The following is a 100,933-nucleotide window of genomic DNA, read 5'->3' as shown; positions in this document are numbered from 1 at the left end:
CTCGCGAAGGCGGTGGGTCAGTCACACATGTATCGACTGACACTCTGCATTCGCGAGCAAGCCCGCTCCCACATTTCTTAAACGTGTTGTTTCAGTAGCCATTGGGGGATGCGGCGTTCGAGGTAGTAAGTTGGATGCTTGAGTGATCCATCCACAAACCCCACGTGCCCGCCTTTCGTCGTCAGCTCGAACTCAGTGCACGCCGACAATTCGCTAGCCTCAGGCAAGCTGTGAGCGAATACAAACGGGTCATCGGCGGCGTGAATAATCAGCGTCGGCGTACGAATCTCACCCAAGTAATACCGACTCGACGCGCGGCGATAATAGTCTTCGGCACTCAAGAAGCCATGCAGCGGCGCCGTCACCCGCCCGTCAAAATCCCAGAAGGTGCGCATCTTTTCCAGCGAGCCAAGGGCCTCAAGGGTCTTGAGCCCGTCAGCCCGGCCATCCTGCACAAAGCGGCTTTGTTTGACGCGGATATACGCCAGCATTTCACGCATGAAGTGCTTCTGATACACCCGCGAGAAGCCCAGGCCAATGCGGTCCGCGCATTGATCCAGACGAAACGGCACCGACACCGCCGCAGCGCCCTGTAGCCCTGAAGCTTCACCCGTTTCGCCCAAGTGCTTGAGCAACACATTGCCCCCCAGCGAATACCCCACCGCATACAGCGGCGCCAACGGCCGCTTTGTGCGCAGATGGGCAATCGCCGCCGCCAGGTCTTCACTGGCGCCGGAGTGATAACTGCGTGCCAACAGGTTGGGTTCGCCGGAGCAGCCGCGCCAGTTCAGCGCTGCGCTGGCCCAGCCTTGAGCCGCCAGGGCCTTTTGCAGCCCGGCCACGTAGGGCGAGTTGGACGAGCCGGTCAGCCCGTGCAGCACCAGCACCAATGGCGCTTTCGCGTCATGGGGGCCGTGCCAGTCGAGGTCGAGGAAGTCGCCGTCTTCAAGCCACAGGCGTTCGCGTTGGCGCTCGATATGGGTAGTGGGGCGCCACAGCGGCCCCCACAGGGTTTGCAGGTGGGGGTTGCCGAGGCCGAACGCGGGTTTGAAGGGGGTCATCAAGCTCACTACAGGTTAAGCGGCGCTGCGTTGCCACAACGCGTAATACACCCGCCCTGACTTCTGCTCCCGGTGCAGGCGCCATGAGCCCGGCAGGCCCAGGGTGGACGGCGCGGTCTCGCTTTCAGTGTAGATCCACGCGTCCGGCGCCAGCCACTGGCGCTCTTCCAGCAGCGTACACACGGTGGGCAGCAGGTTCTGGTTGAACGGCGGGTCGAGGAATACCACGTCGTATTCGCTGGCCGGCTGGGTTTCCAGGTAGCGCAGGGCATCGGCGGTTTGTACCTGACCGTTGGTGCAGCGCAGGGTGCCCAGGTGCTCCTTGAGGCTGGAAACCGCCACATTGCTCGCATCCAGCGCCTGAGCCTGGGCGGCGCCACGGGACAGCGCCTCCAGGAACAAGGCGCCGCTCCCCGCGAACGGGTCCAGCACCTTGGCGCCGCCGATGTACGGCGCCAGCCAGTTGAACAGGGTTTCGCGCACGCGGTCCGGCGTGGGGCGCAGGCCTACCACGTCGGGGAAGCTCAGCTTGCGGCTGCCCCATTCACCGCCAATGATGCGCAGTTGGCCCACACCGTTATGCACGTTGTGGACAGGTTTTTTCGGGCGAGATGAACTGGCCATTAATGCTCCGGAACCCCGAGCGGCTGCTCGGCGGGTTTATCAGTGGGGGGCGGTAGTGGCTTTTGCGCAGTCGTCGGGCCGGCGGTCACGATGACCATCTTGTCGGCGCTCAAGTGTTTGTTCATTGCAGCCTTGACCTGCTCTACGGTCAGGGCCTGGGATTGTTTCATGAAATCCTCAAGATAGCTTAGCGGCAGGTTGTAGAAACCCATCGCACCCAGTTGCCCGACGATATCGGCGTTGCTCGCGGTGGACAGCGGGAAGCTGCCGGCCAGCTCGCGCTTGGCGTCATCCAGTTCTTTTTGCGTTGGGCCGGTCTTGAGGTAGTCGGCGACCACGTCTTCCACCAGGCGCAGGGTGCCGCCGCTCATTTCGGCGCGGGTCTGCAGGTTGATCATGAACGGGCCGCGTACCTGCATCGGCGAGAAACCGGAGTACACGCCGTAGGTCAGGCCGCGTTTTTCGCGCACTTCGCTCATCAGGCGGGTGCCAAAGCCACCGCCGCCGAGGATCTGGTTGCCCAGGGACAAGGCTGCGTAGTCCGGGTCGGCACGGTCAATGCCCAGTTGGGCGAACAGCAAGTGCGTCTGCTTGGACGGAAACTCGATATGGCTCAGGCCAGCCTTGGGCTCGGTCGGCTGGGCGATTTTCGCCAGGGCCGGGCCTTTGGGCAGCGAGGCCGAGACTTTGGCGGTCATGGCTTCGGCCTCGGCGCGGGTGAGGTCGCCCACCACCGCAATCACGGCGTTACCCGCTGCGTAAGCCTTGGCGTGGAACGCCTGCAACTGCGCCAGGGAAATCTTCGGAACACTCTGCGGCGTGCCCTCGCTCGGGTGCGCGTAGGGGTGGTCGCCGTAGAGGCGCTTGAACAGTTCAAGGCTGGCCAGCTTGGCCGGGTTCTGCTTCTGGTATTCGAAACCGGCGAGGATCTGGTTCTTGATCCGCGCCAGGGAGTCGGCGGGGAAGGTGGGCTTGCCGATGACCTCGTCAAACAACTTGAGGGCGGCGTCGCGTTTGTCGCTGTCGCTCAGGCTGCGCAAGGACACCAGCGCCATGTCGCGGTAGGCGCCATTGCCAAAGTCTGCACCCAAACCCTCGAAGTCACGGGCGATCTGGCTTACGTCCTTGCCCGGCACACCCTCGTTGAGCATGGCGTTGGTCATCAGCGCCAGGCCCGGTACGTCGCCGTCCTGGCTGCTGCCGGCGGCGAACAGGATGCGCATGTCGAACATCGGCAGCTCATGGGCTTCGACGAACAGCACCTTGGCGCCTTCGGCGGTGGTCCAGGTTTGCACGTCGAGCTTGCGGTTAGTTGGCGCTTTGCCATCCAGCTCAGCCAACGACTGCAGTTTGTTGGCCGATTGGGCTTTTTCCAGCGCCGGGCTGGCGACCGATTCGCTCGGGCGCAGGAAGTACACGGCGCTGGCAGCGATCAGGGTAACGACCACCAGGCCGGGAAAGATCAGGCGGCTGCTTTTGCGATCACTCATGAGCGGTCTCCTGAGGCAGAACATGGGCGACGCTGAGACGTTCGCGGGTGAAATAGGTGCGCGCGGCCTTTTGGATATCTTCCGGGGTCACGCTTTGCAGGTCGGCAAGTTCGGTGTCCATCAGCTTCCAGGACAGGCCCACCGTTTCCAGCGAGCCAATGGCCGTGGCTTGGCTGGTGATGGAGTCACGCTGGTAGACCAGGCCGGCAATGACCTGGGCGCGGATGCGTTCCAGTTCAGCGGCGGTCGGTGGCTTGGCCTTGAGTTCGTCCAGCAGGCGCCACAGGCCGGCTTCGGCTTGGGCAATGGTCTTTTTCTTCTGCTGGTTGGGCGTGGCCGAGAGGGTGAACAAGGTATCGCCACGGGTGTAGGCGTCGTAGTTGGTGGAGGCGGCGGAAACCAATTCCTCACCGCGCTCCAGTTGCTCGGAGATGCGTGCACTGTAGCCGCCGTCCAGCAGGGCCGAGATCAGGCGCAGGGCCTGGACCGAGCGTTTGTCTTCGGCGGTGGCCAGGCCGGGTACGTTGAAACCCAGGATCACGCTGGGCAGTTGGGTCTGTACGCGCATGGTCAGCAGGCGTTCACCGGGCTCGGCCAGTTCCATCGGGATCTTGGCCGGCGGTACGTCACGCTTGGCGATAGGGCCAAAGTAGCGTTGGGCCAGGGTCTTGACCTCGTCCGGCGTCACGTCGCCCACTACCACCAGGGTGGCGTTGTTGGGCACGTACCAGGACTGGTACCAGTGGCGAAGTTCCTCGACCTTCATGCGGTCAAGGTCGGCCATCCAGCCGATGGTCGGCGTGTGGTAGCCGCTGGCCGGGAAGGCCATGGCCTTGAAGCGCTCGTAGGCCTTGGACATCGGGTTATCGTCGGTGCGCAGGCGGCGCTCTTCCTTGATTACCTCGATTTCGCGGCTGAACTCATCGGCCGGCAGGCGCAGGCTGGCCATGCGATCGGCTTCCAGCTCGAACGCCACGCCCAGGCGGTCGCGGGCCAGCACCTGGTAGTAGGCGGTGTAGTCGTCGCTGGTGAAGGCGTTTTCTTCGGCGCCCAGGTCGCGCAGGATCAGCGAGGCTTCGCCTGGGCCGACCTTGGCGCTGCCCTTGAACATCATGTGCTCCAGGGCGTGGGACAAACCGGTCTGGCCTGGGGTTTCGTAGCTCGAACCCACCTTGTACCAAACCTGGGAAACCACCACCGGCGCGCGATGGTCTTCGCGCACGACCACCTTCAGGCCGTTGTCGAGGGTGAATTCATGGGTGGGTTGTGGGTCGGCAGCCAGGGCTGAAAGAGGCAGACAAACTGTGCTGAACAGCAGGCCTGCGGCGTGGCGGGCTAGAGCATTCATTCGTTTTTAAACCTGTTGGGCTGCCCGCTTGGTCTTAGCGTCGGCGGGCGAGGAGGTGCTAGGATACTGATCCGACTTAGGGACGGCCACTGCGGCTGCCCTGTTAAGGCCCGATTTAGGCCTTACAAAATGTTGCGCATGAACGAGCTGGCTAAAAAACAGTCTGTTACGCATCGAATTTTATTTACCGACGCGCCTGATGGCGCGTCGCTACCTTGAGATAGCCGTCTCCATGTTTGGTTCCAACGACGACAAGAAGACCCCAGCCCCGGCTGGCGAGAAGAAAGGCCTGTTCGGATGGCTGCGCAAAAAGCCGCAGGAAACCGTCGAGGAACAGCCACAGGTTCAGGATGAGCCGATTCCTGCACCTATTCCTGAGCCTGTAGCGCCTGAACCTATAGTAGAAGCCGAACCGGTTGCGCCAGCGCCGGTGGTGTTGCCGATGGCCGAGCCGGTGTTGCAGCCGGTCGCCGAGGTTGTGCCAGAGCCAGAACCTGAGCCCGAACACAAACCGTGGCCTGAACTGCCGGTGGCCGAAGAGCCCGTGGCGCTGGTCGAAGATGTACAGGCCGAGCATGTCGCGCCGCCGATTCCGGCCGTGGTTGAAGTGGCTGCGCCTGCGGCTGTCGAGCCTGTTCCCGTCGTTGCGGCTGTCGAAACCAGCAAGACCGGCTTCTTCGCCCGCCTCAAACAGGGCCTGAGCAAGACCAGCGCCAGCATCGGCGAAGGCATGGCCAGCCTGTTCCTGGGCAAAAAGGTCATCGATGACGAACTGCTCGAAGACATCGAAACCCGCCTGCTCACCGCCGACGTGGGTGTCGAAGCCACCGCCGTGATCATCCAGAGCCTCACCCAGAAGGTCGCGCGCAAGCAGCTGACCGACGCCGATGCTCTTTACAAGTCCCTGCAGGCCGAGTTGGCCGCCATGCTCAAACCGGTGGAAGCACCGCTGGTGATCACCCCGAACAAGCCGTTCGTGATCCTGGTGGTGGGCGTCAACGGCGCCGGCAAGACCACCACCATTGGCAAACTGGCCAAGAAGCTGCAGTCCGAAGGCAAGAAAGTCATGCTGGCTGCCGGTGACACCTTCCGTGCCGCTGCAGTGGAGCAACTGCAAGTGTGGGGCGAGCGCAACAAGATCCCGGTGATCGCCCAGCACACCGGCGCAGATTCCGCTTCGGTGATTTTTGACGCCGTGCAAGCTGCCAAGGCCCGCAACATCGACGTGCTGATCGCCGATACCGCCGGTCGCCTGCACACCAAAGACAACTTGATGGAAGAACTGAAAAAAGTGCGCCGCGTGATCGGCAAGCTCGACGCAGACGCCCCGCATGAAGTGCTGCTGGTGCTCGACGCCGGCACCGGTCAGAACGCCATCAGCCAGGCCAAGCAATTCAACCAGACGGTCCAACTGACTGGCCTGGCATTGACTAAGCTCGACGGCACGGCCAAGGGCGGCGTGATCTTTGCCCTGGCCAAACAGTTCGGGTTGCCGATTCGGTATATCGGCGTGGGTGAAGGCATCGACGATCTGCGCACCTTTGAAGCCGAACCCTTTGTAGAAGCACTTTTCGCCGAGCGGGAGCGTTCATGATTCGATTCGAACAGGTCGGTAAACGCTATGCCAACGGGCATGTGGGCTTGCATGAGCTGAGCTTTCGAGTGCGTCGCGGCGAATTCTTGTTTGTAACCGGCCATTCTGGCGCAGGTAAAAGCACCCTGTTGCGCCTGCTGCTGGCCATGGAGCGCCCCACCACCGGCAAACTGCTGTTGGCAGGCCAGGACCTGGCCACCATCAGCAATGCGCAGATTCCCTATCTGCGCCGCCAGATCGGCGTGGTGTTCCAGAATCACCAGCTGCTGTTTGATCGTACTGTGTTCAACAACGTTGCCCTGCCGTTGCAGATCCTCGGGCTGTCCAAGGCCGAGATCGTCAAGCGCGTGGATTCGGCCCTGGAGCGCGTGGCGCTGTCGGATAAAACCGATCTGTATCCCGGCGACCTGTCCACCGGCCAGCAACAGCGCGTCGGCATTGCCCGCGCCATTGTGCATCGCCCGGCCTTGCTGCTGGCGGACGAACCCACCGGTAACCTCGACCCGCGCTTGGCGGCCGAGATCATGGGGGTGTTCGAAGACATCAACCGTTTGGGTACCAGCGTATTGATCGCCAGCCACGACCTGGCACTGATCGCACGCATGCGCCACCGCATGCTGACCCTGCAACGCGGCCGCCTGATTGGTGACGGGGAGGCCGGCGTATGAGTGCCACACGCAGCCCTAAAGTCTCTGAACGCGTGGCGCCCAAAGCCGCCGACCCGCAACCGCCGAAGAAAAAGCACGATCATGACGATGATGGCCCGGACTTCAGCACCTTGCTGCGCGCCTGGATCGAAAGCCACCGCGCCAGCCTGCTGGACAGCCTGCGTCGCCTGGGCAAACAGCCGATTGGCAGCTTTTTCACCTGTCTGGTCATGGCCGTGGCCTTGAGCCTGCCCATGGGCTTGTCGCTGCTGCTCAATAATGTGGAACGCCTGGGCGGCTCCTGGCAGCGTGCGGCGCAGATTTCCCTGTACCTGAACATTGATGCCAGCGCCAAGGACGGTGAGTCCCTGCGCGATGACATCAAGAACCTGCCGGGAGTGGCCGATGCCGAGTACATCAGCCGCGACCAGGCCCTGGAAGAGTTCCAGCAACAATCCGGCCTGGGCGAGGCGCTCAAGGAGCTGCCGCAGAACCCGCTGCCGGGCGTGGTGCTGGTGACGCCCAATGAAGTCGACAAGCCTGCCCTGGAAGCGCTGCGACAAAAACTCGCAGAGATGCCCAAGGTGCAACAGGCGCAGCTTGATCTAGTCTGGGTAGAGCGCCTGGCGGCGATCCTCAAGCTGGGTGATCGCTTTGTGTTCGGTTTGACGGTGCTGTTGGTGTCTGCATTACTTTTGGTGATAGGTAATACCATTCGTCTTCATATTGAAAACCGTCGCACCGAGATAGAAGTGATTAAACTGGTCGGCGGCACAGACAGCTATGTGCGTCGTCCTTTTCTGTACATGGGCGCGCTTTATGGCTTTGGTGCCGGGATTTTGTCCTGGGGCGTGCTGGCGTTTGGCCTGGACTGGCTGAACGACGCGGTAATCGGGCTGGCCGGGTTGTACGGCAGTGATTTCGCCCTGGCGGGCGTGCCGGTAGCCGATGGTCTGAGTCTCTTGCTTGGCGCGGTATTGTTGGGGTATATCGGTGCGTGGATTGCGGTCGCTCGTCATTTACGTGAGTTGGCACCGAAGTAGTTAATGTCAGATTAATGTGGTTTCGTTTGTATTGACCGTATCAGTGGTTTAGGGAACTTGTCCTACGGTTTCCGGTCAATTTTCGCAGTGCTGAACTGCACGAGTTATGTAAGTCGGAGGTTTCGTATGACCACTTCTTTGCAACCTGCTTATGCTCTGGTCCCAGGTGCAAACCTGGAGGCGTATGTGCACACGGTCAACAGCATTCCATTGCTGACGCCCGAGCAGGAGCGTGAACTGGCCGAGAGTCTCTATTATGAGCAGGATTTGGGGGCGGCTCGGCAGATGGTGCTCGCCCACCTGCGTTTTGTTGTACATATCGCCCGTAGCTATAGCGGCTACGGCCTGGCGCAGGCTGACCTGATCCAGGAAGGCAACGTCGGCCTGATGAAGGCTGTGAAACGCTTCAACCCTGAGATGGGTGTGCGTCTTGTGTCGTTTGCGGTGCACTGGATCAAGGCGGAAATCCACGAGTTCATCCTGCGCAACTGGCGCATCGTGAAAGTGGCGACCACCAAGGCCCAGCGCAAGCTGTTCTTCAACCTGCGCAGCCAGAAAAAACGCCTGGCGTGGCTGAACAACGAGGAAGTCCACCGCGTGGCCGAAAGCCTCGGCGTGGAGCCCCGTGAAGTGCGCGAAATGGAAAGCCGCCTGACCGGTCATGACATGGCCTTCGACCCGGCCGCCGAAGCGGACGACGACAGCGCCTTCCAATCGCCGGCCAACTACCTGGAAGACCACCGGTACGACCCGGCGCGTCAACTGGAGGATGCGGACTGGAGCGACAACTCCAACCACAACCTGCATGAAGCGCTGGAAGTGCTGGACGACCGCAGCCGTGACATCCTCTACCAGCGCTGGCTGGCGGAAGACAAAGCCACGCTGCACGACCTGGCGCAGAAGTACAACGTGTCGGCCGAGCGGATTCGTCAGCTTGAGAAAAGCGCGATGAACAAGCTGAAACTGTCGATCGCGGCCTAACCCAGCTGGCAACACTGGGTCAAAAATGTGGGAGGGGGCTTGCTCCCGATAGCAGAGTTTCGGTCAGCATGAAAGTGACTGGTCCACCGCTATCGGGAGCAAGTCGAATCGTCGCACCGCCCCTCCCACATTTTTTCTGTGTTGTGTCAGTCGGACCAGGGGGCCTTGCGGGTGTTGTTGAGTTCGACCAGATAGCCATCACCGCCCAGTTGACTCATCTGCTGGCGAATCCACGCAGCGCGCCGTGCCACATAGGCGGTTGGATGACTGGCGCTCCAAACCCTGGGATTGGGCAACACCGCAGCCAAATAACTGGCCTGCTGACGCGAAAGCCCCTTGGCACTCACCCCAAAGTGATGCCGCGCCGCCGCTTCTGCGCCAAACACCCCTTCATCCCATTCCACGCTGTTGAGGTACACCTCAAGAATCCGCTGCTTGGGCCACAGTATTTCGATCAGCCCGGTAAACCAGGCCTCCAGCCCTTTGCGCAGATAGCTACGGCCGGCCCACAGGAACAGGTTCTTCGACACCTGCTGGCTCAGCGTACTGGCGCCGCGAATCGAACCACCGCGCTCGTTGTGCAGGATTGCCGCCTGGATAGCGCCAAAATCAAAGCCCCAATGCTGGGGGAAGCGCTGGTCTTCACCGGCCATCACCGCCACTTTCAGGTCATCGGAGATTTCGTCCCACGGCACCCACGTGCGCTGCAGGTCAATGGGCTCGCCGTCGAACCAGGATTCGACCTTGCGTTCCACCATCAGCGCAGTGAAAGGCGGCGGGACGACACGAAACAGCAGCACCAACAGCACACTGGCGATGGCAAACCATTTCACGACGTTGAGAAAGCGTTTGAAGAGGAGACGCAGCATAGAGATGGCTTGGCCGAACCCGTTGAGCGGGCCATTATACAGACCCTGCCCCCCGAGTCTGACTGGAGTTCCTTATGCTGCGTAGCTTTCTGATGCTGGCTGCCTTTTTCGGCTTCACCGGTGTTGCCCTCGGCGCCTTCGCCGCCCACGGCCTGAAAAACCGCCTGAGCGCCGAATACCTGGCGATTTTCCACACCGGTGTGACCTACCAACTGGTGCATGCCCTGGCCTTGTTCGGCGTGGCCTTGCTGGCGGCGCACCTGCCGGGCCGTGTGGTCACATGGGCTGGCATCTCTTTTGTCGTCGGTATCCTGTTGTTCTCCGGCAGCCTGTATGTGCTGACCATGACCGGCATCAGCAAGCTGGGCATCATCACGCCGTTTGGCGGGTTGGCGTTCCTGCTGGGCTGGTTCTTCCTGGGGTTGGCGGCGTGGCGCTTGCAGGTGATCTGACCGAGGGACTTGGGTCAGCAACCGGGATCGGGCTAGAATGCCGACCCCTAAAAACGATGGCGGCCCGTGGCATGCGCATTCAGTTGAACGGCGAATCCTTTGAACTGCCCGACGGTGAAACCGTTGCGGCCCTGCTGACCCGTCTGGACTTGACCGGGCGCCGCGTCGCAGTGGAACTCAACCTGGATATCGTCCCGCGTAGCCTGCACGCCGAAACCGCGCTCACCGAAGGTGACCAGGTCGAAGTGGTCCACGCCATTGGCGGCGGCTAGTCGCGCAGCTTCCTGAATTCTGCAGAACCTCACCCCATTTCGAGGATTTCCCATGAGCATCGTTCGTAGCGACAAGCCCTTCGTCCTGGCCGGTCGTACCTACCAGTCCCGTCTGCTGGTCGGCACCGGCAAGTACCGCGACATGGAAGAAACCCGCCTGGCCATCGAGGCCTCGGGCGCCGAGATCGTCACCTTCGCCGTGCGCCGCACCAACCTGGGCCAGATCGAAGGCGAGCCGAACCTGCTCGAAGTGCTGTCGCCGGATCGCTACACCTTCCTGCCCAACACCGCCGGTTGCTACGACGCCATTGAAGCCGTGCGCACCTGCCGCCTGGCCCGTGAGCTGCTCGACGGTCACAACCTGGTGAAGCTCGAAGTGCTGGCCGACCAGAAAACCCTGTTCCCCAACGTGATCGAAACCCTCAAGGCCGCAGAAACCTTGGTCAAGGAAGGCTTTGACGTGATGGTCTACACCAGCGATGACCCGATCATCGCCCGCCAACTGGCCGAGATCGGCTGCATCGCCGTGATGCCGCTGGCCGGTCTGATCGGTTCGGGCCTGGGTATCTGCAACCCGTACAACCTGCAGATCATCCTCGAAGAAGCCAAGATCCCGGTGCTGGTGGATGCGGGCGTGGGCACGGCCTCCGACGCAACCATCGCCATGGAGCTGGGCTGCGATGCGGTGCTGATGAACTCGGCCATCGCCCATGCCCAGCAACCAATCATGATGGCCGAAGCCATGAACCACGCCATCGTCGCGGGCCGTTTGGCCTACCTCGCCGGGCGCATGCCGAAAAAACTCTACGCCAGCGCCTCCTCGCCGCTGGATGGTCTGATCAAGTAAGAGCCATTGATGACTGAATCAAACGAAACGCCTAGCACCCTGGAAGAAGGCGACGAGTCCAAGCACCGCCGCATCAAGAGTTTTGTGATGCGCGCCGGTCGCATGACCGAAGGCCAGCAAAAAGGCCTGGAACAAGGTACGCCGCTGTTCGTGTTGCCCCTGGCCGATGCGCCGGTGGACTACGACCAGGTGTTCGGCCGCTCGGCACCGCGCTCCCTGGAGATCGGCTTTGGCATGGGCCACTCCCTGCTGGAAATGGCCGCTGCCGCGCCAGAGCAGGACTTTATCGGCGTTGAAGTTCACCGCCCTGGCGTGGGCGCGCTGCTCAATGGCGTGCTGACCCAAGGCCTGACCAACCTGCGAGTGTATGACTGCGACGCGATCGAAGTGCTCAACCGCTGCATCGCCGACAACAGCCTCGACCGCCTGATGCTGTTCTTCCCGGACCCATGGCACAAAGCCCGTCACCACAAGCGCCGCATCGTCCAGGCTTCCTTCGCAGAGCTGGTACGCAGCAAGCTGAAAGTGGGCGGCATTCTGCACATGGCCACTGACTGGGAACCGTATGCCGAATACATGCTGGAAGTGATGAACGTCGCCCCTGGCTATCGCAACATCGCCGAAGACGGCAAATGCGTGCCGCGCCCGGCTGAGCGGCCGATCACCAAGTTCGAACGTCGCGGTGAGCGACTCGGGCATGGTGTGTGGGATTTGAAGTTCGAGAAGCTGGCTTAACCCGCCACTGGCTTGAAATGCAATCAAATGTGGGAGGGGGCTTGCTCCCGATAGCGGCGGGTCAGTTAAACATTTGTTTGCTGACACACTGCAATCGGGAGCAAGCCCCCTCCCACATTTGATCTATGTTGTTCTGGCATCAGCGGCGGTCTGCGACTACGCCAATCAGTACCAGCACCACCACCAACACCGGCGCCAGGCTGTAGTTATTGAACTGGCTCAACCCTCGCACAATCCACGGCGTGGCATAGATCAACGCGGCACCGCTGCCGATCATGCACACCAACGCCATCAGTGGCACCCGCAGCGCCCCGGCAATGCTGCCCAGGCGGGCTTCGACCCAGCCCTTGATATCGGCGCCAAACAGCACCAGCAAACAGCCCACCAGGGCCAGGGAGATTTCCGACAGGTTGCTGCGGCTCCAGCGGGATACGGTGGCGAGCAGGTCGAGTACCAAATCCATTCGATTTCCTTAGAGCGATCAGCTCAAAAACTTCTGCAACAGGTCATTGAGAAAGAGTTGCCCACGGTCGGTCGCCGCCAGGCGTGACGGTTCGACCTGCATTAAGCCACTTTGTTCTGCGTCCTTACGGCCTTCGTCCAGGCTTGCCAGGTCGAGGCCGGTGCGTTCGGCGTACAGCTTGGCCTCAACGCCCTCGGTAAGGCGCAACGCGTTCATCAGGAACTCGAATGGGAGTTCCTCGTTGGTCAGTTCTTTCGCACCGGCCTGGAAGCTTTTGGCTGGGTTGAGGTAGTCCTTCGGCGCGCGGGTCTTCCAGGTGCGCACGATACGCCCGTCCGGGTGGCTGAGCTTGCCGTGGGCACCGGCGCCAATACCGATAAAGTCGCCAAAGCTCCAGTAATTCAGGTTATGCCGCGCCGGGCGGCCGGGTTGGGCATAGGCCGACACTTCGTACTGCGCGTAACCGTGTTCGGCCAGCAGTGCCTGGCCGGCTTCCTGGATGTCCCACAGGGTGTCGTCTTCTGGCAGCGCAGGCGGCTGGTTCCAGAACACGGTGTTGGGTTCCAGGGTCAGTTGGTACCAGGACAAGTGCGTGGGTTTGAGTGCGATAGCTTGGCGCAGGTCGCCCAGGGCATCGTCCAACGACTGGTTGGGTAAACCATGCATCAGATCCAGGTTGAAATTATCGAACCCGGCCTGACGCGCCATGCCGGCCGCACGCACGGCTTCATCGCCGTTGTGGATACGCCCCAGGGCTTCAAGTTTTTCCTGCTGGAAACTCTGGATGCCGATGGACAGGCGATTGATCCCCAGCTTGCGGTACGCCACGAACTTTTCTTGCTCGAAGGTGCCGGGGTTGGCTTCCAGGGTGATCTCGATATCGCTGGCAAACGGGATACGTGCTTCCACGCCCTTGAGCAAGCGGCCCAGCGCAGCGGCGCTGAACAGGCTCGGCGTACCACCACCGAAAAAGATCGAGCTCAGTTCACGGCCGTAGACAGCGTGCAGGTCTTGATCGAGGTCGGCCAGCAGGGCGTCCACATACTCTTCTTCCGGCAGCACCTTGCTGGCGGTGTGGGAGTTGAAGTCGCAATACGGGCATTTGCGCACACACCACGGGATGTGGATGTACAGCGCCAGGGGCGGCAGCAACGGCAGCGCCGCCCGTGGCGTTTGCGCGCCGCCGTGGATCAGCGGCTGCGCAGAGGTGTTTTGGGTCATTTCAGGCTCAAGCGTTGGCGCAGCAAATCCATTGCGCGGGCGCGGTGGCTGATCTGGTTCTTGTCGGCCGGGCTCAGCTCGGCGCTGGAGACATTGCGCTCCGGCACCCAGAACAGCGGGTCGTAGCCAAAGCCATGTTCGCCGCTGGCCGCATGCAGGATGCGCCCGTGCCACAGGCCTTCGCACAGGATGGGCAGCGGGTCGTCGGCGTGGCGCACCAGGGCCAGCACGCAAACGAACTGCGCGCCGCGTTCTGAATCGGGCACGTCCTTGAGGGCTTCGAGCAGCTTGGCGTTGTTGGCCGCATCGCCCTTGCCGTCGGCATAACGGGCCGAATAGATGCCAGGAGCACCGCCCAGATAATCCACCGCCAGGCCCGAGTCGTCCGCCAGCGCCGGCAGGCCCGAGATACGTGCTGCGTTGCGCGCCTTGAGAATGGCGTTTTCGACGAACGACAGGCCGGTCTCTTCCGGCTCCACCTGGCTGAACTCGCCGATGGAGCGCAGTTGCACGGCGTTGCCGAGCATCGCCTGCAGTTCTTTGAGTTTGCCGGCGTTATGGCTGGCCAGTACGAGTTGGGTAAGGTTCATCATTCGGCCGGGAACAGTTCTTGGTTGAATTGGAAGCTATGGGCTTTGCCGCCGGTTTCAACGTTGATGATAAAAGTCTTGTACTCACGCTGGGTGACAGAGTACGGCGCGAGGTAGTTGATCCCGCCTTTCTCGTTGATCTGCTTGAAGGTCAGCACCTCACTCTTGCCGCCCAGGTCCTTGATGGTGCCGGTCACCTGTGCTGCCACCGGGGTAACGCCCTTGATCACGGTCACGTTGATCAAACCCTTGTTCTTGCTGCGTACCACGCCGACGGCCTGGGCGGTTTCCGGTTGCAGGAAGCTGGAGGTGAAGGTGTTGTAGTGAACGGTGATGTCGCCGAAGTCTTTCTTGCGATTAGCGTCGATAGTGTCTGCGGCCATGGCGCTTGCGCCCAGGCAGGCAGTCAGTAGAAAAATAGCCAAACGACTCATGATCGTGCCTCTTGAAGATGATTAGACGGCAATTTTGTGGTCGGTCAGGCCAGGACTGCTGACCCGGTAAATACCGATTTCGCCCAACAGATTGGGCCATAGTTTACTCGCCCAGCCGTGGCGGTGCTGTTGATCGACGGCAAGGCGGTTGATCACCTTGGCTTCACGCTCGCCACACAAGGCTTCGAAGTCTTCGAAGGTGCAGAAGTGGATGTTCGGCGTGTTGTACCAGGTGTACGGCAGGAAGTCCGACACCGGCATGCGGCCCTTGGTGGCCAGGTACCAGCGGCAGCGCCAGTGACCGAAGTTGGGGAAGGTGATGATGCACTGGCGGCCCACCCGCAGCATTTCGTCGAGGATGCGGTCCGGGTAGTGCACGGCCTGCAGGGCCTGGGTCATCACCACGATATCGAAGCTGTTGCTGGCAAAGTTGCCCAGGCCCTTGTCCAGGTCCTGCTCGATCACGTTGATGCCCTTGGCCACGCACTGGGCGATGTTGTCCGGGTCGTTTTCCAGGCCGTAGCCAGTGACTTGCTTGTGGTCGCGCAGCCAGCTCAGCAGTTCGCCATCGCCGCAGCCCAGGTCGAGCACGCGGCTGCCGGCGGGGATCCATTCTTGGATGATGTCCAGGTCGGCTCTCATGGCGTTCTCACAAAGTAATTCGATTCATGTAGTTGCTGAACGCCTGCAAGTAGCGCGGGATCGGGATCAGGAAGGCATCGTGGCCTTGCGGAGCGTCGATCTCCAGGTAGCAGACGTCTTTGCGTGCGGCCATCAGTGCATCCACCAGCTCACGGGAGCGGGCCGGCGAGAAACGCCAGTCGGTGGTGAACGACATCACGCAGAACTTGGCCTTGGCGCCTTCGAAGGTTTTTGCCAAGTCGTCGTCGTGGTTGGCCGCCGGGTCGAAGTAATCCAGGGCCTTGGTCATCAGCAGGTAGGTGTTGGCGTCGAAACGCCCGGAAAACTCCTCGCCCTGATAACGCAGGTAGCTTTCGACCTGGAACTCGACGCTGTGGAAGTCGTAGTTGAGCTTCTCGCTCTTGAGGCCACGGCCGAATTTTTCGCCCATGGAGTCATCGGACAGGTAGGTGATGTGCCCCACCATCCGCGCCAGCATCAGGCCGCGCTTGGGAATCACACCGGCTTCCTGGAACGAACCGCCGTGGAACTCGGGGTCGGTGAGGATGGCCTGGCGCGCCACTTCGTTGAAGGCGATGTTCTGCGCCGACAGCTTGGGCGCCGAAGCGATTGCCAGGCAATGGCGCACACGCTCGGGGTAGGTGATGGTCCATTGCAGCGCCTGCATGCCGCCCAGGCTGCCACCGATCACGGCGGCCCACTGGTTGACGCCCAGCAGGTCGGCAAGACGTGCCTGGCTGTGCACCCAGTCTTCCACGGTGAGTACCGGGAAGTCGGCACCGAACGGCTTGCCGGTTTCCGGGTTGACGCTGCTGGGGCCGGTGGAGCCGTTGCAGCCGCCCAGGTTGTTGAGGCTGACCACAAAGAACTTGTTGGTGTCGATGGGTTTGCCGGGGCCGATGCAACTGTCCCACCAGCCGGGTTTGCGATCGTCGGCAGAGTGAAAACCGGCCGCATGATGATGGCCGGACAGGGCATGGCAGATCAGCACGGCGTTGGTCGCCGTGGCGTTCAGTTGGCCGTAGGTTTCGTAAATCAGGTCATAGGCAGGCAGCGAACGGCCGCAGGCCAAGGCCAGCGGTTCGCTGAAGTGCGCCACTTGGGGCACGACCAGTCCAACAGAATCGGGGGGAAAGGCAGCTGGCATCGACCCTGCTCTCGTTTAAATGAGGCGTAAGTCTAAAGAGCGGGGCCTTAAGCGGCAAGCAAACCCCTGCTTCAGCGAGCAGATACATAATGTGGGAGGGGGCAAGCCCCCTCCCACATTTTTACTGCGGTGAATCAGATCAGGCCGAACAGTTCTTTAGGCATGAACGCGTAAAACGCCAACCGCGGAATCACCCAGCTTTGCACCAACTGAATCGCGATGAACGCAAAGATCGGCGAAATATCCAGGCCGCCCAGGTTAGGGATCAACCGGCGGAACGGCGCCAGCACCGGCTCGGTAATCTGGTAGACCAGCTCAGCGCCAGGGCTGCGGCTGCCCGGTGCGACCCACGACAGGATCACGCTGATGATCATCGACCAGAAAATGATCTTCAAAAACAGCGAGAAGATACCGATCAGCGCCCATGGCAGCAGCAGGACGGTGAAGGCCTGGTAGCCGTTGAGCGTCAGGACCACCACAAACAGCAGGATCTGCAGCAGCAGTGCCAGCACCAGTGACGACATGTCCAGGCCGAACAGGCTAGGGATGACCCGGCGCAATGGCTTGAGCAAGGGTTGGGTCGCCTTGACCACGAATTGGCACAGCGGGTTGTAGAAGTTCGCCCGCACCAGTTGCAGGATAAAACGCATCAGCACGATCAGCAGGTAAAGGCTGCCCAAGGTCTGGATGATGAAAATAAGCGCGTCATTGATTCCGAGCATGTTTGATTCCTGAATAAGGGACGGTTATTTGCCCAGTTGCTCGGCCATCTCGGCCGAACGGTGTGCTGCGGCACCCAGTGCTTTCTCCACCAGGGCTTCAAAGCCCCCGGCCTGGAACGATTCGATGGCGGCTTGCGTGGTACCGCCCGGCGAGGTCACGCGGCGGCGCAGCTCGGCAGCATCCACTTCGCTCGACACCGCCATATGCGCGGCGCCCAGGGCGGTTTGTTCGGCCAGTTGCTCGGCGACGTCCTGAGACAGGCCCAGCTTCACGCCTGCGGCGGTCATGGCCTCAATCAGCAGGAAGAAATACGCCGGGCCACTGCCAGATACAGCGGTGACTGCATCCAGTTGCTGCTCCTGCTCCAGCCACAGGGCGATGCCCACGGCGGACAGTAGTTCCTGAGCCTGCTCACGCTGGGCGGCGCTGACTTCAGACGTTGCATACAGGCCGCTCACACCCTTGCGCAGCAGAGAGGGGGTGTTGGGCATGCAACGCACGATAGGTTGAGCGCCAAGCCAGTGGGTCATGCTTGCGCATGGGATACCGGCGGCGATGGATACCACAAGCTGGTGCGGTTGCAAGCTTGGGCGCAGGCTTTCGCACACGGTCTTCATGGCCTGGGGTTTTACCGCCAGCACGATCACATCCACACCCTGGATGGCCTCGGCGTTGTCGGCAAAGGTTTCGATGCCGTGCTCGGTGCTGACACGGGTACGGGTGTCGGCACCTGGGTCGCTGGCGCGGATCTGCGCGGCGTCCAGGCCCTTGGCCCGCAGGCCACCGATCAGGCTGGCCGCCATGTTACCGGCGCCGATAAAGGCAATACGCGTGTTGCTCATGACAGGTCCTTATTCAGTGAAAAGTCAGCCAATTCAGGGCTGGCCGTAGTCGCGGGCGCCAAACAAGGCGGTACCGATCCGCACCCAGGTGGCGCCTTGGGCGATGGCCGACTCAAGGTCGTGGCTCATGCCCATGGAAAGTGTGTCCAGCGCCAGGTTCAGGCTGGCTTGCAGCTCACGTACCGTGGCAAACGCGGCATCTTGCGCGGCGCGGTCTTCGGTCGGCTCGGGGATTGCCATCAGGCCACGCAGCTTCAAGCGCGGCAGGGCGCTGATGGCGTTGGCCAGGGCCGGCAGGTCGGCGGGCGTACAGCCGGACTTGCTGGCTTCGCCACTGACGTTGACCTGGATACAGATATTGAGCGGGGGCAGGTCGGCCGGGCGTTGTTCGGACAGGCGTTGTGCAATTTTGAGGCGGTCCACGGAATGCACCCAAGCGAAGTTCTCGGCGATAGCGCGCGTCTTGTTCGATTGAATGGGGCCGATGAAGTGCCAACTCAAGGGCAGGTCGGTTAATTCGGCCTGTTTGCCCAGGGCTTCCTGGAGATAGTTCTCGCCAAAATCCTGCATACCGGCGGCATAGGCTTCGCGCACGGCTTGCGCAGGTTTGGTCTTGCTCACGGCCAGCAGGTGGATGCTGTTTGCGTCGCGCTGCACGGCTTCGGCCGCGGCGCGGATGCGCTGGCTAACCAGGCCGATGTTGTCTGCTATCGTCGACATTCAAGATGCGCCCGTGGATATGGAGTCCGCGGCATTCTACTGGAAATGGAAAGCCCTATGGATATCACTGAACTGCTCACTGTGTGCGTGCGCCGTGGCGCCTGCGACCTGCATCTGTCGGCAGGCCTGGCGCCGATGCTGCGGGTGGATGGCGAGGTCTGGCCTTTGGATTGGCCGGTACTGTCGCCGCCCCAAGTGAAGGATTTGCTCAGCCCTTTACTGAACCAATACCAGCAAAAGGATTTCGAAACATCTCTCGAAACAGACTTTGCGTTCGAGTTGCCGGGCGTGGCGCGGTTCCGGGCCAACGTGTTCCAACAGGATCGCGGCATGGGGGCGGTGTTTCGTGCCATTCCCCGCGAGGTGCAAAGCCTGGACGGCCTCGGGCTGGGGGAGGTGTTCAAACGCATCGCCCAGTTGCCCCAAGGCCTGGTGCTGGTCACCGGGCCTACCGGTTCAGGCAAGTCCACCACCCTGGCGGCGATGATCGATTACCTCAACCAGCATCGCCGCCAGCACATCCTTACCCTGGAAGACCCCATCGAATTTATCCACACGCCCAAGATGGCGCTGATCAACCAACGCCAGGTGCATCGCGATACCCAGGGTTTTTCCACCGCCTTGCGTTCAGCGCTGCGCCAAGACCCGGATGTGATCCTGGTGGGCGAGTTGCGCGACCTGGAAACCATCCGCCTGGCCCTGACGGCCGCTGAGACCGGGCACCTGGTGTTTGGCACCCTGCACACCAGTTCGGCGGCCAAGACCGTGGACAGGCTGGTGGACGTGTTTGCGGCGGGGGAAAAAAGCATGGTCCGCTCGATGTTGTCGGAGTCGCTGCAGGCGGTGGTGTCCCAGGTTTTGGTCAAGAAGCTCGGCGGTGGGCGCGTGGCGGCGCACGAGATCATGCTGGGCACGCCCGCCATTCGGAATTTGATTCGCGAGGACAAGGTGGCGCAGATGGTTTCGGCGATTCAGACGGGCGGGGCGTTGGGGATGAAGACGTTGGATATGAGTTTGAAGGGGTTGGTGAGCGAGGGCGTGGTGAGCCGGGAAGAGGCGCGGGAGAAGGCGAGGGTGCCGGGGGATATATAACTCTCAAGAACACTGCAATCAAATGTGGGAGGGGGCTTGCTCCCGATTGCAGTCTGTCAGACAGCTTATCTGTAGCTGACTCACCGCTATCGGGAGCAAGCCCCCTCCCACATTGGTACTGTGTCCAGCTTGGGATTAGCGCTGGACGACCCGCAGATTGCTGTTCTGCTCTTTAGGCAACACGCGCTTGGCAATCACGTAGTTCTTGTTCCAGAACGGCTTTTTCAGCGTGTCGATGCTTACCGACTTGCCGCGACGCGGTGCATGGATAAACCGGTCGTTGCCCAGGTAGATAGCAACGTGGTTCACCTGGCGGCTCTTGAGCTTGAAGAACAACAGGTCACCCGGCTTCAAGTCCTTGCGGTCAACCTTCTGCCCGTGGCCTGCAGCCATGGCGTTGGACGTACGCGGCAAATCCACTGCGGCCACGTCGTTGAACGCATATTTCACCAAGCCGCTGCAATCAAACCCTTTACTTGGGCTACTGCCGCCCCAACGATAAGGAGTACCGAGCACGTTGACGGCGCGGCTGAGGACGTTGCTGCTTTGCTTGGTGTCGACGCCAGCCAGACCAGAAACGGCTTTGCCGTTGTGGGCCTTGCTCAGTTGAGTCGGGCGGTTGACGGTCAGCTTGGTCGCCTTGGCGGTGCTTGGCGTGCTGTGGACTTTAGGGGTGAAACCGTTGACGTTTGGAAGTCGTTGCTCACGATTGGTGGCGTGGGCGGCCAGTGGCATTAATAGGCAAATGGTTAGCCATGTCTTGAAAAATGGTCGCATTAGGCGTGGCTCTTAAGTGTTTGCGCGCAACTTTATAACAGCTTTTTGTGTCGTTCTCAGGCCGTTTGTCGACTGAACCTTGACGTCAAAATCAGGAAAAACGCGACGAAACGCCGCAATTGTCCTACACAAGTCAGGTGGCATAAGGCTTTCAGGGCAGGGAAGATACCATTTGCCGTACGTCGGGCGCCCGTAAAAAAGTCACAAAGAAAATGAAAAAATTTATCTATCGAGACAAAAGAGGTACGCGATGAACACCTATCGACAGGATTACTCCCAGCAAGACACCCACAGCAAGGTGATCGGCTACCTGCTCTGGATTTTCGGTTTTACTGGGGCGCATCGCTTTTATTACGGTAAGCCTGTCACCGGCACGATCTGGTTTTTTACCTTCGGCCTTTTGGGTATCGGCTGGCTGATCGACCTGTTCCTGATCCCAGCCATGGACCGTGAAGCCGACCTGCGATTTACCGCCGGGCCCATCGAGTACAACATCGCTTGGGTACTGCTGGCGTTTCTTGGCGTGTTCGGCGTGCACCGTATGTATCAGGGCAAGTGGATCACCGGCCTGATCTACTTGGTGACCGGGGGGTTGTTCCTGGTGGGGGTGCTGTATGACTTCTGGACGTTGAATACGCAGATTTCGATTCGTAATGCTGAGCGTAATGGCGGGCGCTGAATCTCTCGACCATACAATGGACTAAATGTGGGAGGGGGCTTGCTCCCGATAGCAGTGGGTCAGCTACAGATAAGTTGGCTGATCCACCGCTATCGGGAGCAAGCCCCCTCCCACATTTTTTTGTGCCCACTTTAAATAGGTGGGTTATCAGGCCTGGTAGGTGATTCGTCCGTCGACCACCGTGTAACGCACCGCCGCCGGTAGGCTATGGCCGATGAACGGGCAGTTTTCACCCTTGGACAGCCAGTGCTCACCGGCCACGGTCGAGCTGCCCACATCGAACAGCACCAGGTCCGCAGGCCCACCCACCGCCAACTTACCCGCTGGCAGGCGCAGGGCTTCGGCAGGTCCCGCACTCAGGCGTGCCAGCAAGGTCGGCAGGTCGAGCAAGCCATCCTCTACCAAAGTCATCGCCAATGGCAGCAACAGCTCAACGCTGCTGATACCCGGCTCTGTCGCGCCAAACGGCGCCAGTTTGGCATCCCGCTCGTGGGGTTGGTGGTGGCTGGAAATCGCCGACACCACGCCGGATTTGACCGCCGCACGCAAACCATCACGGTCGGCACGGGTGCGCAGGGGCGGCTGTACGTGGTACAGGCTGGAAAAGTCGATCAGCGCCTCATCCGTCAGTATCAGCTGATACAGCGCCACATCCGCCGTTACCGGCAGGCCACGGGCCTGGGCCTGGGCGATCAGGGCTACACCGCGTGCACTGGTCAACTGGCTGAAGTGCGCACGCACGCCGCTTTGTTCCACCAGCAGCAGGTCACGGGCCAGGGCCACGGTTTCGGCGGTTTCCGGAATGCCCGGCAGGCCGAGGAAGCTGGCCACGGCGCCTTCATGGGCCAGGCCACCTTCGGCGAGGTCGCGGTCCTGGGAATTGAAGATCACCGTCAGGTCGAACGTGGCCGCGTATTCCAGGGCGCGCAGCAGCGTGCGGGTGCTGCGAAAGCTTTCCAGGCCGTTGCCGAAGGCCACGCAACCGGCGTCACGCAGGGCGATCAGTTCGGCGAGTTGTTCGCCTTCCAGGCCTTTGCTCAGGGCGCCGATGGGGAACACTTTGCAATTGCCGGCTTCGCGGGCACGGTCGAGGATCAGTTCGGTCACCGCCGAGGTGTCGAGGATCGGCTTGGTATGTGGCGGGCAGCACAGGCTGGTCACGCCACCGGCGGCGGCGGCGCGGGTTTCGCTGGTGATGGTGCCCTTGCGGCTGTAGCCCGGCTCGCGCAGGGCGACGTTCAGGTCTACCAGGCCAGGGGCGGCTACCAGGCCTTTGGCGTCGATGCTTTCAATTGCGCTGAAACCGGCTGGAGCGGCGCCGATGGCGATGATCTTGCCGGCTTCCAGGTGCAGGTCGGTAACTTGGTCCAAGCCGCTGGCTGGATCGATGACGCGGGCGCCGAGGATGCTGAGCTTCACTGGGCGTTCTCCTGCTCGAATTGACGTTGCGCGGTTTGCCCGCTCATGGCCATGGACAGCACGGCCATGCGTACGGCGATGCCGTAGGTCACTTGGTTCAAAATCACCGACTGCGCACCATCGGCCACTGCCGACTCAATCTCCACCCCGCGGTTGATGGGGCCTGGGTGCATCACGATGGCATCCGGCTTGGCGCCGGCCAGGCGTGCGGTGGTCAGGCCGAACAGGCGGTAGAACTCGCCTTCGCTGGGCAGCAGGCCACCGGCCATGCGCTCACGTTGCAGGCGCAGCATGATCACCACGTCCACATCCTTGAGGCCTTCGGCCATGTCGGTGTAGACCTTCACGCCGTATTGCTCGATGCCGATGGGCAGCAGGGTTTTGGGTGCGATCACACGGATATCCGGGCAGCCCAGGGCCTTGAGGGCCAGCATGTTCGAGCGCGCGACCCGCGAGTGCAGGATGTCGCCGACGATGGCCACCGAGAGGTTTTCAAAGCTGCCCTTGTGCCGACGGATGGTGAGCATGTCGAGCATGCCCTGGGTCGGGTGGGCGTGACGGCCGTCGCCGCCGTTGATGATCGCCACCTGGGGGCATACATGCTCGGCGATGAAGTGCGCGGCACCGGAATCGCCGTGGCGCACCACGAACATGTCGGCGGCCATGGCTTCCAGGTTGCGCAGGGTGTCGAGCAGGGTCTCGCCCTTGCTGGCCGACGAGGTGGACACGTTCAGCGTGATCACATCGGCCGACAGCCGTTGGGCCGCCAGTTCAAAGGTGGTGCGGGTGCGGGTGGAGTTCTCGAAGAACACATTGCAGATGGTCTTGCCGCGCAGCAGCGGGACCTTCTTCACCGCGCGGCCACCGACTTCGAGGAAGGAGTCGGCGGTGTCGAGGATTTCGGTGAGCAGTTCGCGGGGCAAACCGTCGAGGGACAAGAAGTGTTGCAACTGACCCTGAGCATTGAGCTGCAGCGGGCGCTTGGCATCTAGAGGCGTCATCGCGGGGACTCTTTACAAGGCGGTTTAAAGGGCGAGGTCTTGCAGTTCGAGTTCGAGCGGCGTTGGACCGGACAATTTTACCCGCTGGTGGGGTTGCAGCGACAGGGTCGCACCCACCACATCCGGGCTGATCGGCAGTTCGCCGGCGTCCAGGTCCAGCAGGCACACCAGCGTCACACTGGCCGGGCGGCCGTAGTCGAACAACTCGTTCATGGCGGCGCGGATGGTGCGACCGCTCATCAATACATCGTCGATCAGCACCAGGTGCTGGCCTTCGATTTCGAACGGCAGGGCCGAGGGGCGCACTTGCGGGTGCAGGCCGTTCTGGCTGAAGTCATCACGGTAGAAAGACACATCCAGCGTGCCCAGGGGCGCGTCGCTGCCCAGTTCTTCCAGCAACGCCTGGGCCACCCACACACCGCCGGTGCGGATGCCGATAAAACGCGGCTCGCTGATGGCGCGGTGTTGCAGATGGGCCGTAAGGCTTTTGGCCATCTGGCTGATCAGTTCGGCGGGGTTCGGCAAGCTCATGGGGGCTCCTTGAGTAGGTAGGTGGGAGCGAGCTTGCTCGCGAAAAACTCGCAGGCGCCGCGTTCATCCAGGGTTCACGCGTTATCGTTGGTGTTTTTCGCGAGCAAGCTCGCTCCTACTAAAAAAGCGCTGCGTCAGTCAGGATTCAAATAAAGCGGTGTTTTCGTCCAACCAGCCCTGCAACAACAAGGCGGCGGCGATGGCGTCCACGGGGTTGTCGCGGTAGCTGCCTTTCTGCCCGCCACGGTCACGGCGTTCACCCTTTGCTTCAAAGGTGGTGAGGCGTTCATCGTGGGTATAGAAAGGCAGGTTGTAGCGGCCATTGAGGCGGCGGGCGAATTTTTCGGCGCGCAGGCACATGTCGCTGGGGGTGCCGTCCATGTTCAGGGGCAGGCCGACCACTACGGCGTCGGGCTTCCACTCTTTAATGAGGGCTTCGACCTGGTTCCAGTCCGGAATGCCGTTCTGGGCTTTCAAGGTGCACAACTCGCGGGCCTGGCCGGTAATGACCTGGCCGACCGCTACGCCGATCTGTTTGGTGCCGTAGTCAAACCCCAATATCAAACGCAAAGCCATCAGGCGTGCCCCGCCTGGCTGGTGAGCAGGCTCAAGTTGACGCGCAACTTGGCCGCCGCCGCTTCAAGGCGCAGTTCGCTGGGGGTGTTGAACAGGATTTCGGCATCGTAAGGGCATGTCAGCCAGGCATTGCTGGCCAGTTCTGCTTCCAGTTGGCCTGCTTCCCAACCGGCATAGCCGAGGGTGATCACGCTTTGCTCAGGGCCGATGCCGTCTGCGATGGCGAACAATACGTCCTGGGAAGTGGATAGCGACACACCTTCAAGGTCGACGGTGGCCTGGAACTTCGGGCCGGAGGGGTGCAGCACAAACCCGCGATCAGTCTGCACCGGCCCGCCGATGTAGATCGGCACACCCTGGCAGCGGGCTGGCGGGTCGATCTCGGGTCGCAGTTGCTCAAGGATATCCGCCAGGTTCAGCTCTTGCGGGCGGTTGATCACCAGCCCCATCGCACCATTGGCAGTGTGCTCGACGATATAGGTCAAGGTCTGCGCAAAGTTCGGGTCGGCCATATGGGGCATGGCGATCAGGAATTGGTGCTTGAGGTAGGTCGGGCTGACGTTTTTCATGTCCGGTAGTGTGGCGTTGGAGGGGCGAACTGACAAGCCGGGGATGTGCCGCAGCTGGCAATTGTCATCAATTGCTGGAAAGCCGATCGCCCTTGGCGAACTTCCAGGTGCGGATGATTTCCAGGCGGTCGACGTCGTTCAGGTCACCCGTAAATGGCGCGAAAGGCGCAGCCAGACGCACGATGCGCTGGGCGGCCTGGTCCAGCAACGGTTGGCCGGAGGACTCCAGTACCTGCACTTCATATAACGTACCGTCACGGTTGATCGACACCAGTAAGCGCAAATTGCCATATATCTGCTGACGCCGCGCTTCGTCCGGGTAGTTGAGGTTGCCGATGCGCTCGACCTTCTTGCGCCATTCGTCCTTATACCAGGCGCCTTTGTCGCGCATGGTGGAGGCGGCATTGAGCCGGTAGATGCGCGGGCGCTTGGCGTACAGCTGTTGTTCGTGGGCCAGTTCGGCTTCCAGGCTGGAGATTTCGTCGGTCAGCGTCGAACTGTCGAAAGTGGGCGCCGGCTTGACGGGCTCGGGCTTTGGCTCGGTCTTGGTCTTTTCGCGCTGGGTCGGGGCTTTTTGCGGTTTGGGCGCGACGGTGGTCACAGCGGCCTTCGGTGCGCTTTGCTGGACTTCGGGCTTGGGCGCTGGCGGGGGCGTGACTTTATTGACTTTGTTGTCCTGGAACGGCGCCACTTCGGTGGTCTTGGGTATCGCTTTCTTGTCCAGGGTGCCGCTGCCTTGCTGGTTTTCCTGGGCGAGGAAGTCGGCTTTCTCAGGCTTCTTCTCGCTCTTGAAGGTGGCGAGGGTGATTTCCAGGGTGCGGGTGATTTGCTTGGGCTCGACCATGGTGAAACCCACACCGAGGATCAGCGCCAGGTGAATCAATGCCGCCAGGAACAGGGTGAATCCAAGCCGATCAGCCGGGCGCACGCCGCTGTGGGAGAGTTCGGGGGGCAGATCGGACGGGAGTGTCATGACAAGAAAACCAACATCGCGCGTTTCACAGGTGGCGCATGATAACGCAATGTTGGTGGGTGTCCGGCTGTTCTATGTCACTTGGCTTGTAGCTTGCGCTCAATGGCGGCCATCAGCATTTCGCCGATGTTCGTGCCAAATGCGTTGTCTATCTCACGGATACAGGTGGGGCTGGTGACGTTGATTTCAGTGAGGTGCTCACCAATTACGTCAAGGCCTACAAATAACAAGCCTTTTTCCCGCAGGGTTGGGCCAACCTGGCCTGCAATCCAACGGTCTTTTTCTGACAGAGGTCGTGCCTCGCCACGGCCGCCGGCCGCCAGGTTGCCACGGGTCTCGCCCGCTGCCGGGATACGCGCCAGGCAATAATCCACCGGCTCGCCGTCGATCATCAGGATGCGCTTGTCGCCGTCCTTGATCGCCGGCAGGTAGGCCTGCCCCATGATCTGCTGGGTGCCCAGGGCGGTCAGGGTTTCCAGGATCACCGACAGGTTCGGGTCGCCCGCGCGGTGGCGGAAGATCGAGGTGCCGCCCATGCCGTCCAGCGGTTTGAGGATCACATCCCCGTGCTTGGCGGCGAATTCACGCAGCACGTCGGCACGGCGGCTCACCACGGTGGGGGGTGTGCACTGAGGGAACAGGGTGGCAAACAGCTTTTCATTGCAGTCGCGCAGGCTTTGCGGCTTGTTGACGATCAGCACGCCCGCCCGCTCAGCCTGCTCCAGCAGGTAGGTGGAGTAGACGAATTCCATGTCGAACGGCGGGTCCTTGCGCATCAGGATCACGTCCAGGTCGCTCAGGGGGCTGTCGATTTCGTCCGCCAGTTCGAACCACTTTTCAGGGTTGGCAAACACTTGCAGCGGGCGCATGCGCGCACGGGCGACGCCTTCGCCCTGGTAAAGGTCGCGCTGTTCCATATAGAACAGGGTCCAGCCGCGGGCCTGGGCGGCCAGGAGCATGGCCAGCGAGCTGTCCTTTTTATAGGAAATGCTGGCGATAGGGTCCATGACAATGCCGACGCGAACGCTCATGGGGGGTTTCCTCTAGCAAATTAGGGCGCATAAAAGTGGCGTCAGAGTGGCGCTGCGGCTGTTGTGGGTCAAGGAAAAACCACCGGGCGGGTGCCTCGATAGATTGCTCTCCGAGACTGTGCTAAAAAGACTGCCACGGCGCAGCAGCCCTTGAATTCCAAGGCTTGCGGCGCTCATCCTGTGCAACATCAGGCAGTACACACCGAAAACCGATTCGCTGTGGCGATGGTAGAGCAGATATGGAACAGCATTCCAACGCCTTGAGAGTGATGGTGATCGATGATTCGAAGACGATCCGCCGCACCGCCGAGACCTTGTTGAAAAACGCGGGGTGCGATGTCATCACGGCCATCGACGGTTTCGATGCCCTGGCCAGGATTGTTGACCATCACCCGCACATTATCTTTGTCGACATCATGATGCCGCGCCTGGATGGCTATCAGACCTGCGCCCTGGTGAAGAACAACCCGGCGTTCAAGTCGATCCCGGTGATCATGCTGTCCTCCAAGGACGGCCTGTTCGACAAGGCCAAGGGGCGCATCGTGGGTGTCGATCAGTTTTTGACCAAGCCTTTCAGCAAGGAAGAACTGCTGGGCGCGATCAAGGCCTACGTGCCTGCATTCGCCGCAGTAGAACAAGCACACTGAGGCCGCCCCACAAGGGCTGGCGTCTACCTAAGTAGTGGGGAAAACCATGGCACGTGTTCTGATCGTCGACGATTCGCCGACCGAAATGTACAAACTGACCGGCATGCTGGAAAAGCATGGCCACCAGGTCCTCAAGGCCGAAAACGGCGCGGACGGCGTGGCCCTGGCCCGCCAGGAAAAACCTGACGCTGTGCTGATGGACATCGTAATGCCGGGCCTCAATGGCTTTCAGGCCACCCGACAGCTGTCCAAGGAGCCGGAAACCAACGGTATCCCGATCATCATCATCACCACCAAGGACCAGGAAACCGACAAGATCTGGGGCGCACGCCAGGGCGCCAAGGACTACCTGACCAAACCGGTGGACGAAGACACCCTGATCGCCACCCTGAACAAGGTGCTGGCCGGCTGACGGCAGGCCATCATGACCGAGTCGCAAACCGCCTTCGAGCTGTTGCTGGACATCGACCGCCGCTGTCGCCTGCTGGCCGCCGACCTGCCCTCCCAGGAAACCCGCCAGCAGCGCTGGAGCGGCATCGGTTTTCGCGTGGGGCAGCATTGGTACGTGGCGCCCATGGGCGAAGTCGCCGAAGTCCTGCATGAGCCGCGCTGCACTTTAATGCCCGGGGTCAAGGCCTGGGTCAAGGGTGTTGCTAACCTGCGCGGGCGCCTGCTGCCGGTGATGGACCTGGGCGGGTTTCTCGGCTTTGAGCTGTCCAGGGCGCGCAAGCAACGGCGGGTGCTGGTGGTGGAATACAACGACCTGTTTGTCGGGCTGCTGGTGGATGAGGTGGTAGGCATGCAGCATTTCGCGCAAGAGGCCTTGCAGGCGAACGCCGTTCCTGGCGCGTCGTTTATCCAGGGCCAATTCGACGGCGACCCGCTGTGGCAGGTCTTCAGCCCCTTTGCCCTGGCCCAGGCTCCAGGCTTCATGGATGTTGCCGCATGACCACCGCAACCACACCCAAACCCTTGGCCGGCTCGCGCAGCCGTTCACAGATCATCGTGCTGTTTATCGCCCTGATCGTGTTCATCATGCTGCTGTTCGCCAACTTCGCGTACCTCAACACCCAGTCCACCTACGACAAGCAGTACATCGGCCATGCCGGTGAATTGCGGGTGCTGTCCCAGCGCATCGCCAAGAACGCTACGGAAGCCGCCGCCGGCAAGGCTGCGGCGTTCAAACTGCTGGGGGATGCGCGCAACGACTTTGCTCAACGCTGGGGCTACCTGAAAAAAGGCGACCCACAAACCGGCCTGCCCGCTGCCCCCAGCGCAGTACGCGCCGAAATGCGCGCGGTACAGACCGACTGGGAAGCGCTGCTGAAAAACACCGACGCAATCCTGGCCAGCGAGCAAACCGTATTGTCCCTGCACCAAGTGGCCGCAACCCTGGCCGAAACCGTGCCGCAACTGCAGATGGAGTCGGAAAAGGTCGTCGATATCCTGCTGCAACGCGGCGCCCCGGCCAGCCAGGTGGCCTTGGCCCAGCGTCAGTCGTTGCTGGCTGAGCGCATCCTGGGTGCGGTCAACACCGTGCTGGCCGGCGACGAATCCGCCGCCCAGGCTGCCGATGCCTTTGGTCGCGACGCCAACCGCTTTGGCCAGGTGCTCAATGGCATGCTCCAGGGCAACGCGGGGCTGCGTATCACCCAGGTCGAAGACCGCGACGCCCGGGCGCGGCTGGCGGAAATCGCCGAACTGTTCGAGTTCGTTTCAGGTTCGGTGGATGAAATCCTCGAAACCTCGCCGCAACTGTTCCAGGTGCGAGCGTCGGCGAGCAATATCTTCAACCTCTCGCAAACCCTGCTCGATGAGGCCTCGCACCTGGCCACCGGCTTTGAAAACCTGGCCAGCGGACGCAGTTTCGACACCATTGGCGGCTATGTGTTGGGCTTGCTGGCGTTGACCTCGATCATCCTGATCGGCCTGGTAATGGTGCGCGAGACCAACCGCCAACTGCATGAAACCGCCGAGAAGAACGAGCGCAACCAGAACGCGATCATGCGCCTGCTCGATGAGATCGAAGACCTGGCCGATGGCGACCTCACCGTGACCGCCTCGGTGACCGAAGACTTCACCGGCACCATTGCCGACTCCATCAACTACTCCGTCGACCAATTGCGCGACCTGGTGGCCACCATCAACCTCACCGCCGGGCAGGTGGCGGGCGCGGTGCAGGACACCCAGGCCACCGCCATGCACCTGGCCCAGGCCTCCGAGCACCAGGCCCAGCAGATCGCCGAAGCCTCCACCGCCATCAACCAGATGGCCCAGTCCATCGACCAGGTCTCGGCCAACGCCGCCGAATCCTCGGCGGTGGCGGAGCGCTCGGTAGAGATCGCCAACAAAGGCAACGAGGTGGTGCACAACACCATCCACGGTATGGATAACATTCGCGAGCAGATCCAGGACACCGCCAAGCGCATCAAACGCCTGGGGGAGTCGTCCCAAGAGATTGGCGATATCGTCAGCCTGATCGACGACATTGCCGACCAGACCAACATCCTCGCCCTCAATGCCGCGATCCAGGCCAGTATGGCCGGTGACGCCGGGCGTGGCTTCGCCGTGGTGGCCGATGAGGTTCAGCGTCTGGCCGAGCGTTCGTCGGCCGCTACACGGCAAATCGAGACCCTGGTGCGGGCGATCCAAACCGACACCAATGAAGCGGTAATCTCCATGGAGCAGACCACCACCGAAGTGGTGCGCGGGGCGCGCTTGGCGCAGGACGCCGGGGTGGCGTTGGAAGAAATCGAAGGGGTGTCCAAGACCCTGGCGGCGCTGATCCAGAGCATTTCGAATGCGGCGCAGCAGCAGACCAGTTCGGCGGGGCAGATTTCGTTGACGATGAATGTGATTCAGCAGATCACCACGCAGACGTCGTCGGGGTCGACGGCCACGGCTGAGAGCATCGGCAACCTGGCGAAAATGGCCAGCCAGTTGCGCAGGTCGGTTTCGGGCTTCACCCTGCCGGCAGCCAAGCAGGTCGACAGTTGAGATGCAGTCAAATGTGGGAGGGGGCTTGCTCCCGATGGCGGTGTATCAGTCAAAGAGATTGTGACTGAACCACTGCAATCGGGAGCAAGCCCCCTCCCACACTGGATCTCCTTCTGGTTCGAGATCCCGGCAACCCATGAATTTTCAGCGGAGCAGTTATGGTTGATCGGCACGACTACGTGGCCCTCGAATGGGTCAAGGGCGACATTGCCGAAACCCTGAAACAGGCACGTTCGGCGCTGGACGCCTTTGTCGAAACCGCCGACGGCGACGCCATCGGCGAGTGCCTGGCTGCCATCCACCAGGTGCATGGCGCGCTGCAAATGGTCGAGTTCTACGGCGCTGCGCTGCTGGCCGAGGAGATCGAGGCGTTGGCCCTTGCACTCCAGTGCGCGAGTGTGAGCCAGCGCGAAGAAAGCATCCGCCTGCTGCAACAGGCCCTCAACCAACTGCCTTTGTACCTGGACCGCGTGCACAGCGCCCGCCGCGACCTGCCGCTGGTAGTGCTGCCGTTGCTCAACGACCTGCGCAGCGCCCGCGGCGAGAGCCTGTTGTCGGAGACCAGCCTGTTCAGCCCGCAACTGCTGTCGATTGCGCCGCTGCCCGACGAAGCACTGGCCCAGCGCGCACCGCCCGACCTGCAAGACCAGTTGCGCCAATGGCATCAACTGTTGCAACAGGCCCTGGCCGGCTTGCTGCGTGAAGACCACGGCCCCAGCAACCTGGAAGACATGGCGCGGGTGTTCGCCCGCCTTGAAGCGCTGTGCCAGGGCGCGCCGCTGTTGCCGTTGTGGCAGGTCACCTCGGCGTTGGTGGAGGGCATGCTCACCGGCGTGATCGCCAACAGCCCGGCGCTGCGCAGTTTGCTCAAAGCCAGTGGCAAACAACTCAAGCGCCTGCTGGCCCAGGGTATCGGCGGCATCAACCAGCCGGCGCCGGATGAACTGCTCAAGAGCCTGTTGTTCTACGTGGCCAAAGTCACCCGGCCGACGCCGCGCATGCAAAGCCTCAAAGAGCGCTACGGCCTGGATGAAGCCTTGCCCGACAGTGCCGTGGTGGATGCCGAACGCGCGCGCCTGGCCGGGCCGGATCGCAATGCCATGGGCTCGGTGCTGGGCGCCTTGTGCGAGGAACTGGTGCGAGTCAAAGAACGGCTCGATCTGTTCGTGCGCAGCGACCGTCAGCACATCAGTGACCTGGACGCGCTGCTGGCGCCATTGCGGCAGATCGCCGACACCTTGGCCGTGCTGGGCTTTGGTCAGCCGCGCAAGGTGATCATCGACCAACTCGCTGTGGTGCTCAGCCTGGCCCAGGGCCAGCGCGAACCCAACGATGCGGTGTTGATGGATGTGGCAGGGGCCTTGCTCTACGTCGAAGCCACGCTGGCCGGGATGGTCGGCACGGTTGAGCCGGAAAGCCGCGAAGAAAGCCGCTTGCCCACCACCGACCTGACCCAGATCCACCAGTTGGTGATTCGCGAGTCGTGCCAGTGCCTGAAGCAGGCCAAAGAGTTGGTCATCGACTGCATCGAAGCCGACTGGGACCGCCAGCGCCTGGAGTCGCTGCCAGAACTGCTGAGCCAGGTGCGCGGCGCGCTGGCGATGATCCCCCTGCCACGGGCCGCCAGCCTGATGCGCGGCTGCACCGATTACGTCGATGAGCAGTTGATGGGCAGCGATGCGCCGCCGTCCGAGGCCCAACTCGGCCATTTCGCCGACGTGATCAGTGGCCTGGAGTACTACCTGGAACGCATGCTTCAAGACCCCGACGCCGCGGGCGAACGGGTACTTGAACTGGCCACCCAGGGCCTGGCTGCGCTGGGCTACCTGCCCACCGAGAAACCCTGGCGCCAAGCGCTGGTTGCGCCAGAGGGCGTGCTGTCCACCGAGATCACGCCAACCCAATCCCAGTTTGATGCGCTGGCAAGCCCTACCTCGCGCTTGAACCCTCCGGCCCTGCAACGCCCCGGCAGCCTGCTGCCGCCCCCGGCCGATGAAGCGCCTATCGACGACGAACTGCGCGAAGTCTTCCTTGAAGAAACCGACGAAGTCCTCGACGTGCTGCGTCGCTATCTGCCCAACAGCACCGAAAAAACCGCTCAGGGCGAAATGCGCCGCGCCTTTCACACCCTCAAGGGCAGTGGCCGCATGGTGCGTGCCCTGGTTTTGGCCGAGTTGGCCTGGGCCGTGGAAAACCTGCTCAACCGCGTGCTGGAGCGCAGCGTAACGCTTGGTCCCGAGGTGCAACAGGTGCTGGATGAAGCGGTGGCTTTGCTGCCGGAGCTCATCGCCGACTTCGCCACCGATGACCAACACCAACGCGATGAAGTCGACGCCCTGGCCGCTCGCGCCCATGCCCTGGCCAGCGGTACACCGGTCGCGGCTGCCGAGGCCCATGACCCGATGCTCTTGGAGATCTTCCGCAACGAAGCCCAAAGCCACCTGGACAGCCTCAACCACTTCCTGCAACAGGCTGCCGAACATGTGCCGCTGCAAGTCAGCGATGAACTGCAACGCGCCCTGCACACCCTCAAGGGCAGCGCCTATATGGCCGGCGTGTTGCCGATGGCCGAGCTGGCGCGACCGCTGGACCACCTGACCCGCGAATACAAAGCCCACCGCCTGCCGCTGGACCTGGACGAAGTGGAGCTGCTGCTGGAGGCCGAAGGCCTGTTCCAACGTGGGCTGCGTCACCTGGACAGCGATCCGCTGGCGCCGATCAAGGGCGCACAAGACCTGATCGATCGCACCCAAAGCCTGCTCGATCACCAGCTTGAAGCCTTGCTCGATGCGCCGAACACTGGCCTTCGAACCAAGCGCGACCCGCAACTGATCGCCAACTTCCTGGCCCAGGGCATGGACATCCTGCTCGACGCCGAAAGCCTGCTGCGCCGCTGGCAGCAGCACCCTGGCGAGCGCCAGGAACTCACCGCATTACTGGATGAGCTGACCACCCTGGGGGAGGGCGCGCATATTGCCGACCTGCACCCCATCGACGAACTCTGCGAAGCCTTGCTCGACCTGTACGGCGCCGTGGAAGAAAGCAGCCTGGCGGTCAGCGAGCGGTTCTTCCATGAAGCCGAACAGGCCCATGAAGCGCTGATCAACATGCTCGACCAATTGGCGGCCGGCCAGGAAATCAGCCCGGCCCCGGCACGGGTCGAAGCCCTGCGCGAACTGCTGGACGACGCCCTGGACCCATCCGCCACCGGCCTGATCAAAAGCGACGGCAGCCGCGCCCTGAGCATCTCCGAGCTGGGCGCCGCCACACAGCAGCTGGACCACGAAACGGCGATGGACGATGAGATCGTCGAGATCTTCCTCGAAGAGGCCGTGGACATCCTCGACAGCGCCGGGCAATCCCTCAAGCGCTGGCTGCTGGAACCCGACAGCGCCGCGCCGTTGTCTTCATTGCAGCGCGACCTGCATACCCTCAAGGGCGGCGCACGCATGGCCGAGATCGCCCCGGTGGCCGAGTTGGCTCATGAGTTGGAATGCCTTTACGAAGGCCTGGTGGACCGTCGCTACAGCTACAGCGCCGAGTTGTCCCAGGTGCTGATGGCCAGCCACGAGCGGCTGGCCCTGCAACTGGAAGAACTGCATCACCATCAGCCCCTGAGCGACAGTGCCGAACTGGTGGCCAAGGTGCGGGCACTGCGCCAGAACAACCCACCGGCGGCACCGGCGATTGCGCCGCAAACCCCGGGCGCCGATCCGGAATTGCTGGAGATCTTTCTCGAAGAAGCCGCCGACATCCTCGACAGTTCCAGCAGCGCGCTGCTGCGTTGGCAGGCCGAGCCCGGCAACCGCCAGGAAGTGGAAACCCTGCTGCGTGACCTGCACACCCTCAAGGGCGGTGCGCGCATGGTCGAGATTGGGCCGATTGGCGACCTGGCCCACGAGCTGGAATTTCTCTACGAAGGTTTGTCGGCGGGCTTGTTGGCGCCGTCTGCGGAACTGTTCGCGCTGCTGCAAGGCTGTCATGACCGCCTGGCGCAGATGGTCGATGCGGTGGCAGAGGGGTTGCCGGTGGGCTCGGTGGACAAGCTGATCGAGCGCATCAAAAGCCTAGTGCACCCGAGCACTGAGCCGGTGACGCCAGTGGCCTTGGCTGCGGGCAAGGCAGAAGCGGCGGTCGACCCCGCCGCCGATATGGTGAAAATTTCCGCCGACCTGCTGGACGACCTGGTCAACCTGGCGGGTGAAACCTCGATCTTCCGAGGGCGTATCGAACAGCAGGTCAACGACGCACGCATCGCCCTCAACGAGGTGGAAACCACCATCGAGCGCATGCGCGACCAATTGCGCCGCCTCGACACTGAAACCCAAGGCCGCATCCTCAGCCGTCAGCAGGCCGAGGCCGAGCGCCTGGGTTATGAAGAATTCGACCCGCTGGAAATGGACCGTCATTCCCAGTTGCAGCAGCTGTCCCGTGCGCTCTCCGAATCGGTGTCCGACCTGCTCGACCTCAAGGACACCCTCGACAGTCGCAACCAGGACGCCCACGACCTGTTGCAGCAACAGGCACGCATCAACACCGAGTTGCAAGAAGGCCTGATGCGCACGCGCATGGTGCCGTTCGAACGCATGCTGCCGCGCCTCAAGCGTATCGTGCGGCAGGTGGCGGGTGAACTGGGCAAGGACGTGGAGTTCATCGTCGGCAACGCCGAAGGCGAAATGGATCGCAACGTGCTGGAGCGCATGGCGGCGCCGTTGGAGCATATGCTGCGCAACGCCGTCGACCACGGGTTGGAGTCCCGTGAGGCACGCCTTCTGGCGGGCAAGCCGGAGAAGGGCCGCATCACCCTGGACCTGACCCACGAAGGCGGCGACATTGTCTTCGACATGCGCGACGACGGCGCCGGTGTGCCGTTGGAAGCCGTGCGGCGCAAGGCGATCAAGCGCGGCTTGCTCGACCCTCATCAAGAGATCAGCGACCGCGACGTGCTGCAGTTCATCCTGCAGCCGGGGTTTTCCACCGCGGAAAAAATCACCCAGATCTCCGGGCGTGGCGTGGGTATGGACGTGGTGCATGAAGAAGTGCGCCAGCTGGGCGGCTCGATGTTCATTGAATCGACGCCGGGCGTGGGCGTGCACTTTCGCATCCGCCTGCCGTTTACCGTGTCGGTCAACCGCGCATTAATGGTGCAGTGCGCGGACGATCAATACGCGATCCCCCTCAACACCATCGAAGGGTTGGTGCGGGTGCTGCCCCATGAGCTGGCGGGGCATTACCAGCAAGACCCGCCGCACTACGAATACGCCGGCCAGCGCTACGAGCTGTTCTACCTCGGTGACCTGCTGCACACCGTCGGCCGCCCGAAACTGTTGGGCCAGTACCAGCCGGTGCCGGTGCTGTTGGTGCAATGCAACGAACGGCACGTGGCCGTGCATGTGGATGCCATGGCGGGTACGCGGGAGATTGTGGTCAAGGGCCTGGGGCCGCAGTTTGCCGGGGTTCAGGGTTTATCCGGCGCGACCATTCTGGGTGATGGCCGCGTGGTGCTGATCATCGACTTGCTGGCGCACATCCGCGCACGCCAACCGGCGCTGCCGGCCCAGGTGGTGGATGCGCCGCTGATCCTCAACGACCCGCTGAAAAAACGCCCGTTGCTGGTGCTGGTGGTGGACGACTCGGTCACCGTGCGCAAAGTCACCAGCCGCCTGCTGGAGCGCAATGGCATGAACGTGCTGACTGCCAAAGACGGCATCGATGCCATCGCCGTGCTCGAAGAACACACCCCGGACCTGATGCTGCTGGACATCGAAATGCCGCGCATGGACGGCTTCGAAGTGGCCACCCAGGTGCGCAACGACTCACGCCTGATGCGCCTGCCGATCATCATGATCACCTCCCGCACCGGCCAGAAACACCGCGACCGCGCCATGGCCATTGGCGTGAATGATTACCTCGGCAAGCCGTACCAAGAGTCGGTGCTGCTGGAAAGCATCGCCTACTGGAGCAAGTCCCATGCTTGACCACCGCACCAGCCAACTCACCGGCCTACTCTTGCCCCTGGCCGACCGCCACCTGGTGCTGCCCAACGTGGCCATCGCCGAGTTGATTGACTTTCAGCGCGGCGAGCCGGCCAGCGATGCGCCGCCGTGGTACCTGCGCCAAGTCACTTGGCGCGATCAACAGCTGCCGCTGATCAGCTTTGAAGCGGCGTGTGGCGAAGCTCCGGTGACCGGCGAACGCTCGCGCATCGTGGTGCTGAACGCCTTGGGCGGGCGGCCGACGTTGAAGTTTATTGCGTTGGTGATCCAGGGCATTCCACGCTCGTACAAGCTTGATAGCCAATTGAGCTATGTGGATGTGCCGTTGTGCCCGCTGGAGCTTGCGGCGGTGCAGGTGGGGGAGCAGGTGGCGAAGGTGCCGGATTTGATGGGGCTGGAAGCGCTATTGGTCGAATCCGGCTTGGCCTGACCCCCTATTCTCAACCCCAGTGAAGATCAAAATGTGGGAGGGGGCTTGCCCCCGATTGCTGACTGTCAGTTGATACATATTTAGCTGACCCACCGCCATCGGGGGCAAGCCCCCTCCCACATTGTGATTTTTTGTGCTTAGCAGACCGTGTCGCGACTCAAGCCGCCCAGCGATGTCGGAACAAAATGTTATTTGTGTAAGCAATTTCTTTAACTGGATTGGGCCGATTTTCTGGCCTGAGTGGGATGTTAGGTTCGGCGCTTCCCTTTGCCAGCAAGGACACGCAAATGGCAGTGCCGGTTCTCAATGTTACTGAACGCCTCATACCGATCCTGCGTAACTGCCTGCTGGTGGGCTGTCTGATTTATATCGCAGGCAGTTGGTTCATATCGCCCGGAACCCCGGATTTGGATGAGGTGGTGTTGAAGCATTCCCTTGGCAACGGCGCCTCGATCTATGGCGCGCGGGATGGCCAAGGCGGTGCGACGGTGGGCTTTTCATACCGCTACTACGTGCATAAGAACTTGAGTAACGATCAGGAAATACTCACCACATTAGTGTCGGCGCATCCTTTTCTGAAAACCGAGGAACCCAATGTTCAAGTGAGTGAGCATGAGGGCGTGCTTCGATTGGATATTCAGGGGCGAGTGTATGAGTACAACAGCTATGCCCTCGAAGGGCTTGGAACGGTCAAGGTGGTGATGGGGTTGTAATGGGCCGGGCTTCGGATTTTTCCTGCAAGATTTTGGGCCGGGCATGAACTTGTCGGGTGCGGTCGGCGGGCCTAGTCTTCGTCCCGTCAACGCAAAAAACGGTGACACGGACGTGCAAGTCCGAGAAATCTGTTTAGGCGCATACAACGCCTAGATCAACAGGCGTTCCTTGATTATCCATTTAGGAACCGCACAGCATGTCGAACCCTTCATCTAACCTCTTCACCGTCAACCCCCACCAAAACACCGAAACCCTGCTGGTCAACGCCAGTGAAACCCTGTCATCCCTCGATGCACTTATCTGCAACCTGGCCTTCGACCTGGATGACTCACAGCGGGCAATCATGCTCGGGATCCAGCAAATGGCAGAGCTGGGGCAACTGTTGGTGGAGCGGGCGCTGGAACAAGTCAGTCCGTCACATGATGTTTGAAACGGTCCCCAATAGGGACTGATCGGTCCCTTTGTGGGACCGCGAATTAATTGGCGCCGCCGAGACAATGTGGGAGCGGGCTTGCTCGCGAATGCGCTGGATCAGGCACAGAAGTGTCAACTGACAGTCCGCATTCGCGAGCAAGTCGAATCGTCGCACCGCCGCTCCCACATTTTGATCTGCATAAGACTCAAGTCCGCGTTTGCTGATGTTCCATTACTCCAGCCGTAACGATTAGCCGCTGAGCTTGATTGATGCACCCACAGGTTCGCTCCTAAGGTACAGCCCACGACAGCCAACCCCGTGGAGCGACCATGACAACAACAACTACCCCCGACTCGCGCTGGACGCGGCGGCGCGATGAGAAGCAGCGGCGGCTCGGGTTGGTCAAGCACTTTGCAGACGGCGCAGTACTGGCCAGCGACAAGATCGTCGATGCGCTGGAAGCCCTGATCCTCCCCGGCGACCGCGTGGTGCTGGAAGGCAACAACCAGAAGCAGGCCGACTTCCTCTCGCGCTCCCTGGCCAAGACCGATCCCGCCAAGCTCCATGATTTGCACATGATCATGCCCAGTGTTGGCCGTTCCGAGCACCTGGACCTGTTTGAAAAGGGCATCGCCCGCAAGCTCGATTTCTCTTTCGCCGGCACTCAATCCCTGCGCATCAGCCAGTTGCTGGAGGACGGCCTGCTGGAAATCGGCGCGATCCACACCTACATCGAACTCTATGCGCGGCTGGTGGTGGACCTGATCCCCAACGTGGTGCTCAGCGCCGGTTTCATGGCCGACCGCGCCGGCAATATATACACCGGTGCCAGCACCGAAGACACGCCAGCGCTGATCGAGCCCGCTGCCTTCAGCGATGGCATCGTCATCGTGCAGGTCAACCAATTAGTGGATGACGTCACCGACTTACCCCGCGTGGACATCCCCGCCAGCTGGGTGGATTTTGTGGTGGTGGCCGACAAGCCGTTCTACATCGAGCCGCTGTTCACCCGCGACCCACGCCACATCAAGCCGGTGCATGTGCTGATGGCGATGATGGCGATCCGTGGCATCTACGAAAAACACAATGTGCAGTCCCTTAACCACGGCATCGGTTTCAACACCGCTGCCATCGAATTGATCCTGCCCACCTACGGCGAGTCCTTGGGCCTCAAGGGCAAGATCTGCCGCAACTGGACCCTCAACCCGCACCCTACGTTGATCCCGGCCATCGAAAGCGGTTGGGTCGAAAGCGTGCACTGCTTCGGCACCGAACTGGGCATGGAGAACTACATCGCTGCGCGCCCGGATGTGTTCTTCACTGGCCGCGACGGCTCGATGCGCTCCAACCGCATGTTCTGCCAACTGGCCGGGCAATATGCGGTGGACCTGTTTATCGGCGCCACCCTGCAAGTGGACGGTGACGGGCATTCCTCCACCGTGACCCGTGGCCGCCTGGCCGGTTTCGGTGGTGCGCCGAACATGGGCCACGACCCGCGTGGCCGCCGTCATGGCACCCCGGCGTGGCTGGATATGCGCCACGACGAGGCCCCGGAGGCGTTGCTCGAACGCGGTAAAAAACTGGTGGTGCAGATGGTCGAGACCTTCCAGGAGGGCGGCAAGCCTACCTTCGTCAACACCCTGGACGCGGTGGAAGTGGCGCGCAAAAGCGGCATGCCGCTGGCGCCGATCATGATCTACGGCGACGACGTCACCCACCTGCTCACCGAAGAGGGCATCGCCTACCTCTACAAAGCGCGCTCGCTGGAAGAACGCCAGGCGATGATCGCTGCCGTCGCCGGGGTGACCGCCATCGGCCTGCGTCACAACCCCAAGGACACCGCACGCATGCGCCGCGAAGGCTTGATCGCCTTGCCCGAAGACCTCGGCATCCGCCGCACCGACGCCACCCGTGAGCTGCTGGCCGCCAAGAGCGTGGCCGACCTGGTGGACTGGTCCGGTGGCCTGTACAACCCGCCCGCCAAGTTCAGGAGCTGGTAAATGCGCGCCCTCAAACTGCATGAATTGACCCTCGCCGAACGCCTGGCGGACATGGCCGTCGATGCACTGATCGACGAAGCAGACCTGTCGCCCAAACCTGCCCTGGTGGACCGTCGTGGCAACGGCGCCCACAGCGATTTGCACCTGGGCCTGATGCACGCATCAGCCCTGTCGCTGTGGCCGATGTTCAAGGACATGGCCGAGGCGGCCATCGACATCGGTGAGGTCGGCTTGCCCCTGCGCGAAGCCCTGGGGCGCATCGGTCGCGAAGGTGAGCAAGCGATGCTCGCCACCACCAACGGCGTGAACACCCATCGTGGTGCGATCTGGGCCCTCGGTTTGCTGACTGCTGCAGCCGTTCTGGAGCCCCGTGCTATCACGCTGACCGCCGCCCGACTGGCCCTGCTCAACGACCGTTATGCCCCGCAACCCATGAGCCACGGCGCCCAGGTCGCGCAACGCTATGGCGCACGCGGTGCCCGCGAAGAAGCCCAACTGGGGTTCCCTTCGGTGACGCAACGCGGCCTGCCGCAATTGCGTAAAAGCCGCCAGCAAAACACCGGCGAACAGAACGCCCGCCTGGATGCCTTGCTCGCGATCATGACCGAGCTGGCTGACACCTGCGTGCTCTACCGCGCAGGCCCCGAAGGCATCCACGCCATGCAGCGCGGTGCCCAAGCCGTGCTGGATGCGGGCGGCAGCGCCACCCTGGCCGGGCGCCGCCAATTGCACGAACTGGACAACCAACTGCTGGCCCTGAATGCCTCCCCCGGCGGCGCCGCCGACCTGTTGGCCGCCTGCCTGTTTATCGACCGCCTCGACGGAGCGTTGTGATGGAAACCTTATCCTTTGAATTCCCCGCCGGGCAGCCGCCAAAGGGCCGTGCGCTGGTGGGTTGTGTGGGCTCGGGCGATCTGGAAGTGCTACTGGAACCAGGTACACCGGGCACGCTGACGATCCAGGTTCAGACCTCAGTCAATGGCGCCGAACAGCGCTGGCAGCACCTGTTTGAACGCATCTTCCAGGAACACACACCACCGGCCATGAAGATTGATATCCACGATTTCGGCGCCACCCCCGGCGTGGTGCGCCTGCGCCTGGAGCAGGGTTTCGAGGAGGTGGGCCATGACTGATCTACTCGCCAAACACAGCTTCGTTGAACTGGGCGCACGGCAGCGGGCCAAGGCCTTGCTGGACGCCGGTTCCTACCGCGAATTGATCGACCCGTTCCAGCGCGTCATGTCGCCATGGCTCAGCCGCCAGGGCGTGGTGCCTCAGGCCGATGACGGTGTGGTGATCGCCAAGGGCAGTATCGATGGCAAACCGGTGGTGATTGCTGCCATCGAAGGTAACTTCCAAGGCGGCAGCTTGGGCGAAGTCGGCGGTGCAAAAATCGCTGGTGCCCTGGAGTTGGCAGCCGAAGATAACCGCAGGGGCATCCCCACCCGCACCGTGCTGCTGCTGGAAACCGGCGGCGTGCGCTTGCAGGAAGCCAACCTCGGGCTGGCGGCGATTGCCGATATTCATGCGGCGATTGTCGACCTGCGCCAGTACCAGCCGGTGATCGGCGTGGTGGCGGGCAGTGTGGGGTGCTTTGGCGGCATGTCCATTGCGGCGGGGTTGTGCAGTTACCTGGTGGTGACCCGTGAAGCGCGCTTGGGCTTGAACGGCCCGCAAGTGATCGAGCAGGAAGCGGGGCTTGAAGAATATGACTCCCGCGACCGGCCATTCATCTGGAGCCTTACCGGCGGCGAGCAACGTTTCAACAGTGGCTTGGCTGACCGTTACGTGGCTGACGACGTGGCCGATATCCAACAGACCGTCAGCGCACTCTTGCGCCAAGGCTTGCCGGAACAACAACGCAGCCGCCAGGCCGAGCACTACCTGGCGCGCCTCGCCGAGCTGGACGCCACACCGCAAATCGACCCCGCGACCGTGCGCGCGCTGTATCAAGGAGAACGCTCATGAGAGGGTTGCAGTGGTTCAACGCACTGAGTGCCGGTGCAACACCCGTTGAGGGGTTGCCGGATTCCATGAAAGTGGCTGACGGCGTATTGGGCGAACAACCCGTGCGCTTTATCGCCGTGGTCACTGACCCTAACAACCGCTTCCCCCGCGCTCGTAATGGTGAAGTTGGTTTGCTGGAAGGCTGGGGCCTGGCCAAGGCCGTGGATGAAGCCATCGCCCGAGGCGACAAGCGCCCGCTGATCGCCATCGTCGATGTGCCAAGCCAGGCTTACGGTCGCCGCGAAGAAGCCCTCGGCATCCACCAGGCCCTGGCCGCTGCGGCGGACAGTTATGCCCGTGCACGTTTGGCCGGGCACCCGGTGATTGCGTTGCTGGTGGGTAAAGCCATGTCCGGCGCGTTTCTGGCTCACGGTTACCAGGCCAACCGCCTGATCGCCCTGCGTGACCCTGGCGTGATGGTGCACGCCATGGGCAAAGCGTCGGCGGCGCGGGTGACCCTGCGCAGCGTCGAAGAGCTTGAAGCCCTGGCCGCCAGCGTGCCACCGATGGCGTATGACATCGACAGCTATGCCAGCCTGGGTTTGCTCTGGGAGACCTTGTCGGTCAGCCAGATTGAACAACCCTCTGCGCAGGATGTGGCGCGAGTCGGCGATTGCCTGTTGAGTGCGATCAAGGACATCCACGCGCCTGACTTGAGCAGCCGCCTGGGCGCCACCAACCGCGCCGCCTCCAGCCATGTTCGCCAACTGCTGCGGGAACAATGGTGAACGCCCACGACTTGCTCTGGGGCATGACCCCGGCGCATCTGCCTGCTGACGCTCCGGCGTGGGCGGCGGATGCGTTGGGCGCAGTGGTGGTGCGTCGCGCCGTCGTTGCGCCAGGGTTTGTCGCCGTCGGCGTGCGGGGGCGTTCGCGTGAGCAGCGTCTTGGCGCGGTGATGCCGATGGCTGCCATACAGCGCCGGGTCACGCCGGAAGCATTGTGCGAGGTGACGTCGCCACGGGATTTGCCGGCATTGCAGGCACTCGCTCAACTGCGCCCGGTGCTGGCGCCGTTGAACTGGGGCGTTACCGGCAGTGCGGGTTTTGAGCTGGCCACGGGCATTGAGGCGCTGCATGCCCAAAGTGATCTGGATTTGATGTTGCGTACGCCTGAGCCGCTTGATCGCAACGATGCACGCGACTTGCTGGCGACATTGGACAAGGCGGTATGTGCCGTAGACCTGCAACTGCAAACGCCTTTTGGCGCGGTTGCCTTGCGCGAATGGGCCGGTGCATCACGGCGGGTACTGCTGAAAACCGCCAGTGGTGCGCACTTGGTAATCGACCCTTGGCAGGCCGTGGCATGAGCAGCCTCCTGGTGTTTCCGGGGCAGGGCGCCCAGCGGCCGGGCATGCTCCAGGCGTTGCCCTCCGATGTGCTGGAATACGCCAGCGACGCCTTGGGTGAGGACGTTCGCACCCTGGATTCGGCGCAAGCCTTGGCGAGTACCCGCGCCGTGCAGCTGTGTTTGTTGATCGTAGGCGTGGCCCACGCCCGTCTGTTGCAACACACCCCGGATTACGTCGCAGGCCTGTCCATCGGGGCCTACCCGGCAGCGGTCATCGCCGGAGCCCTGGACTTCAGCGATGCGCTCAAGTTGGTCAGCCTGCGCGGCGAACTGATGCAAAACGCTTATCCACAGGGCTACGGCATGACCGCGATCATCGGGCCGCAGTTATCCACAGTCGAAACCTTGCTTGCCGAGATCCACAGCCCCGAAACCCCGGTGTACCTGGCCAATATCAACGCCGATAACCAGGCCGTGATTGCGGGCAGCGATGCCGCCATGCAGCGTGTGGCCCAACGCATCAAGGGCAACGGTATCGCCAAGCGCCTGGCCGTGAGCGTGCCGTCCCATTGCGCGCTGCTGGAACAACCGGCCCAGGCCCTGGCGAGTGCCTTCGTCGCGCTCAAGGCGCCGCGCATCACCTACCTGAGCAGCACCCGCGCGCGACCTATCCACAACCCTGAACAACTGCGCGACGACCTGGCCTTCAACATGTGCCGCGTTGTCGACTGGCGCGGCACCGTGCAAAGCGCCTACGAGCGCGGTGTGCGCCTGCAAATCGAACTGCCTCCGGGCGCTGTGCTCACCGGCCTGTCACGCCGGGTGTTTGAACAAGGTACGGTGATCGCCTGCGAAGGCGCGCGCCTGGATACGTTGCAGGCCCTGCTGCAAGAGGAGGAGCGCCGCCACCGATAAAGCACCACCCAAGGCTTTCGAAGCACAAAAACAACAATTTCGATCGAGCACTTTGAGGACAACAACAATGATTATTTACGGTGTGGCACTGCTGGCAATCTGCACGCTTGCAGGTGTGATCATGGGCGACATGCTCGGCGTGTTGCTGGGCGTCAAATCCAACGTGGGCGGGGTGGGTATCGCAATGATCCTGCTGATCTGCGCGCGCTTGTGGATGCAAAAACGCGGCGGCATGACCAAGGACTGCGAGATGGGCGTGGGCTTTTGGGGTGCCATGTACATCCCGGTGGTGGTGGCGATGGCCGCGCAGCAAAACGTGGTCACCGCCCTGCACGGCGGCCCGGTGGCGGTGTTGGCGGCGATTGGTTCGGTGGTGGTCTGTGGTTGCACCATCGCTTTGATCAGCCGCACTCACAAAGGCGAGCCGTTGCCCGCCGAAGAGCCGCTGATTGTTCCAGTGGGAGGTCGCTGATATGTGGGATCTCATCGAGAAGGGGCTTGAACATAACGGGCTGATCACCGCGTTTGCCTTCGTGGGCGTGGTGATGTGGATTTCTGTGGTGCTGTCCAAGCGCCTCACGTTCGGGCGCATTCATGGTTCGGCGATTGCTATTGTTATCGGCCTGGTGCTGGCCTGGGTGGGCGGCACGATTACCGGCGGGCAAAAAGGCCTGGCGGACTTGGCGTTGTTCTCGGGTATCGGTTTGATGGGGGGCGCGATGCTGCGGGACTTCGCCATCGTCGCCACGGCGTTTGAAGTACAAGCCACCGAAGCGCGCAAGGCCGGGATGATTGGTGTGATTGCGCTGCTGCTGGGTACGATCCTGCCGTTTATCGTCGGCGCCAGCATGGCCTGGGTGTTTGGGTATCGCGATGCGGTCAGCATGACCACCATCGGTGCGGGCGCCGTGACGTACATCGTCGGCCCGGTGACCGGTGCGGCGATTGGCGCGACCTCGGACGTGATGGCGCTGTCGATTGCCACGGGGTTGATCAAGGCGATCCTGGTGATGGTCGGCACGCCGGTGGCGGCGCGGTGGATGGGCCTGGATAACCCGCGTTCGGCGATGGTGTTTGGTGGGTTGGCCGGCACTGTGAGCGGTGTGACTGCGGGGTTGGCGGCGACGGATCGGCGGTTGGTGCCGTATGGGGCGTTGACGGCGACTTTCCACACGGGGCTTGGGTGTTTGTTGGGGCCTTCGTTGCTGTACTTCATCGTGCGCGGGTTGGTTGGGTAAGTTTTGAATTTGTGTTGTTAGTTCGGGCCTCTTCGCGAGCAAGCCCGCTCCCACAGTTGATCGGGTTCCAGCATGAGAACGCGGTCGAATGTGGGAGCGGGCTTGCTCGCGAAAGCGGTGTGTCAGGCTTACACCTGCCGATTGGCATACATCCGACACTCCGCCAGCAACGCCAGCAAATTCGGGTCGCGCTCCTTGGCCTTCAAGAACACCACCCCGATATGCTGCTGCAACCGGTAACGGGGTTGCAGCGGTATGAGCTTCACCCGGTTCTCATACACCGCCGCAATCCGCCCCGGCAGCAACGCATAACCCACCCCTGAACTGACCATGCTCAGCAGGGTGAAAATGTCGTTCACCTGCATCGCCACTTTCGGCTCGAACCCCGCCTGCTTGAACACACGGTTGCCGTCTTGGTGGGTAGCGAAGCCTTGGGTGAGGGTAATAAACGTGGCGTCGCGCACATCCGCCAAATCGATTTGCTGCTCGCGGTCGAACGGCGAGTCGGCTGGCGTAGCGAGGAAGATATCGTCGGAAAACAGCGCGATCTGCTCGCAGTCGGGGTCGCTGGCGTGCTCGTCGAGGGAGATGAGGATCGCGTCCACTTCCATGTTCTTGAGCTTGTAGAGCAGGTCGAAGTTGGAGCCCAGGATCAGGTCGATATTGAGTTCGCTGCGGCGGATCTTCAGGCCCATGATCAGTTGCGGCACGGTCTTGACCGTCAGTGAATACAGCGAGCCCAGCTTGAAACGCTCGGCGGAGAACCCGGCGGCTTCGCGGGTGAGGCGCACGCTGTCGACCACGTCGGCCACCAGTTTCTGTGCGCGTTCTTCCAGCACGTAGGCACTTTCCAACGGGGTGAGGTTGCGCCCCTCGTGCTTGAACAACGGGCAGCGCAGGGCGCTTTCCAGGGAATGGATAGCGCGGTGCACGCTGACGTTACTGGTCTGCAACTCGGCGGCGGCGCGGGTCAGGTTGCCGGTGCGCATGAACGCCAGGAAGATCTCCAGCTTTTTGAGGGTGAACTCTTCGTCGATCAACATGGCCGTGGCTCTTATTCGAATGTGCTCGATTGTGCCCCGATCACAAGCCGCTTGCACTCTCACGCGCAACGCTGGACCCTTGCCCTTCACTCGCTAACGGGAATCGGAGGTCGGTGGCGCATGTATCACGGTGAACGGTTCAACGCCTGGAGCCACTTGCTCGGGGCGGTCGCGGCCTTTGCGGGCGCGGTGTGGATGTTGGTGGTGGCGAGCCTGGATGGCAGCCCCTGGAAGATCGTCAGCGTGGCGATCTATGGTTTTACGCTGCTGGTGCTGTACAGCGCGTCCACCGTGTACCACAGCGTGCGCGGGCGGCGAAAAGAGATCATGCAGAAGGTCGACCACTTTTCGATCTACCTGTTGATTGCCGGCAGCTACACGCCGTTTTGCCTGGTGACCCTGCGCGGGCCGTGGGGTTGGACGCTGTTCGGGATTGTGTGGGGGTTGGCGGTGATCGGCATCTTGCAGGAGATCAAGCCGCGTTCCGAAAAGCGGATTTTGTCGATCGTGATCTATGCAGTGATGGGCTGGATCGTGCTGGTGGCGGTCAAGCCGCTGATGGCGGTGCTGGGAACGGCGGGGTTTACCTGGCTGGCGGCGGGTGGGGTGTTGTACACCGTGGGCATCATCTTCTTTGCGCTTGAGGATCGCCTGCGGCACTCCCATGGGATCTGGCATTTGTTTGTGATTGGCGGGAGTTTGCTGCACTTTGTGGCGATTATGCATTACGTGCTCTAGCAGGCAATGAGGAACCCATGTGGGAGGGGGCTTGCTCCCGATAGCGGCGGGTCAGTGCCAAATAGGCGGGCTGACACACCGCAATCGGGAGCAAGCCCCCTCCCACATGGGTTCCTCGGTGTGCTTACAATCGTTGTAATAACCCTTGAGCGCGATTGGCGAGGATCCCCAGCAGCTTGGCCAACATATGCGGCGGTGGCTCATCCGCACGGGTCAGGGCGTACAGGGTAATTGGCAGCGGCGGGGTAAGCGGGCGGATGTGGGTGGAGGCCGTTGAGGCACCGAGGGCGGTGAAGGGGTCGATCACCGTGAGGCCGGCGCCGGATTCCACCATCGCCCGGGCCAGGGAGTAGGTCTGCACAGAGATCGTCACCCGTGGCGCCGGGTCGACGTTTTCCAGGTAGCTGTCGAGTTTGGCTGCCAAGGGGTCGGCACTCGACAAGCCAATCAACGGTGCGCCTGCCAGCTCGCTGAGGGCTAACGGTCTGCTCAACTCCGACTCAGGCCAGTATCCTTTCGAGGCTAACGCCACCAACACGCCGTTGGCCAACACCTGGGTAGTCAACCCCGGATGCCCGGAGAAATTCAGCGTCAGCGCCAGGTCAATCTCACGCATCAATAACTTCTGCACCAACTCGCGGCTATGGTCGCTGGACAGCTCGCAGGCCATGTCCGGGTAGTCGCGCTTCCATTCCAGGATCGCTGGCGGCAGCAATGACAGGGCCAGTGCGGGAATCGCACCGATACGCACGCTCTGGCCCGGCGCGCGGCGCAAACTCTTGGCCAGGCGGCGAACGCCTTGCAGGCTCTCGGTGACTTTTTCCACTTCGCTTTCCAGCGCCAGGGCTTCCGGCGTGGGTTGCAGTTTGCCGCGCACTCTTAAAAAGAGCGGGAAACCCAACTGCAACTCGGCGTGCTGCAACACCTTGGTTACCGCCGGTTGGGACACGTGCAGCAACTGCGCGGCAGCGCTCACGGAGCCGGTCTGGCGGATGGCCTGGAAGATTTCGATATGACGCAGGCGCATGGCAAGTCCATAACCTTTGTTTATAGGTGATCCATCTTTATTCATTGTCGGCGGCCTGTCACCTGCCCCTAGGCTTGAGGCCTCTTGAATGAACGGCGGGTGGCGGCAATGGTGTGCATCATCGGCGGTGGGGTGATCGGTCTGGCCAGTGCTTATGCGTTGGTGCGTGCCGGCCATGAAGTGACGGTGATCGACGCCCGCGACAGCCTGGGCCGCGAAACCAGTTTTGCCAATGGCGGGCAGTTGTCCTACCGCTATGTCGCACCGCTGGCGGACGCCGGGGTACCGTTGCAAGCCATTGGCTGGCTGCTGCGGGGGGATTCGCCGTTGAAGCTGCGCCCGCGCATGGACCCGCAGCAATGGCGCTGGATGGCCGCGTTCCTGGGCGCCTGCCGTGGCAAGGTCAACCAACGCAATGCCGCGCACTTGCTGCGCCTGGCGTCGCTGAGCCAGACCACGTTGCAGCAATGGCGCGAGGATGATCGCCTGGACGGTTTCGACTGGCGGCGCAACGGCAAGCTGGTGACCTTTCGCAACGCCAGTTCCTTTGAGCATGCCCGCAGCAAAGTCACCGATATCCTGCAGCAACAGGTGCTGTCGGCCAACGATTGCGCACGCCTGGAACCGGCGCTGGCTGGGGGTGGTTTTGTGGGCGGCATCTACACGCCGAACGAAGAAGTGGCCGACTGTCACGCCTTCTGCCAGCGCTTGGCGGCGCGCCTTGAGGCTTCCGGGCGCTGCCGATTTTTGCTGGGGCGCAAGGTCACCGGCCTTCGTCATGCCGACGGTGCGGTGCAGGCCATCGAACTGGGCGATGAGGTAATGCCGGTCGAGCAACTGGTGCTGGCGGCCGGGTATCGCAGCGCCGAGTTGGGTGTGTCGCTGCCGCTGTATCCGCTCAAGGGCTATAGCCTCAGCGTGCCGATTGGCGCGCAGCACCAGGCGCCGAACGTGAGCATCACCGACTACGACCGCAAGATCGTTTACGCGCGCATCGGCGAGCAACTGCGGGTGGCGGCGATGGTGGATATCGTCGGCTTCGACGCGGGCCTTGAACCCAAGCGCCTAGCCTTGATCAAGCGCCAGGCGCTGGAGACATTTCCTATGGCTGGCGACTACGGCCATGCGCTGGAATGGGCCGGCATGCGCCCCGCAACCCCCACCGGCGTGCCGCTGATTGGGGCCAGTGTCTATCGCAACCTGTGGCTGAACCTGGGCCATGGAGCCCTGGGTTTCACCCTGGCCTGCGGTAGCGGCCAACTGTTGGCCGAGTTGATCAGCCAACAGGTTCCTTCCATTGATATGCAGGGCCTGACGCCTCGCGCCGCATAAGGATGCAACCATGACCATCAACCGAATCAGCAGCAACGACCGGCTCTCTGGCGCCGTGACCTTCAAGGACCTGGTGTTCCTCTCGGGCCAGGTGCCGGGCGATGGCCAGAACGTGGCCACACAAACCGAGGAAGTGCTGGCCAAGATCGATGCCCTGTTGGCCCAGGCGGGCAGTGACAAGGATCACCTGCTCAACGCGACGATTTACCTCAAAGACATTGGCGAGGGCTTCGCGCCGATGAATGACGTGTGGTCTGCCTGGTTGTCGCCGGGCATGGCGCCTACCCGTACCACCCTGCAAGCGCAACTGGCACGCCCCAGTGTGCTGGTAGAAATCAGCGTGATCGCTGTATGCAAGTAACTTCAAAGACCAACGGAGAATAACAATGAAAAAGATCCTGTTGACCGGCTGCACCCTGGGGCTGTTGTTGGGCGCGCAGGCCCATGCAAACGAAGCCCCTCTGAGCGGCGCGCTGGCCAAGATCGCCAGCGCCAAGTCCATCACGCTGGGTTATCGCGATGCCTCGGTACCGTTTTCTTATGTGGCAGATAGCAGCGGCAAGCCCATGGGCTATTCGGTGGAGTTGGCCAACAAGATCGTCGAGCGTATCCAGCAGAAAACCGGGGTGGCCGATCTGAAGGTGAAGTACAACCTGGTGACTTCCCAGACCCGTATTCCGTTGGTGCAAAACGGCACCGTCGACCTGGAATGCGGCTCTACCGGGGTGACGGCCGAGCGGCAGAAGCAGGTGGCGTTTTCCTACGGGTTTATCTACGTGAAGGGTCAACTGCTGACGGCGAAGGACAGTGGCATCCAGGGCTTCGCCGACCTGACCGGCAAAAACGTGGTGACCACCGCCGGCACCACTAACGAGCGTTTCCTCAAGAGCTATAACGCCGAGCACAAAGCCAATATGTTCGTGATCAGCGCCAAGGACCATGGCGAGGCGTTCAAGATGCTTGAAACCGGTCGTGCGGCGGCCTTCTACATGGATGATGCGCTGCTCTATGGCGAGCGCGCCAAGGCCAGGGACCCGCACAAGTGGGTGGTGGTCGGTAAGGAGCAATCGCGGGAAATCTACAGCTGCATGCTGCGCAAAGACGACCCGCAGTTTCTGGCGGTGGTCAACGAGACCCTCGGCGAGCTGTACAGCAGCGGCGAGATCAACGGGATTTACCAGCGCTGGTTTGAACAACCGATTCCGCCAAAGGGCTTGAACCTGGAATTCCCGATGACCAGCGAGTTGAAGGCGATCATTGCCAAGCCGGTGAGTGATCCGGTGGAGTAGTTGCCTGGTAACCCAATCCAAATGTGGGAGGGGGCTTGCTCCCGATAGCAGTGTGTCAGACACCTATTTTTTGCTGACATACCGCAATCGGGAGCAAGCCCCCTCCCACATTTTTGATTGGGTTTGCAAAGGGCGACGGTTAGAAATCACCCCATAGTTGTTGAGCGACAGCCAATGCCACCACTGGCGCAGTTTCAGTACGCAACACTCGCGGCCCAAGGCGCGCGGCGTGGTAGCCAGCCGCTTGGGCTGCCTCGACTTCACCCTCGGTCAACCCACCCTCCGGCCCGATCAAAAACGCCAGGCTCGCAGGCTTGGCATGGCTGACCATCGGCTCTGCCACCGGATGCAGCACCAGCTTCAAATCCGCCTCGGTCTGCTTCAACCAGTCCGCCAGCAATAGCGGCGGATGAATCACCGGCACCGTCGAACGCCCGCATTGCTCGCACGCGCTGATTGCCACCTGGCGCCAGTGCAGCAGGCGTTTGTCGGCGCGTTCATCCTTGAGGCGCACTTCGCAGCGGTCGCTGAAAATCGGTGTGATTTCGTTGACGCCCAATTCGGTGGCTTTCTGAATCGCCCAATCCATCCGCTCGCCACGGGACAGGCCCTGGCCGAGATGGATGTGCAGCGGCGATTCAGCCTGGCCCCGGAAGCTCTCTGTCAGTTGCACGGTGACGCGCTTCTTGCCGACTTCCAGCAGGCTGCCCAAGAACTCCTGGCCTGAGCCGTCGAACAATTGCACAGCGTCGCCTTCGCCCATGCGCAGCACACGGCTGATGTAGTGCGCCTGGGCTTCGGGCAGTTCGTGCTCGCCAATGCTCAGCGGGGTGTCGGTGAAAAAACGGGACAGTCTCATTTCTGTTCTCTGGAATGGTTGTGCAGGCAATCAACCCGGATCGCGAAAGCCTGGATGGAAGTCTTTAGGCACTGCAACACTGACGCGGCTATGGGTGGCGATATCGATACCTTCGCTGGCCACCTCGGCCAGGAAATCGATTTGCTCTGGCGTAATCACATAGGGCGGCAGGAAATACACCACGCTGCCCAGCGGGCGCAACAACGCGCCGCGTTCCAACGCGTGCTCGAATACCTTCAAGCCACGGCGTTCCTGCCAGGGGTAGGCGGTTTTGGTGGCTTTGTCTTGCACCATCTCGATGGCCAGCACCATGCCGGTCTGGCGCACTTCCGACACATGGGGGTGGTCCACCAGGTGCGCGGTGGCGGTGGCCATGCGCTGGGCCAGGGCCTTGTTGTTTTCGATGACGTTGTCTTCTTCGAAAATATCCAGGGTCGCCAACGCCGCCGCGCACGCCAAGGGGTTGCCGGTGTAGCTGTGGGAGTGCAGGAAGGCACGCAGGGTGGGGTAGTCGTCGTAGAACGCGTCGTACACATCATCGGTGGTAACCACCGCCGCCAGCGGCAGGTAGCCACCGGTGAGGGCCTTGGACAGGCACAGGAAGTCCGGGCGGATACCGGCCTGTTCACACGCAAACATGCTGCCGGTACGGCCGAAGCCCACGGCGATTTCATCGTGGATCAGGTGCACACCGTAGCGGTCGCACGCCTCGCGCAGCAGCTTGAGGTACACCGGGTGGTACATGCGCATGCCGCCGGCACCCTGGATCAGCGGTTCGATGATCACGGCAGCGACGGTGGCGTGGTGCTCGGCCAGGGTCTGTTCCATCACCTGGGCCATCGTGCGCGAGTGGTCTTCCCAGCTCACGCCCTCGGGGCGCAGGTAGCAATCGGGGCTTGGCACCTTGATGGTGTCCAGCAGCAGCGCCTTGTAGGTTTCGGTAAACAGCGGCACGTCGCCCACCGACATCGCGGCGATGGTTTCGCCGTGGTAGCTGTTGGTGAGGGTGACGAAGCGCTTTTTATTCGGCAGGCCGCGGTTGAGCCAGTAGTGGAAGCTCATTTTCAGCGCGACTTCGATGCACGACGAACCGTTATCGGCGTAGAAGCAGCGGGTCAGGCCTTCGGGCGTCATCTGCACCAGGCGTTCGGACAACTCGATCACCGGCTGGTGGCTGAAACCGGCAAGGATCACATGTTCGAGCTGATCGACCTGGTCCTTGATGCGCTGGTTGATACGCGGGTTGGCGTGACCGAACACGTTGACCCACCAGGAACTGACGGCGTCGAGGTAGCGCTTGCCTTCGAAGTCTTCCAGCCATACGCCTTCACCGCGTTTGATCGGGATCAGCGGCAGTTGCTGGTGGTCTTTCATCTGGGTGCAGGGATGCCACAGCACGGCGAGATCGCGTTGCATCCACTGGTTGTTCAAGCCCATTTTTCGTCTCCTCAAGCAACAATCGCGCAAGCCTATTCAATGGGCGACGGTGCCACAACCCATTACTTGCCAATTGGCAGTAAACACAGGACGGTCTGTCACGTTTCTTCTGGATAGTCCTTAATCCTTGGTTAATTTACGCTTCATAACCTCAAGATCACATTTCTCGATATTTCAAAGCGAAATTTTCCGCTTTAAATCGATAGGTAACGCGCTAGTCTTGGGCGCAGTTCTTACGGGATTAAGTTCATGCAGCTACGTAACTCTCCGGCCCGCTATGGGTGGGTCAGCATGGTTTTGCACTGGGGCGTGGCCCTGGTGGTGTTTGGCTTGTTTGCCCTGGGGTTGTGGATGGTCGGGCTCGACTACTACAGCGCCTGGCGCAAAGACGCGCCGGACCTGCACAAGAGCATCGGCATCACGCTGTTCGCCGTCATGCTGGTGCGTATCGTCTGGCGCCTGATCAGCCCGCCGCCACCACCGTTGGCCAGCTACAGCCGCATGACCCGTATCGGTGCTGCGTTTGGCCACGCGTTCCTTTATCTCGGGCTGTTTGCCGTGATGATTGCCGGTTACCTGATTTCCACCGCAGACGGTGTCGGTATCCCGGTGTTTGGCCTGTTTGAGATTCCTGCCGTGGTTTCCGGGCTACCGGACCAGGCAGACAACGCAGGCCTGGTGCATCTGTACCTGGCCTGGGTGTTGGTGGTCTTTGCCGGCTTGCACGGCGTGGCCGCACTGAAGCACCACTTCATTGATCGTGATGTGACCCTGACGCGAATGCTGGGGCGCAAAGCCTGATGTTCAACCTCGACTCACAAGGAATAGAAAGCATGTTGAAAAAGACGCTCGCCGCTCTGGCACTCGGTTCCGCCCTGCTGTCCGCCGGTTCCGCGATGGCCGCTGACTACAAGATCGACAAGGAAGGCCAGCACGCCTTCATCGACTGGAAAATCAGCCACCTGGGCTACAGCTTCATCCACGGTACCTTCAAGGACTGGGATGGTACGTTCAGCTGGGACGCAGCCAAGCCTGAAGCCAGCAAAATCGCTGTTGACGTGAAAACCGCCAGCCTGTGGTCCAACCACGCCGAACGTGACAAGCACATCGCCAGCAAAGATTTCCTGGACGTCGCCAAGTTTGCCGATGCCAAGTTTGTGTCTACCTCTGTTAAGTCCACCGGTGCAAAAACCGCTGACGTGACGGGCGACCTGACGTTCCACGGCGTGACCAAGCCTGTGACCTTCAAGGCCACTTTCAACGGTGAAGGCAAAGACCCATGGGGCGGCGAACGTGCTGGCTTCAACGCCACCACCACGCTGAACCTGAATGACTATGGCATCAAAGGCCCAGGCCCGTCTTCGCAGACACTGGACCTGGACATCTCGCTGGAAGGCGTGAAGCAGAAGTAATGCTTCGCTTGTAGGAGCGAGCTTGCTCGCGAAAAACGCCGGGGCACCGCGTTTTGTCTGGTTACCAGCGTTATCGTTGACGACCTTCGCGAGCAAGCTCGCTCCTACAGGCAAAAAAACCCGTATCTCGCGATACGGGTTTTTTTGTGCCTAGCGGTTGCGAGTCAGCAGCGCTGGTTTCTCACCACGAGGACGGCCTGGCAGTTGATCCAACTGCTCAGGTGTCGGGAAGCGATCCGCTTTCGACTCCTTGTGGATGATCTTCGGCGCCGGGCCACCGCGCGGGTTTTGCACGGCGGGTTCGGACGAACGTGGCTGGTCGTCACGAGCCGGGCGACGGTTGTTGCTGCGCGAATCTTCGCGGCGGGCCTGGCCATCGCGTGGTGCGCCGCTGCGTGGGCCATTGCGTTTGGCAGGTGGCGTACCGGTGGTACCGCCGCTGCTGTTGCGCGGGCCGTTCTGGCGAGCGCCTTGTGGCTGGCCGCCACGTGGCGCGCCTGCGCCCTGTGCCGGAGCACCTGGGCGACGGCCACGGCCTTGGGCCGGCTTGGCCTGGGGCACGTAGTCGACGCGGTTACCGAAGTTATCCACGTCGTCGTCAAGGAACTCGTCCGGGGCACGGTCAGCGGCGGCGCGTGGTGGCTGGCTCGGCTGGCGCTGTTCGCGGGCCGGGGTGCCTTCACGGGGCTTCTGCTCGCGGGCTGGGCGTTCGCCACGGCCGTTGGTCGGCGCTTTGTCCTTGCCGCCCTTGTCTTTGCCCTTGTCGCGACGACCACCGCCACCCCCGCCGCCGTTCGGGCCATCGCCCTTCGGACCGCGTGGATTGCGCGGGTTGCGCACGTCCGGACGCTCGCGCGCTTCTGGCTTTTCGGCCTCCACGGCGCTGGCATCGAAGCCCATCAGGTCGCCGTCGGCGATTTTCTGCTTGGTCATGCGCTCGATGCTTTTCAGCAGCTTCTCTTCATCCGGGGCAACCAGGGAAATGGCTTCACCCGAACGACCGGCACGGCCAGTACGGCCGATACGGTGCACGTAATCTTCATCGACGTTTGGCAGCTCGAAGTTGACGACGTGTGGCAGTTGGTCGATATCCAGGCCGCGAGCGGCGATATCGGTGGCCACCAGGATGCGCACGGTGCCGGCCTTGAAGTCGGCCAGCGCCTTGGTGCGCGCGTTCTGGCTCTTGTTGCCGTGGATGGCGACGGCGGTGAGGCCGTGCTTGTCCAGGTACTCGGCCAGGCGGTTGGCGCCATGCTTGGTGCGGGTGAACACCAGCACCTGTTCCCAGGCGCCGGCGGTGATCAGGTGGGCCAGCAGCGCACGCTTGTGGCTGGCAGCCAGGCGGAACACACGCTGTTCGATACGCTCGACCGTGGTGTTCGGCGGCGTGACTTCGATGCGTTCCGGGTTGTGCAGCAGCTTGCCGGCCAGGGCGGTGATGTCCTGGGAGAACGTTGCCGAAAACAGCAGGTTCTGGCGTTTGGCCGGCAGGCGGGCGAGGACCTTTTTCACGTCATGGACAAAGCCCATGTCGAGCATGCGGTCGGCTTCGTCCAGCACCAGGATTTCAACGTGGGACAAATCCACGCTGCCTTGGCCGCACAGGTCGAGCAAGCGACCAGGGCAAGCCACCAGCACGTCCACACCACGGGACATGGCCTGAACCTGCGGGTTCATGCCAACACCGCCGAAGATGCAGGCGCTGACGAACTTCAGGTCGCGGGCATACAGCTTGAAGCTGTCGTGCACTTGCGCTGCGAGTTCGCGGGTAGGGGTCAGGACCAGTACGCGCGGTTGGCGCGGGCCGTGACGCTGGGATTTGTCCGGGTGACCATTGGGAAACAACCGCTCCAGAATCGGGAGGGCGAAGCCGCCGGTTTTACCAGTACCTGTCTGCGCCGCAACCATCAGGTCGCGACCTTGCAACACGGCGGGAATGGCCCGCTGTTGCACCGGAGTAGGCTCGGTATAGCCCGCTGCCTCGATGGCGCGGACTAAAGCCTCGGAGAGACCGAGGGAAGCAAAGGACATGAGTAATCCTGTTTTAGTTAGGGCTTGGCCCAAAGGGATAATCTTGCCGGGCGTGAATGGCGCTTAGGGGAGCGCAATCCCGTCCGGTCCTGCTGCGTCTGGCGGGCACTCCACCGGCTCGCGCGGGCTGAAAGCTGCGCAGTAGCGGGGTTGGGTGCCTTTTTCAAGACCTCAGCGGCCGGGCGTGAGCCTGGCGGAAAGGCCGGAGTATAACAGAGCAATCACGGCGCGCCGCTTTCCTGCTGCTCAACGGCGTGTTCAGGGGCCGTATTGGCTGGCAAACCGCCGTATTTGGCACTCAAGGCAACATACGCGGGCTCCTGCTTGAAGCGTTTGAGTTCGGCGGCAAAGCGTTGTACCAGCAAGTCCATGCCGGCGCCACGGCGCACCGCGAGGAACTGCTGCTGGCGGCTGACCACCAGCGGCGCCTGGCTGACCTTGCCTTCCAGGCCCATCGCCTTGATCACATGCTGGCCTACCCGGCGGTCGGTGATCACCAGGTCTACGCGTCCCAGCAACAATTTGCCGAAGTTGGCCTCGTGGCTGGGCGCTGGTTCGCGGTTGAACAGCGTGGAGTCAGTGAAGGGCGCGCCGTACAGATAGCCCGGCGAGGTGCCAACGGTAAGGCCCCGTAGGTCGTCCAGGGCCTGGGCCGGGTGGGGGCGGTCGTTGGCGTAGAACACTACGAATTCCACTTCCGAGAGCGGTTCGCTGGGGTACAGCAGCAGGGCGTCGCGTTCGTGGCTGTGGAAAATATCCAGCGCGCCGTCGGCGTGGCCTTGGTCAAGCATGGCCAGGCAACGCTTCCAGGGCAGGAACTGCCATTGCACGTCCACCCCAAGGCGCTGGAACACGATGACCGTGGTTTCGTAGTCCAGCCCTTGCATGGTGCCGTGCTCCTCGTACACGTAGGGCGCCCAGGGCTCGGTGACAATGCGCAATTTCTCGCCATGAGCAGTCAGGCTCAGGCAAGTGAAAAGCGCAGCGGTCAACAGCTTCAGGATGAGGGGCATGCCCTGAGATTACGACGGCCCAGCGCTAAAGAGAAGCTCTGGCACACGCATCTGCGGGCGACGCTATTTTGTCTCGGAGGTCATCAGGTGTTCGTAGATGGCCGCACGGCGCTCGCCAAGGATCAGCCGCACCAGGGGGTTGGCAAACCAGTGTTCCAGTTGGTGAGCATCGACCGGGCATTTTTGCCGTTGCTCCTGGTTCTGCCGTGCCTTGTCCCACCACACCGGACAGCATGCCTGATCGAACTCGTTTTTGTGTTCGTAGCAGCCGTAGAGGATCTCGCGGATGAACTGTTGCTTGCGCTTGGGCAGGGCCAGGGTGATCAGCTTGTACATCAGGCGTTGCAGGCGAGGCGGGCGGGGCAGGTGGGCGGACACCTTGCGCGTATCGGCCAGGGCACCGGCGGCGGTGGGGGCGGCCGAGTGCTTGGTGATCCATGCCTTGACCTTGGCACGGAACAGCTGTTTGCGACTCCAATAGTGGTGGATCAGGTCGGGGCACTGACGCACGTTGACTGTGCGGTAGGCCGCCACTGACAGACAAAATTCTTCCAGGGTGTAGGCCCCTTTGGCCAGGGGGAACAGCTCGTCCATCAGTTCAATCGAGCGGTCCAGCAAATAGGCATCCGGTTGTGCGATACCGATCACGCCGGAGTTGAGCAGATACATATCGTCGTCAGCCAGGTTGCGCTCTGCCAGGTGCGTGGCCAGGGTTTCGTACAGCACGCCCTCACGGTTGTCGCCGTATTTGGCATGGAAGGCGTTGCACAACAGCGTGCCGGGGGCTACGCGTTCGAACAGGGCCATGGGCGAGTCGTGGAAAAACGTGTCGGTGTCGATCAGCAGCGCACGGTCCGAGGTCTGCAAGACCTGGCGCAACAGTACGTGCTTGGTGCGGAAATGGTAGCCGTGGGGCTCGCACCAGTGTTTGCGAGTGGCTTCATCCAGCAGGTGAACCTGCACCGGCAGATCACGGTAGGGCGCTGGGTTGTCGCTGAACACCTGGATGTCCAATGGCATGTCCTGGGGGCCTCCCAGGTGGGCCAGGGCACTGGCGATGCTGAATACCGCTTCCTGATGGTAAGTCTCGGCGCCGAAAACCAGGTAGACCAGTTGCGGGCGTGGAGTCGGGGACGCTGTATTCATTTACTGCTGGCTTCCTTTCCGGGATGTGTGGACAAAAAAAGCCCCCGTATAAACGAGGGCCTGGGTGCTGCTTGAACAGACCTCAGCGTGGCAGCTTGAGGTTGTTCCAGATCGCAAGGCTCGGCTCAGCCTGGTTCAGGGTATAGAAGTGCAAGCCTGGCGCACCACCTTGCAACAAACTTTCACACATTTCTGTGATGACCTGCTCACCGAACGCCTGGATGCTCTTGACGTCATCGCCATAGGCTTCCAATTGCTTGCGCACCCAGCGTGGGATCTCGGCGCCGCAGGCGTCGGAGAAACGTGCCAGCTTGCTGTAGTTGGTGATTGGCATGATGCCCGGCACGATGGGGATGTTCACGCCCATGGCCCGTACACGCTCGACGAAGTAGAAGTAGCTGTCGGCGTTGAAGAAGTACTGGGTGATCGCACTGTCGGCACCGGCGTTGGCCTTGCGCACGAAGTTCTTCAAGTCTTCTTCGAAGTTGCGTGCCTGGGGGTGCATCTCCGGGTAGGCCGCCACTTCGATATGGAAGTGATCGCCGCTTTCTTCACGGATGAAGCTCACCAGGTCATTGGCGTAGCGCAGCTCACCGCTGGCCATGCCCATGCCGGAGGGCAGGTCGCCGCGCAGGGCGACGATGCGCTTGATGCCGGCGCTCTTGTATTGGGTCAGCAGGCCGCGCAGGTCGTCCTTGCTGTCGCCCACGCACGACAAGTGCGGAGCGGCGGGAACTTTGACTTGGCTTTCCAGCTGCAACACGGTGTTGATCGTGCGGTCACGGGTCGAGCCGCCCGCGCCATAGGTGCAGGAAAAGAAGTCGGGGTTGTAGCTGGCCAACTGGGTGGCCGTGGCCATCAGTTTTTCATGTCCAGCATCGGTCTTGGTCGGGAAGAACTCGAAGCTGTAGCGACGGTCTTGGGACATGGTAATACCCTTTGAAACTCAGAATGCCGACTGTGCAACCCATCTGCACTGTAGGAGCGAGCTTGCTCGCGAAGAACGTCAACGATAACGCGGAGAAACAGGATATACGCGGTGTCCTTGAGTTTTTCGCGAGCAAGCTCGCTCCTACAGGTAACGCAGGTTGGGCTGATTACTTAGTAGCGGTAAGCGTGCGGCTTGAACGGACCTTCAACGGTCACGCCGATGTAGTCGGCCTGGGTCTTGGTCAGTTGAGTCACCACGCCGCCGAAGCCGCGGACCATTTCCAGGGCCACTTCTTCGTCGAGTTTCTTCGGCAGTACTTCCACGGTCAGGCGCTCGGCTTTCTGGGCTGGCGACAGGTCGGCGTACTTCTGGTCGAACAGGAAGATCTGCGCCAGTACCTGGTTGGCGAACGAGCCGTCCATGATGCGGCTTGGGTGGCCAGTGGCGTTGCCCAGGTTAACCAGACGGCCTTCGGCCAGCAGGATCAGGTAGTCGTCGTTCTGTGGGTCGAAAGCACCCGCGCCGGTACGGTGAACCTTGTGCACCTGTGGCTTCACTTCTTCCCATGCCCAGTTCTTGCGCATGAAAGCAGTATCGATCTCGTTGTCGAAGTGACCGATGTTGCACACAACCGCGCGCTTTTTCAGGGCGGCCAGCATGTTGGCGTCGCAGACGTTCACGTTACCGGTGGTGGTCACGATCAGGTCGATCTTGCCCAGCAGGGCCTTGTCAACGCTGGCGGCGGTGCCGTCGTTGACGCCGTCGATGAACGGCGAAACCACTTCGAAACCGTCCATGCAGGCTTGCATGGCGCAGATCGGGTCAACTTCGGAGACTTTAACGATCATGCCTTCCTGACGCAGGGACTGGGCCGAACCCTTGCCCACGTCACCGTAGCCGATCACCAGGGCTTGCTTGCCCGACAGCAGGTGGTCGGTGCCGCGCTTGATGGCATCGTTCAGGCTGTGACGGCAGCCGTACTTGTTGTCGTTCTTGCTCTTGGTCACCGAGTCGTTGACGTTGATGGCCGGGATTTTCAGCTCGCCCTTGGCCAGCATGTCCAGCAGGCGGTGTACGCCGGTGGTGGTTTCTTCGGTCACGCCGTGGACGCGGTCCAGGATGGCCGGGTATTTCTTGTGCAGCAGCTCGGTCAGGTCGCCGCCGTCGTCGAGGATCATGTTGGCATCCCAAGGCGCGCCATCCTTGAGGATGGTTTGCTCCAGGCACCACTCGTACTCTTCTTCGGTCTCGCCTTTCCAGGCGAATACCGGGATACCGGCGGCAGCGATAGCGGCAGCGGCCTGGTCTTGAGTCGAGAAAATGTTGCAGGACGACCAACGCACTTCGGCACCCAGGGCAACCAGGGTTTCGATCAGCACGGCAGTCTGGATGGTCATGTGGATGCAGCCGAGGATCTTGGCGCCTTTGAGCGGCTGCTCAGCGGCGTACTTGCGACGCAGGCCCATCAGGGCTGGCATTTCGGATTCGGCGATAAAGGTTTCGCGACGGCCCCAGGCGGCGAGGGACATGTCGGCGACTTTGTAGTCGTTGAAATCTGCAGGCGTGTTGACAGCGCTCATGAAGAGCCTCCATTCGTAGTGTGCGAATGGGCGCCGTTGTGCGTTTAGTATCTGGCCAGGTGAAGCCGGCCGGACAACGCCCCATCCGAGCCTGACAGGGTAAACCTGCTGCAGCGCCCCTCGGACAGGTGGCGGGAAAACGGTAACAAGTGGATATGACCGTTTTGAAACGGCGCCGATTATAGCCGTGTGCGTCGCACTTCCCAAGCCTTTCTGTCGGTTACATGAAGATCCCTCATGGGGTTGATAGGCAATGGCTCATAGAGCTTGGGCCCGGCCTCTGCCATGATAACGCCCATCATTTCGCAAGACGCTTTGGAGTGACCATGAACTTCCACACCCGCAAATGGGTAAAACCAGAAGACCTCAACCCCAACGGCACTCTGTTCGGCGGCAGCTTGTTGCGCTGGATCGACGAAGAGGCGGCGATTTACGCCATTGTGCAACTGGGTAACCAGCGCGTCGTCACCAAGTACATCTCCGAGATCAACTTCGTCAGCGCCTCGCGCCAGGGCGACATCATCGAGCTGGGCATCACCGCCACCGAGTTCGGCCGCACCTCCATCACCCTGACCTGTGAAGTGCGCAACAAGATCACCCGCAAAAGCATCCTTACCGTAGAAAAAATGGTCTTCGTCAACCTCGGTGAAGATGGCCTGCCAGCGCCACACGGCCGCACTGAAATCAAATACGTCAAAGATCAGTTCGCCGACGAGAGCATCAGCGAGTAATCCTGCCTGGCCAGTGAACGCTCGTGATGGGCGATAGGTCGTACCTGAACAACACCCTCCTGTTCAGGTACGCCCATGGCCACTCACGAAGACGGCAAAACCCCCAACCTGTCGCAGGAAGAGCAACAGGACGTCGACAAGAACCAGCCGCCGCGCGCGGCGGTACTGCATGAAATCATCCGCACCCAGGGCGACCAGGAACTGGAGCGCAATGTGGCGGCCCTGTGGTGGTCGGCGCTCGCTGCCGGCTTGACCATGGGCCTGTCGCTGATGGGCATGGGCTTGCTCAACTCTCGGCTGCCTGATGCCGAGGGATTCAAAGTGATCGCCAGCTTCGGTTACTGCGCGGGTTTCCTCGCGGTGATCCTGGCGCGCCAGCAGTTGTTTACCGAAAACACCCTGACCGCCGTGCTGCCAGTGATGAGCAAGCCCACACTGGGGAATGTCGGGCGCCTGTTGCGCCTGTGGACGGTGGTGCTGGTGGGCAACCTGTGTGGCACCTTGCTGGTGGCCTACGTGATGCTGCACCTGCCGATCTTCGACACCAAGACCGACCTGGCCTTTTTGGACATCGGGCGCAAGGTCATGGAAAACGAGCCCGGCCAGATGTTCGCCAAGGGCATCGTCTCCGGCTGGATGATCGCCACCATGGTGTGGATGATCCCGTCGATGGAAAGCGCCAAGATGTTCATCATCATCCTGATCACTTACCTGATGGCCCTGGGGGATTTCACCCACATTGTGGTGGGCTCGGCGGAAGTGTCGTACCTGGTATTTGCTGGCGAGCTGCCATGGAAGGACTTCTGGCTGATATTCGCCGGGCCCACGTTGGCGGGCAATATCATCGGCGGCAGCTTTATCTTCGCGCTGATCAGCCATGCGCAAATCCGCAGTGAGAGCCGGCCGGCTGACAAAACAAGCGACGCTTGCGAGGCTGTTGCCACCGATAAAAAGCCTTAGGCCGTTGAGGGTGTTATCTGCTTGCCACCCTGAGGGCGTGGCCGGCCGGCACGCTGTCGAGGCGGGCTGAATTCAGGGCCCGCGTCTTCTCAAGGACGTATTCATGGCCAACACCCCTCAACCGTTTAACCACTTGATGCTCCTGCGGCGAACGGCCCAGGACATTCAGGCGTTGTTCTCAAGCCGATCCCCGCTGCCCGTGATCGCAGCGCAAGACCTGCAACGTACGTTGCGGGCGACGTTTCCCTCGGTAGCCATCACCGATGAGCTGCCGGTTCTACTGACGCCGCGTTATCGCTACAGCGGCACCGCGATCAGCGCTGAGCAGCCGGAGCGCACCACGCTGGTGGAGGCGTTGGTCAACCGTTTTGTCGACGGTATTTGGGTGGATTACACCCAAGGGCAACAGTTGACCGAGCATCCGGACAGTACGCCGCTCATCGTCTGCGCGTTGAAAAACCTGGATGCTCAAGACGCTGTCAACCAGCGCGGTCCTCTGCTGCTTGAGCGCTGCCAGCAGGCCTTGATCGATGACTGGACTGAACTGTCCGTCGAAGCGCGCAGCCGCTTCGAGATGCTGTCGTTGTTGCTGAAAGAGACCTTGAAGCAACTCGGCGCGCCCACACTGGTAGCCAACGCCACCCATCGGCAGATGATCCATGACGTCCTGCAAACACCCGACAACAACCTGCGTGGTGGTGCGACCCGGGCTTACCTGGTGGACCAGTGGGGCGAGGTGGGCAGCGAAGAGCTGGGGCTGTTGCGCGGCATGTTGATTGCCCGCCGGACGGACACCGACGAGACGCTGCTGCTCTTTACCTTGAGTTCCGGTATCGAAACCTTTGCTTCGCGTGATGCATTGGGCAAAGCGTTGCGCACGCGCCTCAGTGGGCTGGCGCCGGGGCGCGCGATGCAGTGGCGGTTATATGAGCCGCGTTGCAATATTTTCGACGGTTTTGCCCTGAGTTTCCTCATCAAACAATTGAGCGACCTGCGGTGGGGCGTTGCGCTGGCCCGTCGCTCGTCTTATTGGGGCGGTGCCTTGCTGGACGCCGTGCACTGGGTCGCGACGGGTGACTTCGACAGCCTGCGCCTCGCCGATAACCCCACCCTGAGCCGGCTCTATGCTGCACTGCCGCACTGGATGAAAAAGGTCAGGCGTGAAGTACGTGGGGAGTTTTCGCAACACCTGCACAATCTGGGCAGGCTGTTCAAACAACCCAACTGGCGGTTTTTCGACGATGGCGTGCCGTCACTGTTGGAGTTTACCCGGCAAAAACTTATGGCGGCCTACCCCAAGTCTTCGAGGATTGAGCCGGACGATGTGATCATTACCATCCATACGGTCAGAGGCGTATCGGCTGCCGGTGGTTTTCCCGTCAAGATCATCACCACGCTGCTCAAGGTCGCCCTGGAAAACCTGGCCGGCTTGCCGGGGGATGCCATCCAGGTTTCATTGCGCGACGCCAGCGCACCTCCCGATTGGCTGACGCCACGCGCAATCAAGCGCATGGTGAGCCAGGTCGATATTGGTGAGAACTATCCCAAGCAGGTATCGCTGTCGCTCAGGGATTCGCCAGCCGAGGTGCTGTGGCGCAGCCGCAGCTTTGTCGCGCAATTGCGCCTCGAGCTGCCGATGCTGGCGCTGGAGTTCTACAGTCGTGGCCAGGCGGGGTTCAGTCGCAAAGGTTACGAAACCGTGGTGGCGGTCATGCAGGAACGGGCGGTCGATCGTTACCTGGACGACCAGGTCATTGTCCTGCGGCCCCTGGCATTCAAGGCCAGTGCGTCTGCCGAAGCGGATGAGGTGATGAACATGTTTGTCATGGGGCCACGGTCGCTTGATGTCGGCCCGGTGGTCCTGTTTTGCCCTATGGGGCAGCCCAAGTTGATTGAGTTTGCCAACCGGGGGGATCTGCTCGGCGCGATTGAGCAGCCAGGAGCCTTGCAGCAGCAGGTGCTGGGCTGGATGAGTGCCGACGCGCGGGCCACCTATCGGGCGGATGGTTTTGTTGCTCCGCATTTCAACACCCTGGATGGTCTGGCCCTGCTGATTGATGCATTGACCAGCAGGCCGGCGATGCTGGCCACTGACGAAGTGCAGGGTGATTACGGGCGGCATCTGTATGACAGCCAGGTGCAGGCAATACTGGAGCAGGCGGACAAACAATCGGTGTCCAACCGTGAAAACCAGTGGGCTCGTCGTATGGAGGGGCTGTCGCTGGGCTTGAACAGTGTCATGCCGCTGGTCACTGGCCCGCTTGCCGTCATTGGATGGTTGCAGGTTGCCTGGACGGTGCATGAGCAAACGGCCCAAATAAGCCAGGGTGGCACCGAAGATCAGGGCAGTGCTCTGGTCGGCTTTTTCCTGAGCATGGCGCTGGTGCTCATGCATTATTCAAGCGATGTCTCTGCCACTGTCAGGCGCGAAGACGATGGCGTGCAGGAGGAACCCGTCAGGGACAGCGATGAGCAAAAGGAGACTGAAACCCACACGCCAGTGTCAGAAAATCCGCCAGTCCAGTTACCCGACATGAACGCCGGGCATGATGTGAGCGATGTGCGTGCCCCGGTTGAGTATGGCTGGCAATCGTCCTCTGTGCGGTTGACGCCGTCCCAGGTAATGGACTTGCAGACTTTCAGCCTGACCAAGCCCGCCGGGGCGGCCCAGGCCGGCAACGGTGCGACGTCCGGGCTTTGGCTTAGCGAAGGTCAGTGGTACGCCGATGTTGATGCCTACTGTTTCAAGGTAACCGTCGAGCGTGACGGCGTGCGGGTAGTTGCCGCCAATGGACGTCGTGGCCCGTGGCTCAAGTCGGCAGGCAATGGGCGTTGGGTCCTGGACCTGCGCTTGCGTCTGCTGGGCGGTGCGGGAGGTCAGGAGGCAGACGCCGCGCTCTCCACCACAGCGCTGATGACGCAGTTCAACACCCTGCATGGGGAGTTTGCCGAGGCCCGGATCCCCACTGACGAGGTGATGGTGGCTCTGCGCAAGGAAGGGAACCTGAATCGACGCCTACTGGCAATCGAGAGTAGAAATGACAGTGTCGCCTTGATGCAGCGGCGGGCGAAGCTGCTGGGGGAACTCCTGGAGCAACGCCGCCTGGCCGGCGTCGTGCAGGATTATTCGCAGTTGCTCCATCGGTATCTCGAAGCCCAGGTGCGCTGCCTGCGCTTTCAGATCGGATTGATGGAGCTGCGTCGCCTCACGCTTTATGAGCAATTGACCAACGACACGGGCTTCAAGCCGCTCACACTACGTGAAGTTGCCAAGCGAACGCCCCCCGCATCAATGTGCGCCGGCCTTGACCTGCTGGTAAAAACACACGAGCAGGCGGTGGCGCTGTGTCGCGAGCAGCGCATGGCCTACGAGCGCATTCTGGACACCGTGCGTCCGACAGATGTGCAGGTCAGCGCATTGGACATCCCCGAATGGAACAACAAGGCCCCTATTCTGGCCTGGTGGGAAGCCGGGTTGCGCCCGTTATTGCTGCGTTGCTTGAAAGCAAAGGTTGAAGCTCCCGGGATGGAGGCGTTTAGCCTGCTGGAGGAGGTCAACCTGCGATGCCGATTGAAGCTGTCCAGCTATCGCCAACTCTGTCTAGAACCTGGTTACAGCCTGGCGCAGCGCAGGCTGTTGGTGAATGACGCCGTCGATGAGCTGGCCTGGCTGGACGATCGGTTGGCGCGCGTTGGCAGCATCAGCAATAGTTTTATCGAGCCTGCAGCGCTGGCGGACTATCGCCATTACATCGGTGGTATTCGTGAAGAAATGGTGCAAGACCTGGTGGGCATCTATGAGGACTACTACGACAGTCAAGCCGTGCTGCCGCTGTTTGAGGGGCCTGAAATGGAGCGGGTTCTCCAGAGTCGTCATTACGGCAGGCTGATCGCCGCTGTGCAGCCTCCCTCTGGCATCGGCGACTCGATAGATTTTATCGACCCCTATACCCGTCATGTTTATGCAAGGTTCGCCAAAAAAACCGAAGCGAACGGTGATGTCGACTGGGTTCTGCATCCGGTCAGGGACGTTCATGTCGTCAAGGATAAGCCCCAGGGCTATCTCAGCAGCTTGCTGTTGGTTCGCCGCGGCACCGACGCAATTGAGGCGTTGCCTTCCCAGGAGCAGAACATGCTGATTTCGCCTCAAGCCGTACGGGCAAACCTGGAGTTGCTGGCTGAGGAAATGCTTTTGGAGGTGCAGCGCTTCAGTGAGAGCAGTCATCAGGCCAAGCAAAGCGATCCAGCGCTTACATTGCTGGAGAAAACACTGACCAATAAAGCCAATGAGTTGATCAGGGCGGGTCGAGAGTCGTATCAGCGCATGGTGCTCAGCCGCGAACCGACGACGACCGCAATCGCCGATCTGTTGGCTGAGGGCGTCATTGAAATCAAGGCGGTGAGTGATACCAAGCCCAGCCCCGGGGCTGGCTTGTCACCGGTGTTTCGCAGTTTTTACGTCCAGAAAGTCGCGTCGAGCCAAGTGCCACCTGAAATACTTTGGTTTGCACACTTTCATTACCCCCCCGGACATACCGGAGGGGTATTGGGTTTCTACTTCGCTCACCTCAAGACTGTCCGCACGCCTGTCGCCCGTTTTGAGCACCAGCTGCGTGCGGCGCAGGGGAACAATGAGCAATTGCTCAGAATTTACCGCACCATCATTGAGCGTAAGGCCGCTCTAACACTGTTCTTCAACAATGAGGCGACCTCGGCTCAATGAGCGGAGCTGTCCTGTGCGGGAGTCGGCTCATCGCGGGTTACACGTTTGACCAGCTTACCGATGCTCAACCCCTGCAACAGAATCGACGACAACACCACGATGTAGGTGATGCTCAGCAGCAGGTCACGTTCCGGACCCAACGGCAACGCCAGTGCCAGGGCCACCGAAACCCCGCCGCGCAAACCGCCCCAGGTAAGGATGCGGATGGTGCCGCGGGGCACTGTACGCCAGCGGCGCAGCAATAGAATGGCTGGGGCCACCGTCAGCAGGCGCGACAGCAGGATCGCCACCGCCAACAGGCTGGCTGCGAACACATGCAGCCAGTTGAATGGCAACAGCAGCAACTCCATGCCAATCAGGGCGAACAGCAGGGCGTTGAGTATGTCGTCGAGCAATTCCCAGAAACCGTCCAGGTAGCGGCGGGTCATGTCGTTCATCGCCAGCTTGCGGCCCAGGTTGCCGATGATCAGGCCCGCGACCACCATCGCAATGGGGGCGGAGACATGCAGCTCGGTCGCCATTGCCGAACCGCCGATCACCAGGGCCAGAGTCAGCATCACTTCGATCTGGTGCTGTTCGATGCTCTTGATCATCAGGTACACCAGGTAGCCGATCAGGCCACCGAACACCACGCCGCCAATGGCCTCATGGGCGAACAGCATGGCCGTGGCCCCCACGGTTGGTGTCTCACCCAACTGGGCGATACCCAGCAACACGGTAAACACCACCACGGCTGTGCCGTCGTTGAACAATGATTCGCCAACGATAGTGGTTTTCAGCGGCTTGGACGCATTGGCGGTACGCAGCACACCCAGCACCGCAATCGGGTCGGTGGGGGAGATCAGCGCGCCGAACAGCAGGCAATAGAGGAAGCTCACATGCCAGCCAAACAGGGCGAAGATGTAATACGCCAGGCTGCCGATCACCACGGTGGCGATCAACACGCCAAAGGTCGCCAGCAAGCCGATGGGCCAGCGGTAGCTGCGCAGGTCGTTGAGGTTTACGTGCAGGGCGCCGGCGAACAGCAGGAACGAGAGCATCCAGTTCATCAGCAGGTCGCCAAAGTCGATCTGGCCGATCAGTTGCTGGATACGTTCTTCCAACCCTGGGTAGCCGAGCACGCTCAGGCCTTGCAGGATCAGGGAAAAAATCAGGGCCGTGACCATGACGCCAATGGTGGGCGGCAGGCCGATGAAACGGAAGTTCACATAGGTGAGCAGGGTGGTGAGGCAAATGAAGGCGGCGACAAGTTCAAGCATCCGGGGTCCTTGGAAGTTGGGTGACAGAGCGTTTAATGGTGGGATGGACCGCAGCAGCGGCACGATGTTGCAGGCCTGGCGTAAAACACCGATAGAACCTTTTAAAGCAGGTCGGCTCATAGCGATAAGTGCGGCTGGCCAGGATTAGTGCTAAAACTCTAATTTCTGTTTCAAATTAAAAATAGAAAACCAAAAAAGGAATCAGTGATGACGGTAGCTTTCTGGTGTGTGTTGATCGCAATTTTCCTGCCTTATCTGTGCACGGGGTTGGCCAAATTCAGCCAGGGTAAGTTTGGGCCCAAGCAAAACCATGACCCTCGCGCCTTTCTGGAAACCCTCGACGGTTTTGCCCGGCGTGCCCACAACGCCCAGCTCAACAGCTTTGAAGTCACCCCCGCGTTTGCGGCGGCGGTGATTATCGCGCACCTGGCCGGTACGGCCGAATTAGTGACCATCAACGTGCTGGCCGTGCTCTTTATCACCAGCCGCTTGCTGTACATCATTTGCTACGTGGCGGACTGGGCGATTTTGCGGTCGCTGGTGTGGTTTGCGGGCATGGCGTTGATTGCGAGTTTCTTCTTTGTCTCGATGTAACGTTTGACGTAAATCCCCTGTGGGAGCGGGCTTGCTCGCGAATGCGGTGTGTCAGTCAGCACATCGGGTACTGATAAACCGCATTCGCGAGCAAGCCCGCTCCCACATTTTAATCTTCAGCGACCCTTAGGTTCCGGCAGGCGCTTCAGGTACTTGCGGCAGCGCCGCGCCCTTAGGCCACAACATCCAGATCTGCCCCTGTTGCTTCATATTTCCCGCCAACTCACCGGCTGCATCTCCGGTGCCCCAGAACAAGTCCGCACGCACTTCACCGGTGATTGCACCGCCCGTATCTTGCGCAGCGACAGGCCGTGCGATGGGAGAACCATCCGGCTTGGTGGTGGACAACCACAACAGGCTGCCCAGGGGAATCACCTTGCGATCCACTGCCACGCTATAGCCAGCGGTCAGTGGCACATTCAGCGAGCCGCGCGGGCCTTCGTTGCTGTCGGGACGGGCGCTGAAGAACACGTAGCTGGGGTTGCTCGCCAGCAGTTCCGGGATGCGCTGCGGATTGGCCTTGGCCCAGGCGCTGATGGCGCCCATGGTCACGGCCTCTTTCTTCAACTGGCCTTGTTCCACCAACCAGCGGCCGATGGGGCGGTAGGGGTAGCCGTTCTGGTCGCCATAGCCGACGCGCAACTGACGCCCGCCTGCGAGTTGAATGCGGCCCGAGCCCTGGATCTGCAGGAATTGCAGGTCCATCGGGTTGGTCAGCCAGGCAATTGGCTTGGCCGTTGAGCCCTGGCCGTTGATCGCGCTGGCGTCGTCGTAAGGCTTGAGCACCCGCCCTTCAAGGCGGCCACGCAGGCGCTTGCCCTTGAGTTCGGGGTAGATGCTTTCCAGGTTGACGATGATCAGGTCATCTGGCACCCCATATACCGGCACATTGGCTTTGGCAGTCTTGGTCAGGCTGCCGGGGTAGACCGGCTCGTAGTAGCCGGTGATCAGGCCGTTGGGTGTGTTGTCGGCCGAGCGCAGGCCGAACACATCCAGGCGCTCTTTAAGAAAACCGCGCACCGCCACAGCATTGCCGGGCACGGTGGCCGCTGCTGCGCAGGTGGCGCCCCACACCGGGTCGGCCTTGAGGCGCTGGCAAGCGCTGCGCCAGGATTCGAAACCCGCCAGCAAGTCACTGTCGGATACCGCTGGCAGCGCCTCCCACGGTGCGCTCACATAGGTGGCGACGGCATGGGGTTTTGAAGTTTCATCTTTGGCAGGTTCTTTACCCGCATCGCAACCGGCCAGCAGCGCGATCATCGGCAGAGCCCACGCCATTCGGCGGCTCCAACGTTTTGAGGTGATATTCATACACGCAATTCCTGAAGCGATTGCCCGCGCCGCAGCGCCGTTGGGCAACCCTTATTATTAATAGGGCTATTGGTCTTTACGGGCGGGGCGAGGATACTGGCCGCCGTTTTCCGTGACCTCGAAGCCACCATGACTTTTAAACGACTGACCGTTGTACTGTTGGCCTGCCTGACGCTGTCCGCCTGTGGCGGTGTTGACCCGAATTCGCCCTTGGGCCAGCGCAAGGCAATCTTCAAGCAGATGCTCAAGACCAGCGAAGACTTGGGTGGCATGTTGCGTGGGCGCATCCCGTTTGACGGCGCGAAATTCGCCGAGGGTGCGGTGAAGCTGGATGCGTTGTCCCATGAGCCATGGAAGCATTTCCCGAGCGTGCGCGAAGAAGACCATAGCAGCGCCAAAGAGGATGTTTGGCACAAACAGGCCCAATTCCAGCAACTGGCCCGCAAGCTTGAAACGGCCACCGGTGAATTGGTGACCGCAAGCCAAGTACAGCCTTACCAGGCCAGTAACCTGGGGCCGGCGGTGCAGAAGGTCGAAGATGCCTGCAGCGCCTGCCATAAACAGTTCCGGGACCACTGACCGGTTTTACTTGTCGAGGTCTTCAACGGCGTCCTGTAGCTCTTTGCGCGACTGGGCGAGCTTGTCTTTGCGCTTGTTGATCTTGTCGGCATCACCTTTTTTCATCGCCTTGTCGAGGTCGGCCTGACGGCGGCTGACTTCGTGCTTGGCGTCGAGCACCTTGTTTTCCCGCTCCTTCTTCAAGGAGGCGTCGGTGCAATTGGCGGTGACTTCGGCCAAGGCTTTTTCCAGGCCAGCCTGCTGGGCACTGTTGCCATGAGCCTTGGCCTGTTCGATCTGGGTGCTGATGGCCTGGCGTTTGGCGGCGCAGCCGGTGAGTTGTGGTGCGTCTTCTGCCGCCAGCAACGGCGTGGTCATAAGGCTTGCGACAGTCAGCAGGGCAAACGGGGCTAGAAATTTCATGTGGGGCTCCAGGGTCGCAATCTGATGGTCGGCAAGGGTTCAAAACCCGTCGATGCCGGCCATGTGTAATGTGTCTGCCAAGGCCTGAACCTGCGGGTCGCGAAAAAAAGCGCTCAATTGCGCTGCGCGGCCCGGGCCGATGCCATCGATGTTCAGCCAGGCTTGGGTGTCTCGGGCGACCAGCGTCTGCCAGTCGCCCTCCAGGTTGTTACGTGCCGCTGGCGGTACGCCCAAGGCCTTGAGCCATTGTGCGAAGGGCCGTTGCCGCGCGCTGTGGAAGCTGTCGAGCACTCGGGCGCGGCTGCGGTCACCGAAGCCTTCAATGTTAGCAAGCTCTGCCGGGTCCAGGGTCAACCAATCGAGAAAGCCTGCGATTAGACCGGCCTGGATCAATACGTTCCACGTCTCGCGGCCGATGTGGGGCAGCGCCAGGCCCTGGTTGCCGCTGAGCCAGGTAAGGCGCGCGAGCAGTTGTTCTTCGCAGCCAGGATCGAGCTGCCAGCAGCTCAGGGCATGAAAGTGGCGTGGGTTCGGTGCTTGCACCTCAAGCCGCTGCTCGTTGCGCAGAATCACCTGGTCCAACCGGGGGATCACCTGGCCAGCCAGGCTGATGGACACCTGGTCGCCAGGGCGGATATCCAGGGCTTGCCAACGTTTCAAGGAGCCCGCGCTGACGCGGCTGATCTGGCGGTCGTCCAGTTGTACCGGCTCAAGTTCCAGCAGGGGGGTGATGCGCCCGGTGCGGCCGATATTGAACTGCACCTTGCGCACCAGTGCCAGTGCGTTGGCAGCGGGGTACTTCCAGGCGACAGCCCAATAGGGCGCGCTTGTTTGCCAGCGCTTGGCGGGCGCGCGCTGGGCCTGGTGCAGCACCACCCCATCGCTGGCGAACGGCAGCGGGTGGTTGTACCAGTGGGCGCGCCAGTGCATGGCGTCGCTGATGTGTTGAATGGGTTCGCTGTAGCGCTGGCTGTCACTGAAGCCCCAGCGTGCCAGCGTGGCCAGGCGTTCAGTAAAGGAGGCAGGCCCCTGCGGCCAGGCCCAGACAAACAGGCCAATACCGCTGGCGTCGGTGTCGCTCAGCTGGCGGCGGTTCATCAGCCCGGCCACCTTGCCACGGGCGTTGAGCCCGCCCTGGGCGGACTGAATGTGATCATCGAGGCGCCAATACAGTTCGCCTTGCAGCACCAGGTCGATGGGCTCTGGAAGGCGCTGGACAATGCCGGGAATTTTGCGCGCCGAGGCTGACCAGTCCTGGCCAAGCACGCCATCGCCACGGCTGATGACCTGGTGCAAGCGGCCCTGGCGATACACCAGGGTGACGGCAACACCGTCGACCTTGGGTTGAATCCATACCTCCCGCCGCGTGTCCAGCCAGGTAGCGACCGCACGTTCATCCAGCAACTTTTCCAGGCCGGTATGCACGACCGGGTGGGGCAGGGTGCCCCGAGAGGTGGTCAGCGGGTTGTCGAAGGTAGCGGTGGTTGGGGGGAAGCATTCGCGCCAGGTGGCCAGACGTTGGCGAGCCTGGTCGTAGAGTTCATCGCTGATGGGGGATTGGCCGAGCCGGTGGTAGCTGTCATCCCATTGGCGAATCTGGGCGGCCAGGTTATCGACCTGTGCCTGGGACTTATCGGTGCAGTTTTCGGCAGCGACCCAAAGGGGTAAAGCGCAAAGTAAAAAAGCGATCAGTCGAAGCATCATGAGCATCCTTGCCCGGAAAGGGTGCCCAGCCTAAAGGATCCCTTCGCCCACAAAAAAGCCCCGACCATGCGGGGCTTTTTACCGGGTATTTCTGCTTACTTGAACAGACCGCCCAGGGCTTTCACTGCGTCGTTCTTGTCGGCCTTGGCTTCGGTGGTTTGCTGCTTGGCGTCGGCCTTGGCTTGGGCTTCGGTCAATTTGTTGCAACCTTTGTTGACCTGGTCCTGCGCTGCTTTGTAGGCCTTTACGGACAAGGTGTCGTTCTTGGCTTGTGCGGCATCGATCTTGGTTTGCAGGTCTTTGGCGTGTTGCTGGCAGTCGCCGGAGTCACCGCCGCCCAGTTGGGAGGTCAGGGCGCCACTCAGTGCGCTCAGGTCGGTACCGGCGTGGGCCGGCAGGGCGAACAGGCTGAGCAGAAGGGCGGCAGGGGCGAGCGTGGAGATGCGCATGAAAAACCTCAATGTTCGATTGCCTGCGCGCTTATGAATCCCGGGCTGGCGCAGGGCAATATCCAAATAAGGTGTAGGGCCCGAGAGGGCGCGGATTCTAGAGGGCCATCATTGGGCCTGCAAGGTTTGGATCCAAAAAATGTGAGCGTTGCCGCGAATTATCCGGCAATAAAAAGCCCCGCCGGGCGAACCCGGCAGGGCTTTGGGTATTGCGGGGGATTACAGGCCAGCAGCGACGCGCAGGTCGTTGGCGCGGTCGGTCTTTTCCCAGGTGAACGTAGTGAAGGTGTCGTCGCCGACAGTCTTTTGCGCTGGGGTGCGACCGAAGTGGCCGTAGGCTGCGGTTTCCTGGTACATCGGGTGCAGCAGGTCGAGCATGGTGGTGATCGCATAAGGGCGCAGGTCGAAGATCTCGCGCACCAGTTTGACGATCTTGTCATCGCTGATCTTGCCGGTGCCGAAGGTGTTCAGCGAGATCGACGTAGGCTGGGCTACACCGATAGCGTAGGAAACCTGGATCTCGCAACGCTCGGCCAAGCCGGCTGCCACGATGTTCTTGGCCACGTAACGACCGGCGTAGGCCGCCGAACGGTCAACCTTGGATGGGTCTTTACCCGAGAACGCGCCGCCGCCGTGACGGGCCATGCCGCCGTAGCTGTCAACGATGATCTTGCGACCGGTCAGGCCGCAGTCGCCCACTGGGCCACCGATGATGAACTGGCCAGTCGGGTTGATGTGGAACTGGGTGTCCTTGGTCAGCAGTTCGGCCGGCAGCACATGCTTGACGATCAGCTCCATCACGCCTTCGCGCAGGTCGGCGTAGGACACGTCCGGGTTGTGCTGGGTCGACAGTACAACGGCGTCGATACCGACCACCTTGCCGCCTTCGTAACGGCAGGTCACCTGGGACTTGGCGTCCGGGCGCAACCACGGCAGCAGGCCCGATTTGCGGGCTTCAGCCTGGCGCTGTACCAATTGGTGAGAGAAGGTGATCGGGGCTGGCATCAGCACGTCAGTTTCGTTGCTGGCGTAGCCGAACATCAGGCCCTGGTCGCCGGCGCCCTGGTCTTCTGGCTTGGCGCGGTCAACACCCTGGTTGATGTCTGGGGACTGCTTGCCGATGATGTTCATCACGCCGCAGGTGGCACCGTCGAAGCCGACGTCGGAGCTGGTGTAGCCGATGTCGGTGATCACGTCACGAACGATCTGCTCCAGGTCAACCCAGGCAGTGGTGGTCACTTCGCCGGCGATGATCGCTACACCGGTTTTCACCAGAGTCTCGCACGCCACACGGGCGAACTTGTCTTCAGCAATGATGGCGTCCAGCACCGCGTCAGAAATCTGGTCGGCGATTTTGTCCGGATGCCCTTCAGACACGGACTCGGAGGTGAAAAGGGAGTATTCGCTCATCTCGATGTTTTCCTGATTTTACCGATGGTGAGTGTCGCCAGCCGGCCGCTGAAAATGGCGGACCTGGATCTGGAAACCATTACGTAAACCTACATAGAGGCTTTCCCCGGGAACAAGCCCCGCAGCGGTGGCCCAACGGGCCAGATCATCCTGTTCAAAACCCAACCAGAGATCACCGCAGGCCTCCCTGGCCCAATTCTGGTTGTGGCTGCATAAATCCGTAACCAACAGGCTACCGCCGGGGTGCAGCAACCCGGCCATTTGCTTGAGGGCGTCGGCGGGGGCGGCGAAATGGTGCAAGACCATATTCAACACCACACAATCGGCCTTCAGGCTGGTGTGATTCAGTGCGTCGGCCAACTGCAGGCTGACGTTGCCCAAGGCTTCGCGCTCGCACAGCTGGCGTGCCAGTTCGAGCATCGCCGGGCTGTTGTCCAGCGCCGTGACCTGATGAAAGCGACGTGCCAGTTCCGGCAGGAAGCCGCCATCGCCAGGGCCGACTTCCAGCGCCGTGGCCTCATCACTGAAGCTCAGCTTGTCCAACAGTGCCAGCACGCTGTCACGGTATTGGGCCAGGCCGGCGATCAGGTCTTGCTGGGCGCGAAACTTCTCGGCCACCCGTGCGAAAAAGTCCTGGCTCGCCGCAGCACGTTGCCCGTGGACCTGACCGATGCGCGCTTGTACGTCAGCCGGCAGGCTCAGGCTGTCCACTTCTTCGAGCAGGGCGGCGTGCAGTTTGCCCCCCAGCAGTTCGGTGTGGGGCAGGGCGCGGCGATAAAAAATCGCATTGCCTTCGCGGCGGGTGGCCACCAGGTCGGCCTGGGCCAGCACCTTCAAGTGATGGCTCATGCCGGACTGGCCGATGGCGAAGATCTGCGCCAGCTCCAGCACGCCAAAGGAATCGTTGGCCAATGCGCGCAATACGTTCAGCCGCAACGGTTCGCCAGCGGCCTTGCATAAGGCTGCCAGTTCATCGCCGTCTTCGGGACGCAGGGAGGGCATGGGTAGATTCATAAGGCCAGCAGTCTAGAGACGGGTGCAAATCCCCGCAAGGGCAATATCAAAAAGTTTTGATATTGATCGATAAGTGGCGGTTATAAGCAGCCGCTATAGCCTTTGGACGAAGCGCCGGCCAATTTCTGCAAGGGATTGGCGCTCAAAGGGCAGGAAAAACACCTTCAAGTCACTATCTGTCATTGCCCGCAGGCGGTGGCTGAGGGAAAATGCCGGTCCTTTTTTCCGTTTCTTTTCAGCAAACCCCAGGAGATCAGCGATGCCCAGCCGTCGTGAGCGTGCCAACGCCATTCGTGCCCTCAGCATGGATGCCGTGCAAAAAGCCAACAGCGGCCATCCCGGTGCCCCAATGGGCATGGCGGATATCGCCGAGGTACTTTGGCGTGACTACCTGAAACACAACCCAAGCAATCCATCGTTCGCCGACCGTGACCGCTTTGTGCTGTCCAACGGCCATGGCTCGATGCTGATCTATTCGCTGCTGCACCTGACCGGCTACGACGTCACCATCGACGACCTGAAAAGCTTCCGTCAGTTGCACAGCCGTACCCCGGGCCACCCGGAATTCGGCTACACCCCAGGCGTCGAGACCACCACCGGTCCCCTGGGCCAGGGCCTGGCCAACGCAGTAGGCTTTGCGCTAGCTGAAAAAGTCCTGGGCGCGCAGTTCAACCGCCCTGGCCACGACATCGTCGACCACCATACCTACGTGTTCCTGGGTGATGGCTGCATGATGGAAGGCATTTCCCACGAAGTCGCTTCCCTGGCCGGCACCCTGGGCCTGGGCAAGCTGATCGCCTTCTACGATGACAACGGTATCTCCATCGACGGCGAAGTCGAAGGCTGGTTCACCGATGACACCCCTAAGCGCTTCGAAGCCTACAACTGGCAGGTGATCCGCAACGTTGACGGCCACGATCCGGAAGAGATCAAGACCGCCATCGACACCGCCCGCAAGAGCGCGCAGCCGACCCTGATCTGCTGCAAGACCACCATCGGTTTCGGCTCGCCGAACAAGCAAGGCAAAGAAGACTGCCACGGCGCCCCACTGGGTGACGCGGAAATCGCCTTGACCCGTGAAGCGCTGAAGTGGAACCACGGCCCGTTCGAAATCCCGGCGGATATCGCTGCCGAGTGGAACGCCAAGGAAAAAGGCCTGGCGACCGAAGCCGAGTGGGACCAGCGCTTTGCTGCCTACTCCGCCGAATTCCCGGAGCTGGCCAACGAGCTGGTTCGTCGCCTGGCCGGTGACCTGCCTGCCGACTTCTCGGAAAAAGCCTCGGCCTACATCGCCGAAGTCGCGGCCAAGGGCGAGACCATCGCCAGCCGTAAAGCCAGCCAGAACACCCTGAACGCCTTTGGCCCGCTGCTGCCGGAGATCCTCGGCGGTTCGGCTGACCTGGCCGGTTCCAACCTGACCTTGTGGAAAGGCTGCAAAGGCGTGTCGGCTGAAGACGCCAGCGGCAACTACATGTACTACGGCGTACGTGAGTTCGGCATGAGCGCCATCATGAACGGCGTGTCCCTGCACGGCGGCCTGGTGCCTTACGGCGCGACCTTCCTGATGTTCATGGAATACGCCCGCAACGCCGTGCGCATGGCTGCGCTGATGAAGAAGCGTGTGATCCATGTGTACACCCACGACTCCATCGGCCTGGGCGAAGACGGCCCGACGCACCAGCCGGTCGAGCAACTGACCAGCCTGCGTACCACGCCGAACCTCGACACCTGGCGTCCAGCCGACGCGGTGGAATCCGCCGTGGCCTGGAAGCACGCCATCGAGCGTAAGGACGGCCCTTCGGCGCTGATCTTCTCGCGTCAAAACCTGCAACACCAGGTGCGTACCGACGCGCAGATCGCCGACATCGCCCGTGGCGGTTATGTGCTCAAGGACTGCGCTGGCGAGCCGGAGCTGATCCTGATCTCCACCGGTTCCGAAGTGGGCCTGACGGTTCAGGCGTACGAGAAGCTGACCGAGCAAGGCCGCAAGGTTCGTGTGGTTTCCATCCCGTGCACCAGCGTGTTCGAAGCCCAGGACGCCGGCTACAAGCAATCGGTGTTGCCGTTGCAGGTCAGCGCGCGTATCGCCATCGAAGCGGCACACGCCGACTACTGGTACAAGTACGTGGGCCTGGAAGGTCGCGTAATCGGCATGACCACCTACGGTGAGTCGGCGCCGGCGCCAGCGTTGTTCGAAGAGTTCGGCTTCACCCTGGACAACATCCTGGGTCAGGCGCAAGAGCTGCTGGAAGACTAAGGCTGTAAATTGGGGTGGCTGTACTGACGCCTTCGCGAGCAAGCCCGCTCCCACACTTGACCGAGTTCCAGCATGAGAATGCGGTCAAAATGTGGGAGCGGGCTTGCTCGCGAAAGCGGTCTAACAGCCACCCCATTACCCAAGGTAATCGAGAACCCCATGCCCCAACCGCGTCCCTACAAAGTTGCACTCAACGGCTACGGCCGCATTGGTCGTTGCGTCTTGCGTGCTCTGTTCGAGCGAGGGGCGGCAGCCGGGTTTGAAATTGTTGCGATCAACGATCTGGCCGACATGGCCAGCATTGAATACCTGACACGCTTTGACTCCACCCACGGCCGGTTCCCTGGCGAAGTGCGGGTCGAAGACGACTGTCTGCATATTAATGGCAACTGCGTGCAGGTGTTGCGCAGTGCCACCCCCGAAGGCATCGACTGGAAGGCACTGGGCGTTGACCTGGTGTTGGAATGTTCCGGTGTCTATCACACCCGTGCCGATGGCCAGCGTTTCCTCGACGCCGGCGCGCCGCGTGTGCTGTTTTCCCAGCCGATGGCCAGCGAGGCGGATGTGGACGCCACCATCGTCTACGGCATCAACCAGGATTGCCTGACCGGTGCTGAGTTGCTGGTGTCCAACGCCTCCTGCACCACCAACTGCAGCGTGCCGCTGTTGCGCCTGCTGGATCAGGCGATTGGCCTGGATTACGTGTCGATCACCACCATCCACTCGGCGATGAACGATCAGCCGGTGATCGATGCCTACCATCACGAAGACCTGCGCCGTACACGCTCGGCGTTTCAGTCCGTGATTCCGGTGTCCACAGGCTTGGCGCGCGGTATCGAGCGACTGCTGCCGGAACTTGCCGGGCGAATCCAGGCCAAAGCCGTACGGGTACCGACGGTGAACGTGTCTTGCCTGGACATCACCATGCAAACCGTCAGCGACACCGATGCGGTGGAGGTCAACCGGATTTTGCGCGACGCCGCCACCAGCGGGCCGCTCAAAGGTTTGCTGGCTTACACCGAGTTGCCCCACGCCAGTTGTGATTTCAATCATGACCCGCATTCGGCGATTGTCGATGCCAGCCAGACCCGCGTTTCCGGCCCACGGCTGGTGAACATCCTGGCCTGGTTCGACAACGAATGGGGTTTTGCCAACCGCATGCTGGATGTTGCGGAACATTATCTGCACATCGCCTCTAAACAACCTCAACAGTAATTCAGGAACTGCGACCCATGACCGTGTTGAAGATGACCGACCTCGATCTGCAAGGTAAGCGCGTACTGATCCGCGAAGACCTCAACGTCCCAGTCAAGGACGGTGTTGTCACCAGCGATGCGCGAATCCTGGCCTCGCTGCCGACCATCAAGCTGGCCCTGGAAAAAGGCGCGGCCGTGATGGTCTGCTCCCACTTGGGTCGCCCGACCGAAGGTGAGTTCTCCGCCGAAAACAGCCTCAAGCCGGTGGCCGATTACCTCAGCAAAGCCTTGGGCCGCGACGTGCCGCTGGTGGCTGACTACCTGGCTGGCGTTGACGTAAAGGCCGGCGATATCGTGCTGTTCGAAAACGTGCGCTTCAACAAAGGCGAGAAAAAGAACAGTGACGAACTGGCCCAGCAATACGCCGCGCTGTGCGACGTGTTCGTGATGGACGCATTCGGCACCGCCCACCGCGCCGAAGGTTCCACCCACGGCGTGGCCAAGTTCGCCAAGGTCGCCGCTGCCGGCCCACTGCTGGCCGCTGAACTGGATGCACTGGGCAAGGCCCTGGGCGCTCCGGCCCAGCCGATGGCCGCTATCGTTGCTGGTTCCAAGGTTTCGACCAAGCTGGATGTACTCAACAGCCTGAGTCAGATCTGCAACCAACTGATCGTCGGCGGCGGCATCGCCAACACCTTCTTGGCCGCAGCCGGTCACCCGGTGGGCAAGTCCCTCTACGAGCCGGACCTGCTGGACACCGCCCGTGCCATCGCTGCCAAAGTCAGCGTGCCATTGCCGGTTGACGTAGTGGTTGCCAAGGAATTCGCCGAGAGCGCCGAAGCCACCGTCAAGCTGATCGCTGACGTGGCCGACGACGACATGATCCTGGACATTGGCCCGCAAACTGCAGCCAACTTCGCCGAACTGCTGAAAGCCTCCCAGACCATCCTGTGGAACGGCCCGGTCGGCGTGTTCGAGTTCGATCAGTTCGGCAACGGCACCAAAGTGCTGGCCAAGGCTATTGCTGAAAGCTCGGCCTTCTCCATTGCTGGTGGCGGCGACACTCTGGCCGCCATCGATAAATATGGCGTTGCTGACCAGATCTCCTACATTTCTACCGGTGGTGGCGCGTTCCTCGAATTCGTCGAAGGCAAAGTGTTGCCAGCCGTGGAAGTGCTGGAAACCCGAGCCAAAGGCTAAGGCGCGTGATCCGGAAAAGGAGTATTCCCATGATCAAGTCGTTGGCACTGGTGATCGCAGCGGGCCTGCTGGCCGGCTGCGGCAGCACGCCCAATACGGCGCCGGAGGCTGGGAAACCGACCGCTGCGCCGCTGAAAAAAAGCTGCTACCAGGCCGACTGGCAAGCCGAGACCATGCCGGTGATCAACAAGCGCATCGGCAACGAACGGCTGGAGAAATACGACTCAGCGCCCAACGGTCAGGAACAGGGTTGTCCTTGACGGGTCTGATCAACTGGCGGCCGTGGGTCGCCTCACGAGGATTGGCAATGAAAGGCGTTTTCGCCCTGGCAGCCCTGGCCCTGTTGGCCGGTTGCAGCAGCATGGACATGTTCAGCAGCAAGGCCGCGCCTGCGGACACTTGGACCACCTGGACCTGCGACAGCAAGGCCGAGGTCAACTGGCGCTTTGCCAACCAGGCTAAATCTGAGGTGGATGTGCGCCTCGGCGGCTCCGACCAGGTGTATCGCCTTAAACAGGATGTCGCCGCCTCGGGTGTGCTGTACGCCAACGACCAATTGGCGTTTCACACAAAAGGTGAGGAAGGCCTGGTTTACTGGGTGGCCACCGATGATTTGATCGGCCGCGGCTGCAAAGCCCAATAGAAAGAACACGATCTCAAGCGAGATGAGATCCAAATGAGGGAGGGGGCTTGCTCCCGATAGCGGTTTGTCAGACACCTGTGTGCTGGCTGATCCACTGTCATCGGGAGCAAGCCCCCTCCCACAGTAAATCCGGTTCCAAAGTGACATCAGTTGCGAGCCGGACGCTGCAATAACGATTCAGCAGGCCAGGTATTAAAGCCTGACCGGCAATAACTTGAATAGCAGCCGCCGCTACGGCAGGCTTGCACGATTAACGACCCTCGACCGGGAGAGACAACACAATGGCACTTATCAGCATGCGTCAAATGCTGGACCACGCAGCCGAGTTCGGCTACGGCGTCCCAGCCTTTAACGTCAACAACCTTGAGCAGATGCGCGCCATCATGGAAGCCGCTGACAAGACCGACTCCCCCGTGATCGTCCAGGCTTCGGCCGGTGCCCGCAAATACGCCGGCGCCCCGTTCCTGCGTCACCTGATCCTCGCGGCAATCGAAGAATTCCCGCACATCCCGGTGTGCATGCACCAGGACCACGGCACCAGCCCTGACGTGTGCCAGCGCTCCATCCAACTGGGCTTCAGCTCGGTGATGATGGACGGCTCCCTGGGCGAAGACGGCAAGACCCCAACCGACTACGAGTACAACGTACGTGTGACCCAACAAACCGTCGCCCTGGCCCACGCCTGCGGCGTATCGGTTGAAGGCGAGCTGGGCTGCCTGGGTTCCCTGGAAACCGGCATGGCCGGTGAAGAAGACGGCATCGGCGCCGAAGGCGTGCTGGATCACAGCCAAATGCTGACCGACCCGGAAGAAGCCGCCGACTTCGTGAAAAAAACCCAGGTGGACGCCCTGGCCATCGCCATCGGCACCAGCCACGGCGCCTACAAGTTCACCAAGCCACCTACCGGCGACGTGCTGGCCATCGACCGCATCAAGGAAATCCACAAACGCATCCCCAACACCCACCTGGTGATGCACGGTTCTTCCTCGGTACCGCAAGAGTGGCTGGCGATCATCAACCAGCACGGCGGCGACATCAAAGAAACCTACGGCGTACCGGTTGAAGAAATCGTCGAAGGCATCAAGCACGGCGTGCGCAAGGTCAACATCGACACCGACCTGCGTCTGGCGTCCACCGGTGCAATGCGTCGCCTGATGGCCACCAACCCGAGCGAGTTCGACCCGCGTAAGTTCTTTGGCGCGACCGTGACGGCCATGCGTGATGTGTGTATTGCTCGTTATGAAGCGTTCGGTACTGCCGGTAATGGTTCGAAGATCAAGCCGATCTCGTTGGAAGCGATGTATCAGCGTTATTTGAAAGGTGAGTTGAACGCTAAGGTCAACTAAGTCCTCAAGCGTTTAAAAGAAGCCCGCAGTGATGCGGGCTTTTTTGTGGCTAGAATTTGATTGGAAGGCGTTTTTCTTAGTGACCAATGATTCTGATTTTTCCAGCAGCTGCACTAATTTATGGGCTTGCGCTCTTGCTTTTTATTCGAGTAACAATAGATCGCAATTGACATTGACGCCGTTAAAAATGCCATGCAAGCAGCCACAATGAAAGGTGCTGGGCGACCGCTTGCAGCTATTAGCACGGCTCCTAAAGAGGGTCCTGCAATGACGCATAAAATTTGGATGCTTCTGAAAGACATCGATACCCTTCCGATATGCTCGGGAGGGCATAGCTGTTGAAGAATTATACTTGAGGAAATTATTAATATCTCATAGCCGAATCCATTCATGAACCACACTGCCGCATAGAGAGGGGTTCTTCCTGGTATTTTGACGACTGCTAATGCCGCAGTCAGAGCTAATGCAATAGCGAAAATAACTAACGCATTTGATCGAAGAAGAATCTCATCAATATTCTCAAGTTTAAATTTTGTCAGCAGTGCTGCACATATAGCGCCCCCGGCAGTTGCGGAGACAATTGTTGAAAAGATAACCGGGGATAAACCTTCATGAGCTAGAAAGGATGCTAAGTGCGGATCGTAAATTGCTAACGCCAGCGAAGTTAGTAGGGAGTACAAAAAGCCAATGCGCAGTTGAAAGGGTAAAGCATTAAATATAGACATTCCTCTGGTTAAGTCGCGATACAATTCAAGGATTCTTGTGTATGAGTCATTGATTGGCATCTGGATGGATAGGCAAAGTGATCTTAGAAGTGGAAGAGTAAAAAGAACTGCTGCGGCTGATAAAAAAAATAACGCCTTAGGTGATAATATCGCTGTTAGAGTTCCGGCAAGCAACGGCGCGAAAATTTTTGCGGATTGATCATATAGGCTGACATAGCTGAAAAAAGCTTTCCGATCCTCAGCCATAATTAATTGTCGAACCACAATGGTTATCGAGGGGGAGTAAAATAAATTCGATACGCCTTTCAAAATAACAAAGAATAAAAAAAACTGAAGGTCCGGAGAAATTGCGAGCGCTGCAGTAGATGAAACGCGAATTAAGGCGCCAAATGCTAGTGTTTTTCTAACGTCGTGCCGATCTATTAGCGCTCCTACGATAGGCCCTAGAAACAACATTGGAACGCCTAAGCAAAAGGCCAATAAAGCCATCTGTGAAGGAGATGCATGCCATAGGTATACGGGTACCGTGAAGATCAAAAATATATCAAGCCATAGTGAAAGGCTGGAGAGCGCTTGTACGCAAATGAGTTTACTTGGTGTCTTCATTGTGCTGATCTGATTTTAAAAAAAGCGTGTCTTCGATTACGAAACCGTCAAGCCCATGCTCATTGGCAAATCGAAAAAGGTCACTTAATCTGTTTATAAAGCCGCGGCCGTGAAAATTTAAGGAGGTGTTGCAAAGCACGCTAATACCTGAAACATTGCGATAGGCACTTAGCAGTTGATGCATGCGAGGGTTCTGAAGCGCATTGACTGATTGAGGGCGCGCCGAGTTATCAACGTGTGTTACCGCAGGTATTTTGGTTGATATTACTTTCCGAAATTCCAGCATGTAGGGCGAGGGCGTAGGCGGGTAGAAGTATTCGCCCATACATTCTTCCAAACATATAGGAGCAATAGGTCGAAACCCTTCGCGCTTCTTAATAATGTTTAATTTTGTGAGGTTTTCTCTAGGATAGGGCGCTGCTAATATCGAGCGATTTCCTAGGGCTCTAGGCCCCATTTCATATCTGCCTTGCATCCAGCCCAATACATAACCGTCATGAAGCAATCGTGCTACGTGTTGCGGATCATAGGGCTCACTTACGAACGTACCTGTGTTGTCTGAGTCAACACGTGATGGCTCTCCGACATAAGGTGACCAAGTGATCTTGGCAAGCCCCTTGGTGTGCAATAGCGCATCAATCGCAGTTCCAATTGCAGAACCACTGTCGTTTGTACACGGAGGGATAAAGACATCAGAGAAAATCTTTGTTTCTTTCCATTTTGAGTTCCAGTCACAGTTTAACCCGCATCCACCAACAATTAACAATGGCGCGTCATCAAAAACCACTTGTTGTGCAAAATCACGAAACAGATTGAAAATTGCGATTGAAAAATGATAGGCGAGTGATGCAAAGCGGGGGTCGTCAAGTCCTATGTTGTAATATAGACTGTTTTTAAGTTGGCTTTTGTGAAGCGTTCTAAAGTCCATGTTTTTATCGAGTAGTGTTGATATTATTTTTTTGGCATCCTCATCAATATCACTGTTTTCTCCATAAGCAGCGAGTGCCATGAGTTTGCCCGCATCGCTTAAGCGAATTTGCCCTGCGCCAAAATTAAAAGTTGGATCTGCGAGCGCATATAAAAAAGCAAATCTATCTCCGGGGTTTTTAATTACCGTTCCTAAGTTTGTAATGTCTACGTTTTCGTCGATTCTATAGAAAGCTCCGAAATAGCCTTCCCAAAGTAATGCGTAGCAAGGCTTTCCCTGTGGGAATGGTGAGAGCCCATACCCACATAAAAGGTGTGACCGCTCGTGAGAGGAGGAGAAGTAAGTAACGTCGTGGCCAAGTATCGAACGCTTCTGATAAATAATCTTCTTCAGTCCAGAATAACCAGCACCAATAGCATCACTTTCTGAGCTAAATGCTTTATTCCACCCACTCTGAGCTACTATGTCTACGGGTTTACTGATCATGTGGGAGATTTTCAACAGGGCGTCAGGTGTAACGCTTGAAAATCGAAGGCCATTGTCCTTTTCCGCTTCTACAGAAAATTCCAAGTGGTTACCAATAATTAGAGCTATTGCCCCGTCATGTCCATCCTTAAGGCCAAGAATTACAATTTCATCATTTTCCAAGTTGGCCATGTTCAGTCCTCTCATCAGACTCCATCTAGTAGTTCCCTAACTTCTTTGGTGTACGAGCTGCCAGTTCCGTGTCCTGCACCCACCAAAAAAATGACCTGCTCCGAGGGAAGGTTCACCTCTAGGAGTTCGTTTATCTCTTTGTCATGAAAGTATCCGGTCAACCAGGGGTGTAAACCGAGCGCCGTGATTAATAAGTTTGCAGTTTGTGATAAGTGTCCAACGTCCAGCAACATTGGGCGATATGCACGAGAATGGGGGTACTTCCACCAAAGTTTATCAAAGCGAGAGGTGAAAAAAATAGCGAATGCCAAGTTGTTTGCCCAGTGCTGGCCGCATAAATAAGTGGATATTACCTCTGACGGAAGGTCGCGTACCTTCTCGAGAGTGTGCTGCTCACTTATATAATGATAAATGCCGGGCGCCAGGTCCTCGACATTTCTCACCCATACATAACCCTCCGTCGCCTGTAAACCTCCGGCTGAAGGCGACGTCCTCCTGAAGCCAAATTTTTGAGCTCCAACCGGAGCGTCGTACTCGGTTTCTTTTTTATCCGCTAATGTTCCATACAGTATGGTCGCGAGTGACAATATTGATACTGACTTGTCAAAGAAATCTCGGCAAGTATGACGAGCTAAGAGTGTTTCCCAGAGGCTCGATTTTTGAATGGCTGAAATGTTCGGAGGCGGTAGTAACGTTCTCTCCCCACCTTTTACTAAAGAGATTTCTGGTTCGCTCTTGTGAATTGACTTACAAAAGTCCAAGTAGTTTTTAGCGTATTCAATGTACATCTCAGGGTTGTCTGGTGTGGGCGAGCATGGATGAGATGTCCCAACATGAAATATTTTTGATAGCACGTCCCAACCCCATTCATCGGTTGGTTTAACTTCTAATAGTATTCCGGATGCATCTATGGATATGTCATCGGGTGTATCCGTTACAATGTCGCCTGCTGAAAAACTTACTAGTCGCTCAAATTCGTCAACGCTGATTTGGTATTGGACGTGATTTCTATAGTCCCACAAGTAAGCCGTGCCCTCTTTAAATACAAGAAATACGTCGTTCGAGAGCCATTTCGTTTTTGCAGTAAGCATAGCCGCCAGACCATCCTTTGGTGAGGTTGATTTTTAGTGGCTGCCTGAGCCGAAGCTCAGGCGGTACATCATTGTTTAATTCCTAGCTTTCTACTCTCAGAAGTATCAGTATTGATACTACTATCACCATAGTTTGGAGTGAATTTATAGCGGGGTACAGTCACCGTCTTGATTGAGAAGTGAGGTGTCTGGTACGCATCGTTTGATTGGTTGTTGAGCGTAGGTTCTATAGTCACACGTTTCATATATACTTCCTCTGGATTTTTGGCTTCGCAGGTTTGCGATGCACTTCAACCGTATGAGGGGCTAATATGATTGTCAATTTGAATTTCTTGTAGTGTGTGGTTTTTAGTTTATTATTTTCGTGAGTTTTTATTTGTGGCTGTCGGGCTATTTCAGATGAATTTTCCTACATTCCGCTCCATTGTTGATTTTTAAAGCGATTAACTCATACGCAGTGCTGTAATATTTTGTTGCATAGAAGCTGAAGGCTCAGTTGCCGTTACTGTACAAGTGTTTTTCTTCGTTGGTGGAGTGTGTTCTCAACCTGAAGAGGTTATTCGCAGCCCTCAAACATTGAGTGTGCAAGGTCTACATTGATAACAGACCTGCTTCTGGCTTCCACTGAGACGACAATGACGGCGATGAGTGTATCGCTCGCTATGAGGCCTTCGATAATGGTTGGAAGATCAAGGCGATCTCCTTAAAGCGATGTTTCAGCGTTATTTGAAAGGTGAGTTGAACGCTAAGGTCAACGAAGTCCTCAGGCGTTTAAAGAAGCCCGCAGTGATGCGGGCTTTTTTGCGGCTTCGATTTGGTTACGCGGCGCGGGGAGTATCGAAGCCACGGTGCTCAATGACGCGGAACACATCACTGACGTCCTGCACCAGAATACGTGCCGTATTGCTCACGTTGTTCAGGTCGCGTTCGCCAAAGTCCGGCAGGCTGGAACAGGCCATCAGGTTGAGGTGTTCTAGGGCGGCGTTGAGGCGTTCGCGCAGGCAGGCGTGGAGGTCGGGCAGTGGGGCGCCGAAGCGCTCATCGTTGTATTCATGATGCTTGGTTACAGACGTATCGTTAGGGCTGCGAAACCCTATCGCCGTTCAATGCCGGCGACGGGGCGAACTATAAGCGTGGCCCTGGTTCACCGCAACGGCCCTGTAGGACACAGAACCCCTGTGGGAGCCGGGCAAGCCCGGCTCCCACAGGGATCATTGGCGTGTTCAAAAAGGTGATGGGTCTCTGGCTCGTTAGGACAAGGCCTACACGATAGTGAGCGTTGCTCAGTCGTGATCAATATCCAAATTCGCAAACGTCACCCTTGCCCCCTCCTTGCTATTGCCACTGTTGTCCTGCACATAGGCCCCCGCCTTGAAATACAGCGGCTTGGCCCCCCACGCCGCGCCGATGCGTTCGTTCCACTCGCCATCCGCCGCATACACACTGAGCAACCCGGCCTTGTTCAGGTTGATCACATAGGTAAAGCTCTTCTCCAGCGGTACATTGGACGCGACGATCACCACGCGGCTTTCTTCCTCATCCGGGCGCATGCGCACCTTGGCGACGATGTTGCCGGTCTGGGTCTTTTCCTTGAATTGGTACTCCAGTTTGATCATCGGTTTCTGGCTGTCATAGGCATGAATTTGCCCGATCACGATCTTGCCGGAGGAGGGCACTTGGTTGACGGCCAGGGTGGCGCGCAGGAAGTTGTCCGCGTCGGGGTACGTCCAATTGCGCAACCGCCCATCGGCGTAGGTTTCGCGCAATTCGCTACGGGGGTAGATGGCATTTTCGGTGCGGGTGCCGGTCACCGGCGTCCAGAACTGCACGTTGCTGCCTTCGGCCTGGAAATATTGATCGTTGAAACCGCTCATCAGCTTGGGTGTGTCGATGGTCGCGGGCGGGGAGCCGACGGGAATGCTCAGGTTCCAGGTGGAAAGGTCGATCATGGCATGTGCCTTTTACAGAAGGTGAAGGCTTTGGCCCGTGGGCCAGACAGGTTCTTTATAGGGGGTGTTAACCGTCTTGTTAAATATTTGCTGGCAATTTATTGGCGCCAAAGGAATGCCAAAAAGCCATGTTTCCCATGAACCGTGGGCTGTAGGCACTGACCGTTAGTCGGCTTCCTGAAATTTGGCGCAATGATGGCACCGACGTTACTTCTGATTTTCCGGAACCGGGGCTAGAGTGAGGCCTCAGGGTTTGTCCGGGTTTTCTGTCAGAATTGACCGGAGTGACTCCCAAGGAAGAGACGTAGCATGGAATGCGCTCCACACCCCGGCGATGGCAGTTCGGTTCTTCTGGTGGTCGATGACTACCCGGAAAACCTCGTCAGCATGCGTGCACTTTTACAGCGGGAAGACTGGCAGGTGGTCACCGCTGGCTCCGGCCTGGAAGCGCTTGAGTTGTTGTTGGTACATGAAGTCGACCTGGTGCTGCTGGACGTGAAGATGCCCGGCATGGATGGCTTTGAAGTGGCGCGCCTGATGCGCGGCAGCCAGCGCACGCGGATGACGCCGATCATCTTCCTCAGTGCCAACGCCCAATCCCCCGCCGCCGTGCTGGAAGGCTATGCCAGCGGCGCTATCGATTACCTGTTCAAACCGTTTGACCCACACATTCTCAAGCCCAAGGTCCAAGCGTTGCTGGAGCACCAGCGTAACCGCCGGGCCTTGCAACGCCTGAGCCACGACCTGGAATCGGCACGCGCCTTCAATGCCTCGGTACTGGACAACGCTGCCGAGGGTATCCTGGTGGTGGGCGAGGAGGGTGTGATCGAGTACGCCAACCCGGCGATCTCACGCTTGCTCAATGCCACGATGGATGAGCTGCAGGGTCAGGAATTTCTCGCCTTCCTGCAAAAACCCCATGTACCCGCCTGGCTCGACTCGCAGATGCACGCCGGCTACCGCAAGGGTGAAACCTGGCGCCTGCATGACGCGATCCTGCGCACCGGCCGTGGTCAGCAGGTGCCGGTGGCCTTGTCCTGTGCGCCGCTGCCAGCCGAGCAGAAGGCCATGGTGGTGACCGTGCTGGATATGTCCGAGGTGCGCCACCTGCACCAGCAGCTGGAATTCCAGGCAGTGACCGATCCGCTCACCGGGCTGCTGAACCGACGCGGCTTCTACCAGGCAGTGGAAAACACTTTGCTGCGCGGGGAGCGGGGCGAGCAGTCATTAGTGTTGCTTTATCTGGACCTGGATGGCTTCAAGCGGGTCAACGACTCTTTGGGACATGACGCCGGGGACCGCGTGCTGCGCTGGGTCTCGGAGCAATTGCAGGGGTGTCTGCGTTCCTACGACATTCTCGGACGCATGGGCGGGGATGAATTTACCGCACTGCTTGAGCTGGAGTTCCCTGAGCAGGCCGCGAAAATTGCGGAAAAACTGATCGAACGGGTGTCGATCTGCCAACAGGTAGAAGGCCTGGATGTGATGCTCGGTGTCAGCATCGGCATCGCCACCTTCCCGGATTGCGGCTCGGACTTGAATGGCCTGCTGCGGGCGGCCGATATCGCCATGTACGAAGCCAAGCGCGCAGGGCGTCAGCAGTATCGCTTTTACGACCAGGAAATGAACGGCCGCGCCCGCTCTCGGCTGATGCTGGAGGACAGCGTACGCACGGCCATTGAAAACAAGGATTTCACCCTGGTGTATCAACCCCAGGTATCGCTGGTGGACGGCCGCCTGCGCGGTGTCGAAGCGTTGTTGCGTTGGCAGCACCCCAGTGTGGGGGATGTGCCGCCCGGGCTGTTTTTGCCCTTGTTGGAAGAGGCGCGCCTGATCAGTCAACTGAGCGCCTGGATTTACCAGCAGGTCGCCGCCCAGCGCCAGGCCTGGCAGGCCACGTTCGATGATGAACTGGTGCTGAGCGTGAGTCTGTCCAGCAACCAGTTCAACATGCCCAACCTCGCCAACCAACTGCAGCAGGTGCTTGAGCGACATGGGTTGCAGGGGCGACAACTGGAAGTGGAGATCAGCGAAGACAGCTTGATGAGCAACCTGGAGGAGTCCACCAAGCAGCTCAAGTTGCTGCGCCAGATCGGGGTGCGTATCGCCCTGGATGACTTTGGTTCGGGCAACTGCTCCCTGTCCCATTTGCGCGACCTGGGGTTCGATACCCTCAAGCTGGACCCTCAACTGGTGGCGCGCCTGCCCGCGTCGGCACGGGATGCGGCGATGGCGCGCAGCATTATCGAACTGTGCGGGCATTTTGATGTGCTGGTGGTGGCTGAAGGCGTGGACACTCACGAGCAAGCCCAGTGGCTCAAGGCCAATGGTTGCCCCTACATCCAGGGTTCATGGGCGGCGCAGCCGTTGATGGCCGACGAAGTCGCTGGCTGGTCGCACCCTCGGTTGCGCTGAATTCGCTACACTGGCGCCCATTCGACCCCAGTTGCAGACCCATGACCGCGCTGAAATACCTCCAGGCCTACCCCGCCGCCCTTCAAGAGCAAGTGCGCCAACTGATCGCCAAGGACCAGTTGGGCACCTACCTGGAACAACGCTACCCCGAGCGCCATGCCGTGCAGAGCGACAAGGCGCTGTACGCCTACGCCCTGGCCTTGAAGCAGGAGCACCTGCGCAACGCGCCGGCCATCGACAAAGTGCTGTTCGACAATCGCCTGGACCTCACCCACCGCGCCCTGGGCCTGCACACCACCATTTCGCGGGTGCAGGGTGGCAACCTCAAGGCCAAGAAAGAGATTCGCATCGCCGCGTTGTTCAAGGAGGCCGCCCCGGAGTTCCTGCGCATGATCGTGGTACACGAACTGGCGCACTTCAAGGAATCGGACCACAACAAGGCGTTCTACAAACTCTGTGACTACATGATGCCGGGCTACCATCAGGTGGAATTCGACCTGAGGGTGTACCTCACGTATCGCGACCTGCAGGGCAAACCCTGACCGCACAAGGCGATTGACCATGGAAGTGAGCAAGACCAAGAGCAGTTTCTACCGCCGCCTGTACGTGGCGTATCTGATCGACAGCGGGCTGGCCAGCAGTGTGCCGGCGCTGACCGACGTGACCGGCATGCCTCGGCGTACGGCGCAGGACACCCTTGCGGCGTTGGCTGACCTGGATATTGTGTGTGAGTTCGAGCAGGAAGACGGTGCGCGCAACCATGCGGGGCATTATCGGATTCGCAGTTGGGGGGCGATTGATCGGGGGTGGATTGAGTTGAACCTGGCTTCGGTGAAGCAGGTGTTGGGGTATCCCTGAAGTTTTGTGGTGAAGGGTCTGACGCCTTCGCGAGCAAGCCCGCTCCCACATTCGACCGCATTCCAACTGATGTACGCGGTTAGATGTGGGAGCGGGCTTGCTCGCGAAGAGGGACTTACAGGCGCCGCATACCTATGTGCGGAATATCATCCTCAAGGTATTCCTCACCCGCCACCACAAACCCATACCGCCCGTAATACCCCTGCAGATGCGCCTGGGCTGACAGAAATATCGGCGTCTCCGGCCAGATTTCCTCAATTTGGCGCAGGGTCTCTTCCATCATCCGATGCCCCAGCCCGGTGCCCCGCGCCACCGGCGCCACGATCACGCGGCCGACCACCACATCACCGCCCTGGGACTCCGGGTCCAGCAGGCGCAAGTAGGCCACCAGCTCATCTCCCTGCCAGGCCATCAGGTGGTGGGTATCACCCTCCAGGTCCTGCCCGTCGATGTCCTGGTACACACACTTCTGCTCAACCACGAACACCTCGCCGCGCAGGCGCAGGATGGCGTACAGCTGCTCCTTGCCCAGGTCGGTGTGATGTTTGCAGACCCATTCGACTGTCATGGTGCGATCTCTTGTAAGTGTCTGTTCTGGATAGTAAGCGCAGCAGCCGATTGTGTCTAAATCGGCGATTTTTGTGAGTGAAATCAATTCGCCATCATTGAGTGCATTCGCCGGCCGTTTCTTTGTGTAATCTTCGGCTACTGTTAGATCCTCAGTGCCCGCCAAGGATATTAAGCATGCCGCGATTTTCTCGTGCCGTTGCTTTGATTGGAGTGTTGCTGCTGTCCCAGCCAGTGTTCGCCCAGCGCTTGCGCCTGGTGGCGGATGCCTGGCCACCGTTTACCGACGCCACCTTGATTAACGGTGGCTTGGCGACTGATATCGTCAGCACCGCCCTGGCCCGCGCGGGCTATGCCAGTGATTTTGAACAGGTGCCTTGGGCCAGGGCATTGATGGGCGTGGGCGACGGCCGTTATGACGTGCTGGTCAACGCCTGGTATGACGATGCCCGCACGCAGTTGGGGCAGTTCTCCGGCGAGTACCTGCTTAATCGCGTGCGCTTCATGAAGCATCGCGACGACCCGATCGACTTCCAGAACCTTGAGCAATTGCACGCCTACCCCGTCGCGGTGGTACGCGGTTATGCCTATTCGGCGGCGTTCGATCAGGATGCGCAGTTGCAGAAAGTCCCGGTGCACAGCTTTGCCATGGCGGTGCGCATGCTGGCGGCGCAGCGGGTGCGGCTGACGGTGGAGGATGAGTACGTGGCGCGCTATTACCTGTCGCGTGAATCGCCCAAGGTGCGCAATGCGGTGGAGTTTTTACCCAGGCCGTTGAGCGAGAACAGCCTGCATATCCTGGTGAGCCTCAAGAATCCGCAGCATGAGCAGATCGTGGCTGGATTTGATCGGGAGATTGCCAGGATGAAGGCGGATGGGAGTTATGCACGGTTGATGAAACAGCATGGGATGTAGGAGCGAGCTTGCTCGCGAAAAACCCGAGAGCACCGCGTTAAACCAGATGCGCTGCGTCATCGTTGACGACCTTCGCGAGCAAGCTCGCTCCTACACTTCTTTGATCAGATGCGCGGCCAGAGTCCGCAACGGCCCCAACTGCCGACAAATCAACGCCAACTGCGTCTGCACCAACCTTTGCCCTTCATCAATCTCATCCGGCATCTGCTCCAACTCCGCCGCCAGCGCTTCCTCGGCATCACTCTGAATCGCAATCGGCTGTTTGTTTGCCAGCCCCGTGGCGATTTCATCGATGCTCGCCGCCAAGGTATTCCCCGCGCCCTCGATCAGGTGTTCACGTACCTCAGCTGGCAACTGAGTCTCGCGGTGCGCCCCCAACCCCGACAAATAGCTGAGCAAGGTGTGGGACAACACCAGGAAGCGGAAGCCCACATCGGCCTCCTTACGAAAGTGCCCCGGCTCCATCAGCATATTCGCCAAGGTGGTCGACAGCGCCGCATCGGCGTTGTGCGCATTGCGCCGCGCCAGGCGGTAGGCCAGGTCGTCGCTCTTGCCTGCCGCGTATTGCTGCATGATCTGGCGCAGGTAGATGCTGTTGCAGGTCAGGGTGTTGGCCAGCACTTTGTTCAGGCGTCGGCCTTGCCAGTCCGGCAAGAACAGGAACACCGCCAGGCCGGCGATCAGGCTGCCGAGCAAGGTGTCGAACAGGCGTGGCAGGAACAGCCCGTAGCCATCGCCCACCTGGTTGAAGCAGAACAGCACCATCAGCGTGATGGCGGCCGTGGCCAGGGTGTAGCGGGTGGTGCGGTTGATAAAGAACACCATGCCGGCGGCGATGGCGAACATCGACTGCACCAAGGGGCTTGGGAACAGATCGAACAAGGCCCAGGCCACAGTAAGCCCGATGGCGGTGCCGATGATCCGTTGGCCGAGCTTGCGTCGTGTGGCCCCGTAGTTCGGCTGGCACACGAATAGGGTGGTGAGGATGATCCAATAGCCCTGGGACGCGTGGATCGCATGCAACATGCCGTAGCCGACAGTCAGCGCCAGGGACAGACGCAGCGCATGGCGAAACAGCAAAGAGGTCGGCGTCATCTGCGTGCGCAGGCGCGTCCACATTTCCTTGAGGTTGCGCGGGGCGCGGTCCAGCAGGTTGCTGTCGGTGGCGTCGGCCAGGCTGTCGGGGTTGCTGGCGTCGCCCAGCAGGCGGTCCAGCGTGGACAGGTTGGCCGCCAGCGCGCGCAGCGAACGCAGCAGCCCGCGCCACGCCGGGTTGCTCTGGATGCGCAGGTGTTCCAGGGACGCGTTCAGGTCGCCCAGGGCTTCGGCAAAGCTGTCGTCATAGATGAACGGCTGGCGCAGCTGGATCGACTCGGCCAGGGCCTGGCAGGCCTTGCCTTGCTGGCGCAGCAGGCGCTGGCAGCGGAACAGCACGTCGCTGTGGAAGAAGGCTTCGGCCAGGGCGTTGTAAGGGTAGTGCGACGAGCTGGCGCGTTCGTGGATGTCTTGCGCGAGGAAGTACAGCTTCAGGTAGCGGCTGACCTTGGACCCTGGTCGGCCATTGCCCACGCGGTGCAGGATGATTTCCTTCGCGGCGTTCAGCGCAGCCACCACCCGGCCGTTTTGCTGGGCCAGTTCCAGGCGGCGCGTCTCCACATCCAACTGCCGGATCGGCTCGAACAGGGAAGATTTGAGCTTGAGGTAACGCCCCAGTTCGCGGAACAACCGCGCCAGGCTTTGCTGCACCGGCTGGTTGGAAAACAGCGCCTGCCACAGCACCGACAACGCACCGTACCAGGCGGCACCGGCCACCAGCAGCAGCGGTTCGTGCCAGAAATCGCTGACCGCGCCGCCGCGCTGGTCCACGCCGATCATGGTGTACACCGACAAAATCAGCGTCGCCGACGCAATCGCGCCATACCGTTCACCCAAGGCGCCGAGCATGGTCAGGCAAAAGGTGGCCAGGGCCAGGGAGATCGCAAAGATCCAGGGGTAAGGGAACAACAACTCCACCGACAGCGCGGCGATGCTGAAACACACCAGCGTCACGGCCAGGGCGTTGAGGCGGCCTTGCCAGCTGTCATCGGTCTCGGCCAGGGCGCTGGCGATAATCCCCAGGAACAACGGGATCAGCAGCGTCATTTCATCCTGGTACCAGCACAGCGCCATGCTGCCGGTAAGGGCGATGAACACCCGAATGCTGTAGCTGAATTTATCCAGCGCCCAGAGGCGACGCAGGGACTGCTTGAACGAGGTCGATGACATGAAGGCGGGAGTCTTCCGGGACGATGCCGTTAAGTTGGCGCATCAGTGACGCCACGGCAAGGGTCGCGATCACATCTGCTGGCAAATTATTCCCAAGCACACCACAAAACCAATGTGGGAGCGGGCTTGCTCGCGAAGGCGGTGTGTCAGTCAGCACATCTGATACTGATAAGCCGCATTCGCGAGCAAGCCCGCTCCCACATTTTTTTACCGTGTTGTGTCAGGCAAATTGCGCAGCGGCGTAGCCCGAAGCCCACGCCCACTGGAAGTTGAAACCGCCCAGGTGACCGGTCACATCCAGCACTTCACCGATAAAGTACAACCCAGGGCTCTTCAGCGACTCCATGGTCTTGGACGACACTTCCCGGGTATCCACCCCACCCAACGTCACCTCGGCCGTGCGATACCCCTCGGTCCCGGCCGGCACCAACTGCCAATTACCAAGTTTCTGCGCGATATCGGCAATTTCCGCATGGGTGTACTGCTTCATCGGCTTGGACACAAACCAGGTTTCCGCCAGCAGGTTGGCCATCTTCTTGGTGAAAATCTCCCCCAGCAGAGTCTTGAGCTCGCTGTTTGGACGCTCGGCCTGTTGCTGTTGCAGCCAGCTGTGGGCGTCATGGTCGGGCAGCAGGTTGATCTGCACCGTGTCGCCGGATTCCCAGTACGAAGAAATCTGCAGAACCGCCGGGCCGCTCAGGCCGCGGTGGGTAAACAGGATGTTCTCGCGAAAGCTTTGGTCGTTGCAGCTGACCAGGCAGTCCACCGAGGTGCCGGACAGCTCGCCGCACAAGTCCTTGAGCTGGTCGGTGATGGTGAACGGCACCAACCCGGCGCGGGTCGGCAGCAGTTCGTGGCCGAATTGCTTGGCCACCTGGTAACCAAAACCGGTGGCGCCCAGTGTTGGAATCGACAGGCCGCCGGTGGCGATCACCAGGGATTCGCAGCGCAGCTCACCCAAGGTGGTCTGCAACTGATAGCCGCCGTCGACTTTGGCGATCTCCTGGATCGACGTGTCCAGGTGCAGGCTCACGCCGGTCTGGATGCACTCGTCGAGCAGCATGCCGAGGATGTCGCTGGACTTGTTGTCGCAGAACAGCTGGCCGAGTTTCTTCTCGTGGTACGGCACGCCGTGCTTGGCCACCAGCCCGATAAAGTCCCACTGGGTATAGCGGGCCAGGGCCGACTTGCAGAAGTGCGCGTTGTGGGACAGGAAGTTGGCAGGCTCGGTGTACATATTGGTGAAGTTGCAGCGGCCACCGCCGGACATGAGGATCTTCTTGCCGGCCTTGTTGGCGTGGTCGATCAACATCACCTTGCGCCCACGCCCGGCGGCGGTCAGTGCGCACATCAAGCCTGCGGCGCCGGCGCCAATGATCACAACTTCGGTCGAGCGCACAGCAAAGTCCTCATACAAATTCTAATTTGAAATACAGTCAAATGTGGGAGGGGGCTTGCCCCCGATAGCAGTGTGTCAGTCAGTACATCTTTACCTGAAAGACCGCTATCGGGAGCAAGCCCCCTCCCACATTTTGATCTCCACCTGGTAGGGGGGATTTTTTACAGAATCCGCACGCGCAACGACCGGCCTTTAATCTTGCCGTCATTCAAACGCTGCAACGCCTGCTTGGCGATGCCGCGCTCAACCGCCACAAACGCCTGGAAGTCAAAGATCGCGATCTTGCCCACCTGGGCGCCCGGAATCCCGGCTTCACCAGTCAATGCACCGAGGATGTCGCCCGGACGCACCTTGTCTTTACGGCCAGCAGCAATGCACAGGGTGCTCATCTGCGGCAGCAACGGACCACCGCTTTGGGGCTTGAGGTTGTCCAGTTGATCCCAGTTCAGCGGGGTCTTTTGCAACTGCTCGATGGCCTGGGCGCGGTGCGCTTCGGACGGGGCAACCAGGCTGATCGCAATGCCGGTTTCGCCGGCACGACCGGTACGGCCCACGCGGTGGATGTGGATTTCCGAGTCGCGGGCCAGTTCGACGTTGATCACCATGTCCAGCGAGTCGATGTCCAGGCCACGGGCGGCAACGTCAGTGGCTACCAGCACCGAAGTGCTGCGGTTGGCGAACATCGCCAGTACCTGGTCGCGGTCGCGCTGTTCCAGGTCACCATGCAGGCCCACGGCCGAGATGCCCTTGGCCGTCAGGTGGTCGACGGTTTCCTGCACTTGCTGCTTGGTAAAGCAGAACGCCACGCAAGAGGCCGGGCGGAAGTGCGCGAGCACCTTGGTTACTGCGTCCATGCGTTCTTCCGGCGAGATCTCGAAGAAACGCTGTTCGATCTGGTCGTCGGAGTGGAACGCCTCGGCCTTTACTTGCTGCGGCGCACGCATGAACTTGGACGCCAGCTGCTTGATGCTCACCGGGTAGGTGGCCGAGAACAGCAGGGTCTGGCGACGCGGTGGGGTCTTGCTGATGATGTCTTCGATGGCGTCGTAGAAGCCCATGTCGAGCATGCGGTCGGCTTCGTCGAGGATCAGCGTGTTCAAGCCGTCCAATACCAGCGAGCCCTTGCGCAGGTGCTGCTGGATACGGCCCGGCGTGCCGACGATCACATGGGCGCCGTGTTCCAGGGAGGCGATCTGCGGGCCTAGGGACACGCCGCCGCACAGGGTCAACACCTTGATGTTGTCTTCGGCACGGGCCAGACGACGGATTTCCTTGGCGACCTGGTCGGCCAGCTCACGGGTCGGGCACATCACCAGGGCCTGGCAGCCGAAGTAACGCGGGTTGATCGGGTTCAACAGGCCGATGCCGAACGCAGCGGTCTTGCCGCTGCCGGTCTTGGCCTGGGCAATCAGGTCCAGCCCCTTGAGGATCACCGGCAAGCTCTGCGCCTGGATCTGCGTCATCTCGACATAACCCAGCGAGTCGAGGTTAGCCAGCATGGCGGCGGACAGGGGCAAAGTATTAAAAGCGGTGGCGATGGTAGTCACGGGACTGGCTCTGCAAAACAAAATGTTGCGCAGTGTACCAGCCCCGCAGGATTTTCCCTGCAAGTTCTAGACGGGAAGCCTACTTAGTGTTCGATGTCGTGCTCGCGGCTGACCACGCGTTTGCCGTCTTTTGGCGACAATTGCAGGAAGATCGCCGCCGCCAGCATGGCCATGATGCCCACGGTGAGGAACGTCAACTGGAAGGCGCCGAGTACGGTGCTTACGCCGTCGTTGCCGGTTTCAGCGGTAAACCCGCCTAGCAACGCACCGGCGCAGGCCACCCCAAGGCTCAGGGACAATTGCGCCACCACCGAGAGCAAACTGTTGCCGCTGCTGGCTTGGGCGTCATCGAGATCAATCAGGGTCACGGTGTTCATCGCGGTAAATTGCAGCGAGTTGATCGCCCCCAGCACCGCCAGCATGCCCAGCAAAAGCGGGTAGGGCGTCTGCTCGCTGACCAGGCCCATGCTCGCCAACATGATGCCCAGCGCCAGGGTGTTGCCAGTGAGGACGATGCGGTAGCCCAAACGCTCGATCAACGGCCGGGCGATGGACTTGGCAAACATCGCCGCCGCCGCCAGGGGCAGCATGCTCATCCCGGCTTGCGAGGGGGAATACCCCAACGCTACCTGCAACAGCAGTGGCACCAGGAACGGCAGCGCGCCGCTGCCAAGGCGTGCAAACAGGTTGCCCAGGATGCCCACCGCAAAAGTGCGGGTCTTGAACAGCACCGGCGAGAACAGCGCATTGTCGATATGCCCGGCCCGCAGCCAATACGCCGCCAGGCACGCCAGCCCGCCAAACAACAGCAACATCACCCGCAGGTGCGGCAGGTGCAGTTCGCCCAGGCCTTCCATAGCAATGGTGATCAGCACCATCGCCGCGCCAAACAGCAAGAAGCCGACGCTATCAAACCGTGTGCGCTCGCTGCCGCGCAGGTCGGGGATGAGTTTCCACACGGCGTAGCAACCGACCATGCCCACCGGCAGGTTGATCAAAAAGATCCAGTGCCAGGTCAGGTATTGCACCATCCAGCCACCCATGGTCGGGCCGAGCAACGGGCCGAGCAGGCCGGGGATGGTGATGAAGCCCATGATCCGCACCAGCTCGGAGCGGGGGTAAGCGCGCAGCACCACCAGTCGCCCCACCGGCAGCATCAGCGCGCCGCCCAAGCCCTGGATCACCCGTGCGCCCACCAGCATGGTCAAGGTGCTGGAGAGGGCGCACAGCAGCGAGCCGATGCTGAACAGCATGATCGCGCCAAAGAAGATTTTCTTGGTGCCGAAGCGGTCGGCAATCCAGCCCGAGGCCGGGATCAGCAAGGCCACGGTGAGCATGTAGGCGATCACCACC

General features: G+C 60.5%; 96 protein-coding genes and 1 riboswitch. Of the genes, 48 read left to right on the top strand and 48 right to left on the bottom strand.

The window, feature by feature from the left end:
* Positions 1-77 precede the first annotated feature (77 nt).
* The 4 genes from DYL59_RS17645 to DYL59_RS17630 are packed head-to-tail and all read right to left on the bottom strand — an operon-like array spanning position 78 to position 4,523.
* Positions 78-1,061: a hydrolase gene (locus tag DYL59_RS17645; RefSeq protein WP_135290294.1), complete on the bottom strand. Its 984-nt coding sequence runs from the start codon at positions 1,059-1,061 to the stop codon at positions 78-80.
* Positions 1,062-1,076: 15 nt separating this feature from the next.
* Entirely contained in the window at positions 1,077-1,685 is a 609-nt protein-coding gene (rsmD, locus tag DYL59_RS17640; protein ID WP_135290293.1) for a 16S rRNA (guanine(966)-N(2))-methyltransferase RsmD, read from the bottom strand.
* Positions 1,685-3,175: a M16 family metallopeptidase gene (locus DYL59_RS17635; protein ID WP_135290292.1), complete on the bottom strand. Its 1,491-nt coding sequence runs from the start codon at positions 3,173-3,175 to the stop codon at positions 1,685-1,687. Before DYL59_RS17635 ends, rsmD begins: the two co-directional genes overlap by 1 nt.
* Complete coding sequence (locus DYL59_RS17630) at positions 3,168-4,523, bottom strand: M16 family metallopeptidase (RefSeq protein WP_135290291.1); 1,356 nt, start codon at positions 4,521-4,523, stop codon at positions 3,168-3,170. The genes DYL59_RS17635 and DYL59_RS17630 overlap by 8 nt, the downstream gene beginning before the upstream one ends.
* Before the next feature lie 232 nt (positions 4,524-4,755).
* Between DYL59_RS17630 and ftsY the strand changes: the two genes are divergently transcribed.
* The 4 genes from ftsY to rpoH all read left to right on the top strand — a co-directional run bounded on the left by ftsY (position 4,756) and on the right by rpoH (position 8,788).
* Positions 4,756-6,117, top strand: coding sequence for a signal recognition particle-docking protein FtsY (gene ftsY, locus DYL59_RS17625; protein ID WP_135290298.1), 1,362 nt, complete (start codon positions 4,756-4,758; stop codon positions 6,115-6,117).
* Positions 6,114-6,785 (top strand): cell division ATP-binding protein FtsE, encoded by a 672-nt coding sequence (ftsE, locus tag DYL59_RS17620; protein WP_135290290.1) that lies wholly within the window; start codon positions 6,114-6,116, stop codon positions 6,783-6,785. The genes ftsY and ftsE overlap by 4 nt, the downstream gene beginning before the upstream one ends.
* On the top strand, positions 6,782-7,807 hold the full coding sequence (gene ftsX, locus DYL59_RS17615) for a permease-like cell division protein FtsX (protein WP_135290289.1): 1,026 nt from the start codon (positions 6,782-6,784) through the stop codon (positions 7,805-7,807). Before ftsE ends, ftsX begins: the two co-directional genes overlap by 4 nt.
* 126 nt (positions 7,808-7,933) lie before the next feature.
* Positions 7,934-8,788 carry an RNA polymerase sigma factor RpoH gene (gene rpoH / locus DYL59_RS17610; RefSeq protein WP_016972967.1) on the top strand — a complete coding sequence of 285 codons (855 nt, stop codon included), beginning with the start codon at positions 7,934-7,936 and terminating at the stop codon, positions 8,786-8,788.
* 146 nt (positions 8,789-8,934) lie between these two features.
* Here rpoH and mtgA read toward each other — a convergent pair whose 3' ends face one another.
* Positions 8,935-9,657 (bottom strand): monofunctional biosynthetic peptidoglycan transglycosylase, encoded by a 723-nt coding sequence (mtgA, locus tag DYL59_RS17605; protein ID WP_135290288.1) that lies wholly within the window; start codon positions 9,655-9,657, stop codon positions 8,935-8,937.
* Between the two features lie 74 nt (positions 9,658-9,731).
* Here mtgA and DYL59_RS17600 point away from each other — a divergent pair, with 74 nt between their 5' ends.
* The 4 genes from DYL59_RS17600 (at position 9,732) to trmB (ending at position 11,963) form a co-directional block, all read left to right on the top strand.
* A complete protein-coding gene (locus DYL59_RS17600; protein ID WP_122488760.1) occupies positions 9,732-10,109 on the top strand; it encodes a DUF423 domain-containing protein in 378 nt (125 codons plus the stop codon).
* A gap of 71 nt (positions 10,110-10,180) precedes the next feature.
* Positions 10,181-10,381: a sulfur carrier protein ThiS gene (gene thiS, locus DYL59_RS17595; RefSeq protein WP_015886354.1), complete on the top strand. Its 201-nt coding sequence runs from the start codon at positions 10,181-10,183 to the stop codon at positions 10,379-10,381.
* Between the two features lie 52 nt (positions 10,382-10,433).
* Entirely contained in the window at positions 10,434-11,228 is a 795-nt protein-coding gene (locus DYL59_RS17590) for a thiazole synthase (RefSeq protein ID WP_015886353.1), read from the top strand.
* 9 nt (positions 11,229-11,237) lie between these two features.
* Positions 11,238-11,963: a tRNA (guanosine(46)-N7)-methyltransferase TrmB gene (trmB, locus tag DYL59_RS17585; protein ID WP_135290287.1), complete on the top strand. Its 726-nt coding sequence runs from the start codon at positions 11,238-11,240 to the stop codon at positions 11,961-11,963.
* 139 nt (positions 11,964-12,102) lie between these two features.
* On the opposite strand, the gene DYL59_RS17580 is transcribed toward trmB, so the two are convergent.
* From DYL59_RS17580 to DYL59_RS17540, 9 genes are all read right to left on the bottom strand, one after another.
* Positions 12,103-12,426 carry a DUF3392 domain-containing protein gene (locus DYL59_RS17580; protein WP_016972961.1) on the bottom strand — a complete coding sequence of 108 codons (324 nt, stop codon included), beginning with the start codon at positions 12,424-12,426 and terminating at the stop codon, positions 12,103-12,105.
* Positions 12,427-12,444: 18 nt separating this feature from the next.
* Positions 12,445-13,647, bottom strand: a complete 1,203-nt coding sequence (gene hemW, locus DYL59_RS17575) for a radical SAM family heme chaperone HemW (protein ID WP_135290286.1) — start codon at positions 13,645-13,647, stop codon at positions 12,445-12,447.
* Positions 13,644-14,240, bottom strand: coding sequence for an RdgB/HAM1 family non-canonical purine NTP pyrophosphatase (gene rdgB, locus DYL59_RS17570; protein WP_135290285.1), 597 nt, complete (start codon positions 14,238-14,240; stop codon positions 13,644-13,646). The genes hemW and rdgB overlap by 4 nt, the downstream gene beginning before the upstream one ends.
* Positions 14,237-14,671 carry a DUF4426 domain-containing protein gene (locus DYL59_RS17565; protein ID WP_122488764.1) on the bottom strand — a complete coding sequence of 145 codons (435 nt, stop codon included), beginning with the start codon at positions 14,669-14,671 and terminating at the stop codon, positions 14,237-14,239. The genes rdgB and DYL59_RS17565 overlap by 4 nt, the downstream gene beginning before the upstream one ends.
* 21 nt (positions 14,672-14,692) lie before the next feature.
* A complete protein-coding gene (gene metW / locus DYL59_RS17560; protein ID WP_135290284.1) occupies positions 14,693-15,313 on the bottom strand; it encodes a methionine biosynthesis protein MetW in 621 nt (206 codons plus the stop codon).
* A gap of 7 nt (positions 15,314-15,320) precedes the next feature.
* The gene (gene metX, locus DYL59_RS17555; RefSeq protein WP_135290283.1) at positions 15,321-16,460 is read right to left on the bottom strand and encodes a homoserine O-succinyltransferase MetX; all 1,140 of its coding nucleotides are present in this window, start codon (positions 16,458-16,460) and stop codon (positions 15,321-15,323) included.
* A 134-nt stretch (positions 16,461-16,594) separates the two neighbouring features.
* On the bottom strand, positions 16,595-17,182 hold the full coding sequence (locus DYL59_RS17550) for a YggT family protein (protein WP_135290282.1): 588 nt from the start codon (positions 17,180-17,182) through the stop codon (positions 16,595-16,597).
* Between the two features lie 24 nt (positions 17,183-17,206).
* Entirely contained in the window at positions 17,207-18,025 is an 819-nt protein-coding gene (proC, locus tag DYL59_RS17545) for a pyrroline-5-carboxylate reductase (protein ID WP_135290281.1), read from the bottom strand.
* Between the two features lie 33 nt (positions 18,026-18,058).
* Positions 18,059-18,745: a YggS family pyridoxal phosphate-dependent enzyme gene (locus tag DYL59_RS17540; RefSeq protein ID WP_135290280.1), complete on the bottom strand. Its 687-nt coding sequence runs from the start codon at positions 18,743-18,745 to the stop codon at positions 18,059-18,061.
* A gap of 57 nt (positions 18,746-18,802) precedes the next feature.
* Between DYL59_RS17540 and DYL59_RS17535 the strand changes: the two genes are divergently transcribed.
* Positions 18,803-19,837: a type IV pilus twitching motility protein PilT gene (locus DYL59_RS17535; protein ID WP_135290279.1), complete on the top strand. Its 1,035-nt coding sequence runs from the start codon at positions 18,803-18,805 to the stop codon at positions 19,835-19,837.
* Between the two features lie 135 nt (positions 19,838-19,972).
* Here the strand turns inward: DYL59_RS17535 and DYL59_RS17530 are convergent, their stop codons facing one another.
* Complete coding sequence (locus DYL59_RS17530; RefSeq protein ID WP_135290278.1) at positions 19,973-20,614, bottom strand: C40 family peptidase; 642 nt, start codon at positions 20,612-20,614, stop codon at positions 19,973-19,975.
* A gap of 250 nt (positions 20,615-20,864) precedes the next feature.
* Between DYL59_RS17530 and DYL59_RS17525 the strand changes: the two genes are divergently transcribed.
* A complete protein-coding gene (locus DYL59_RS17525; RefSeq protein WP_135290277.1) occupies positions 20,865-21,293 on the top strand; it encodes an NINE protein in 429 nt (142 codons plus the stop codon).
* A 147-nt stretch (positions 21,294-21,440) separates the two neighbouring features.
* Here DYL59_RS17525 and DYL59_RS17520 read toward each other — a convergent pair whose 3' ends face one another.
* The 7 genes from DYL59_RS17520 to gshB form a co-directional block, all read right to left on the bottom strand.
* Positions 21,441-22,712: a dihydroorotase gene (locus DYL59_RS17520; RefSeq protein WP_135290276.1), complete on the bottom strand. Its 1,272-nt coding sequence runs from the start codon at positions 22,710-22,712 to the stop codon at positions 21,441-21,443.
* Positions 22,709-23,713, bottom strand: a complete 1,005-nt coding sequence (locus DYL59_RS17515; protein WP_135290275.1) for an aspartate carbamoyltransferase catalytic subunit — start codon at positions 23,711-23,713, stop codon at positions 22,709-22,711. The genes DYL59_RS17520 and DYL59_RS17515 overlap by 4 nt, the downstream gene beginning before the upstream one ends.
* A 24-nt stretch (positions 23,714-23,737) precedes the next feature.
* Positions 23,738-24,244 (bottom strand): bifunctional pyr operon transcriptional regulator/uracil phosphoribosyltransferase PyrR, encoded by a 507-nt coding sequence (gene pyrR, locus DYL59_RS17510; RefSeq protein WP_135290274.1) that lies wholly within the window; start codon positions 24,242-24,244, stop codon positions 23,738-23,740.
* Positions 24,245-24,382: 138 nt separating this feature from the next.
* Complete coding sequence (gene ruvX / locus DYL59_RS17505) at positions 24,383-24,820, bottom strand: Holliday junction resolvase RuvX (RefSeq protein ID WP_005792259.1); 438 nt, start codon at positions 24,818-24,820, stop codon at positions 24,383-24,385.
* Positions 24,820-25,389 (bottom strand): YqgE/AlgH family protein, encoded by a 570-nt coding sequence (locus tag DYL59_RS17500; RefSeq protein ID WP_135290297.1) that lies wholly within the window; start codon positions 25,387-25,389, stop codon positions 24,820-24,822. The genes ruvX and DYL59_RS17500 overlap by 1 nt, the downstream gene beginning before the upstream one ends.
* Before the next feature lie 67 nt (positions 25,390-25,456).
* Positions 25,457-26,362, bottom strand: coding sequence for an energy transducer TonB (locus tag DYL59_RS17495; RefSeq protein WP_135290273.1), 906 nt, complete (start codon positions 26,360-26,362; stop codon positions 25,457-25,459).
* 77 nt (positions 26,363-26,439) lie between these two features.
* Positions 26,440-27,393, bottom strand: coding sequence for a glutathione synthase (gene gshB, locus DYL59_RS17490; RefSeq protein WP_135290272.1), 954 nt, complete (start codon positions 27,391-27,393; stop codon positions 26,440-26,442).
* 239 nt (positions 27,394-27,632) lie between these two features.
* On the opposite strand from gshB, the gene pilG reads away from it, so the two are divergent.
* From pilG to madM, 17 genes are all read left to right on the top strand, one after another.
* Positions 27,633-28,040, top strand: a complete 408-nt coding sequence (gene pilG, locus DYL59_RS17485) for a twitching motility response regulator PilG (RefSeq protein WP_016972942.1) — start codon at positions 27,633-27,635, stop codon at positions 28,038-28,040.
* A 46-nt stretch (positions 28,041-28,086) separates the two neighbouring features.
* The gene (gene pilH / locus DYL59_RS17480) at positions 28,087-28,452 is read left to right on the top strand and encodes a twitching motility response regulator PilH (RefSeq protein ID WP_003234583.1); all 366 of its coding nucleotides are present in this window, start codon (positions 28,087-28,089) and stop codon (positions 28,450-28,452) included.
* Between the two features lie 12 nt (positions 28,453-28,464).
* Positions 28,465-28,989, top strand: a complete 525-nt coding sequence (locus DYL59_RS17475) for a chemotaxis protein CheW (RefSeq protein WP_135290271.1) — start codon at positions 28,465-28,467, stop codon at positions 28,987-28,989.
* Entirely contained in the window at positions 28,986-31,037 is a 2,052-nt protein-coding gene (locus DYL59_RS17470; protein ID WP_135290270.1) for a methyl-accepting chemotaxis protein, read from the top strand. The genes DYL59_RS17475 and DYL59_RS17470 overlap by 4 nt, the downstream gene beginning before the upstream one ends.
* A 158-nt stretch (positions 31,038-31,195) precedes the next feature.
* A complete protein-coding gene (locus DYL59_RS17465; RefSeq protein WP_135290269.1) occupies positions 31,196-37,015 on the top strand; it encodes an Hpt domain-containing protein in 5,820 nt (1,939 codons plus the stop codon).
* A complete protein-coding gene (locus tag DYL59_RS17460; RefSeq protein WP_135290268.1) occupies positions 37,008-37,463 on the top strand; it encodes a chemotaxis protein CheW in 456 nt (151 codons plus the stop codon). Before DYL59_RS17465 ends, DYL59_RS17460 begins: the two co-directional genes overlap by 8 nt.
* A 287-nt stretch (positions 37,464-37,750) precedes the next feature.
* Positions 37,751-38,176 carry a hypothetical protein gene (locus DYL59_RS17455; protein WP_135290267.1) on the top strand — a complete coding sequence of 142 codons (426 nt, stop codon included), beginning with the start codon at positions 37,751-37,753 and terminating at the stop codon, positions 38,174-38,176.
* Positions 38,177-38,373: 197 nt separating this feature from the next.
* Entirely contained in the window at positions 38,374-38,607 is a 234-nt protein-coding gene (locus tag DYL59_RS17450) for a DUF6124 family protein (RefSeq protein ID WP_135290266.1), read from the top strand.
* A 314-nt stretch (positions 38,608-38,921) separates the two neighbouring features.
* Entirely contained in the window at positions 38,922-40,592 is a 1,671-nt protein-coding gene (gene mdcA / locus DYL59_RS17445) for a malonate decarboxylase subunit alpha (RefSeq protein WP_135290265.1), read from the top strand.
* Complete coding sequence (locus DYL59_RS17440; protein ID WP_135290264.1) at positions 40,593-41,426, top strand: triphosphoribosyl-dephospho-CoA synthase; 834 nt, start codon at positions 40,593-40,595, stop codon at positions 41,424-41,426.
* Positions 41,426-41,725 (top strand): malonate decarboxylase subunit delta, encoded by a 300-nt coding sequence (locus DYL59_RS17435; RefSeq protein WP_135290263.1) that lies wholly within the window; start codon positions 41,426-41,428, stop codon positions 41,723-41,725. Before DYL59_RS17440 ends, DYL59_RS17435 begins: the two co-directional genes overlap by 1 nt.
* Positions 41,718-42,560: a biotin-independent malonate decarboxylase subunit beta gene (locus DYL59_RS17430; protein WP_135290262.1), complete on the top strand. Its 843-nt coding sequence runs from the start codon at positions 41,718-41,720 to the stop codon at positions 42,558-42,560. The genes DYL59_RS17435 and DYL59_RS17430 overlap by 8 nt, the downstream gene beginning before the upstream one ends.
* On the top strand, positions 42,557-43,327 hold the full coding sequence (mdcE, locus tag DYL59_RS17425) for a biotin-independent malonate decarboxylase subunit gamma (protein WP_135290261.1): 771 nt from the start codon (positions 42,557-42,559) through the stop codon (positions 43,325-43,327). Before DYL59_RS17430 ends, mdcE begins: the two co-directional genes overlap by 4 nt.
* Positions 43,321-43,908 (top strand): malonate decarboxylase holo-ACP synthase, encoded by a 588-nt coding sequence (locus tag DYL59_RS17420; RefSeq protein WP_135290260.1) that lies wholly within the window; start codon positions 43,321-43,323, stop codon positions 43,906-43,908. The genes mdcE and DYL59_RS17420 overlap by 7 nt, the downstream gene beginning before the upstream one ends.
* Positions 43,905-44,804 (top strand): malonate decarboxylase subunit epsilon, encoded by a 900-nt coding sequence (mdcH, locus tag DYL59_RS17415; protein WP_135290259.1) that lies wholly within the window; start codon positions 43,905-43,907, stop codon positions 44,802-44,804. The genes DYL59_RS17420 and mdcH overlap by 4 nt, the downstream gene beginning before the upstream one ends.
* A 67-nt stretch (positions 44,805-44,871) precedes the next feature.
* Positions 44,872-45,276, top strand: a complete 405-nt coding sequence (gene madL / locus DYL59_RS17410) for a malonate transporter subunit MadL (protein ID WP_105699644.1) — start codon at positions 44,872-44,874, stop codon at positions 45,274-45,276.
* Between the two features lies 1 nt (position 45,277).
* Entirely contained in the window at positions 45,278-46,042 is a 765-nt protein-coding gene (gene madM, locus DYL59_RS17405; protein ID WP_135290258.1) for a malonate transporter subunit MadM, read from the top strand.
* Positions 46,043-46,170: 128 nt separating this feature from the next.
* On the opposite strand, the gene DYL59_RS17400 is transcribed toward madM, so the two are convergent.
* Positions 46,171-47,085, bottom strand: a complete 915-nt coding sequence (locus DYL59_RS17400) for a LysR family transcriptional regulator (RefSeq protein WP_135290257.1) — start codon at positions 47,083-47,085, stop codon at positions 46,171-46,173.
* A 120-nt stretch (positions 47,086-47,205) separates the two neighbouring features.
* Between DYL59_RS17400 and trhA the strand changes: the two genes are divergently transcribed.
* Positions 47,206-47,823 carry a PAQR family membrane homeostasis protein TrhA gene (gene trhA, locus DYL59_RS17395; protein WP_135290256.1) on the top strand — a complete coding sequence of 206 codons (618 nt, stop codon included), beginning with the start codon at positions 47,206-47,208 and terminating at the stop codon, positions 47,821-47,823.
* Between the two features lie 124 nt (positions 47,824-47,947).
* Here trhA and DYL59_RS17390 read toward each other — a convergent pair whose 3' ends face one another.
* A complete protein-coding gene (locus DYL59_RS17390) occupies positions 47,948-48,850 on the bottom strand; it encodes a LysR family transcriptional regulator (RefSeq protein ID WP_135290255.1) in 903 nt (300 codons plus the stop codon).
* A gap of 99 nt (positions 48,851-48,949) precedes the next feature.
* On the opposite strand from DYL59_RS17390, the gene DYL59_RS17385 reads away from it, so the two are divergent.
* From DYL59_RS17385 to DYL59_RS17375, 3 genes are read left to right on the top strand one after another with little or no spacing between them, the layout of a single operon-like run.
* Positions 48,950-50,182: a D-amino acid dehydrogenase gene (locus DYL59_RS17385; protein WP_135290296.1), complete on the top strand. Its 1,233-nt coding sequence runs from the start codon at positions 48,950-48,952 to the stop codon at positions 50,180-50,182.
* Positions 50,183-50,192: 10 nt separating this feature from the next.
* Positions 50,193-50,543, top strand: coding sequence for a RidA family protein (locus DYL59_RS17380; protein ID WP_135290254.1), 351 nt, complete (start codon positions 50,193-50,195; stop codon positions 50,541-50,543).
* 25 nt (positions 50,544-50,568) lie between these two features.
* On the top strand, positions 50,569-51,471 hold the full coding sequence (locus tag DYL59_RS17375) for a transporter substrate-binding domain-containing protein (protein WP_135290253.1): 903 nt from the start codon (positions 50,569-50,571) through the stop codon (positions 51,469-51,471).
* Between the two features lie 139 nt (positions 51,472-51,610).
* Here DYL59_RS17375 and DYL59_RS17370 read toward each other — a convergent pair whose 3' ends face one another.
* Both DYL59_RS17370 and DYL59_RS17365 read right to left on the bottom strand, forming a co-directional pair.
* Positions 51,611-52,330 (bottom strand): 16S rRNA (uracil(1498)-N(3))-methyltransferase, encoded by a 720-nt coding sequence (locus DYL59_RS17370; RefSeq protein ID WP_135290252.1) that lies wholly within the window; start codon positions 52,328-52,330, stop codon positions 51,611-51,613.
* A 30-nt stretch (positions 52,331-52,360) separates the two neighbouring features.
* Entirely contained in the window at positions 52,361-53,767 is a 1,407-nt protein-coding gene (locus tag DYL59_RS17365; protein ID WP_135290251.1) for an adenosylmethionine--8-amino-7-oxononanoate transaminase, read from the bottom strand.
* A 249-nt stretch (positions 53,768-54,016) separates the two neighbouring features.
* Here DYL59_RS17365 and DYL59_RS17360 point away from each other — a divergent pair, with 249 nt between their 5' ends.
* Both DYL59_RS17360 and DYL59_RS17355 read left to right on the top strand, forming a co-directional pair.
* Entirely contained in the window at positions 54,017-54,568 is a 552-nt protein-coding gene (locus DYL59_RS17360) for a cytochrome b (protein WP_135290250.1), read from the top strand.
* 32 nt (positions 54,569-54,600) lie between these two features.
* Positions 54,601-55,179: a YceI family protein gene (locus DYL59_RS17355; protein ID WP_135290249.1), complete on the top strand. Its 579-nt coding sequence runs from the start codon at positions 54,601-54,603 to the stop codon at positions 55,177-55,179.
* A 150-nt stretch (positions 55,180-55,329) separates the two neighbouring features.
* On the opposite strand, the gene DYL59_RS17350 is transcribed toward DYL59_RS17355, so the two are convergent.
* The 5 genes from DYL59_RS17350 to ahcY all read right to left on the bottom strand — a co-directional run bounded on the left by DYL59_RS17350 (position 55,330) and on the right by ahcY (position 61,880).
* On the bottom strand, positions 55,330-57,210 hold the full coding sequence (locus tag DYL59_RS17350; protein WP_135290248.1) for an RNA helicase RhlE2: 1,881 nt from the start codon (positions 57,208-57,210) through the stop codon (positions 55,330-55,332).
* Positions 57,211-57,431: 221 nt separating this feature from the next.
* Positions 57,432-58,223, bottom strand: coding sequence for a substrate-binding periplasmic protein (locus tag DYL59_RS17345; protein ID WP_135290247.1), 792 nt, complete (start codon positions 58,221-58,223; stop codon positions 57,432-57,434).
* A gap of 63 nt (positions 58,224-58,286) precedes the next feature.
* Positions 58,287-59,369, bottom strand: coding sequence for a hypothetical protein (locus tag DYL59_RS17340; protein ID WP_135290246.1), 1,083 nt, complete (start codon positions 59,367-59,369; stop codon positions 58,287-58,289).
* An 82-nt stretch (positions 59,370-59,451) separates the two neighbouring features.
* Complete coding sequence (gene metF, locus DYL59_RS17335; protein ID WP_135290245.1) at positions 59,452-60,297, bottom strand: methylenetetrahydrofolate reductase [NAD(P)H]; 846 nt, start codon at positions 60,295-60,297, stop codon at positions 59,452-59,454.
* 173 nt (positions 60,298-60,470) lie between these two features.
* The gene (gene ahcY, locus DYL59_RS17325) at positions 60,471-61,880 is read right to left on the bottom strand and encodes an adenosylhomocysteinase (RefSeq protein ID WP_135290243.1); all 1,410 of its coding nucleotides are present in this window, start codon (positions 61,878-61,880) and stop codon (positions 60,471-60,473) included.
* Between the two features lie 21 nt (positions 61,881-61,901).
* A riboswitch (S-adenosyl-L-homocysteine riboswitch) is annotated at positions 61,902-62,008 on the bottom strand.
* 198 nt (positions 62,009-62,206) lie between these two features.
* On the opposite strand from ahcY, the gene DYL59_RS17320 reads away from it, so the two are divergent.
* From DYL59_RS17320 to DYL59_RS17310, 3 genes are all read left to right on the top strand, one after another.
* Positions 62,207-62,611, top strand: a complete 405-nt coding sequence (locus DYL59_RS17320; RefSeq protein WP_135290242.1) for an acyl-CoA thioesterase — start codon at positions 62,207-62,209, stop codon at positions 62,609-62,611.
* 75 nt (positions 62,612-62,686) lie between these two features.
* On the top strand, positions 62,687-63,571 hold the full coding sequence (locus tag DYL59_RS17315; protein WP_135290241.1) for a formate/nitrite transporter family protein: 885 nt from the start codon (positions 62,687-62,689) through the stop codon (positions 63,569-63,571).
* 136 nt (positions 63,572-63,707) lie between these two features.
* On the top strand, positions 63,708-68,294 hold the full coding sequence (locus DYL59_RS17310) for a dermonecrotic toxin domain-containing protein (protein WP_337678423.1): 4,587 nt from the start codon (positions 63,708-63,710) through the stop codon (positions 68,292-68,294).
* On the opposite strand, the gene DYL59_RS17305 is transcribed toward DYL59_RS17310, so the two are convergent.
* Positions 68,288-69,553 carry a cation:proton antiporter gene (locus DYL59_RS17305; protein ID WP_135290239.1) on the bottom strand — a complete coding sequence of 422 codons (1,266 nt, stop codon included), beginning with the start codon at positions 69,551-69,553 and terminating at the stop codon, positions 68,288-68,290. The genes DYL59_RS17310 and DYL59_RS17305 overlap by 7 nt on opposite strands.
* 207 nt (positions 69,554-69,760) lie before the next feature.
* Between DYL59_RS17305 and DYL59_RS17300 the strand changes: the two genes are divergently transcribed.
* On the top strand, positions 69,761-70,147 hold the full coding sequence (locus tag DYL59_RS17300; RefSeq protein WP_135290238.1) for an MAPEG family protein: 387 nt from the start codon (positions 69,761-69,763) through the stop codon (positions 70,145-70,147).
* A gap of 126 nt (positions 70,148-70,273) precedes the next feature.
* On the opposite strand, the gene mltA is transcribed toward DYL59_RS17300, so the two are convergent.
* A complete protein-coding gene (gene mltA, locus DYL59_RS17295) occupies positions 70,274-71,458 on the bottom strand; it encodes a murein transglycosylase A (RefSeq protein WP_135290237.1) in 1,185 nt (394 codons plus the stop codon).
* A 129-nt stretch (positions 71,459-71,587) separates the two neighbouring features.
* Here mltA and DYL59_RS17290 point away from each other — a divergent pair, with 129 nt between their 5' ends.
* Entirely contained in the window at positions 71,588-72,037 is a 450-nt protein-coding gene (locus tag DYL59_RS17290; RefSeq protein ID WP_135290236.1) for a c-type cytochrome, read from the top strand.
* Between the two features lie 6 nt (positions 72,038-72,043).
* On the opposite strand, the gene DYL59_RS17285 is transcribed toward DYL59_RS17290, so the two are convergent.
* From DYL59_RS17285 to DYL59_RS17265, 5 genes are all read right to left on the bottom strand, one after another.
* Positions 72,044-72,439, bottom strand: coding sequence for a DUF1090 domain-containing protein (locus tag DYL59_RS17285; RefSeq protein ID WP_135290235.1), 396 nt, complete (start codon positions 72,437-72,439; stop codon positions 72,044-72,046).
* Positions 72,440-72,478: 39 nt separating this feature from the next.
* Positions 72,479-74,143: an NAD-dependent DNA ligase LigB gene (gene ligB / locus DYL59_RS17280; protein WP_135290234.1), complete on the bottom strand. Its 1,665-nt coding sequence runs from the start codon at positions 74,141-74,143 to the stop codon at positions 72,479-72,481.
* Positions 74,144-74,238: 95 nt separating this feature from the next.
* Positions 74,239-74,592: a hypothetical protein gene (locus DYL59_RS17275; protein ID WP_135290233.1), complete on the bottom strand. Its 354-nt coding sequence runs from the start codon at positions 74,590-74,592 to the stop codon at positions 74,239-74,241.
* A gap of 219 nt (positions 74,593-74,811) precedes the next feature.
* Positions 74,812-76,002 (bottom strand): methionine adenosyltransferase, encoded by a 1,191-nt coding sequence (gene metK, locus DYL59_RS17270; protein WP_135290232.1) that lies wholly within the window; start codon positions 76,000-76,002, stop codon positions 74,812-74,814.
* Between the two features lie 18 nt (positions 76,003-76,020).
* Entirely contained in the window at positions 76,021-77,016 is a 996-nt protein-coding gene (locus tag DYL59_RS17265; RefSeq protein WP_135290231.1) for an ArsR/SmtB family transcription factor, read from the bottom strand.
* A gap of 259 nt (positions 77,017-77,275) precedes the next feature.
* Between DYL59_RS17265 and tkt the strand changes: the two genes are divergently transcribed.
* The 6 genes from tkt to fba all read left to right on the top strand — a co-directional run bounded on the left by tkt (position 77,276) and on the right by fba (position 83,658).
* A complete protein-coding gene (tkt, locus tag DYL59_RS17260) occupies positions 77,276-79,273 on the top strand; it encodes a transketolase (RefSeq protein WP_135290230.1) in 1,998 nt (665 codons plus the stop codon).
* A gap of 159 nt (positions 79,274-79,432) precedes the next feature.
* On the top strand, positions 79,433-80,488 hold the full coding sequence (gene epd / locus DYL59_RS17255) for an erythrose-4-phosphate dehydrogenase (RefSeq protein WP_135290229.1): 1,056 nt from the start codon (positions 79,433-79,435) through the stop codon (positions 80,486-80,488).
* 17 nt (positions 80,489-80,505) lie between these two features.
* Entirely contained in the window at positions 80,506-81,669 is a 1,164-nt protein-coding gene (locus DYL59_RS17250) for a phosphoglycerate kinase (RefSeq protein WP_135290228.1), read from the top strand.
* Between the two features lie 29 nt (positions 81,670-81,698).
* Positions 81,699-81,929: a hypothetical protein gene (locus tag DYL59_RS17245; protein WP_135290227.1), complete on the top strand. Its 231-nt coding sequence runs from the start codon at positions 81,699-81,701 to the stop codon at positions 81,927-81,929.
* A 47-nt stretch (positions 81,930-81,976) separates the two neighbouring features.
* On the top strand, positions 81,977-82,312 hold the full coding sequence (locus DYL59_RS17240; protein ID WP_135290226.1) for an MliC family protein: 336 nt from the start codon (positions 81,977-81,979) through the stop codon (positions 82,310-82,312).
* A 281-nt stretch (positions 82,313-82,593) separates the two neighbouring features.
* Positions 82,594-83,658 (top strand): class II fructose-bisphosphate aldolase, encoded by a 1,065-nt coding sequence (gene fba / locus DYL59_RS17235; protein ID WP_135290225.1) that lies wholly within the window; start codon positions 82,594-82,596, stop codon positions 83,656-83,658.
* Between the two features lie 113 nt (positions 83,659-83,771).
* Here the strand turns inward: fba and DYL59_RS17230 are convergent, their stop codons facing one another.
* The 5 genes from DYL59_RS17230 to DYL59_RS17210 all read right to left on the bottom strand — a co-directional run bounded on the left by DYL59_RS17230 (position 83,772) and on the right by DYL59_RS17210 (position 89,614).
* Complete coding sequence (locus DYL59_RS17230) at positions 83,772-84,989, bottom strand: MFS transporter (protein ID WP_135290224.1); 1,218 nt, start codon at positions 84,987-84,989, stop codon at positions 83,772-83,774.
* On the bottom strand, positions 84,973-86,574 hold the full coding sequence (locus DYL59_RS17225; protein ID WP_202877201.1) for a carbamoyltransferase C-terminal domain-containing protein: 1,602 nt from the start codon (positions 86,572-86,574) through the stop codon (positions 84,973-84,975). Before DYL59_RS17225 ends, DYL59_RS17230 begins: the two co-directional genes overlap by 17 nt.
* A 14-nt stretch (positions 86,575-86,588) precedes the next feature.
* Positions 86,589-87,665, bottom strand: coding sequence for a SagB family peptide dehydrogenase (locus tag DYL59_RS17220; RefSeq protein ID WP_135290223.1), 1,077 nt, complete (start codon positions 87,663-87,665; stop codon positions 86,589-86,591).
* Positions 87,666-88,483: 818 nt separating this feature from the next.
* Positions 88,484-88,687, bottom strand: coding sequence for a fructose-bisphosphate aldolase (locus DYL59_RS17215; protein ID WP_135290222.1), 204 nt, complete (start codon positions 88,685-88,687; stop codon positions 88,484-88,486).
* Positions 88,688-88,948: 261 nt separating this feature from the next.
* Positions 88,949-89,614, bottom strand: coding sequence for a polysaccharide lyase family 7 protein (locus DYL59_RS17210; RefSeq protein WP_135290221.1), 666 nt, complete (start codon positions 89,612-89,614; stop codon positions 88,949-88,951).
* A 309-nt stretch (positions 89,615-89,923) separates the two neighbouring features.
* Between DYL59_RS17210 and DYL59_RS17205 the strand changes: the two genes are divergently transcribed.
* From DYL59_RS17205 to DYL59_RS17195, 3 genes are read left to right on the top strand one after another with little or no spacing between them, the layout of a single operon-like run.
* The gene (locus DYL59_RS17205) at positions 89,924-92,029 is read left to right on the top strand and encodes a putative bifunctional diguanylate cyclase/phosphodiesterase (RefSeq protein WP_135290220.1); all 2,106 of its coding nucleotides are present in this window, start codon (positions 89,924-89,926) and stop codon (positions 92,027-92,029) included.
* A 41-nt stretch (positions 92,030-92,070) separates the two neighbouring features.
* Positions 92,071-92,571: a M48 metallopeptidase family protein gene (locus DYL59_RS17200; protein ID WP_135290219.1), complete on the top strand. Its 501-nt coding sequence runs from the start codon at positions 92,071-92,073 to the stop codon at positions 92,569-92,571.
* Positions 92,572-92,590: 19 nt separating this feature from the next.
* Positions 92,591-92,887 (top strand): winged helix-turn-helix domain-containing protein, encoded by a 297-nt coding sequence (locus DYL59_RS17195; protein ID WP_135290218.1) that lies wholly within the window; start codon positions 92,591-92,593, stop codon positions 92,885-92,887.
* Positions 92,888-93,002: 115 nt separating this feature from the next.
* Here DYL59_RS17195 and DYL59_RS17190 read toward each other — a convergent pair whose 3' ends face one another.
* Entirely contained in the window at positions 93,003-93,455 is a 453-nt protein-coding gene (locus tag DYL59_RS17190; RefSeq protein ID WP_135290217.1) for a GNAT family N-acetyltransferase, read from the bottom strand.
* A gap of 176 nt (positions 93,456-93,631) precedes the next feature.
* Between DYL59_RS17190 and DYL59_RS17185 the strand changes: the two genes are divergently transcribed.
* Entirely contained in the window at positions 93,632-94,369 is a 738-nt protein-coding gene (locus DYL59_RS17185) for a substrate-binding periplasmic protein (RefSeq protein WP_135290216.1), read from the top strand.
* Positions 94,370-94,459: 90 nt separating this feature from the next.
* Here DYL59_RS17185 and yccS read toward each other — a convergent pair whose 3' ends face one another.
* The 4 genes from yccS to DYL59_RS17160 form a co-directional block, all read right to left on the bottom strand.
* Complete coding sequence (gene yccS / locus DYL59_RS17180) at positions 94,460-96,634, bottom strand: YccS family putative transporter (protein ID WP_135290215.1); 2,175 nt, start codon at positions 96,632-96,634, stop codon at positions 94,460-94,462.
* Positions 96,635-96,854: 220 nt separating this feature from the next.
* Positions 96,855-98,033 (bottom strand): BaiN/RdsA family NAD(P)/FAD-dependent oxidoreductase, encoded by a 1,179-nt coding sequence (locus tag DYL59_RS17170; RefSeq protein ID WP_135290213.1) that lies wholly within the window; start codon positions 98,031-98,033, stop codon positions 96,855-96,857.
* Between the two features lie 161 nt (positions 98,034-98,194).
* Positions 98,195-99,532: an ATP-dependent RNA helicase DbpA gene (gene dbpA / locus DYL59_RS17165; RefSeq protein ID WP_238340707.1), complete on the bottom strand. Its 1,338-nt coding sequence runs from the start codon at positions 99,530-99,532 to the stop codon at positions 98,195-98,197.
* A 131-nt stretch (positions 99,533-99,663) separates the two neighbouring features.
* On the bottom strand, positions 99,664-100,933 hold a 1,270-nt coding region (locus tag DYL59_RS17160), incomplete at its 5' end, for an MFS transporter (RefSeq protein ID WP_135290211.1).

The sequence above is a fragment of the Pseudomonas kairouanensis genome (genome assembly GCF_004682055.1).
In the GTDB taxonomy this organism is placed as follows: Bacteria; Pseudomonadota; Gammaproteobacteria; order Pseudomonadales; family Pseudomonadaceae; genus Aquipseudomonas; species Aquipseudomonas kairouanensis.
Note: the sequence above shows the minus strand (reverse complement) of the source record. Positions and strands in the feature narration are given on the sequence as shown.

Coding starts and splice junctions, on each gene's coding strand:
- fba (WP_135290225.1), top strand. CDS start 82,594: ATGGCACTTATCAGCATGCGTCAAATGCTGGACCACGCAGCCGAGTTC.
- DYL59_RS17300 (WP_135290238.1), top strand. CDS start 69,761: ATGACGGTAGCTTTCTGGTGTGTGTTGATCGCAATTTTCCTGCCTTAT.
- ahcY (WP_135290243.1), bottom strand. CDS start 61,880: ATGAGCGCTGTCAACACGCCTGCAGATTTCAACGACTACAAAGTCGCC.
- mdcH (WP_135290259.1), top strand. CDS start 43,905: ATGAGCAGCCTCCTGGTGTTTCCGGGGCAGGGCGCCCAGCGGCCGGGC.
- DYL59_RS17305 (WP_135290239.1), bottom strand. CDS start 69,553: ATGCTTGAACTTGTCGCCGCCTTCATTTGCCTCACCACCCTGCTCACC.
- pilH (WP_003234583.1), top strand. CDS start 28,087: ATGGCACGTGTTCTGATCGTCGACGATTCGCCGACCGAAATGTACAAA.
- DYL59_RS17540 (WP_135290280.1), bottom strand. CDS start 18,745: ATGTCGACGATAGCAGACAACATCGGCCTGGTTAGCCAGCGCATCCGC.
- metW (WP_135290284.1), bottom strand. CDS start 15,313: ATGAGAGCCGACCTGGACATCATCCAAGAATGGATCCCCGCCGGCAGC.
- thiS (WP_015886354.1), top strand. CDS start 10,181: ATGCGCATTCAGTTGAACGGCGAATCCTTTGAACTGCCCGACGGTGAA.
- DYL59_RS17315 (WP_135290241.1), top strand. CDS start 62,687: ATGGCCACTCACGAAGACGGCAAAACCCCCAACCTGTCGCAGGAAGAG.
- DYL59_RS17580 (WP_016972961.1), bottom strand. CDS start 12,426: ATGGATTTGGTACTCGACCTGCTCGCCACCGTATCCCGCTGGAGCCGC.
- ftsX (WP_135290289.1), top strand. CDS start 6,782: ATGAGTGCCACACGCAGCCCTAAAGTCTCTGAACGCGTGGCGCCCAAA.
- DYL59_RS17550 (WP_135290282.1), bottom strand. CDS start 17,182: ATGCTCGGAATCAATGACGCGCTTATTTTCATCATCCAGACCTTGGGC.
- DYL59_RS17635 (WP_135290292.1), bottom strand. CDS start 3,175: ATGAGTGATCGCAAAAGCAGCCGCCTGATCTTTCCCGGCCTGGTGGTC.
- trmB (WP_135290287.1), top strand. CDS start 11,238: ATGACTGAATCAAACGAAACGCCTAGCACCCTGGAAGAAGGCGACGAG.
- DYL59_RS17460 (WP_135290268.1), top strand. CDS start 37,008: ATGCTTGACCACCGCACCAGCCAACTCACCGGCCTACTCTTGCCCCTG.
- DYL59_RS17440 (WP_135290264.1), top strand. CDS start 40,593: ATGCGCGCCCTCAAACTGCATGAATTGACCCTCGCCGAACGCCTGGCG.
- rdgB (WP_135290285.1), bottom strand. CDS start 14,240: ATGATGAACCTTACCCAACTCGTACTGGCCAGCCATAACGCCGGCAAA.
- metK (WP_135290232.1), bottom strand. CDS start 76,002: ATGAGCGAATACTCCCTTTTCACCTCCGAGTCCGTGTCTGAAGGGCAT.
- DYL59_RS17275 (WP_135290233.1), bottom strand. CDS start 74,592: ATGCGCATCTCCACGCTCGCCCCTGCCGCCCTTCTGCTCAGCCTGTTC.
- gshB (WP_135290272.1), bottom strand. CDS start 27,393: ATGAGCGTTCGCGTCGGCATTGTCATGGACCCTATCGCCAGCATTTCC.
- DYL59_RS17185 (WP_135290216.1), top strand. CDS start 93,632: ATGCCGCGATTTTCTCGTGCCGTTGCTTTGATTGGAGTGTTGCTGCTG.
- DYL59_RS17265 (WP_135290231.1), bottom strand. CDS start 77,016: ATGAATCTACCCATGCCCTCCCTGCGTCCCGAAGACGGCGATGAACTG.
- ruvX (WP_005792259.1), bottom strand. CDS start 24,820: ATGGCTTTGCGTTTGATATTGGGGTTTGACTACGGCACCAAACAGATC.
- DYL59_RS17360 (WP_135290250.1), top strand. CDS start 54,017: ATGCAGCTACGTAACTCTCCGGCCCGCTATGGGTGGGTCAGCATGGTT.
- hemW (WP_135290286.1), bottom strand. CDS start 13,647: ATGACCCAAAACACCTCTGCGCAGCCGCTGATCCACGGCGGCGCGCAA.
- DYL59_RS17220 (WP_135290223.1), bottom strand. CDS start 87,665: ATGCTTACTGCAAAAACGAAATGGCTCTCGAACGACGTATTTCTTGTA.
- DYL59_RS17195 (WP_135290218.1), top strand. CDS start 92,591: ATGGAAGTGAGCAAGACCAAGAGCAGTTTCTACCGCCGCCTGTACGTG.
- DYL59_RS17420 (WP_135290260.1), top strand. CDS start 43,321: ATGGTGAACGCCCACGACTTGCTCTGGGGCATGACCCCGGCGCATCTG.
- epd (WP_135290229.1), top strand. CDS start 79,433: ATGCCCCAACCGCGTCCCTACAAAGTTGCACTCAACGGCTACGGCCGC.
- madM (WP_135290258.1), top strand. CDS start 45,278: ATGTGGGATCTCATCGAGAAGGGGCTTGAACATAACGGGCTGATCACC.
- DYL59_RS17290 (WP_135290236.1), top strand. CDS start 71,588: ATGACTTTTAAACGACTGACCGTTGTACTGTTGGCCTGCCTGACGCTG.
- DYL59_RS17365 (WP_135290251.1), bottom strand. CDS start 53,767: ATGGGCTTGAACAACCAGTGGATGCAACGCGATCTCGCCGTGCTGTGG.
- mltA (WP_135290237.1), bottom strand. CDS start 71,458: ATGAATATCACCTCAAAACGTTGGAGCCGCCGAATGGCGTGGGCTCTG.
- DYL59_RS17500 (WP_135290297.1), bottom strand. CDS start 25,389: ATGAAAAACGTCAGCCCGACCTACCTCAAGCACCAATTCCTGATCGCC.
- DYL59_RS17345 (WP_135290247.1), bottom strand. CDS start 58,223: ATGCCCCTCATCCTGAAGCTGTTGACCGCTGCGCTTTTCACTTGCCTG.
- ftsE (WP_135290290.1), top strand. CDS start 6,114: ATGATTCGATTCGAACAGGTCGGTAAACGCTATGCCAACGGGCATGTG.
- DYL59_RS17245 (WP_135290227.1), top strand. CDS start 81,699: ATGATCAAGTCGTTGGCACTGGTGATCGCAGCGGGCCTGCTGGCCGGC.
- DYL59_RS17455 (WP_135290267.1), top strand. CDS start 37,751: ATGGCAGTGCCGGTTCTCAATGTTACTGAACGCCTCATACCGATCCTG.
- mtgA (WP_135290288.1), bottom strand. CDS start 9,657: ATGCTGCGTCTCCTCTTCAAACGCTTTCTCAACGTCGTGAAATGGTTT.
- ligB (WP_135290234.1), bottom strand. CDS start 74,143: ATGATGCTTCGACTGATCGCTTTTTTACTTTGCGCTTTACCCCTTTGG.
- proC (WP_135290281.1), bottom strand. CDS start 18,025: ATGAGCAACACGCGTATTGCCTTTATCGGCGCCGGTAACATGGCGGCC.
- DYL59_RS17495 (WP_135290273.1), bottom strand. CDS start 26,362: ATGACACTCCCGTCCGATCTGCCCCCCGAACTCTCCCACAGCGGCGTG.
- DYL59_RS17340 (WP_135290246.1), bottom strand. CDS start 59,369: ATGAATACAGCGTCCCCGACTCCACGCCCGCAACTGGTCTACCTGGTT.
- DYL59_RS17530 (WP_135290278.1), bottom strand. CDS start 20,614: ATGCGACCATTTTTCAAGACATGGCTAACCATTTGCCTATTAATGCCA.
- DYL59_RS17565 (WP_122488764.1), bottom strand. CDS start 14,671: ATGAGTCGTTTGGCTATTTTTCTACTGACTGCCTGCCTGGGCGCAAGC.
- DYL59_RS17380 (WP_135290254.1), top strand. CDS start 50,193: ATGACCATCAACCGAATCAGCAGCAACGACCGGCTCTCTGGCGCCGTG.
- DYL59_RS17370 (WP_135290252.1), bottom strand. CDS start 52,330: ATGAGACTGTCCCGTTTTTTCACCGACACCCCGCTGAGCATTGGCGAG.
- pilG (WP_016972942.1), top strand. CDS start 27,633: ATGGAACAGCATTCCAACGCCTTGAGAGTGATGGTGATCGATGATTCG.
- DYL59_RS17310 (WP_337678423.1), top strand. CDS start 63,708: ATGCTCCTGCGGCGAACGGCCCAGGACATTCAGGCGTTGTTCTCAAGC.
- metX (WP_135290283.1), bottom strand. CDS start 16,460: ATGCCAGCTGCCTTTCCCCCCGATTCTGTTGGACTGGTCGTGCCCCAA.
- mdcE (WP_135290261.1), top strand. CDS start 42,557: ATGAGAGGGTTGCAGTGGTTCAACGCACTGAGTGCCGGTGCAACACCC.
- DYL59_RS17205 (WP_135290220.1), top strand. CDS start 89,924: ATGGAATGCGCTCCACACCCCGGCGATGGCAGTTCGGTTCTTCTGGTG.
- DYL59_RS17475 (WP_135290271.1), top strand. CDS start 28,465: ATGACCGAGTCGCAAACCGCCTTCGAGCTGTTGCTGGACATCGACCGC.
- DYL59_RS17390 (WP_135290255.1), bottom strand. CDS start 48,850: ATGCGCCTGCGTCATATCGAAATCTTCCAGGCCATCCGCCAGACCGGC.
- DYL59_RS17320 (WP_135290242.1), top strand. CDS start 62,207: ATGAACTTCCACACCCGCAAATGGGTAAAACCAGAAGACCTCAACCCC.
- DYL59_RS17375 (WP_135290253.1), top strand. CDS start 50,569: ATGAAAAAGATCCTGTTGACCGGCTGCACCCTGGGGCTGTTGTTGGGC.
- DYL59_RS17230 (WP_135290224.1), bottom strand. CDS start 84,989: ATGAAGACACCAAGTAAACTCATTTGCGTACAAGCGCTCTCCAGCCTT.
- DYL59_RS17210 (WP_135290221.1), bottom strand. CDS start 89,614: ATGATCGACCTTTCCACCTGGAACCTGAGCATTCCCGTCGGCTCCCCG.
- pyrR (WP_135290274.1), bottom strand. CDS start 24,244: ATGAGCTTGCCGAACCCCGCCGAACTGATCAGCCAGATGGCCAAAAGC.
- mdcA (WP_135290265.1), top strand. CDS start 38,922: ATGACAACAACAACTACCCCCGACTCGCGCTGGACGCGGCGGCGCGAT.
- DYL59_RS17590 (WP_015886353.1), top strand. CDS start 10,434: ATGAGCATCGTTCGTAGCGACAAGCCCTTCGTCCTGGCCGGTCGTACC.
- DYL59_RS17630 (WP_135290291.1), bottom strand. CDS start 4,523: ATGAATGCTCTAGCCCGCCACGCCGCAGGCCTGCTGTTCAGCACAGTT.
- yccS (WP_135290215.1), bottom strand. CDS start 96,634: ATGTCATCGACCTCGTTCAAGCAGTCCCTGCGTCGCCTCTGGGCGCTG.
- madL (WP_105699644.1), top strand. CDS start 44,872: ATGATTATTTACGGTGTGGCACTGCTGGCAATCTGCACGCTTGCAGGT.
- DYL59_RS17515 (WP_135290275.1), bottom strand. CDS start 23,713: ATGACGCCTCTAGATGCCAAGCGCCCGCTGCAGCTCAATGCTCAGGGT.
- DYL59_RS17240 (WP_135290226.1), top strand. CDS start 81,977: ATGAAAGGCGTTTTCGCCCTGGCAGCCCTGGCCCTGTTGGCCGGTTGC.
- metF (WP_135290245.1), bottom strand. CDS start 60,297: ATGTCCCAAGACCGTCGCTACAGCTTCGAGTTCTTCCCGACCAAGACC.
- DYL59_RS17450 (WP_135290266.1), top strand. CDS start 38,374: ATGTCGAACCCTTCATCTAACCTCTTCACCGTCAACCCCCACCAAAAC.
- rpoH (WP_016972967.1), top strand. CDS start 7,934: ATGACCACTTCTTTGCAACCTGCTTATGCTCTGGTCCCAGGTGCAAAC.
- DYL59_RS17355 (WP_135290249.1), top strand. CDS start 54,601: ATGTTGAAAAAGACGCTCGCCGCTCTGGCACTCGGTTCCGCCCTGCTG.
- DYL59_RS17465 (WP_135290269.1), top strand. CDS start 31,196: ATGGTTGATCGGCACGACTACGTGGCCCTCGAATGGGTCAAGGGCGAC.
- DYL59_RS17225 (WP_202877201.1), bottom strand. CDS start 86,574: ATGGCCAACTTGGAAAATGATGAAATTGTAATTCTTGGCCTTAAGGAT.
- dbpA (WP_238340707.1), bottom strand. CDS start 99,532: ATGCTGGCTAACCTCGACTCGCTGGGTTATGTCGAGATGACGCAGATC.
- DYL59_RS17435 (WP_135290263.1), top strand. CDS start 41,426: ATGGAAACCTTATCCTTTGAATTCCCCGCCGGGCAGCCGCCAAAGGGC.
- DYL59_RS17250 (WP_135290228.1), top strand. CDS start 80,506: ATGACCGTGTTGAAGATGACCGACCTCGATCTGCAAGGTAAGCGCGTA.
- DYL59_RS17285 (WP_135290235.1), bottom strand. CDS start 72,439: ATGAAATTTCTAGCCCCGTTTGCCCTGCTGACTGTCGCAAGCCTTATG.
- DYL59_RS17535 (WP_135290279.1), top strand. CDS start 18,803: ATGGATATCACTGAACTGCTCACTGTGTGCGTGCGCCGTGGCGCCTGC.
- ftsY (WP_135290298.1), top strand. CDS start 4,756: ATGTTTGGTTCCAACGACGACAAGAAGACCCCAGCCCCGGCTGGCGAG.
- DYL59_RS17645 (WP_135290294.1), bottom strand. CDS start 1,061: ATGACCCCCTTCAAACCCGCGTTCGGCCTCGGCAACCCCCACCTGCAA.
- DYL59_RS17350 (WP_135290248.1), bottom strand. CDS start 57,210: ATGTCCTTTGCTTCCCTCGGTCTCTCCGAGGCTTTAGTCCGCGCCATC.
- DYL59_RS17400 (WP_135290257.1), bottom strand. CDS start 47,085: ATGTTGATCGACGAAGAGTTCACCCTCAAAAAGCTGGAGATCTTCCTG.
- DYL59_RS17470 (WP_135290270.1), top strand. CDS start 28,986: ATGACCACCGCAACCACACCCAAACCCTTGGCCGGCTCGCGCAGCCGT.
- trhA (WP_135290256.1), top strand. CDS start 47,206: ATGTATCACGGTGAACGGTTCAACGCCTGGAGCCACTTGCTCGGGGCG.
- rsmD (WP_135290293.1), bottom strand. CDS start 1,685: ATGGCCAGTTCATCTCGCCCGAAAAAACCTGTCCACAACGTGCATAAC.
- DYL59_RS17190 (WP_135290217.1), bottom strand. CDS start 93,455: ATGACAGTCGAATGGGTCTGCAAACATCACACCGACCTGGGCAAGGAG.
- DYL59_RS17430 (WP_135290262.1), top strand. CDS start 41,718: ATGACTGATCTACTCGCCAAACACAGCTTCGTTGAACTGGGCGCACGG.
- DYL59_RS17525 (WP_135290277.1), top strand. CDS start 20,865: ATGAACACCTATCGACAGGATTACTCCCAGCAAGACACCCACAGCAAG.
- DYL59_RS17600 (WP_122488760.1), top strand. CDS start 9,732: ATGCTGCGTAGCTTTCTGATGCTGGCTGCCTTTTTCGGCTTCACCGGT.
- tkt (WP_135290230.1), top strand. CDS start 77,276: ATGCCCAGCCGTCGTGAGCGTGCCAACGCCATTCGTGCCCTCAGCATG.
- DYL59_RS17200 (WP_135290219.1), top strand. CDS start 92,071: ATGACCGCGCTGAAATACCTCCAGGCCTACCCCGCCGCCCTTCAAGAG.